Source organism: Enterococcus sp. DIV0755b (assembly GCF_051713765.1).
GTDB lineage: Bacteria > Bacillota > Bacilli > Lactobacillales > Enterococcaceae > Enterococcus_C > Enterococcus_C canintestini.
The window spans coordinates 910,172-1,025,514 of sequence record NZ_JBIOQN010000001.1 but is presented as its reverse complement, the minus strand read 5'-3'; the positions used below and the strand labels follow the sequence as shown (position 1 = coordinate 1,025,514).

Sequence of the window (115,343 nt, the reverse complement as noted above, 5' to 3'; positions counted from 1 at the left end):
AAAAGAACCGTGACCAAAATGACCACGGTTCTTTTTTATTCATCTTCTGTTTCTTCATGATAGTATTGGGAAACGTCTTTATACCATTCAAAAAGATGCGTAATAAGGACTTTTGCCGCTGCATAGACAGGGATTCCTAAAATGACCCCGACCACACCAAATAACTTACCAGAAGTCAATAATACTAATAAAATAGTCACCGGATGAACAGAAAGTTCATTACCTAAAACTAATGGTGAAATTAAACGACCTTCAATAGTTTGTTCAATCGCAAATACTACTAGTACTTTCACTAACATTACTGGCCCCGCAACAATTCCCAAAAAGATAGCAGGAACCATGGCTAGAAATGACCCTAAATAAGGAATCAAATTCAAAAAGCCTGCTGCGACACCTAATGTCACAGAATAATCCAACCCGATAATCGAAAAGCCGATAATAAACATGATGGCTACAGCAAAAGCAACTGTCAACTGCCCTCTAATATAAGAGGAAACTTGCTCGTTCATTTCTTTTAAAACTTTTAATGTTGGTTTACGCATTTTATTGGGTAAAAATTTAACAAAATATGGAGCTAAATTGCGGCCATCCTTTAAAAGATAAAATAAAATGAATGGCATTGTAAAGATAGCCACTAAAGTAGAGGCAACCGCCCCGACAATTTTTCCTAAACTAGAGATAGTGGAGCTGGAAATATTACGAATAAAGTCGGTCAGCCAAGTAGTAATCTTATCGCCATAACTATCAAATTGATCTTTAAATGTACCAAAAATCGGATCATTTAAAATTTCATTGGCTTTTTGGTCAATAACATCTAAATAATTGGGAAAATTATCGATAAAACTTGCGGTTTGTTCCCGAATTTTCGGGACAATAACCACTACGCCCCAAGTAATTAAACCAATTACGAGTAAAAACAATAAGAAAATGCTGTAAATTCGTTTTAAGCCTTTTTTCTCCAAATAATCAACAGCCGGATTCATTAGATAATAAAAAACGCCTGCTAAAACAATCGGTAAGCCGACGACACCAACAAACTGTGCGATAGGCTCAAATAGATATGAAACTTTAGTAAAGGCATTTAAAATCAATAAAATCAATAAAATAATCAATAAGGCGGTCACAAACTGATTATTTAAAAACCATTTCCAAAACCAAGATAACCTTTTTTTATCTTTCTCCATTTTAAAACCTCCGTTTGGCACTTTAGGCCTTTAGAAATATAAAATAAGTTCAACTGCGCTTTTATGGATACGTAATCGTCATGCCTACTTCTAATTGTGGCACTTCAAAAGGTGTAAGATAGACGCCATTGACAATACTGTCAGTTACGGGCACCTCATCAAATATAAAAGAAGCATGTTGAATTTCATGAAGCCCTTTTAATGCGGTATTGCCAACATGAGTCACCGTATATTTAGCTTCACCAAAACGAATTTCGTCTCCTTTATTTAAAGTGATCGCATCAGCTTTTGGTACATCTTGAATAATTGCGTAAGGCTTTAAACCTTTTGTGGCACTGTTATCAAAGAAAATTAATAATTTTTCGTCGGCATCAATTGCCTCTTTCCCAATTGCTGTAATTTTTCCTGTTATCATTTAATCGTTACCTCCTATATGTTTATAACATTTCGTTTGAAATTCATTTTAAAATATCGTGATTGGTCCATAAATCCAACTCACACAAAAAAGACTGTTTTGAATTTTTTTATCAAAAGAGACTTTTTTACCTTTATACTCATTTTTTTGTTGTAGTTTTAACAGTTTTTATTATAACATACCTGATCTTTTCTCTAACTTCTAAAGCGGATTCTTTGTGGTAGAATAGAAAAGAGAGTGAAGTATTTAAAGCAAAAATTTTTCTTAAGAAAAATTTGGCAATAATTGGTAGGAGGATGACTTATGTTACATCACTTATTATTAGGAACTTATACAAGACGTGAAAGCGAAGGAATTTACCGTATTACCCTCGATACAGAAAAAGAACAATTGCTAGATTTAAGTTTGGCAACTAAAGAAAACAGTCCAACTTATTTAGCAAAAAGTAACGCTAAAAATCTTTATACTGTGACAGCTGTTGACGGCAATGGTGGTTGTGGTGCTTATGATAAAGACTTTAAATTTTTAAATGCCGTAACAAAAGAAGGAGCTCCACTGTGCTACGTGGCAGTTGATGAAGAGCGCCAATTAGTTTATGGCGCTAACTATCATTTAGGTGAAATTAGTGTCTACGGTTTAAAATCAGATGGTAGTCTTAAACCTGGTGTGGTAATTAAGCATGATGAACCTACCGGCAGTAATGAAAATCAAGATAAACCCCATGTTCACTACACCGATTTAACTCCTGATAAACGCCTTGTCGTTTGCGATTTAGGAACTGACCGAGTGTATACTTATAACGTTAGTGAAACAGGAGAGTTAGACGAAGTCGCCATTTATCAAACCGAAGATGGTGCTGGTCCCCGTCATTTAGTTTTTCATCCTACGAAAAATATTGCCTACTTATTAGGTGAATTAAATAGTACGCTGACTGTTTTAAGTTACAATCCTGAAGATGGTAGCTTTACTGAAATCATGCAAGATTCCTTGTTACCAAAAGATTTTACTGGAGCAAATGGTGGCGCAGCAGTGCGCATTAGTCCAGATGGGCGCTTTATTTATGCATCTAATCGCGGACATAACTCAATTGTTGTTTTTGCCCTTTCAACAGATGGGTTGACGATTGAAAAAGTCCAAACAATCAGCACTGAAGGTGATTTCCCACGGGATTTTGCCCTTGACCCAAGTGGCAAATATGTCGTTTGTGCTAATCAAAACAGCGATAATTTAACTCTTTATACCCGTAACCAAACTGACGGTACCCTAACCACTGTCCAAAAAGATGTATATGCGCCAGAATGTGTCTGCGTCTTATTTGAAGACTAAAGAAAAGAATTGGAGGAGCCCCATGTTTACCAAAACACCGATTGAATTGTTACTAAAAGATTTTTCAAACTTATTAAATAAATGCCAGTCCGTTTGTGATTTAGTGAGTACGCGCCGCTATAACGAAAACTTAGCAATTTTAACTACCTCAGAAGGTTACGCAATTGCCGAAAAAGCTTATATTCGCTGCGATCAAAATACGGAGTTACAAACCAAAGAAGTTGAAGCATTCGTGAATGCTTTTGATGATTTTTATTTTGAACTTAAACAAGTTTTATTTCATGACGATGACGACATTGCCAGTTTAAAAGAGCGACTTAGTACCATGCAAAGTCAATACGAAGCGTTAACGCAGTCGTTTAATCTGTTATAGGAGAAGATATTATGAATCAACAAGAAGCATTGGACCGTTTAAAAGAAGAATTAAGACTGCCTTATTTCAATGGGAAAATTGAAGAAAAGGAATATAGCGAAGAAGAATATCAAAAAATGAAACGTGATTTAATTAAATATTTTGATGACTACGTTCGCAACGTAGAAAATTAAAATATTAGAGGTTGTGACAAGACTTTTGTCACAACCTCTTTTTTAACATATAAACGATGCTAGAAAAGTAACTGCTACTTAAGTAAGAAGAAATTTCGCAAAAAACTTGAACAGTAATTTTCTTAAAAATATTTCTTATTTCATAAAGTTCATCACTTCTATTACGACCTCACCTTTTATTTTCTAATCACGATTCGCCTATTTTTTTAAGTTCTAAAAATTTGGTAGCGACATTTTTCAAAAAAGTTTCATCATGCTCCACAATTAACATTGTTGGTTGTACAGACTGAATGACTTCTTCTAATTGCTCCTGGTTAAAGACATCCAAATAGTTTAACGGCTCATCCCAAATAAATAATTCCGCAGGTGTTGCAAGTGACTTGGCAAGTTCAACGCGTTTTCTTTGTCCCATGCTCATATCTTCAATTTTATTAAAAAAGACTTCTCGCTCAACACCTAATTTGCGTAAATTATTTAACAAGTCTTCATAATTCAAATGGTGACTTTCTGCAAATTCCACTAAACTTCCTCGATTATCCTCATAATTTTGGCGCACATAACTAATTGTAAGTCTTTGAGGACGATTGACTTTTCCTTTGACGCTTCCTTCAAAGGTATTTTGTAAATAATGAATTAAAGAAGATTTACCTGCACCATTTGCTCCCATAATTGCTAAACGGTCTCCTTGATGCAATTCAAATGTGATTGGTTTGAATAATGCAGAACTATCAGGATATTGTAATGTTAAGTCTTCTACTTGAAGTAACAATTTGTGGTGGCTTGGCGCAAAATTTAATTTCAAAGTATTAACCGTTTCAATATCTTTTAACAATTCTGCCTTTTGGGACATTTGCTCTTCTAAGCGATTTACAATCGCTTTTGCCCGTTTCATCGTTCGCGCAGCATCTGCTCCTACTGCTCCTTTATTTACCCGTCGTGACTCGGTATCGATGAAACCTTTTGACTTTTTAGTTTTATCACCTTCTCGAGAAAGAGCCCACTCAGCTTTTTCTGCGGCAGTTTGTTGTAAGCGGCCAATTTCTTTTTTTATTTTCGTATTTTGCTCTAATTCATATTGATCGCGTAATTGTTTTTGTTCTTCGTAAATAGAAAAATTACCTTGGTACAACACTAACTGACTTTTTTCAAGAGACAAAATGTGATCGACCACTTCATCAATAAAATGACGGTCATGACTGACCACAATAAAACCTTGCTTTTTCTTTTTCAAATATTGCGCCACTTGCTTTCGGCCTAAGACATCTAAATGATTAGTCGGTTCATCAATTAAAGGAAAATTCGCTTCATCGACAAATAGCAAAGCCAATAAGACTTTGGTCTGCTCTCCACCTGAAAGGCTAGCAAATGGTCGCCACAAAACAAGTGTATCCACCCCTAGTAAATTTAATTCTCGTTCTAATTGCCATTGTTCAAAAGTGGCTACTTCATTTAATGCATAAAATGTGATTTGATTTTTATCGACTAATTTTTGCGGAAAGTACGTAAAAGTCATTTGATGCGTAATCTGTCCTTCATAAGAAAATTTATTTTGCAATAAATTCAATAAAGTTGTTTTTCCTCGCCCGTTACGGCCAATTAAGCCTAATTTCCAACTGGTATCAATTACTAAATTACTATGGTCAAACAGTAATGTCCCTTGATTATCAAAACCAAAAGTTAAATCATGTATTTTTATCACTGGCATATTCTCACCTCATAAAAGGGCGTAAAACTGATTTTTGCTTAAAAATTCTGCTGGCGCGATTAATTTTAATTACGCACTAGCTTATTTTTAGCCTAAATCTACTTATAGCCCAAAAAGAACCCTTCCTATTTTCAGGAAGGGTTCTCTACCAGAGATATGACAATAAATAAGGTAAACAAAAAGACCTCACACAGTCATTTAACCAATCCTGAAAATCTGCACACGAATCCCTTGGTCGTTCCAAGTTTTTCGTCTGAATGCAGCTTCAACAAATTGGTTAAAATTTCAATGCAAGATCCCTCATTTCGTTTTTAATAAGAAAAGAATAGCATGGTTTTAAAAATTTAACAATCTATTTAGATACAGCAAAAGTAAGAAAGTATCATAAAAAAGCATCTGGATCCAAATAAAAAAACAAATAATTTATTTTTGATTAATATTTTGATTATTCATTTCTTCTTTTTGTTTTTATTACGAAAAAAAATTTCCTAACAGTTTGTCCAAAAATACAAATCGACAGCTATCTTTTTTTATTTTATGCGCACAAAAAAACCATTGGGTTGGTTAGGCCCAATGGAAAAAGGAGTAATTACTCTCAAATGGAGTAAAATGAAAAATAAAAAGGTTGTTGTTGGTTATGTATTTAATATAAACGACAACTTCTTTTTTGTCATAAAAATAACGTTATAGTTAAATTAGATAACTCTCGTTTTGCTAATTTCACTGTCACTACCTCGATTACGTCTTCCAAGTAGTTTTATAAAATTGATTATTTCTAAAGAAAAGATAAAAAATTCACTTTTAAATGATTATTTCTTTAGTCAAACCAACAAAAAAAGAGGTTGCAACAGAAGCGACCAGCTTCTATTGCACCGTTTATTCGAAAATAGAAGGTGTGACAAAAGTCTTGTCACACCTTCTTTAAACACTTTTATCTTTCAAATTTACTTCTTACCAAGTAATAAATTGGTCATCCGTTGAATTGAAAATGAAATTTCATCTGTTGCTTCATCTTGTTTTGTTTCAGAAGCATCAAAGGCTTTCGTATCAATTCCATGTTCTGTTTGTAGACTAGCAATCATCTCATCGCAACCAGCGACGTATTTTTCATAAGAACGTTGAAATTTTTTATGAATTCCCATTACTTTAGCAGGAGGACGTAATTTTTCAATTTGCGCTAACATCGCTTTGTATTTTTTAGTACCGGCAGTAAAGACATCGACTACTTCAGCAATTTTTTCAGGTGTTAATTCTGCTAATTTGTCTTCATCAATTGTCTTCCGAATAATTTCATAATGAGGATTCATCTCTTCCCCAATTTTTTCAGTATCTTGTACGATATCATTAATATTTTGGACATAATAACCAAGATTTGGTCTCACAGTTATTCCTACTTTCTTTTTTGTGATACTTTCATTTTAGCGGTTTTTCGACTAATTAGAAAGTATTCTCGAAAAAAAGGGTTATTTTTTGCAATTTTTTTAAGAGTCTTGGAAAATATAGGCAAAGGTGGTGATGTGAGATGACACAAACAAACACGCTGCAAGAATACGCTAAATTAAGCAGTGAAGATAGTCTCGCAAAGATAAATAGTTCAAAAAATGGGCTTACCGATCAAGAAGTCCAAAAAAGATTGGAAAAATACGGTAAAAATGTAATCGCAACTACCCAAAAGCAGTCTATGCTTAAAACATTTTTAACCAACTTCACCAGTATGATGGCTATTTTACTATGGATTGCCGGCTTTATTGCCCTTTTAACTGGTACACCAGAATTAGGAATTGCAATTTGGCTCGTAAATGTTATTAATGGTATTTTTAGTTTCTGGCAACAATATCGCGCCCAACAAGCTACAAGCGCACTACAAAAAATGCTACCTAGTTACGTGAAAGTCATCCGCAACGGGCAAGCAAATAAAATTTTAGCGGCTGATTTAGTTCCTGGCGATATTGTCACTTTAAATAGTGGTGATAACATCCCCGCTGACGGTCGCCTGTTAACTGCTGACAGTTTAGAAGTTAATCAATCGTCTTTAACAGGTGAATCCACTACCGTCAATAAAGAAATCGAGATTCAAACAGAGGAAGCATTAAAAAGTGCTGGTAAATATGCCGAAGCCAATTTAGTTTACGAAGGAACTTCTGTAGTCAACGGCAGTGGGGTCTTTGTCGTTTTAGCGACTGGGATGGACACAGAATTTGGACAAATCGCTTCATTGACGACTTCTGTAACCGACGTGAAAAGTCCCTTACAAAAAGAATTAGATATTTTAACTCGTCAGCTTTCCATCATAGCCATTGGAATTGGTATTTTATTTTTTATCGCTGCGGTCTTTTTTGTCGGTTATCCTTGGCCGAAAGCATTCATTTTTGCCCTTGGCATGGTGGTAGCTTTTATTCCAGAAGGTTTACTGCCGACAGTTACACTCTCTTTGGCGATGGCAGTTCAAAAAATGGCAAAAAAGAATGCGTTAGTTAAACATTTGAACAGTGTAGAAACACTAGGTGAAACAACAGTAATTTGTTCAGATAAGACGGGTACTTTAACCAAAAATGAAATGACAATTGAAAAAGTATGGCTACCAGAGTCAAGCTACACCGTTTCTGGGACAGGTTATGAACCAAATGGTATCGTTAAAAAAGGCGATAAACGAATTGATCTATCCCAAGAAAAAGATTTACTACAACTATTGCGCATCGGCAGTTTATGTAATGATTCTGCCATTGAAGAAAAAAACGATCACTATCAACTCGTTGGTAGCCCTGATGAAGGTAGTATTTTAATTTTAGCTAGTAAAGCCGATTATGATTTAAGCGATGAACAAAAAAATTATCCTCGAAAAAGCGAACTTCCTTTTGACTCAAAACGCAAACGCATGTCCACTATTCATACCCATAATAATCAGCAATACGTTTTTACCAAAGGGGGCATTACCGAAGTTTTAAGCAGTTGTCAGAGTTATTTAAAAAATGGCCAAGTCGCGCCTTTAGACGACACTCTCAAAAATCAAATTTTAACTCAAAACGATCACTTCGCAAAAGAAGGGCTCCGCACGTTAGCTTTTGCCTATCGTCCACTAAAGCCCAATGAAGAATTAACAATTGAGAACTGCGAACAAAATTTGATTTTTGTCGGCATTACCGCCAGCCAAGATCCACCACGGGAAAATGTGATCGAGGCAATTCAAAAATGTCACGATGCGTCAATCCGTATTATTATGGTCACTGGCGATTACGGTCTAACTGCTGAAAGTATTGCTCGCAAAATCGGTATTGTCAAAAGTGATGATGTGCGGGTTATTACCGGGGATGATTTAGCTGCTATGAGTGAAGCAACCTTAAAAGAAAATTTACGTCATGAAGTTATTTTTGCCCGTGTGGCGCCAGAGCAAAAATATCGTGTCGTTTCCACCTTGCAAAGTTTAGGCGAAGTAGTTGCCTCCACTGGTGACGGTGTGAATGATGCACCTGCTTTAAAAAAAGCGGATATTGGCGTTGCGATGGGTATTACAGGCACTGATGTTGCAAAAGAAGCGGCAGATATGATTTTAACTGACGATAATTTCACCTCAATTGTCAATGCGATTGAAGAAGGAAGGACTGTTTACAATAATATTCGTAAATTCTTACTTTATATTTTAAATAGTAATATGCCTGAAGCAATTCCATCACTACTATTTTTACTATCAAAAGGTACTATTCCTTTACCTTTAACTGTTATGCAAATTTTGACCATTGATCTTGGTACTGACATGCTTCCTGCCTTAGGACTAGCCACTGAACAAACGGAAGCTGGCACTATGAAAAAGCCGCCTCGCAAACAATCTGAACATTTGTTAACCAAACAGATTATCATCAAAGCTTTTGGTTTTTATGGCCTAATGGCTTCATTTATTTCCATTGGCGCTTACTTTTTTGTCAATCACCTAAACGGTTGGCCAGCTGTCGCATTGGCAGCAAACGGGAAAGTTTATCTCATGGCTACCACTATGACATTAGCGGCAATTGTTTTCTGTCAAATCGGTGCTGTTTTTAACTGTCGAACTGAAAAGCAATCCTTATTTGAAATTGGCTTATTTTCAAATAAACGCATTTTAGGAGGAATCATTTTTGAAATTATCTTAATCACATGTTTGATGTATCTTCCCTTCTTACAAAAATTATTTGGCACGACTGGCATTCAACTTAAAGACTGGTTATTTCTAATTTGTATTCCATTGCCACTTATCTTGATTGAAGAAATTCGCAAAAAAATTATACGCAGTCATTAAATTTAAGAGTCAAAAATGTCTGTGACAGAAGGAACCTACTTCAAAAACTAAGAAGGAATTTCAAAAAAATGGCTTTTCAAATTTTTGCGAAATTTCAGCTTATTAAATAAGAAGCTGCTTCTGTCATACCATTTATTTTCAAAAAAAGTTGTGACAAGAGTCTTGTCACAACTTTTCTTTATCTTTATTAACTTACCGGATGCGCTGCCTGTGTGTGTCGTTGATTCAAAATAAATCCGACCACAATTGTAATTATAGGTGCTAATAACGGGAAAAAGGAAAACGGTACATATGCTAGTGCACTTACTTTCAAAGTTCCTGCAATAAAGGTACCACTAACGCCCCAAGGAATTAAGGCATTAACGCTCGCTCCGGCATCCGCTAGCGTTCTAGTTAAATAGCGATTGTCTAACTTCGCGGTTTCAAAAGATTTTTTAAAGGTTTCCCCGGGTAAAATCACCGATAAATATTGTTCGCCCACGATAATATTTACGCCGATACTGCTTAGTGCAGTCAGACCAATTAAACGAGAAGGACGATCCATCTTATTTTTTAGTGCTTCCACAATATTTTCCACAATCTTATATTTTAACAACAAACCACCTAAAGCTAACGCTAAAATAATCAAGCTCGCCGAACCGAGCATACTCATGATACCGCCCCGAGATAAAAGCGTATTTAACTTTTCACTGTCGGTTTCCGCTTTAAATCCATTCATTAAAATATCAGCTACTTTTTGAACTGTTAAACTTTGATCGTGAATAAAACTAATAACCACTGCTACTGTTGCACCAGTTAAAAGGGTCGCAATTGCGGGGATTTTTTTTATTGCCATCACAAATAGCACCACCAACGGAATTAAAGTCCACGGTGAAATCCAGAAATTATTTTGCATACTCGTAATCATCTCATTGACACTGGTTAAATTTGCGGTTTTATTCGTGTGACCTAAGAAAATATAAAGTAAAAAACTAATTGCAAAGGCGGGTAAATCCGTAAAACGCATATTGGCGATATGTTGAAACAAATCAATTCCCCCAATACCAGCAGCTAAATTCGTCGTATCTGATAAAGGCGAAATATTATTGCCCAAAAATGCCCCTGAAACAACTGCGCCAGCTGTGTAAGCATCGTGAAATCCTAAAATATGACCAATTCCTAAAAAAGCAATCCCAATCGTTGAAATAGTGGTAAATGAGCTACCAACTGTTAAACCTACAATCGAACAAACAACAAATACTGTCGGTAAGAAAAAGCGAACCGAAATAATTTTAAAGCCATAGACCATGATAGTGGGAATCGTTCCGGCTAAAATCCAAGAAGCGACCAATACCCCAATGAGTAAAAAGATAATAATAGGAATAATTCCAGGTGTTATCCCATTAATAATGCCTCCATGAATATCATCCCACGAAAATTTCCTCACACGTCCATATAAAAGTAACAACATAAAAACAAATAAAATAGGAATATGCGGACTTAATTGAAAGCCAATAATTAAGATACCTAAAATAGCTAACATAGCCGCTAAAATCGCAGCACTTTCTTTAGTAGAAATTTTTTTCACAACAATACCTTCTTTACACTTTATCTTTAAAAATAAGATAAAATTTTTTTCATAGTAAAAACGCCCTGCCGCAAGGTCTTACGACAGGACGCTTAAAAAGTTGTTAATGACTATGATGCAAGTGGTCTGCAGAATTGTCACTAACAGCAACTTTCCAGTCATTTTTCTTAAAGTGATTAATGACTAAAGGAATAACAAACATCACAATTGCAATTGCCGCAACAAGCAATGCGTTTGCTAAAGTTGAAGTTCTTAATGTCGCATACGTAACCACTACAATTGAAAATAGCAACATCAAACTAACAACCCATACAAAGGCGTTACCTTTTTTACCAATCCGGTATGGACGTGCCATTTCAGGACGGTGTTTGCGCAATTCTAAAACCGAAATCGCAATTAAGACATAAACGATACAATAAACAATTGTTGTCGCATTTGTTAAAGTTAAGAAAACTGCGCTAACGTCATCCATTACCCCATATAATAAGGCAAACAATGAAATAACAATAGATTGGGTTAAGACAACATTTTTAGAGACACCGTATTTATTTTCTTTTTGGAAACCAAATTTTGGTGGTAAGAAACCTTCTCTGGCAACTTGAATAATTGTTTTTGAAGGGCCTGTTACCCAAGCTGAAAGTTGTAATAATACCCCAATAAAGACCATGAAACTGAAAATATTCCCAATAATTTTTGGTAAACCTAAAATTTCACAGTAAATAATGATTGGTTGCGTAATGTTGGCTAATTCCATTTTGCCAGCAGGAACTACATTTGCAACTAACATCGCATTAATCACATTTAATAAAACCAACCCAATTAAAGCAATGAAAACACCTTTTGTATAGTTCTTAGTTGAATCTTTTAATCGTGGCATATAAACAGAACTCATTTCAATCCCAACGAAAATAAAGCTAATCCCTGCTAAATATTTTAACGTTTCAATGTGTTGTAAATCTGGTAACATTTTAGACCAAGAAAAAGCCCCCAAATAGCCGTTTGAAACTAAACCGACTTTGAAAAATGCAAAAAGACCTAAAACAAACATGACCACAACTGGAATATAAACCCCTAGCCAAACACCGATGTTCCCACCAACTTTGGCCATATCAAATTTTAAATTCAAAACGGTAATAATCCAATAAATAATTAAAATACAAGCTAAAACAAACCAGTGATTATTGCCTAACGCCACATTACCAAATGTATTACCTAAAAGAGGTCCTAATGTCGAAGCAACCATTACCATTCCTGGGAACATTTGCACCCACAATAGCCAAGCGACAACAAATCCCCATTTACTACCTAAAGCAGTTTTTACCCATAATTGGGGACCGCCTTCTTCAGGTAACATGGTAGAAAGTTCACCGGAAATCATTGAAATTGGGCCGGCAAAAAAGACAACCGCAAAAATGGAATAGAAAATTAACGTCCATCCAACTGCTGCTAAAGTTGGGATACTACGAACTGTGGCACACAATGCCATTGTCAGTCCGATAAAAGTACCCAAGCTAATTTTATTAATATCTGACTTACTCACTTTTGACACGCTCCTTAAAATTGGACCGCAGTCGATCAGTTGCCAGACGGCAACTGATCCTGCCGTCTACTAACTGATTAGTGTGCTGAATGTACTAATTTTTCTGCATAGATTTTTTCCAATTTTTCTTGAAGCGCAACTTTAATTTTTTCAGCATATTCTTCAAAGTTTTCTGCTTTGTTCATGTATGGTGTCATAACGCTAGCACGTAAAACGGTAACTTTTTCAACCCGACGCCATTCTGCATCTGAAAAACCAAGTTGGTTCACAAATTGTAATGGGCTATCACCATAATCTGGGATTGCAAAGTCAGTATGAGAAGTTAAGAATTCATTGCCGTAAATGCTACCTTTGACATATGAAGAATAGTCGTAAACATCATGGTTTAATTTGTTCATCGCTTCTAAGTCATCGTTGCCTTTTTCTTTAAAGACATAATCCACCATGTTGAAATCTGGATAAGTTAGTGGATGTACTTCAATTTCTTTGTCACCAACTTTAAAGGATAAGTTGTTTAAGAAATTAAAGAACCGATGTGAGCCTTCAATTGAGGCACCCATTAATTTACCGTAACCAGCAACGTTTAATGGCAAGACATGGTGTGCAGCCCAAACACTAGCAGCTGTGGCACCAGCTTTAGAACCTTCTAAAATATAAGCCCCAAGTAGCGCTGGAATATCCGCACCTTTTTCAAATACATAAGTTGCAAAGTATGAGATAACGTCACGCATGCGAATATCTTGAATAACAATCCCACCAGCTGAATAAGGAACATAGCCCATTTTATGTGGGTCGATTGTAACAGATTCAGCTTCTTCAATCGCACGATAAGCGTTGTAAACTTCTTCTAAAATATAATTTTTATTTTCAGTGAAAACACCTTTTTCAAAATGAACATCTTTTAAGTTTTCAAATGGAATGAAGTCATTGTTTTCATCTAAGAAAATGGCACGACCGTAACCACCATAAGCAGCATCAACGTGTAAATAGAAGTAAATGCCGTCTTTTGCTAAAACGTCACGTAAAGCAGCCATTTTATCAATTGGGTCGATGGCACCTTCTTCAGTTGAACCAACGACACCAACGACACCTAAAATTGGTGTTTGTTCTGCAGCTAATTGACGCACGATTTTTTCTAATTCGTTTACGTCTAAACGATAGTTGTGATCTACAGGTACAGGAATAACTTGATCTAAACCAATCCCGATAATATCTGCAGCTTTTAACCATGAATAGTGTTTTGTTTGTGGCACTAACCATTTACCTAATTTAGCTAAGTTTTTACCGCTACGAGCAGAAGCAGCTTTAATATCGTCAATTTTATCAGGTACACTTTCCAATAAGTCCATAATTTCTTTTGTAGACATATTTAAAAGTTCCCATTCAGACTTACCGCTCACTAATTCTGGTGTTACTTCTTTCATAGCAAGTGGTAATGATTTGATATTACGGGCATACCATAAACCTTCTAAGTTTGCTAGTGAACCGTCAGCCACGATATGTCCCCAACCATTTTTGTAGCTCATTAAGTGGGCAAATTCATGTCCTACTTCTTCTTCCATTTGGCTTGTTGCTGGTGATGATTCATAAGCGACGTTATTCCCATTCCAAAGCATAGCAAAATTGTAAGCTAGTAAAGAAGGCATTAATGTTTCTGAGTTCATATGACCCCAGTAACGTCCTGCTGTATGCCATGGTACAGAATGACTGCGCATGCGAGAAGAAATTTCTGATAAAACATCTTCCATTTTGTTGACAGTGTTTTTAAAACTTTCACTGCTTTTTTCTTCTGGCGTAATAATTGGCATGTCTTGTGGCATGTAATTTTGACGCCAGCCTAAATGCTCGTCTACTAATTCGTTTAACAAAGCTTTATAAATTTGGCCATTTTCAGCTTTGTCCCCAATAAATAGGGCATTTAGATTCAAATCGTTTCCTTGTTCACTCATGATGAACTCCTCCTAAAAAAGTATTGATAAAAATTTTGTCGTTTGTAGGTTACACCTGTTTTTTTTAAAAGTAAAATCGTAAAATCAAAACTTGTTCCTTTTTTAATCATTTTCTTATTTATTAAATTGTTTTAAAGTTATAGTCAATTGTGAAAATTTAATAAAAGAAAAAGCAACTTGTTTTTTATCTGAAAATTCAAAACAAGTTGATAACCACCGTTATTTATTTGTTTAAAATCAACTATTTTTTTCTCTTTCGTGAATTAATTTAAATTAAGCCTCATTGTTATGGTAAATAACTTTGTGAAGTAATTTTATTTTAACTACGATAAAAAAAAGCACGACCTGTAAAGACAGATCGCGCTCTCTTGTAACGTATTAACAGTGATTTTTACTTTTTTAAGACCAGTTCATCATTTGAATAAGAAAATGAAAATCATTGTTTTTCAAGGTAAAAAATTATCAAATTCTAATTTAATACTTTGGCCAAAAAGTATTTTTTCTTACCTTTTCTTATCACAACGAATTTTCCTTCGAAATGATCAGATGGTGTTACGACAAAATTTAAATCAGTGATACGATCACCGTTAATACTTATAGCTCCGTTTGAAACATCTTCTCGTGCTTGACGTTTTGATGGTTCAATTTTTGTTGCTACCAATAATTCCACGATATTTTCTGGATCGCTGGAAATTTCAACCGTTGGCATTTTGCTAAAGCCTTGTTCGATTTCAGTAGCATTTAAATCTTTGATATTACCGGAAAATAGCGCTTCGGTAATTTTTTGTGCTTCTTTTAAGTCTTCTTCGCTGTGAACAAAGCGAGTAACTTCTTCAGCTAAGCGGCGTTGCGCTTCGCGTTTTTCTGGTTCAGTGGCAACTTTTTGTGCCAAAGCATCAATTTCTTCTTTATCTAAGAAAGTAAAGAATTTCAAGTATTTAATAACATCACGATCATCTTGATTTAACCAGAACTGGTAGAATTCAAATGGTGAAGTTTTCTTAGGATCTAACCAAACAGCACCGCCGGCAGTTTTACCGAATTTAGTACCATCGGCTTTTAACATTAATGGAATAGTTAAACCAAAGGCTTCAGCTTCAGGACCTTCTAATTTACGAATCAAATCAAGTCCCGCTGTAATATTCCCCCATTGATCGGCGCCACCGATTTGTAATTGTACACCGTATGTTTTAAATAGATGTAAAAAGTCGATGGATTGTAAAATTTGGTAAGTGAACTCTGTAAAGGAAATTCCCACTTCTAAACGACTTGAAACGATATCTTTGGCTAGCATTGTGTTAATGTTGAAGTTTTTACCGTAGTCACGTAAAAATTCCAACAATGAAATTTTAGATAACCAGTCAAAGTTATTTACAAAACTGATATTGGCGTCTTTGCCAAATAATTTACGCATTTGGTTGGATAACGCGTCGACATTGTGCTGAACGGTTTCCATTGTTTGTAACGTTCTTTCTGTTGTACGGCCACTAGGATCACCGATTGTACCAGTACCACCACCAATTAAAATATATGGACGGTGGCCCGCCAATTGAAATCTTTTCATCATCATGAAAGGAATTAAATGTCCAATGTGCATGGAATCGCCGGTTGGGTCGACACCACAATAAAGCGCAATGCTCTTTTCATCTACGAGTTTACGTAGACCTTCTTCATTGGTTTGTTGGTTGATGGCATCCCGCCACGTTAATTCATCAATAATATTCATCTTATTGACCTCCGTCTATATTTATGAAAGCAGTAAACTGCTGGCATAGCAAAATTAATGGGTGTTATTAAAAAAAATTTTAAAGCGTTTTATGAATGGGTTTAAAATTTGAGCAGCTAAAAAACAAAGTAACAAAAAAGTCCCTTGGCAAAATTGCCAAGGGACGAAAATTCGCGGTACCACCCAAATTATATACTTTTAAAAAAAATATATCACTCAAACATTTAACGCTGTCGCGTGGCTTTACGCCAAGACTCCGGAAGTGTAATTCGCACAATAGCGTGTACTGGTTTGCAGCTCCACCAGCTCTCTTAAACAGCGGCTATTATCCTACTGTGTTTCCATCACAGTCATCATTTATTAATGTGACTACATCATAAGACTGTGGCAGCGGTTTGTCAACCACAAAGGCGTTATTTTTTTCAGAATAACACTTTACAAAAAAGAATGGCAGAGTATTATTTCCGTTTAAAAACAAATTGTCATAGCATAATTATTCAGAGGTCAAAAGTTGGGAAACATCACTTTGTCCTCTTTTTATTCCAGATAAAAATATAGTGCTGTCACTATCAAAAAAAACTTTATAAAATAACACAATAAAAATGAAACGATCTCGTTTACACGCAAGCGATAAGATAAAATTTCTTTAAAAAAATTGCTAATGAAATGTCGTTTATAAAAAAAGAGGTTACGATTGAAGTGACTAACTTCAAGAAATAAGACGGCATTGCTGAAAATTGTTTTTCAAATTTTTGGGAATTCTATCTTATTTCAAAAGAAGCTACTTGTCACACCGTTTATTCGAAAAAAAAAAGCTGTGACAATTTTTTGTCACAGCTTTTTTGTATTCTATTCTTTTCCTAGTGCTCGTTGAACGGCTTTAACAATTTCCACTACTGGAATAATTGCAAAAGAAGAACCAACGACAATTCCCCATTGATATAAATCAAGGTGGGCAACACGGAAAACATCATTTAGACCAGGAACAACAATAATAACCATCATTAAGAAAAATGACAGTAAAATCGCCCAGTTAAATGATTTGTTGCGGAATGGTCCCACTTTAAATAAGGATTGGTGAACAGATTTCACATTAAACGCATGGAACAATTGCATCAACCCTAATGTTGCAAAGGCCATTGTTAACGCATCGCTGTGAATCGCTTCATACGTTGCGTGAACAGGCCATTGGATAGCAGACCAATAAACAAACAAGACAGTCGCTGCTTCTAAAATCCCTTGATAGATGATACTTGAGAAAACACCACCAGAGAACAAGTTGGAATTACGACCTCTTGGCTTGTGGCTCATTAAATCTTTTTCAGCTGGTTCCATCCCCAACGCAATCGCAGGGAATGTATCTGTTACTAAGTTAATCCATAATAGATGAATTGGTAATAATGTATCCCAGTTTAGCATTGTAGCAATAAAGAGTGTTAAAACTTCCCCTAAGTTAGCAGCTAATAAATACTGTACGGCTTTTTGAATATTAGAGAAAACTTTACGTCCTTCTTCAACAGCCACCACAATTGTCGCAAAGTTGTCATCTGCTAAGACCATATCAGAAGCACCTTTTGAAACTTCAGTACCAGTAATCCCCATACCAACCCCAATATCGGCTTGTTTTAAGGCAGGAGCATCGTTGACACCGTCACCAGTCATCGCCACAACTTTACCTTCTTTTTGCCAAGCTTTTACAATTCGTACTTTATGTTCAGGTGATACCCGCGCATAGACGGAATAATTTGCCACTTTTTGAGCAAATTCTTCATCTGACATTTGGTTTAATTCAGCACCAGTTAAAACAGCCGCATCATTGCCAGCTTTAATAATTCCCAGACGAGCCGCAATAGCTTCTGCGGTATCTTTGTGGTCGCCGGTAATCATAATTGGACGAATACCTGCTTCTTTGGCAACTTTAACCGCATCGGCAGCTTCAGCGCGTTCAGGGTCGATCATGCCGACTAAACCGGCAAAAATTAAATCATTTTCAACGACTGCAGAATCCAATTCAGTTGGAATTGAATCAACATATTTATAAGCCATCCCTAACACACGTAGCGCTTGTTTGGCCATATCTTTATTGTTGTCTAAAATGGTTTGCTCTTCTGCTTTATTCATCGGTTTTACGTCATCAAATACTTGATATTGTGTGCAACGACCTAATAACACATCTGGTGCCCCTTTAACAGCCACCAAGTAGCGACCGTCTGCTTGTTGGTGAATTGTAGACATCAATTTTCTTTCTGAGTCAAAAGGTAGTTCCGCAACACGAGGTTCTTGGGCTACTTTTTCAGTCACGTTAAAACCTTGATCCTGACCAAATTTCACAAGGGCTGTTTCAGTTGGATCACCAATTAATTCCCCTTCTTGACTGAATTTTGTGTCGTTGGCGTAGTTCATCACTTTAAGAGCCATATTATCGGCAGGAATTTGTTCACTGGCAGGATATTGTTGCCCGTTGGTATAAAGTTTTTCAACTGTCATTTGATTTAATGTCAACGTACCAGTTTTATCAGACGCGATAATATCGGTTGAACCTAGTGTTTCTACCGCTGGTAATTTCCGAATAATGGAATTACGTTTGGCTAAAACTTGCGTTCCTAACGCTAGAATAATCGTTACAATTGCCGGTAATCCTTCTGGAATAGCTGCAACAGCTAAAGATACAGACGTTAATAACATATCCATCCACGGTGTACCGTTAACTAATGTACCAAATAAGAACATAATGACAGCAATTACTAAAATTGCAGCCGTTAAGAATTTACCTAAGTGATTCAAGTTGTTTTTTAGCGGTGTTTCCGTTTCGTCAGCTGCAGCTAACATCCCTGCAATTTTACCAACTTCGGTATTCATCCCAGTGTTTACAACAACACCTTTTCCGCGACCATAAGTGACGTTACTATTAGAATAAGCCATGTTAATGCGATCGCCGATTCCGATTTCATCGCCTTCTAAAACAACGAGTTCTTTTTCAACTGGGACTGATTCCCCTGTTAAAGCAGCTTCTTCAATTTTTAATGAGCTGGCTTCAATTAAACGCATATCAGCAGGAACAACATCGCCGGCTTCTAATAAGACAATGTCCCCTGGTACAAGTTCTGTACTTTTAATTGATAAGGCATGACCGTCTCGCATAACATTAGCATTTGGGGTGGACATATCCCGTAATGCTTCAATTGCAGCTTCTGCTTTTGATTCTTGGACAACACCCATCACAGCGTTAATAATTACAACAAGCAAAATAATGATGGAGTCAACAGGTTCGTGGGGAGCCGAAATAATCGCGGCAACTAGTAAAACCAAAATCATCAAGTCTTTGAACTGTTCAAAGAACTTTTGAACCATTGATTTTTTCTTACCTTCTTCAAGCTCGTTTTCACCATATTCGCTTAAGCGTTTTTTGGCTTCTGTGGCACTAAGGCCTTCAGCAGTTGCATCTAACTCTTTTAGAACCTCTTCTGGCGTTTGGGAATAAAACGCTTGGCTCAACTGCTGCTTTTTGTTTTCTTCTGACAATTTTGTTCCTCCTTTGAAATTTTCCTCCACAAGTCAGCTAAAAAAAATAGACTTGTGTATGTGCATAACATACATAAGTCTCACTAATTAAGGCAACACCAGAAAATAAATTTCGGTTGGTGATGTTGCCACAGCTTATGCTGCTAGTTACTCCCTCATGAAAACATATAAATACAAAGAACATTATATAGTAGATTGCAGTTGCGAGCAAATACTTTTCATAAAAGACAACTAGGAAAAAGAAAGAAAAAAACTGAAGGTACTTCTTTGGCACTTGCGTAATAAAGGTAGAATAAAAAAATGCGCTGCAAATTTCTTGAAATTTCAGCTTATCATCTAGAAATAGTAATTTAGAAAAAAAATTCACTAGAATAAAAGTAATAAAAAAATCGTGTTGTCAGCATCTTTTAGTTACTGACAACACGGTTAAATTAGGCAATTACTGATCCATTTGGCATTTGTTTGGGAGCTTCAACAATAGCTAAGTTGCCATTTTCATCTTCGGCAGATAAAATCATCCCTTGGCTAATTTGACCACGCATTTTTCGCGGTTTTAAGTTAGCTACGATAACAACTTTTTTACCAATCAACGCTTTTGGATCTGGATAAAATTCAGCGATTCCTGACAAGATTTGACGATCTTGCGAATCTCCGGCAGCTAAGCGAAATTGTAAGAGTTTGTCTGCTCCTTTGACTTTTTGACAGTCGATAACTTCGGCTACTTTTAATTCTACTTTATCAAAATCATCATATTTGATTTGTTTTTCTTTAACTGAAACCAATTCTGTTTCTTCTGGGTCCCACTTCACTGTTTCTTCTGGAGTAACAACACCTTCTGTCATTTTCTTTTGAATGTATGCTACTTCTACTTCTTGATCTAAACGTGGGAAAATTGGTTTTCCTTTAGCAACGACTTTTGTATTCCGTGGAAATTCTCCAAAGCGCAAATCTTTTAAGTCCATCGTTTCCGCATCTAAACCTAGTTGTTGGAAAATTTTCTTTGGTGTTTCCGTCATAATTGGTTGTAATAAAATCGCAACAATACGCAAACTTTCAGCTAAATGCACCATGACACTATCTAATTCGGCCTTGTGCTCTTCATCTTTTGCTAATACCCAAGGTTCAGTTTCATCGATATATTTGTTTGCCCGAGAGACCAAAGTCCAAACTTCCGCTAAAGCAACACTAAATTCCATTTTATCCATTGCTTGGTGGTAACGGCCCACCACATTTGCAGCCGTTGTGGATAATTCACTATCAAAAGCAGTCACTTTAGAAGCATAAGCCGGTACATTGCCATCACAATATTTATTAATCATCGCAATCGTACGGTTTAATAAGTTACCTAGATCATTAGCCAAATCATAGTTCACTCGAGCCACAAAATCTTCTGGCGTAAAGACGCCGTCTGAACCAAAAGGCATTGCCCGTAATAAGTAATAACGTAATGCATCTAAGCCGTAACGTTCAACTAACATTTCCGGATAAACCACATTTCCTTTTGATTTACTCATTTTGCCGTCTTTCATTAACAACCAGCCGTGACCAAAGATTTTTTTAGGTAATGGTAAATCTAGCGCCATCAGCATAATTGGCCAATAAATCGTGTGGAAACGGACAATTTCTTTACCTACCATATGCACATCAGCAGGCCAATATTTATCAAATAAAGTAGTATCATCTGAACCGTAACCTAAAGCAGTAATATAGTTAGATAAGGCATCAATCCAAACATATACAACGTGTTTTGGATCTGATTTAACAGGGATGCCCCATTTAAAAGTAGTCCGTGATACTGCTAAATCCTCTAAACCAGGTTTAATAAAGTTGTTAATCATTTCATTTTTACGAGATTCCGGTTGAATAAATTCTGGGTGTTCATTGTAATATTCCAATAAACGATCAGCATATTTACTCATGCGGAAAAAGTAAGATTCTTCTTTTACCAATTCGACTTCATGCCCACTTGGTGCTTTACCGCCGATCACTTTACCATCTTCATCACGATAAACTTCTGCTAATTGCGTTTCAGTAAAGTACTCTTCATCAGAAACAGAATACCAACCTTCGTACTCACCTAAATAGATATCCCCTTGGGTTAAAAGACGATCAAAGATTTTTTGGACTGCTGCTTTATGATAATCGTCCGTTGTCCGAATAAATTTATCGTAACTAATATCTAATGTTTTCCACAACTTTTGAATATCAGCTGCCATTTTATCTACATAAGTTTGGGGTTCAACACCTAATTCCAATGCCTTTTTCTCGATTTTTTGACCGTGTTCATCAACACCAGTCAAATAAAAAACATCAAAGCCCATTAAACGTTTGTAACGTGCAACCGCATCACAGGCAATTGTAGTGTATGAGTTACCAATATGCAGTTTGCCGCTGGGATAATAAATCGGTGTTGTAATATAAAAAGTTTCTTTTCCAGCCATGGATTTTCCTCCTAGTAATAAAAAAGTGAAGATGACTCTTTGGGACCAGTCGCTTTAAAAAGCTACTAAAATACCACAAATGGCTATTCGTCGCATTTCAACCAAGGTCGTCACCTAAATTTTTAAGTACACATCACGTAAATGATTCTTAGCTAGTATACCACAATTCTAACTTTCTTTAAGTGCTTTTCCTTGTAAAAAACAAAGGCAAATTCATTTTCACTGGATTTGCCCGCCTTAAAGAAATTTTTTTTGGTATAATGAAAGAGATTAACGAAATTGAGGGACACAATATGACAAAAAAACATCGGCTTTTAATCGCGGCCATTGCCGTTTTAACACTTTTCCACATGATATTTTGCGCTTTTTACGGCCGCTTATATGGCTATTTTAATTTAGAGGGACAATTACAATCTTTTTTGACCACAACTGCAATTATTCGTGGCCTTCTATTGATTGGAATCGCTATTTCAGGCTTAATTAGCTTAAAAGATAAAGCGAGCAAAACAACTCCTTTTTACCTGATTTTCTTTTTATTCAATTTGATTATTCCATTTATTTTTAAATAAAGTAGAGGTGAGCAGTTTTATGCCAGAGTTTGCATCAAAAGCTGAAGAAAAACATTACTATGAACAAGTTGCCACCGAAGAAGACTTTCTGCAGTGGTATAAAAAGCAAGATCACCCAGAATATGAGAAACCTTCTTTAACTGTTGATATGGTTTTAATGTGTTACAACAAAGAAGAAGACCAGTTAAAAATGCTTTTAATTAAGCGTAAAAGCCATCCTTATCGTAATTCTTGGGCATTGCCTGGCGGATTTGTAATGCCAAATGAATCAACTGATGACTCGGTATTACGAGAAACATTGGAAGAAACGGGAGTAGAAATTTCTAAATCCAATATTGAACAACTCCATACTTTCAGCACGCCTAATCGCGATCCCAGAGGTTGGGTAGTCACCGTTAGTTATTTAACTTTTATTGGAGAAGAACCATTAAGTGCCGGGGATGATGCGGATGAAGTTCGGTGGTTTACCATGGAACGAAAAGGAAGCCAGCTGTATTTAACCAGCGGTCAAGACGTTGAGATTATTTTGAACTTAAAAACTGGCCTTTCATCCGGTAGCGATTCTCTAGCTTTTGACCACAGTCAAATTGTCTTAAAAGCTTTTAAACGCGTCGCAGAAAAAATGGAACATGAACCTAGAGTTTTACAAGTTTTAGGGCCTACTTTTACGATCACTGAAGCCCGCAAAGTTTTTGCAAAATTTTGGGGCATGGATTTTAAAAGTATCGATCATTCCAACTTTAAAAAAGCGATGTTGCAATATTTTGATGAAATTGGTGAAAAACCCCTTGGTATTGGCCGGCCTTCTAAAATTTATCAACTAAAAAAAGAAGTTCTCGCAGCTAAATTCTAAATTTTTGCGCCATGTCAGCTTATTTAAACCACAGTTACTTTTCTAAAACCGTTTATTTACAAAACAAGGTTGTGATAGAAGCTGCTTCTGTCAATCTTTATTCGAAAACAGGAAGTGCGACAAGTCTTTTGTCACACCTCCTGTTTTTCCTTTATTCTAAAGTAGATTTTCGACAAAAACACCTTACCTCACAGTGAGAAAGCCACTAATTCTCTGTTACTTCTTCAAAATCACCAATCCGTTTAGCCATAATAATATCTGGTTTAAACCAACCGCTTGCGTCAGGAATTACACCAGTAATTTGATACCCCATTTTTTCATAAAAACCATATGGATGATTTTTCAAATTTTTAATTTGCGCAATTGCTGCTAAAGGTTCTTGATAGAGGTCCATTTGACTTAAAGTTGTTTCATTGTTTTCATCGTCAGCACCTAAATAAATGGTAATCCCTCCTCTAGAAGCAATTTCCGATTCTAAAAAAGAAACCAAGCGAGCACCAATATTTTGTCGCCTAAAATCTGGCACTACTACTAAAGGATGCAATTCCCAACCCGTTTGACCATATTGTGGAATCGCCCCAATAAAGCCCACCAGTTCCTCTTTTACTAAAGCCGCAACCGCAATGCGTTCTGGCGCTAACAATTTTTCAACTTCTGTTTTAGCTGATTGACCATATTCTTTAGGCCATGTTTTGGCTAAAAGATCTGCCAATTGATCTTTTAAAATTGGATTATCCCGTTCAAATTCTGTAATTAACATTGGCACACGCCTCCTGTAGTATTAAAGGTAGTTTACCAATAATTCAAAAATGCAGGAAATAATATGACTTTTTCTTAAATCAGAATATAAATGAAAAAAAGTGGCATCAGCCACTTTTTTAATCACAACGATTAAGTAATTTTACGCGTGTTGTTTTTGCTTTTTTTGTTCTTGCATTTTTTTACTCCGCAATTGTCCACAAGCCGCATCAATATCTGTGCCGTGTTCTTTACGAATTACACAATTGATTCCATTACGTTTTAAAATATCATAAAAGCGTAAAACATCCGCTTTTTCACTACGAGAATATTGATCGTGTTCACTGACTGGATTGTAAGGAATTAAGTTGACGTAAGCTAATTTTTTCTTATCTTTTAATAACTCAGCAAGTTCTTTGGCATGCTGGGGGCGATCATTGACATTATTTAACATAATGTATTCAAAGGTAACCCGTCGATTCGTTTTTTCAATATATTCATCAATTGCTTCCATTAAGACTTCAATTGGATAGCTTTTATTAATACGCATCATGGAACTTCTGACTTCATTATTAGGGGCATGTAATGAAATCGCTAAATTAACTTGCAAGCCGTTATTCGCGAATTCTTTAATCTTACGGGCCAAACCACTTGTAGAAACCGTAATGTGGCGGGCACCGATGGCTAAACCTTTAGGATCATTAATCACTTGAATAAAATTCATGACATTATCGTAATTATCAAATGGTTCGCCTATTCCCATCACGACGACATGGGAAACACGATCTCCATCGTTCAGCTGATCAAAATAGTGTTGCACTAACATAATTTGGGCGACAATTTCACCCGTTGTTAAATCCCGTTGCTTTCGCAATAGGCCACTTGCACAAAAAGTACAACCAATATTACAGCCAACTTGGGTAGTGACACACACTGACATGCCGTAGTCTTGCCGCATTAGGACTGTTTCAATCATCAGCTTATCCGGCAACTCAAATAAATATTTAACCGTACCATCACTTGCCTCTTGGACTACTAATTGCTTTAAAGGATTTACAACAAAGTGTTCTTCTAGTTTTGCGATTAAAGCTTTCGACAAATTCGTCATTTGTGCAAATTCTGACACACGCTTTTCATAAAGCCATTCCCAAACTTGATTGCCCCGAAACTTCTTTTCGCCATTTTCAATCAACCAGTTCATTAGCTCTTCTTTATTTAAACCATAAATAGATGGTTTCATTGTTGGTTTTTTCACAATTTTTCCCCTTTTTGACAGATTCGCTCCATACTATAACAGATTTATTGTCTATCTTTCAACCTGGCTTAGTCTTTTTTAAAGAAATAAACAAAGTGAAAAGACTCGTTTTGTCTAAAAAGAAAAAATATGTTTGAACGAAACCTTAATAGTTGTCTAATTTCTAAGATCTTTATATGTACTAAAGAAAAAAGTTTTCTAAACTGCTTAGCTAAGCTAAGCACGTCTAGAAAACAAATTAATCAGCTAAAATATAGCTTTCTTTTATTACAATTTACTTTTGAGGTGGTGTCTGTTCTTTTTTTGATGCATTTAATTTTTGTTCTTGTTTTTCCAACTCACCATAGGCATTGCGGCTGAGTGTATTACCGTTTGCTGCTCCGCCGTTACGCGTGAGGGTAGTAATTTTTCGTAACATTTTAAGCAAAAGTTCTTGCATCCTTATCTCCTTTTGTTCCATTAAAAAATTAGTTTGCTACTCTAAATCTTGCGGAACTTCTTCTGTTGGGACTGGTTCAATTAAAACTTTACGCGGTTTACTTCCTTCAGAAGGGCCTACCACACCGTGCATTTCCAGTTCATCAACTAGACGCGCTGCCCGATTATAACCAATCCGAAAACGGCGCTGCAATAACGAAACGCTAGCAGTCTGCATATCAACAACCAAATCTTTGGCTTGTTCGTATAACTCATCTTCTGGTTGAGCATTAGCACCATTTGCAGTCTCGTCTTCTTCTGTGACCATCATTTTTTCTTCATATTCTGCCCCTTGTTGTTCAGTGATAAAGGCTACCACTCGCTCTACTTCATGATCGGAAATAAAGGCACCTTGCACGCGAATTGGTTTATTTTCACCCATTGGTAAAAAGAGCATATCCCCGCGTCCTAGTAATTTTTCGGCGCCATTACTATCTAAAATTGTACGGGAATCTGTCCCACTCGAAACAGCAAAAGCCATGCGGGAAGGAACGTTAGCTTTAATAATCCCGGTAATAACATCCACACTCGGCCGCTGTGTCGCTAAAATCATGTGAATTCCAGCTGCCCGTGCCATTTGAGCCAAACGAATAATCGCATCTTCCACTTCATTGGAAGCCACCATCATTAAGTCCGCCAGTTCATCAACAATAACTACGATAAAAGGTAAAATCGGATTATTTTCACCATGACTACTATTTCGCTCTGAAATCATTTCATTATAGCCGGTGATATTACGGACGCCGGCCGCGGCAAATTTCTCGTAACGCTCTTCCATTTCCTTGACAACTTTTTGCAATGCTTGGGCAGCTTTACGCGGATTTGTCACAACCGGTGTTAACAGATGCGGAATCCCATTGTAAACATTTAATTCCACCATTTTGGGATCAATCATCATTAATTTGACTTCATGGGGCTTAGCCCGCATTAAAATACTTGTGATAATGCCATTAATGGCAACGGATTTCCCGCTACCCGTTGATCCAGCAATAAGTAAATGGGGCATCTTCGTTAAGTCGGCCGTTTGAACCCGACCGGAAATATCTCGCCCCAATGGTACTTCTAATAATTTATCCGGATGATCTGGTTGGGCTTCAATCACTTCTCGGAAGGAAACCATACTAATGCTACTATTTGGTACTTCAATACCAATTAGAGATTTTCCGGGAATCGGCGCTTCCATCCGCACATCTTTAGCAGCTAATGCTAAGGCTATGTCATCTGTTAAGCTGACAATTTTACTAACCTTCACCCCAACTGCCGGCTGGACTTCAAATTTGGTTACAGCAGGTCCTAAGCTAGCTTTGACAACTTTTGCTTCGACGCCAAAACTTTGGAAGGTTTGTTCTAATACACCAATATTGTGTTCAATTTTTTGATATTCATCACTTTGGTCAGTAGGTGGAAGTGAGTCTAATAACGTCACATTGGGTAGTTGATAATCGCGATCTTCTGCTTCGGCTGGAATTTCAAAATCTAAATCTTCACCGTCGTCTGGTATCTCAGCCTCTGTTGTCTGGTTTAAATTATTCGTTTCCGTTACAGGCTCAGTAGCAACTTTTTCTTGAAAATGATCAATTGGCACAAAACTCAATTGCTCTGGTTCAACTTCAACGGTACTTTTTGCTGTTTCCGCTAGTTTTTCACCTTCTGTTTGTGGCCGAACTTGATTTTTCGCATTTTTTTCTAATTCCCGTTTTGCAGCGGCTTTTTCAGCAGCAATTTTTTCTGCTTTTGCAGCAGCCTTTTCTGCTTGTCGTGCTTTTTTTAACGCCTGTTTTGCTTCTTTTTTTTCAGGGTCACCGGCTAAAAGTTCTTGTAAGGTTTCACCGGCAGCTTGCAAATGTTCTAAAAGCTCGCCACCACTCATCATACTGACTAAAAATAAACCTACACTTGCCAATAAAAAGGCAAAGAAATAACTTCCAATTTGAGCTACTAGAAAATAACTACATTGATACAAAATAGCCCCTAACATACCACCACCGACATTTTGACTGACTTGGTTCGTGCGAATGTCCCCTAATAAAGCACCCCAGGTTGTATTAATAATATTGGGGTCACCACTAATTACATTGCGAAATAATAACGCGTGTAAAAACATTAAGACGCCCGCATAAATAAGTAGTCCCCCTAAAAAGCGACGAAAACTTTCCAATTTTGCCGCTGTCGTTTTGACCATTAACCATAATCCATATAAAGCTAGCGCAATGGCCAATACAGGATAAGTATTCCCACCAATAATTCTAAGACAATTAGCAATTAAAGTTCCCAAAAAGCCCAACTTAAATAAACCAAGTAGCGCAAATATTATAAAAGCGGCGCCAATTACCGCCAACATCATTTTTTCTTGTTGTTGCTGTTGTTTTTTTGTTACTCGTTTCTTTTTCTTCTGGCTTTTTCGTTGTGCCATTTTTATAATCCCTCATTTCATCTTCCTTATTATACAAAAAAAAACAGGCGAACAAAAGTTTTGTTCTACCTGTTAAAAGTTTTAACCACTTTATTTGGGTGAGACATCTTCACCAAACCATTTTTCAGAGATTTTTTTAAATTCGCCATTTTCTTTGATAGCGTTAAAACCTTCATTAATTTTTTTAGCTAAGGCTTCATTGTTTTTTCGTACCCCGACCGCATAATCTTCATTTTCAAACGGTCCTTTAATAATGTTGTAATCCTCTAGTTGATCTTTTTGCGTTAAATAATAATCAGCGTAGACTTTATCAATTAGTAAACCATCAATGCGACCATTTTCTAAATCAATAAAAGCTTCATTAAAGCTGGCGTATAAAACTGCGTCGTTATCTGCGACAATATCTTTTAACACTTCTGGCTGTTTGGTAAACAAGTCATAACCAGAAGAACCTTCTTGAGCGCCTAAAATTTTACCTTTCATCTCTTTAAACGTAGTGATGTTGCTCTTTTTCGGTGTAACTAGCACTTGATCGTTCTCCATATACGTATCGGAGAAAAGGACTTTTTGCTCTCGTTCTGCCGTTTTGGAGTAGCCATTCCAAATGGCATCAATTGTTCCATTATCAAGTTCTGTTTCTTTCATTGACCAGTCAATCGATTGAAATTTGACTTTTTGTCCGGTTTCTTTAAAAACCGCTTTGGCCAAATCAATGTCAAAACCAACTAAATTCCCATCTTTGTCTTTAAAACCCATTGGTACAAAGGTATCGTCTAGCCCTACGACCACTTCTTTTGGAATTTCATTTGCTTTTGTTTTGGGATTTTCTTCCTTACTCCCACAAGCTACCAACAAACCAAGACTTGCCACTACAGTTAATAATGTACTCCATTTTTTCAATTTCATTTTTACACCCTCCTTATTTTTTACAACACTTCCAATTTATTTTGGTGTTACTTTTAGTGTTTGATCGGCAATGTGTTCTGCAAATGTCCAATCGTGGGTAACTACGATTTGGGTGACGCCTTCTTTTTTTAAAGATAAAATCAATTTTTCAACCTGCTCTCTTAGAGCCGGATCAAGGGCACTGGTTGGCTCATCATAAGCCAAAACTTGCGGATCCATCGCCATAGCACGAGCAATTGCGACCCGTTGTTTTTGTCCACCTGATAATTGATAAGGATAACTTTGTAATAAATCTTCTAATCCTAGTTGTGCAGCTAACTTTTCAGCTTTTTTGGTAAATGTCTCAGTGTTTTCCTTCAACACTAGTTTTGGTGCTAACGTAATATTTTCAAAAACATTCAAATGAGGGAAAAGTTGAAAATCTTGAAAAACAACCCCGACAACTTGTTCTTGTTCATTTAATGCAATCGGATTAAATGCTTGCCCATCTAATAAAAAAGTACCACTATCCGCTTTTTCTAATCCAGCTAACATACGTAGTAAAGTGGTTTTCCCGCCCCCAGAAGGACCCACAATTGCCAAAATCTCCCCATCGGGAATATTTAAGTCTAAGTTTTCAAAAATAGTTTTTTTACCAAATGCTTTATTGATATTCTTTAATTCCAACATTATTTTCACCCACCTAACGATAATAGTTTAATTTGTTTTCTAAAGCTTTCATAATCAATGTGAAAGCACCCGTCATCACCAAATAGATTAAACCAACTCCGACTAACGGTAGCAAAGTGGTATCCCGTTCCATTGCAATTTTACCAATTCGCATCATATCTGAAAGTCCTAAAATATAAACTAAAGACGTATCTTTTACTAAATTGACTACTTCATTTCCTACTGAAGGAAGCGTGATTTTTACGACCTGTGGGATAATAATTTTCGTGATTGTTTGCATTTTACTCAAACGTAAAACTTGCGCTGCTTCGTATTGCCCTTCTGGAATAGATTGAATACCACCTCTGAAAATTTCAGCAAAATAAGCAGCATAGTTAATAATAAAAGCTAGTAGTGCAGCATCAAAGCGCTCCAAGACCAGTGCTGGCATTAAAAGTGGCAACCCATAAAAGATAAAAATTAATTGCAATAACAATGGCGTACCCCGCATAATCCAAACATACACCTGCACAATTAACTTAAAAGGTTGCAAGTGACTTGCTAATACAAAGGCTAAAATAATCCCTAATGGAATTGATCCTAGTAAAGTTAAACCAAATAATTTTAAAGTGATGCCTGCTCCAGACAATAATTGTGGTAAAACAGATAATAAATAATTCATCTCGTCAGCTCCTTATTTTGTAAACAAAAAAGCCCTCTGACATAAAAGTCAGAGGGCGTAATTCCGCGGTTCCACCTCTTTTTATTACTTTTTCACAAAAGTAATCTCCATCAGTCACCATAGATAAAAGTAATCCCAAAATAAAAAAGTCCCTTAGCGCAAGCGCTAAAGGACGTAAATTACGTGGTTCCACCTTTTTTCACTCCTGCTTTGCAGCTAAGAGTCTCTATAAGTCATCTATCAATGACTGTTGCTGTAACGGGCATACCCGGATTTTCTTACTAGTATTTCAGAAAAACAACTCCAAGATGTGGTTCACAAATTGTCATCGCCTCTTTTCACCTGCCAGAGACTCTCTTTAGATGGACATACTTGCTACTCTTCTTATCGATGTCGTATTATTAGGTTGTCTTTAACTTTAAAAGGTGAAATGAAATTTGTCAACTATTTTTTTTAAGGAGGTCTTTTTTTCATGTTTGCTACTGCCCAAGCTGCCTATCAACTATTAGAAGAATTAAACATTTCCTACCAACGTGTAGACCACCAACCGATTACATCTGTTAAGAATGTACCTTTTACTTTACCCGGACCACAAGTAAAAAATTTAGTTTTAAAACCGCGCAAAGGCGAACATCGTTTTTTGGTCATTTTACCAGATGAAAAACAAGCAGATTTGACATCTTTAGCGAAAACCTTAAATGAAAAGCGTCTATCTTTTGTTTCGGAAAAAAATTTGGTAGAATTACTAAATGTGCCCGCAGGTTCGGTCACACCTTTGGCTTTGCCTAATGATTATGATCACAAAATCACTGTCGTCATTGATAAAGATATCGACCAACAAGATACGGTCGGATTTCACCCCAACATTAATTCGACGACACTGATTATGCAATTTCGTGATTTTGAAAAGATTTTAAATCATTTAGGATACAAACCACTTTATGTAGCGATTTAAAATAGAAATTACGAGGTGTAGTTACGCTTATGTTGGTCTTATTGATTTTCACATTGATTGCCGGTGGCGCCGGCTATTTATTCTATTTATTAACTAAAGATACTATTCGCGAAGTTTACGAACAATTGGATGATAAAAATGAAAAAATTCGCAAAATTAAAGCCGTTTGTTTAGGTGTTTTCCACCTGATAGCTTTTTAAATCCAGCTTTAGTGGCTACTTTTATCTTAACGTATAAATAAAAGCGTTCTCCAGATGAGAGCGCTTTTTTATGTATTAAAAAAATATGTACTATACCAATAAATCCAATCCCAAATATTTCAAAACACCTAACAACACGCCGACTAATATAATAACAGAAATTAACATAAACAATATCAACCCTACCATAAACTTCCTTCGACTACGCATTCCTATTCCTCCCTTGCGGTAAATAATTAGCCTATTGCATAATTATGCTACCACTTATTTGCTGTAACATTAGCAAAATGTGAGAGGTTTTATGATTTTAACCTGCTTTTTTTATAACTTGCCACCGAAAAAGAAATTCATTAAAAAAACATCTAGCAAAACTTATAAATAACGATATTTTTTTAAATTTAGCTTTTTTTCACTTCAATAAAAATAACCTGATATAAACTAAAATACAACAAAAAGTCGTTTTTTTATGAGAAATTTTATTTGTAAATTAAAAAGTGGTTTCTCATAAAATAGAAACCACTTTTTAAGAAATGTAGCTTTGTCTTTTGTTTAGCTTTAGTTTCTTCCTATTCTTAATTCTCATAAGCGGTTAAAATGACATTTCCGTTTAAATATTCTCCTAAATAAATCTCACTAATTTTATCGTGCCCTTGGGCTTTTACTTCTGCTTCTAGCCAGTCGACATCTTTTTCAATTATTTCTAATAAATCAAAATTTGCTTGTCCATCAACAATAATCGGGTAACGAATCATTTCGGCGCCATATTCGATGACGTTTAATTGCCCATTTTGTTCCATGACCGCAAGTTTTACTTTTTCCACTTCAAAAATGCCATTAGAACGCAATTTAAACATTAAGTCATTGGCTGAAATACCAATCCGCAGACAATCTTGCACATTTACCGCCCCATTACGAATTAAAGTGACCGGAGCTCCGTCAATCACACGTTTTATCCAGCGATTGTGTTCTTTGGCAAATTTTAAAACTAAAACGAGTAATGTCCAAATAATTAAGACTAAAACAAATTGTAAAACAGTAATGGCTTCGTTATAAATAACCCCGCCAATAATCCCCCCTAAGACAAAGTTTTGGACTTGATCCATTGGAGAGGTTGGTGCTAAATTGCCTTTTCCCATAATTGTAATTTGTAAAATTAAACAAATTAGCCCCAAAGCAAACTTGGCTAAAATTGGTAAGTAATAACTCATCTTTATTCCCCCTACTTTTGTTTCACAATCTGGTCTTTTGCCGTCAATAGTGCCACGGCGTCCATTTTAAAGTTCGTCCCATCTTGACTAAGTGTAACCCGATAACAATCATCCCCAATTAAAACTAACATTTGATCCGTTAAGGTCGTGCTGTTAACATATACCTCTTCTGGTGTAACTACTTCATCTTGGGCGACTCTTTTAACAAAATGGACCATCTGGGAAGACTGCGAATGATTGCTCTGATCTTGTTTGTAATCAGAATATTGTACTCCAAGTAAAAAAAGTAGCAATAATAAAAAGATAATAGTCAAATCTCGGTATTTTGTATCTAGGCGATGACGCAAATATGTACTAAACACAAAAATTAAAAAAATCAAAGCGGCAAAAATCAATCCATATTTAATATAATCGTTTACTCCTGCATTATTTTGTAAATAGTCAATGCCATAAAAAGTCATTTTCACTCCCCATTTCTCTGTTTACTTCTCCTTATTTTAGCATGTAGACAAATTATTTTTAATATATTTGATTTTTACTGCAATTAATATTTGACATTGTCTTATAAAATCTCGATAATGTAGCTTAATTAGGGGAGTAGCACATAGATAGACTATGGTTTTAGATCAACATCTCGCGTAAATCGCTGGTCTAAAACATCATTGCCAGACCTAAGTTCCAACTGAGAAAGTTTTCATTTTTGAAACTTATTCAGTTAATTTTAGCAAAACTTAGGAGGAAAAAATGAGTCAACAGAAAATGTCAAAAGTAACAGCAGCGGGCTTGCTGGTTGCGATGGGGGTTGTCTACGGTGATATTGGGACAAGTCCTCTTTACGTTATGAAGGCAATTGTCGAAGAAAACGGTGGCTTAAAAAGTCTCAATCCAGATTTTATCTTAGGTGCTGTGTCGCTGATTTTTTGGACACTAACGTTTTTAACCACAATTAAATACGTTGTAATTGCCTTAAATGCCGATAACCACGGTGAAGGCGGAATTTTTTCGCTGTATACATTGGTGCGAAAAAAAAGCAAATTCCTAATTATCCCAGCTATGATTGGTGGAGCAGCGCTACTAGCTGATGGTGTGTTAACGCCTGCGGTTACAGTAACAACTGCTATTGAAGGCTTACGGGGCATCCCAGCCTTTTACGATCGTTTTGGGATGAACCAAAATGTGATTGTAATTATTACATTAATTATTTTACTAATTTTATTTACAGTCCAGCGTTTTGGTACCGATATGGTAGGGAAAGCTTTTGGCCCGGCGATGTTTTTATGGTTTACCTTTTTAGGTGGTATGGGGCTTTTTCACTTTGCGCAAGATTTATCTGTTATCCGCGCTTTAAATCCGATGTATGCCATCAAACTTTTATTTAGTCCTGATAACAAATTGGGCATTTTAATTTTAGGCAATATCTTTTTAGCAACTACTGGGGCGGAAGCTTTGTATTCTGACATGGGGCACGTCGGTAAGAAAAATATTCGTGTCAGCTGGCCTTATGTCAAAGTTTGCCTTTTATTAAATTATTTAGGTCAAGCTGCTTGGTTATTAAGTGTTTATCAAGACCCTAAAATCCAGGCGATTGAACAATTAAATCCATTTTTCCGTATTTTACCAGCTAGTTGGATGGTTTTCGGGGTTATATTTGCTACCATTGCAGCTGTAATTGCTTCACAAGCGCTATTGTCCGGTTCTTTTACCTTAGTCTCTGAAGCCATTAAGTTGCGCTTATTGCCACGAATGAAAATCATGTATCCCGGATCTTCAATTGGGCAAATGTATATCCCAGCGGTGAACTTTATTTTGTGGTTGGCTTGTTCTTTAATCGTGCTTACTTTCCGTACCTCTTCTCATATGGAAGCAGCTTACGGATTATCCATTACGGTAACGATGCTTATGACAACTCTTTTACTTTACTTTTATTTATCAGAAAAACGGCACAATAAATTGCTAGCAGCTTGTGTTAGTCTTTTCTTTGCAGCTATTGAAACGATCTTTTTCATTTCCAGTGCCGCGAAATTTTTACACGGTGGCTTTGTCGCTGTGATTATTGCTTTACTTATCTTAGCTGTCATGATTATTTGGGAATGGGGCAATATTATTCAAGAAGAAGCAGCGGATACCGTGCATCTAAAAGAATATATCCCCCAATTAGCTGCTTTACGTCAAGATGAAAGTATTCCAATGTATCAAACAAACGTGGTTTTTCTAGTACCTCATATTAATGATGATGAAATTGGAAAACAATTCGTTTACTCTATTTTAGACAAACGACCAAAACGGGCCCAAACATATTGGTTTGTAAATGTTGTCGTAACAGATGAACCTTACACTAAAGAATTTTCTGTTGATACCTTAGAAACTGATTTTATTGTCGTTGTCCGTTTGTATTTAGGTTTTCGCGTCAATCAGGAAGTAAATGTTTACGTCCGGCAAATTATTCATGACTTAATGAAAGATGGTCGGCTACCAAAACAACCCCAACGATATTCCTTAACACCGGGACGAAATGTCGGTGATTTCCAATTTGTCTTAATCGAAGAAGAGCTTTCTAACAATACGGAACTAGATAAATGGGAACGTCAGATCATGCAGGCAAAACTCTTTATTAAACGACATACTATGTCCCCAGAAAACTGGTTTGGTTTAGAATATAGTGACGTCTTATATGAAACTGTACCTCTTATAATTGGTCGCACCAAGAAAACCCGACTCGTGGAACGTAAAAATTAAAGAAACAGTCGCTAATTGTAGTGCTCTGAGAAGTTAGATTTTTTATCTAACTTTTCGGAGCACTTTTATTTTTAATCGCAACTGTTTTTTAATGCCGATAAAATTCCTTACCTGCCCGGTAGTCAGATGGACTCATCCCCACTTCTTTGCGAAACACTTTACTAAAATAATTGGCATTCGAAAAGCCAGTAGCTTCTGCGACAAACTGCACTTCTTTACCTAGCCACAAGAGCTCTTGCGCATGATTAATGCGAATTTTTTGTAGATAATGCATAGGGGGTATTTGATAAACCGAGTTAAACTCACGTATTAAGCGAAATTTGGACATGCCAAATTCTTGTGCCAAATCATCGAGAGAAAAATCATTTGAATAATTTTTATTCAAATAATCTTTTACTTTTAACATTTTAGGTGACTGATCAAGGTTTTGGTTTTTAATCGACGCTTTCAAGGTAAGTACTAGTTGAAAAGTCAGCTTGGCGTTTAAATAAATATCGACTTCTGATTCAATTAATTTTGATACCAAATTCTTTATTTCAAGCTGATGCTTTTTTTCTAAGGTTAGCACCTGGATAGACTGCGGAAACCATTGGCGAACATTAGGAGAAAATTCTAAATATAAAAAATGCCATTTATCACCAAAGTACTGATAATTACCGGGAATTTCACCTAAAAAGGCTTTCCCCGAGGTTAAGGCAAACATTGCCCCGGGTGTTTTTAATTGGCCACTTCCTGTTAACGTCATTTGCAATACGAGCATATTTTCCTTGCGCTGACGCGCATCCCAAAAATAGTCTTGCCCGCCAAAACCAATTCCCACCCCATAAATTAAAGGCAATCCTTCATCTGAAATATAATGAAAACGTTGATTTATCTCTTGCAATTTTTTACCCTTCCCAAAATTATTTTTTCTTGTTTAGCGCTATCTTTCTATTATATCTTATTATTATTAAAAGAGAATAGAGGCGATTAGAATGGAAATTATTTACCAAGAAAAGAAAAAGCGTTTTCACTTGCGCAACGATTCCATTAGTTATATTTTCCAAGTAGAAAAAGATAAGTATTTACAACATTGCTACTTTGGCCCCGCTTTAACAAGTTATCATCAAAGTAATCCACCCCAATTTATCGATCGCGGTTTTAATACTAATCCTATCAGTAGCGAGCGAACTTTTTCGCTTAACACATTACCATTAGAAACAAGCACTCAAGGAAGCCTCGATTATCGGATTGCAAATTATCAGTTTCTTAATCAAGCCGGCAATAATGTGACCGCCTTTGAATATGAAAGCTATCGCATCTATGACGGAAAACCTAAACTTTCAGAATTACCTACTCTTCGTGGTTCAAAAGCTAAGACATTGGAAATTGTATTAATTGATTCAATTCAGCAACTAAAAATGATCTTACACTACAGTATTTTTACCGATTCATCTGCTATTACCCGCAGTGTAACTTTTGAAAACTTAAGTAATACGGCTATCTATTTAGAAAATGCTGGTTCTCTAATGTTAGATTTGCCTCGTTGTGATTATGATTTAGTCACCCTTAATGGTGCCCATACTAATGAAGCCAATATTACCCGACAAAAATTGCACCCTGGTATTCAAAGAATTGATTCTAATCGGGGAACTAGCAGTCCACAGCACCAGCCGTTTTTGGCACTGGCAAACTGGAACACAACCGAAAATAGCGGTGAAGTAATGGCATTTCACCTTATCTATAGCGGAAATTTTATCGCTCAAGTTGAAGTAGAACAATATGGTACATCCCGAGTTCAAATGGGCATTAATCCGGACACTTTTTCCTGGAAATTAGATTCAAAAGCTATTTTTGAAACTCCAGAAGCAGTTATGGTCTACAGTACCACTGGCTTTAACGGCATGTCTCAAACATTTCATCATCTTTACCAAGAGCACTTGGTTCCTAAAACCTGGCAAAAAAAAGAGCGGCCAATTTTATTAAATACATGGGAAGGAAATTATTTTGATTTTACCGAAACAGATTTATTAAACCAAGCCGATAAAGCCAAAGAATTAGGTATTGAGTTATTCGTTTTAGATGATGGCTGGTTTGGTCAGCGAAATGATGATACAAAAGCATTGGGAGACTGGTTTGAAAATACAACTAAAATTCCGAGTAAAATTACCGGCTTAGCTGAAAAAATTCACGAAAAAGGCTTACAATTTGGTTTATGGTTTGAACCAGAAATGATTTCAAAAGAGAGCTTACTTTTTAATAAACATCCCGAATGGGCATTGCAAGTTCCAAATTATCCCTTAACCCAAGGACGACAACAACTGGTATTGGATTTTAGTAAAGAAGCTGTCCAAGATTTTATTATTGACATGCTGACTGGCTATTTGCAAACTGGAAAAATTGATTATATTAAATGGGATATGAATCGCCATTTAACCGAAGTGGGCAACCTTACTTTACCGCAGGATCAGCAACAAGAAATTGCCCACCGCTATGTTTTAGGCTTATATCGGATTTTACAAACTTTAACGACAAAGTTTCCTGAAGTTCTATTTGAAAATTGCTCCAGTGGCGGTGGACGTTTTGATCCTGGCATGATGGCGTATATGCCTCAAACGTGGACGAGTGACAATTCTGATGCTCTATGCCGAACAAGGATTCAAAGTGGCTACAGCTATCTTTATCCACCTATTATGATGGGAGCCCATGTTTCTGATGTCCCGAATCATCAAGTTGGCCGAATTACACCGCTGAAAACACGTGGTTTAATTGCGATGAGTGGTAATTTCGGCTATGAACTCGCAATAAATCAACAATCTGAAACTACGCTTACAGAAATAAAAAAACAAATTAATTTTTATAAAAAGCATCGCCAGTTATTACAATTCGGAGACTTTTATCGTCTACTTTTACCTACTGAAACTGCAGCTTGTGCTTGGCTATTTAAAAATAAAGACGAAGCACTAGTCGTTTATTTTCACGGTTTAGCTCAACCTGCACAAAAAGCAAACTATTTGAAAACTTACTATCTAGACCACGACGCACTTTATCAAGAAGTAAATAGCCAAGCCATTTTTAGCGGAGCTGAGTTAAATCATGCTGGCTTATTAATTCCTCGTATAAAAGGTGATTTTGAAACATGCTACTTCCATTTCAAAAAAATTACCTCTACTAAAACTGTTTAAAATATCAAATAATTACGAGATGTGACAAATGTCTTGTTACATCTCCTTTTTCCAAATAAACGTTATGACAGAAGTAGCTTCTGTCATAACCTCGTTTGTATATTTTGCTTAATAAGTTAATCCCCCAGTTCTCAAGCAATAAGCTGAAATTTTCAACTCTCTTCAAAATTCAGCTTATTGCCATAGAAATCCCGTCTACAAAGCTGGATTAAAGTAACACCTTATAGACTTACTTATAAAAACGCTATAATCTCTTGATCTATAAAAAACACCAAAGTTACGCGTATGTGATCCGACCTCCAAGAGTTAGATTTTGGTCTAACTTTTGGGGGTCACTTCAATGTTTTACGCTTTTACTTTGGTGTTTTTATAAGAAATAACTATAATTTATCTTTGAACTTCACTTACAACTAATAAATCTTCGCCGGCGACAACTTGCTTCTTATTTAAGACATCAACAGCAGCATAGGCTTGTGTATTGGTGACAATTTCCATGACTGTATCATCATAACCTGCTTCTTGTAATGCTTTTAAATCAAATGTTCCCAAAACATCCCCTTTTTTCACCAACTCACCGTACTTCCGTTGGGTTGTAAAACCCACTCCATTTAAATTCACGGTATCAATTCCAATATGAATTAAAACTTCTGCTCCTTGGGTCGTTTTTAAGCCATAAGCATGTCTTGCATCATAAACAACTGTTAATTCCCCATCAGCCGGTGCGTAAATAATCCCTTCTTTTGGTTTAATCGCAATTCCTTTACCCATCATTTCTGTTGAAAAAACTGGGTCATCTACATTTTCAAGAGCAATCGCAGTGCCTGTCACCGCTGAAGCCAACACTTCATCTTTAGGTGTTTTCATTGGTGCAGGATCTTCATTAATCGCCACAGCAACATCTGCTTTTGTTGTTGTTTCATCTGCTAATAAAGCCATGTTTTTCTTACCGTAAAGATAAGTTGTCGTAAAGCCAACTACAATACTAACTAAAATTCCCAACATAAAAAATGGAATTGATTTAGGTGCAATGGAGATAAAACCAATCACACTAGCAGGTCCCATTGCCACTGATAAAACATGGAACAAACCAATGACTACACAGGCAATACCAGAGGCAATCATCCCACAGATAAAAGGAAACTTCAATTTAAGGTTTACCCCAAAAATCGCGGGTTCTGTAATACCTAACATAGCGGAAATACTTGCAGAAGTTGCTAAACTTTTTTGCTTTTCGTTTTTCGTTAGTAACATAATCGCTAATGTTGCCGCCCCTTGTGCTACATTTGCCATTGAAGCAACTGGAAAAATAAAAGATCCGCCTGTTTTTGCAACATCTGCTAATAATGTTGTTTCAATAGCAGGAAAACTTTGGTGTAGCCCCGTAATGACAATTGGTGAATAAAATAGACCAAAAATCCCAAGCCCAATAGCTCCTGTTGTATCGTATAACCACGTTAAGCCGTATGTTAAGCCATCCCCAACGCCCCGCATAATCGGGCCTACTACTGTAAAAGTTAAAAAACCCGTAATAATAATAGCTAGCATAGGTGTAAACGTAAAATCAAAAGCATTAGCCAAACGTTTATGAAAGAATTTTTCTAAGTTAGCCAAAATAAATGATACTGCTAAAACCGGCAGCACAGAACCTTGGTAACCAGCTTGTGCCACTTGCAAACCAAAAATGTTCCAATATGGCATTGAACCATCTGCAATAGCATTGGCTACGCCATAACCATTGACTAAGTCCGGCATTACCATAACCATCCCCATCGCTGCTCCCAGATAAGGATTGCCACCAAAACGGCGTGTCGCTGAAAATCCAACTAAAATTGGTAAAAAGGCAAATGGTGCTGAAGCTAATAAGTTAATAATACTCGCAAAATCTTGGACTCCTGGAAACATTTCAACTACAGATTGCGGCCCAAAAAGATGTTGTGCTGTTAACACATTGTTAATAGCCATCAGTAAACCACCAGCAACTAAGGCCGGCACAATTGGCACAAAAATATCAGATAACACTTTAATAAATGCCATCGCAGGATTGTTTTTCTTGCCACTAGAAGCAATCGCTTTCATATCAGCGGTAGAAGCTTCTTTGGTGCCGGTCAATTTAACAAATTCCTCATAGACATAATTGACATCCCCTGCACCAATGATAATTTGAAACTGATCGTTTGCCTCAAAAGTACCTTTGACCGCGTCGTTATTATCTAACGCGTTTTGATCAACTTTACTACTGTCTTTTAAAACTAAACGTAACCGAGTTGCACAATGAGCAGCCGCTAGAACATTATCTTTTCCCAAAGCCTGTGTAATCTCTTCAGCAACTTTTTTGTAATCCATCTTTTTTCCTCCTAAGTTCATTGTGTTTTTATCCTTTTGTAAATAAGTGCAAAATACAAAATTAAATTAAGGATAAATAGAAAATGTAATCGCTTTTTCTGGCTTTAGTATGACATGCTAAAGTAAAATTGTCAAACGTTTATCAAAAATATTTTTCATTTTCCTTCAAACAAACTAGAATCAAACAAAAAATCTAGTATGACGTCAAAATAAAATTGTTATACGTTTGACAAACAAACCACAATATTCTACTATAAGCTTAGAAATCGTTTACTTAAGACAGGAGCATAATTTATGAAATCGATTAATTGGAATACCCAAAAACGATATCGACCATACGAACAATGGTCAACTGAATACAAAAAAGAACTTCTCCATTCTGTCGCCCAATCACAATGGCGTCTTAATTACCATATTCAACCTGTTACAGGACTTTTAAATGATCCAAATGGTTTTTCTTATTTTAATAATCAATGGCACCTATTCTATCAAGCTTACCCTTTTGGTGCAGTTCATGGGGTAAAATCTTGGTATCACCTTGTTTCAGATAACTTAATCGACTGGCAGGAATTAGGGTTAGCGCTTCAACCTGACAGTAAATACGACAGTCACGGTGTCTATTCTGGATCAGCGTTTCCGTTTGGTGATCAATTATTGCTGACTTATACCGGCAACGTGCGTGATCAAGATTGGGAGCGTCATTCTTATCAATTGGGGGCGCTGATGGATACAAATAATGAAATTACAAAAATTTCTACTCCGTTCATCCCTAGTCCACCTGCTGGTTATACGCAGGAATTTCGTGATCCTCAAATTTTTAAATATGAAGAAAAATATGTCATGTTGATTGGGGCTCAAAATACCAAACAAGAAGGTCAAATATTAACGTATATTAGTGATGATTTAAAAGAATGGCAATTTATCGGGCCGTTATCTTTCACCGATAAAAAAATGGGATTTATGATTGAATGCCCCAATTTAGTTTTTTATAAAGGACGGCCGATTTTACTTTTTTGTCCTCAAGGCTTAGATAAAAACATTTGCCACTATGACAATATCTATCCCAATATGTATGTGGTAGCGGAAAAATTTGATTTAGCTACGAATACTTTAATCGGAGCTAGTTCTTTAAAAAATTTAGATGAAGGCTTTGACGTTTACGCCACCCAAGCTTTTAATGCTCCGGATGGACGTGTTTTAGCAATTAGTTGGATCGGCTTACCCGAAATTGAATACCCCACCGATCAAGAAGGTTGGGCGCATTGTTTAAGCTTAGTTAAAGAGTTGCATTTAATAGGAGATGTGCTTTTCCAACAACCGATCCAAGAAAGTAAAAAATTACAAACAACACCTATGCAAAAACTAAAGGGCACTTCTTCTACTGAAAGTTTTGACCTGCATACAAACAGTTATGAAGCAAAATTGACTTTTACAAAAGACGCTAAAGGTACAATCACTTTATTCCATGACCCCATCAAAAATAATGGCTTAACCATTTCATTTGATTCAAAGCATGGTAAAATGAAAGTTGACCGTAACCACAGCGAACACCCTTTTGCCACTGCCTTTGGTTCACAAAGAGAATTTGAAATTACAAAACAACCACTTAATTTACAAATTTTTGTAGATTCTTCTGTGGTAGAAATCTTTATAAATCAAGGGGAACAAACTTTAACCGCTCGCTATTTCCCAGAAAAGTCGGCAACAGCTCTGACGGTTATGACAGATAAAAACTGGCAGGGTACACTTTTTCCTTTACGGTCCATGAAAAAATAAGGACTGAAATAGATGACAATAAAATTAACCGACGTCGCAAAAAAAGCCGGTGTTTCGCCGACAACTGTTTCTCGCGTTATTAATAACTATGGTTCTTTAAGTCAAAAGACAATTGATAAAGTCCATGCAGCAATGAAAGAATTAAATTATCAGCCAAACTCATTGGCTCGTTCATTACAAGGAAAAAACACCCAATTAATCGGTTTAATTTTTCCTACCGTTGCTCATCCATTTTATGGGGAGCTGGTGGAACTTTTGGAAAGCAAATTGTTTGAATTAGGCTATCGTTCTATTTTATGTGATAGTGCCAACAACAAAGAAAAAGAACGTAATTACTTAAATATGTTAGCCGCCAATAAAGTCGACGGTATTATCGCCGGCGCCCATAACTTAGGGATTAATGAATATGAAAAATTACAGATGCCGATTGTTTCATTTGATCGTTATCTGGCAGATGACATCCCCATTGTTGGGAGTGATAACTTTCAAGGAGGATACTTAGCGACTGAAAACCTCTATTTGAAAGGAGCTCGTAAAATTGCTATTTTAACTGGCTCCCAAGAATCAGCCTCACCAACTAACGATCGCTTAGCCGGCTACTTACAATTTTTAAAGGAACACAATTTAAGTCCTATCGTTCACCAAATTCGTAGTATGGCGCGTTCAACGGCGATGAAAAATCTCGATATTAAACGGATTTTGACTAGTGAAGAAACTGACGGGTTATTTTGTACTGACGATTTAACCGCCATCCTAGTAATAAATCAAGCCCACGCTTTAGGAATAAACATCCCTGATGATTTAAAAATTATCGGTTATGATGGGACCAAATTTATCCAAAATTATTTCCCTCAATTATCTACCATCGCCCAACCGATGTCAGACTTCGCCGATGTTTTAGTGGACTTATTGCTCCAACGAATTAAAGATGCCGACAAAAAACTTGAAACAAATTATCTTTTACCGGTTAAATTAATCCAAGGACAAACTACTTAAAAAGCCACGAAATGTTTCTTTTAGCGGAAACATTTCGTGACTTTTTTAAATTGCTTGCAATAAATCATATTGGGATTGATACAAATGATAATACAGTCCCCGTTCTTTCATTAACTCTTCATGATTGCCGCTTTCTGCAATTTTACCTTCTGCGATATAAAAGATGCGGTCGGCATTTTTTATCGTAGACAGCCGATGGGCGATAATGAAAGATGTTCTACCTTTTAGGAGTTGCTGCAATCCTTCTTGGAGCAGCTCCTCTGTCTTAGTATCAATGCTAGATGTCGCTTCATCTAAAATTAAGATTTTAGGATCTGCTAAAAGAGCGCGCGCAAATGAAATCAATTGACGCTGTCCAGCTGAAAGCGTGCTCCCTCTTTCTTCGACGACAGTTTCATAGCCATCTTTTAAATCTTTAATAAAATCATGAGCCCGAACAACCTTGGCTGCAGCAATCACTTCTTCTTTTGTCGCTGCTAAATTACCATAACGAATATTTTCAATAATCGTTCCGGAAAAAATAAATGTATCTTGCAACATAACTCCCATTTGACTACGTAAAGACTGTAATGTTACCTCCCGAACATCTCTACCATCAACTTTGACACTACCTTCATTGACATCATAAAAACGACTTAATAAATTAATAACCGTTGTTTTACCTGCGCCAGTAGGACCAACAAGTGCAATACTTTGTCCAGGATTCACATGGAAGGTGATATCATTTAAAATGTTTTTACCTGCTTCATAACGAAACGCTACATGTTCAAAATCTACCTCACCTTTAATTGGTGGTAAAATTTGAGCATCTTTTGCATCTTGAATATCGGGAATTTCATCTAGTGTTTCAAAAATCCGTTCCAAGTATGCGCTCGCTGTTATCAGTGAATTATAAAAATTTCCAATATTAATCACCGGATTCCAAAAGTTATTAATGTAGCTAATAAAGGCAATTAATGTTCCAGTAGTCACATTAACTCCCAGAGATGAAATCCCGACATAATAAATAATACAGGTCGTTAAGACGGCTATGTTTTGCACACCCGGCCATAAAAGAAATTGAATTTTCACCGCATGCATCCAAGATGTGCGGTATTCTTCACTTACCTCATCAAAAATCCGCGCATTTTCTTTTTCCCTAGCAAACGACTGGGTGATACGGATACCGGCAATACTTTCGTGAATATAAGCATTTAAATTGGATTGTTTATTACTTAATGCCTGATACGCTTTACGTTGTTTGTTTTGAATCACAAGCACCATCACAAATAAAACTGGCAATAAAATTAAGCTATAAAAAGTTAGGCGTACATCGATAAAGAACATAAAAATAAGAGTAATCACGACACTAAAAATATCTGAGATCAAATTTATTAAGCCATTACTTAATAAATCACTTAACGTATTGATGTAATTGACAACCCGAATTAAAATTTTGCCATGAGGACGATTGTCAAAATATGAAAAAGGCAAGCGTTGCAAATGTTCAAAAATATCAAAACGCATATCTTTTAACATATCTTGTCCAATTGTCGTAATTTGGATAATACGATAACGCATGCACAGCCCGATAATAATTAATGAACCTAAGAAAATACCACCTAGCAGCAATAACCGATTACTATCTTGTTGCGGAATAACCGTATCAATGGCGATTTTGGTTAAATAAGGGCCTAACATCCCTAAACCATTGGCTAAAATAATCGTAGCGAGTACGATAATAATTGCTTTTTTATAAGGGGTGACGTAGCTTAAAAGCCGTTTTAAATCGCCCCAGCGAAATTCTTGTGCTAATTCTTCGTCTTCATCAAAACGATTACGCGCCATCTTCTGTCCCCCCTGTCAATCCCAATTGCTTACGGTATACTTCGTAATATTTTCCTTTTTTAGTCACCAACTCTTCATGGGTTCCTTGTTCTACTACCCGGCCTTTTTCCATTAACAAAATGAGATCGGCATCTTTAACAGAAGAAATACGGTGGGCGATGATAAAGGTCGTTTTTTTGGTTGTTAATTTAGCCAATTCCTGCTGAATTTTCGACTCCGTTTCCATATCCACAGCAGAAGTTGTATCATCTAAAATTAAAATAGCGGGATTTTTAGCTAAGGCGCGCGCTAAAGAAATCCGTTGTTTTTGACCTCCAGATAGCCCTACTCCCCGTTCACCGACAACCGTTTCATACCCCTGAGGCATTCGCGTAATAAAGGAATCAGCATCTGCCACTGTCGCCATTTGCCGAATAAAGTTTTCATCTGCATAAGGATTACCAAAAGCAATATTATCAGCAATTGTATTGGAGAATAGGAAAACATCTTGCATAGCCATCGAAATACTTTCACGCAATTGACGTACTGGATATTCCCGCGCATCTTTGCCGTCAATTAAAACACGGCCTTGAGTAGGATCATAAAAACGCCCCACCAAATTTACTAAGGTGGTTTTCCCAGAGCCAGTTTCTCCTAAAATGCCTACTGTTTTACCTGGTCCAGTTTTAAAATTAATTTGGGATAAGACATTGTGATTTGGATCATCTGAAAAATGAAAACTAACATTTTCAAAGACTACTTCTCCTTTAATTGGTGTCAATAAGTTTTCATCTTCAACAGGAATACTTGATTTTTGGCCCAATAATTGGCGGATTTTAATACAAGCCGCATTAAAACGCTGCACGTCGTTAATCAGCCAGCCGCTCATTCGTAAAGGATTATTTAACATCCATAAATAACCATTAAAAGCTACCAATTGTCCTAACGTCAGATTACCGCGGATAACTAAAATTCCGCCAAAAACTAACGTAATAACAGCTAATGTACCAGCAAACCCATCCAGCCACGGTAAAAATTTAGCGGAAACTTCAGCAGAATCCAAGTTTCGTTGTTTAAAATCTTCATTGTATTGTTTGAACTTATCTAATTCAAAATCTTCTCTTGCAAAAGCTTTTACCACGCGATTACCGCCGATATTTTCTTCTACCATCGAGTTCAGGCGTGCAAAACTTTCCCGAATTTCAAAAAACTTGGGATGCGCTTCTTTAGCCATTTTATTGGTTAAAATAAAAATAATCGGTGTGACTACTAATAAAGACAATGTAAGTTGCCAACTAATAAACGCCATCACAATCACAGCAGCTAAAAACCACAATACACATTCCACAATATTGTAAGTGACCCAGGCAACAAAATGACGGATTGCATCCACATCGCCAGTCATTCGTGCCATAATATCACCTACACGCGTATGATTAAAAAAATCAAAATCTAGTGTCTGTAATTTAGAATACATATCCTCGCGTAATTGATAAATCGCATTTTGACTCATTTTTTCACACAAAATTTGATACAAATAGCGTACAATCGTCCGTAAAACCGTGGTACCAATCATTAAAGCGATTAAAGGTAACAACCACGCTTTTTTCCCCTGATTAATGACGTCATCTACAATTAACCCGCCCACGTACGGATTAACCACAATCAAACTTGCATTCAATAAAATAAATAAACAAATAAGACCAAAATGATTGCGTGATTTTTTGATATAACGCCAGATCCATTGCATATTCGACATAAATTCACCTCCAACTTTTATCTATAAATATCTTAGTAGATTGAATTAGAAAAGAAATGGGATATCTTCTTTAAAATGATGTAAAATATTAACAAAGATAGCTTTTGCCTTTATTGGCCTCTTTTTTTTTAAAACAAAATTAAAGCGATTTCATAATTCGTTAAAATATAGGAGTTTATTATGCATTTAATCAATCCGCAAACCTTTAATCCTGAAATTTTATATCTTTTTGATGCTTGTTGCGATGAAGATTCAGTTGGAAATTATCACGCCCATGATTTTTTAGAAATTTCACTAGTATTAGAAGGAGAATCAGAGTATTTTTTTGAAGATTTACCCAAAACTACTATTCGAGCTGGGCAAGTTCTACTCTTTAACCCGGGCTATCATCATATGGAGCGCCATATTAAACAAACTTCTCATCAACTGCATATCGGGATTAAAAATTTTACGTTACAAGGTTTGCCTCGGGATACTTTTCCCCATAAAAGTCCCATTTTAAACTTGGGTCGTCACCAGCAAAATGTCTTACAAATCGCGTGGCGTCTATTAGAGGAATTGTATCAAGATGCTCCAGAAACGCAGGTATTACGCAAAATTCTCATCAGTGAAATGTTGGTGCATATTTTACGCGGTCTTGATGATACAAACGAACGCCAACCTACTTCTTTAACCAGCCGTCAACAGCGCCAGCAAAAAATTGTTGATGAGACAATCTATTTTTTGGAAAATCATTTTACAGAAGAAATCAGTTTAGAGCAACTTGCCCAAGCACAATTTGTAAGCCCTGCCTACTTATCCCGTTTATTTAAAGATATTGTCGGGGAAAGTCCGATTAATTATCTCATTAAATTACGATTAAGTGAGGCCGAACATTTAATAAAAACAACAACACTGTCCATCAAACAGATTGCGCAAGCTACAGGCTACCAAGATGCTTATCATTTTAGTAAATCTTTTAAAAAACAATTTGGAATCGCACCTTCTAGCTTAAGTGAAAAAAAGACCTCTTAATTAAAAGCGCTTTTAAAAAAATTAGAGTAAAGAATATTAGATTTTACTAGGGGTGACAAAGAAAGTAAATCTCCTTGCTATCTGTCTTTTTGTAGTGTATATTTTTAACAGCAAAAAAATTCACCATTGAAAAAATTCGCATCATTGCGTGTCCATTTTTTCAAACCACCTTTAACATAGTCCAGAGAGGCTAAGAAGGGTCCGTCACAAGCTAATGGGTCTTACTACCCATATTGTCGCCATTGACGATCCTCCTGCCTAAAAGGGTAGGATTTTTTTGTACCAAAAATTATGAGGAGGATTTTTTATGGCAGAAAAAAATGATATTCACTTTCACAATGATGATGTCGTCTTAGACATCCACGATCGCCCCACACCATTTCATTGGTTTGGGTTAAGTTTACAGCATTTATTTACTATGTTTGGTGCCACCGTCTTAGTTCCCATTTTAGTTGGTATTAACCCAAGTATCGCTTTAGTTAGTTCTGGCCTTGGGACACTGGTTTATTTAACCGTCACAAAAGGTAAAATACCCGCTTATCTTGGTAGCAGTTTTGCTTTTATTGCCGCCATGCAATTATTGATGAAAACAGACGGTTATCCGGCTATTGCCCAAGGTGCTTTAACAACCGGTGCGGTTTACTTAATCGTTTCTTTTCTAATCAAAAAAATTGGAACTGCTTGGTTAGATAAAGTCTTACCTCCTATTGTAGTAGGACCAGTCATTATGGTAATTGGTCTAGGTCTAGCAAGTAATGCCGCTAACAACGCCATGTATAATGCCAGTGGTAATTATGATTTTAAATACGTTGCTGTAGCCTTATTGACTTTAGCTGTGACAATTATTTTCAACATGTTTTTAACTGGTTTTTTAGGACTAATTCCCATTTTACTCGGAATTATTTCTGGTTATCTCATCGCCTTAGCCTTTGGCATTGTCGACTTTCAACCAGTTCTTGATGCGCCGTGGTTACAGTTACCGGCATTTGAAGTTATGTTTGTCCAATATCAGCCAAAACTTTACTTCAATGCAATTACCACTATGGCACCAATTGCCTTTGTAACCATGACAGAGCATATCGGCCATTTAATGGTGTTAAATAAATTGACCAAACGCAATTTCTTTTCTGATCCTGGCATGGATCGAACATTAATGGGGGATGGCTTAGCACAAATTGTGGCAGGCTTTGTCGGTGGCCCACCCGTTACTAGTTACGGTGAAAATATTGGGGTATTAGCAATCACACGTGTGCATAGCGTATTTGTTATCGGTGGTGCTGCTGTTTTAGCTATCGTTTTAGGCTTTGTCGGAAAATTAAGTGCTTTAATTTTAAGTATTCCAGGACCAGTAATCTCTGGTATTAGCTTTGTTTTATTCGGGGTAATTGCCGCAAGTGGATTGAAAATTTTAGTTGAAAATAATACCAACTTTGATAAAAAGAAAAACTTATTGATTACTTCAAGTATTTTGGTAATCGGTATTGGCGGTTTGGTTTTTGAAGCTGGAACATTCACCTTATCAGCCATGGCATTGTCCACTTTAATTGGCATCTTTTTAAATTTAGTTTTACCAGATCGTTAGTAAAAAAATGAGGACGTACTTAACGTCGCCAAGAGTTCATTTGTGAAGCTAGACATATAAAAAAACAAAATGAACTCCCATAGCTTGCAAGCGATAAGCCAAAATCTTGCCCAATTGTTCCCCAAATTTCTCAAGATTTTGGCTTATTGTCGTAGAGAGTTAGTTCATTTTGCTAGATTAAAGAAAAGCAAAACGAAAGTGTCCAGCTCGCAAGTAAGAAGATGGCATTTTGAAAATTGCATTTCACATTCACCGTATCTTCTCACCGATTAAAAAGGCGCGACCACTTTAAAATGGCCACGCCTTTTTTTAATCCTCTTGTTGCATCGCAGCTTTTAATGCTAACGCCAAAGGACTTTCTGTTTCTTCTTGCTTACTGTATTTCTTAACTAATTTTCTTTCTTCTTGTTTTGTCATTTTTTATTACGGGCTTTTTTATCTGGTATTTTTTCAGTGATACCACAATATTTACATTTAAAGAAGGCACCATTTTTACCATCTAAAATTTCCATTTTTTTATGACACTGAGGACAACGATGATTCGAAACTTTCGGTTCTTTTCTGCGACGGTAACTACATTCAGTATTGGAACAAATATAGATTTTACCATCTTTTGTGTTGCGTTCTTTTAGCTGTGCGCCACATTCAGGACAAAGTTTAGTCGTAAGCGTGTAATCTTTATACGTTTCTTTGGATTCTTTAATTTCACTTACTAATCGTGCAGTGTCTTTTTCAATTCCTTTTAAAAAGCTAGCAGCAGATTCTTTTCCCTGCGCAATATTTTCTAAACTTCTTTCCCATTTTGCAGTTAAATCAGGACTGACAAGAGAGGCATTGACTAAATTTAACAGTTGTTTACCTTTAGGTGTTACGGCTAAAACATTGCCTCTACGTTCCATTAATTCTGATTTTAATAGTTTTTCAATAATTTCTGCACGCGTGGCGGGGGTTCCTAAGGCATACTTTTCCATCTGGGCTAACAAACTACCTTCTGTTGCCAACTTAGGTGGGGTGGTCAATTCTTTATTAATCGCAAATTGACCCTTAACGCTTTTGACATTTTCCCAATCTGTTAATTTCTCATTCGGTTTTTCAGTCGGTTTTTCACTCACTTTTTGCCAACCATTTTGCAATACTTTTTCTTGACGAAAAATAAATTCACCAGCAGGAAATTCAACTATTGCCTTCACATTTGCCGTTATATATTGGTCGGCAAATAACCCTAGAAAACGTTCTACAATCAAATGATAAATGCGGCTTTCATCCGTTGACATCTTTTCAAAACGGGGACGTTCTTCTGTTGGGATTAGCGCATAGTGATCGGTTACTTTACTATCATTGAAAACTGCAGTTTGTTTGACTTTGGCCCCTTCTTTTAAATACGTTTTGGCCCGATTATCCACTGTCGCCAGCGCTTGTAATCGTTCTTTTAACGTGCCAGCCACATCTTTTGGTAAATATTTTGAATCTGTCCGCGGATAGCTGACCACTTTATGGGTTTCATATAAACTTTGCACTAACGACAATGTTTTTTTAGCGGAGTATTGATACTTACTATTGGCTACTCGTTGTAATTCTGTTAAATCATAAGGTAAAGGCGCCGACTGACGCTTTTCTTTTACTGTAACGTCTTTTACTTTGCCAATTTGATTTTGCCATTTTGCAACGAGCGCTTCTGCTTGGTTACGTTCGTGTAATTGTTGCGGATTTTTTAGCTGTAGACGCCCTTTTTCATTGTCATATAACAAATCAATGGTGTAATAAGTTTCAGGAATAAATTTTTCTGATTTTTCCTGGGCTTTTGCCACTAATGCCAAAGTGGGTGTCTGAACTCGACCAGCACTTAGACTATCTTGGTATTTTACCGTTAAAGCGCGGGTTACATTTAACCCCACCAGCCAATCGGCTTTTCCTCGTGCCACAGCTGATTGATACAAATTATCGTATTGTTTTGCTGGTTTTAATTGCCGGAAACCTTCTTTTACTGCTTTTGTTGTTTGTGAAGATATCCAAAGCCGCTCTAATGGTTTATTAAATCGAATCCATTCAAAAATATAGCGACCAACAGCTTCTCCTTCACGACCACCATCTGTCGCAATAATGCCACCGGTAATATCTTGCCGTTTAGCTAAGTTTCCAATTAATTTTAATTGTCGATTAGTTTTTGGTAACGGCTTAATTCCGATGTGTTTTGGAATCATGGGTAATGTTTCCATCTTCCATGTTTTCCACTCTTGTTTAATATCTTCAGGTAATTTTAAAGTTAATAAATGGCCATATGCCCAAGTAATAACATATTGGTCATTTTCAAAATAATCTTTTCCTTTTGGTTTTGCCCCTAAGACTTTAGCAAAATCTTTGGCTACACTTGGTTTTTCGGTTAACACTAATTTTTTTCCCATATCTGCTCCTTTAAAACAGGACTTTGTTAAAATTTATAGTTCTATGAAATAATTCAGGTTTTAGCGACATCACTTTGTCCATTTCCTGTCCTTCATTATAACAGCTCCCTTTTGAAAGCTAAACTGCTATTAAATAATCTTACAAACTCTAATAAGAGGAAATAACAAATTTTAACTGTCATTTATCTACTAAACTAAAAAAGCTTAAACTAACTACCACAGCCAGTTTAAGCTTATACTTAATGATTAATTTGCTACCTTACGTCTACATACACGTAGTCTTGCTTCACCATTTATGGTTTGACAAAGGTTTGACGCACTTTCTTTTGTAACCGCAGCATAATCTTTTAATAAAACCAGTCCCGTGTATTGTTGCAAATAGTCATCACACTCTTCACACCAACGCTCGTCCCTTTCGTTCCAAAATGCTGCTTGATAATTGGGATGAGATTTCAGATGTGTAAAATTCGGACTTAATTCTAGCCACTTGGTTTCATAAAATTGTTCTGCCGCATTTAAATCAGTAAAAGTATATTCTTCTTTAATATCATTTTGCCAATCTTCAAAGAACCACCACGGCTCGTTGTCCCCATACATAATAACAACCTGATACATGCTTATTGCTCCTTTTATTCCCCATTTGCATTAATCATACTCATGAATCCTTACGCTGACAAGAAATTCGCACTAAATTTAAATAACTATTATTATTTTTATTTAATTTGAACATATTATTCGTTTTAAATAATTTTTCTTTTGAAAAAAGATAAATATTATTAAAACTTCTTTTTTCCCTTATAAAAAAGTTAAACACTTTTTAACGGGCGACAGAATCGAATTAATTAAGAGGGACTGTTATTTTTATTAGATCAAATTGCGCGAATAAATTGAAAGATAAACGCTTTTTTTTCGCAACAAAAAGCTAATTTTAGTATCTTTTGTTTGAAGTGATACCTCCTTTTAACAAAATAAAAAAACAAGAATAAAATAGATTATTTTGTCCAACTGATAAAACGAGAAAAACCCAAATGGAATTATGACTATTTTTTGAGTTTTCATCATCTCAATAAAATAGTTATCCATTCAGGTCAATTTTTTATCTATTAATAGTGATCGTGTAAATATTGTAAAACAGAAGGGGCTAATTGCGTAGCTGATTCATTTTCTTGACGGTCTTCTAACATACTAATAAAGAGATAGCTACTACCTTCTCCTTCATAGGCTAGTAAGAAGCTATTTTCTTGCCCTTTTTCATCTTGTTTTTCTTTGATTTCAGCTGTACCTGTTTTTGCAGCTAATGAAAAGCCTAAACTACTCAAACTGTGAGCTGTACCGTTTGGATCTGTTACAACAGCCTGTAAATCTTCATTTATTTGTGCGACACTGGCAGCTTTTACGACTGCCTCTTTTTCTTTTGTCTTAGCGTCTTTTATAAGTTTTGGATAGACAAGTGTCCCTTGGTTGGCAAAAACAGAATACATCGTTGCTTGTTGAATAGGATTAATTAATAGTTGTCCTTGGCCATAGCCAGTATCAGCGAGTAAAATCTTAGAATCAAAACTTTTTTCATTGCTGATTTGTGCAGGATTCATAGCAAGCGGTAAATCTAGTTCTTCCCCAAAGATAAATTGATCTAAGCCAGCTCGAAAAGCTTTTTCTCCCATCTTCAACGTTGCTTGCGCCATGTAAATATTATCTGAATAAACCAATGCATCTTTTAAATTCACTGAAGGAACATCTGAAACGCGGGTGACATAATAGTCTCCCCAAGAGCTATCTTGCTGCCATTTTAATCCGTTAATTGCAACTTTTTGATTAGGATCTAAACTGCCATTATCAAGCCCAATAGCAGCAGTGATCGTTTTAAAGGTAGATCCTGGCGCGTAGCCGGTCACCAAACGATTTAAAAATGGCTTTTTGCTGTCTTTTTCATAAGCATCATACTCTTTTTGAGAAATCCCATTGGTCATTTTATTAGGATCATAGCTGGGACTGCTGACTAAAGCTAAAAGATCCCCTGTTTTAGGTGCACTTACTACTGTTGCACCCGCTTGATTCGCTAAAGCATTATAGGCTAACTCTTGTAAACTACTATCAATGGTTAAGTGAATTGATTCGCCATCTTTTTTCTTCGTTTCTAATAAAACCGATTTTTCGTTACCCGCTTCATCTGTAATCGCTAATTTCCCACCGGCTGTTCCCCGTAATTTTTCATCATAAGTTGCTTCTAGTCCCGCACGCCCAATTTCACCATCACTGGTCAACTCAGGATGTTTTTCTAAATCTTCAGCGGTAATTTTACCTAAATAGCCAACTAATTGTGCAGCGGCTGCCCCTAACGGATATTTACGGCCTGTAATTTCTTGAATACTAGCACCAGTAGGTAAACTTTTGGCTTCATCGACGATTTTTAAAGGTACAAAATAATCAGGTTTAACCCAACTTTGAGCTAAAGCTTGTGTAATTTGTTTTTCAGTTAAGTCATAAATTTGAGCAATGGCTACAATATTTTTTTCCTTCTCAGAACCTTCGCCTAATTTTTGTGGTACAACACCTAGTTGCTTTAATGTTCCATTTTCTGCTAAAGGTTGATTATTACGGTCCAAAATTTGACCACGGACTGGCGCATCGACAGTTAAACTAACTTTATCTTTACCGCTCATTTGAGGAAAAATTAGATTGGGTCCCCACTCTAATTTCGGCTCATTATTTTCATAAGCAAGGTAAGTTTGATATTTCAAATTTTTCAACTGACCCATTGCCGTCGATAAGGATAACTCATAAGTCACTTGATATTGATCATTTTTTCCGGCAGTTATTTTTAAATCGGATAATTTGATATTTTTTGCTTCAATGGCTGTGAAAATAGTTTGATACTTTTCGCTGATTTCTTTCTTACTATAACCGTTACGTTGGGCTGTATCAGTTAAAAGTGTACTCGGAATTTTATCATATTTCCCCTCAGCTAAATAAGTGGTGAAATCTTTGACCACTTGTTCTCTTGCGGCTTGTTTCTTTTCACTTTGTAAATGATACGCAAAAAAAGCGCCCCCAGCTATAAGTAAAATAAGCAGTGGAATAACAATAAAAAATGGATTAAATTTCTTTTTTTGTTTAGTATTACGTCGTGATTGTTCCGTCATCTTTTTTCTCCTAATAAAATAGTACTCATATTTTACACCATGATGTCTTCCCGCTTTTTCTAATTCCATATTTTTTAGCAAAAGTTAATTCTTTTAACAAGAAAAGCTAAAGGCAGCGGTTAGCTTTTTGGAAAAATCTCAGAAATTCGTCTTCTGGTGCTTTTTACCAGAAACTAATTTTTGAATTTTTCCCGAAAAGCTGCTGCCTGTGCTGGATCAAGAAAAGCTAAATGAACTCGTTTAGCTCTCAAGCAATAAGATGAAATTTTAGCTTATTGCCGTAGAGAGTTAGTTCATTAAGCTAGATCACAGAAAAGCTAAAGGCAGCGGTCAGCTTTTTGGAAAAATCTCAGAAATTCGTCTTCTGGTGCTTCTTACCAGAAACTAATTTTTGAATTTTTCCCGAAGAGCTGTTGCCTGTGCTGGATCAAAAGAAATGTTAACAGCAGCGGTCAGCTCTCAATTAATAGGCTAGTTCATAAAGTTAAATTTCAATAATTTTACGCTTTCCTTCATACTCTGTGTAAAATCATCATCCTTTTACCTAAAAAAAGATGCGCCCATTTGGACACATCTTAAAATTTAAACATATTGTAAAACTTCAGCTGCTTTATAGGCGTGGTCGATTAGACCTCCACCTAAACATTCGTCACCATCATAAAAGACAACTGCTTGCCCTGGTGTAATTGCCCGCACTGGTTCATCAAAAATAACTTCCGCGCGATCATCAGCTAATAAGCGTACTGTTACCGGAACATCTGCTTGACGGTAACGGAATTTAGCTGTGCATTTGAATTCCTGTGGCATTGGTTCATTGGTTGTAAAATGAATTGTACTAGCATCTAAACGATCAGCGTAAAGCGCTGGATGATGGAATCCTTGGCCGACATAAAGCGTATTAGTGGCTAAGTCTTTCCCTACTACAAACCAAGGGTCATTTGAAGCACCGCCACCACCGATACCTAAGCCTTGGCGTTGACCGATGGTATAATACATTAAACCATCGTGTTCACCTTTAACTTCACCATCAAGTGTAACCATCTTCCCTTTTTTAGCAGGGAGGTAATTACTTAGAAATTGTTTGAAATTCTTTTCCCCAATAAAACAAACGCCAGTAGAATCCTTTTTCTTAGCAGTAGCTAGCCCAGCACGTTCTGCAATAGCCCGTACTTCAGGTTTTTGCATACCACCTAAAGGAAACATTGTTTTGGCAAGTTGTTCTTGTGATAATTGGCTTAAGAAATACGTTTGATCTTTATTATTATCCACACCCCGGAGCATGTGAACAACACCATTTTCATCTTTTGAAACACGCGCATAGTGACCTGTAGCCACGTAATCTGCACCTAATTCCATCGCGTAATCTAAGAAAGCTTTAAATTTAATTTCTTTATTACACATCACATCAGGATTTGGCGTGCGACCGGCGCGATATTCCGCTAAGAAATATTCAAACACGCGATCCCAGTATTCTTTTTCGAAATTGACCGAATAATACGGAATTCCAATTTGTGCTGCCACTTGGGCAACATCTTTATAGTCTTCTGTTGCGGTACAGACACCGTTCTCATCAGTATCATCCCAATTTTTCATGAAGATACCTACGACATCGTAGCCTTGTTCTTTTAGCAAAAGTGCGGTTACAGAAGAATCCACCCCGCCACTCATGCCCACGACAACGCGAATTTTGCTGTTGTCTGTCATGTAATCACCATCATTTCATTGTTAATTCCGAAAATTTAACGATTTGAAGGTCGCAACTTTTCAGTATTTGTCATTATACAACAGAAGTCTAATAATTTCATGTACTTGTTTTTAAATTAGCATTTTCTTTAAATGCTAATTTAAACCGTTGGTAAACTAAGGCAGCTATCTACTTATTTTTTTGCTTAAAATTACGCCAGCTATAATAGCCACCAAGCAAAATGCTACCAAAACTTAAACTTAAAGCGAATATCATAAAGTTATGCGTTCCTTTTCCGCCAGTCGCAGGCATAAAACCTTTTTCAAAAGTATTTGTCACCCGAAACTGTAGTGTTTGCGCCTTATCTTCTACTGTAAACGTGTTGGTATGTTTTTTTGTTTCTTCAAGATAGTAACTCACAGTGACATTTTCAGGTAGGTTTACTTCTTCTAAAGTATATGTTTTACCTATTGTTAAATGCTTGCGCCAATCTTTAATTGGTACATCTTTTTTATTAGAAGTGTAAAAATCAATCTCACTTGTTGTTTGATCTGCTTTAATAACCGCTTCACCATAAGCTACAATCTGGTTTGTCGCTGTATCTTTTAAGACAAAGTCAAAAGTTGCTGCACCTTTCATCCCTTTTAAAACTTTATACGCACGAAATGATAACGGCGGTAGCTTTTTATTTGCTACGTTTAATGTGAGATTCAGCTGATTGTCAGATTCTGTAAAAACATATAACTGTTGCAATAACTCATTTATCCTTTCATTTTCATCTGTTACTTCTGGTTTTTTATCATCGAGCTTAAAATAGGCGTATTCTGAAAACAATTCATAACCTAAAGGAGCAGTAACTTCTTTTATTCGATAATTACCAGATTTTAAACCAGTAAAAGTCAGCAAGCCACTAGCAGACGTTGTAGCTTCAGCTTGTTTTTCATTCACAGCTTGCCAAGAACCGTTAATTTGTTTTTCTAAAACAAATTTCGCCCCAGCTAACACTTCTTCTTTATCTAATTGGTTATGTTTTTTTACAGTCAACATCCGCGACTCACCGCTGATTGTGCCAGAAGCGTTAATATTCCGTAACTCCACTTTTTCTGTATGTTTTTTTGATTCTTTTTCTCCCCAACGTATTTCAATATTATTTTCAATATAATTCTGATCGGCACTTTTTGGTTTGGCGCTATATTCAATTATTAGTGGCGATGTAACTACAAAATCTTTGTTAAATTCAATCTTGAAGCTACTCTGGCTATACACCAATTGATATGCTTCAGCTTCGACTTCATTTTTTTGCTCAATTTTTGCTTCCCAAACCTTATCACTCGTTTGAATATACTCTAAATCCGCATAATACAGCTTGATATTTCCTGGAATAATATCTTGATCTGTTGAGTTATCTTCAATCACTAAATTATAAAGGTGTGCGCCTTCTGGATTAACGACTGCTCTCCAAGGTAATTCTGTTGACTCAGTGTCAAATTCACCCGCATTTTTATAAACGCCATTCCTGATTTTTTTATAAGTAACTGTATTAGCCGTTGTTTCTGTTCCTGCTTGTGTGATTAACGCAGCGGTATTCAATATTTGATTACTATCACCACTTTCTTTAATCATTAGCTCTTTATTCAAACGGGTAGAAAAACTTACCTTAAAAGCAGAATAGTCCATATCCTTTTTAAATCGTAAAGTAAAACCACGGATAATAATCTCTGGTGTTTGCTGTTCTTTTGGCACCTCAATCCATTTCCCGTTATTATTTTGTAAAGGTATAATCTCGTAATCCTCATCTTCTACTAATAACGATTCTTTATAGTCATGAAACCAATCGGTGGTGGAATTTTTTTGACCGTCGTCTTCTGTTTTTAACTGGTGCACAACCAACTTACTTAAATCTGCCATTGTCATTGTTTGGATTAGACTGTTTGAATTATCGCCAAATTTCCAGACGTTCAAATGATCACTTATTTCATCACCAGCCTTTATTTCATAACCACGGGTGTTGGCTAAAATCTCCCAGTCTACCTTAGCATTTTCCATATCCAAATTTCCTCTTTTACGGATAGCTGCACTAATTTGGGCATCATTTGTCCAACTGGTATTCGCGCTAGCGCTTCCTTCAAAGTTACCCTGAATAGCTTCTATTGTATTGTAAAAATAATTGGAAATTGGTTGTTGCGGAACAATTCCTGCTTCTTCACCATATTTTGTAGCTACTGCTAACCATAATTTTTTACCGGCATATTTCTCATCAACTTTCAAGCTAAAACCGGCGCTTTTCTCAGACCAATTCACGTCTTTTGAAACTAACTCAATTCCAGATTGAGGGTCATAAACTTTTTTACCGTCTACTTCAATGATTTTGCCATTATCAATGGTAATTTCTTCAAGGGGAATTTCCACAAATTCACCTTTTTCTTCATAAGCAACAATAATTCCTTTTTCTTTCAAGTAAGCTTGATTAATTCCTTCATTAAATTTTTTACCAGTGACCAATACTTCGCCTGCTTTTAAAACAGCCTCTTTGTTCCAATAATAAAAGAGACCATTTTTATAAAATGTCGCATCTTTTTTGCGAATAGCTGCATCATTGATTAAAATCTCACCTGCATCAGGAACCGTTGTAATAGAAGCTGACCACAAAATTGTTTTATCATCATAATTAATCTCAACTTGTTCTTGAAATAGATTTTGTCGTATTACCTTTTTTTCAACTGCTAATGAGGTGACGCCTTCAGCAATGGCTTGCAGATTTTCTCCTTTTATTTGGTTGGTAACTAATTTTTGACCTGTGGCATCATCATGTTTGGATTGATAAGTAATCATATAGCGCCCTTTAGGTAAAGTCTCACCAATTGTTAGCATAAATTCTTTGTCATTCTTTTCATTTAAAGTAATAGTATTTCGATACTGATTTGGTGTTGACGTTAATTCAGGGAAAACTTGCTGACCTTTATTCAGTTCAGCTAAAACTTTTAATGATTGAAAGTCGATTATCCCTTCACTTATCACATCACTAAAATCGATTTTTTCTTCTTTTTTACGATGATAAACGATGGTCCACTCAATGATTCCGTTGCCTTTTCCTACTGATGTTTTCTTTAAGTCATCATGATAATATTCTGTTTTAGCAATTGCTTCTAATTTCTCACTACCAGCAATATTACTTTGAACTTGGTTAGTCACTTCGCTAGGATGATTATCTTTTAAAACTGTTGTATATTGAATTTTTAAAGGTCCCGTTATCTTTGTATCTATCCCTGCTGCCCAATTATAAAAAGTAATGGAAAATTTTGAATCATTACTTTTATCATAAGAAAGCTTGTAATCTTTTCCTTCCACTAACTCTAACTCTTGTCCATCTTGTTGTAGAAGCACTTTAAATAATTGATAATCTGACTGATCGGCAATTTTTTTAGCCAAATCACCTTGTGGTAGATAAAACCCAGCTGCTTTATCTGTACTAGCAGGATAAAGAGCCGTTAAATCTTCATCAGTGATACGTAAATCTTTAATTGGTACATATTGTGTGGGATCATTTTTGTCGCGTCCAGGAGTAACCATAATTTCCCACTCTACTAAGTGATAATTTTCATTGGCAATAGAAACTTTATTTGGCTCTTTTATCACACCTTTTTGTAAACTGTACTCATCTTTTACAGGTTTAATCTGAATGGTTTCATTGATATTTGCATCTTTTGCGACCATTACTTCCACAGTTTCTGTTAATTCTTCCACTGTGATAGCAGAAGTTAAGCTCATTTTCCCTTTGACATTTTCTTTATCCCAGTTTTCATTATTTAAAGTAACAATCCATAAATGATTTTTACCTTCTGCCCCCCCATTTTTTACAATGGTAAACTCGCCTCTTTTTTCATCAGCAATCACCAAATCTTCACTAATATTTTTTTCTAAATAAATATCACCGGAAATCTCAAAGCTAAAAACAAAATTACGTTGACGCTCTGCATTGGCTTCAATTTCAGCTTGAACTTTTTGACCGGCCGGAGTTTTAAAAAATAAATCTAAATCATACGTATATTCCAATTGAATCGATGTATCGGGAAAAATATAGGGTGGGTCATTGGGATCATGACTTTGCCATGCTTCATTACCTTGTTTAGTTTTTACAATAACCTGATTTATTGGCCAACCTGTCGAATTTGTGGGTATAGTAATCGTCATTGGTTCGCTTTTAGTAGTTTTTATATTTTTATCTTGAGTTTCAGATAGGGGAATTACTTGTTTTTTTACATGGGGATTATCGAGTGTGTGCATTTTTTCAGCGTCAGATAATTTGTATTCTACGCCTTGTGACTCTTGTGGAATTAAATCAAATTGAAACTTAGGAAGGCTATTTTTGTCTGTAACAACACTAAAAGTACCATTACTTTTATAAGGATTAAAATTTTTACTTGATTCTTTTTCTTGTAACCAGTCATCTTTTACTTCAAAGTTTTCACCTTTTAATTTCTTGATACCATTTTGATCCCAAAACTGCGCTTGTAACTTAGTTGGCATTTCTGGTGTATTTTTTTCATAAGAAAAATGCCACAACAGTGAATCGTTTTCATGCTCCGCGACAGTGTAGTCAATGGTTAAAAAATCTTTTTTTATTAAATTATTTTTTTCAGTCGTTGCTTTGGGACGCCACGTAAATGAACTACCCAACATGGCTTCCACAAAAGGAAAAAGAATACTGAAACATAAAACTAAGAGAATTTTTTTATTTTTTGTTTTCATTTTCATCACTCACTTTAACATTATTATCTAATCTTTTTTTAATTATATAACAATAAAGTCAATATGCGCAAACTTAATATTCAAAAAAATAAGATAGAAATTTCTTTTATTTAGCAAAATGACAAAAATTTAAAATAATTTAGTGATTATTTTAAATAAAAAAATAGAAGGTAAGCATTTTATCTACTTACCTTCTTTTGAATCGACCGCAAAAGATTGAATTGTAAATTTCGTTATTTTATTGACTCATATTTGCCAATACCATCCCTTTTTTTGCCGCAATAAGATCAATTTGATTTTCTGAAATTGGTCTGCCAAAAGGTTGTTTATCCGGCAGAAAATCTAACTCCGGTGCATCTACCCCAACGTTAATATTTTCTTTAATCGGTACGCTGTAATGATGAACGTGTCCGTGAAGATTACGGATATTTTTGGTAACACCCAAAAGTAGCGGGTAATGGGTTAAATAGTACTGATGATGATTGAACTTTATAATAATACCGACATCTGCAAAAGCAAATTTATTTTGCCCATTGGCCAGAACACAATTATTTTGGGCTAAAAATTTGAATAATGTCCGATGATCATGGTTCCCTTTAATAAAGATAATTTGACCATTTAACCGCATCAGTAAGTCTAAAATTTCTGGATAACCGGCTTCATAGTCTTTATGCATGGCGATATCGCCTAAGTGATAAACTGTATCTGTTTCTTTTACAACGGCATTCCAATTTTTGATCATAATTTCATGCATCGTAGCTAAATCTTTAAAAGGTCGGGGTGCAAAATCGTTGTCTCCTAATAAATCTTGATGAAAGTAGTGGGTATCAGAGGTAAAAAATTTCATTTTCTTCACCTACAATACTGCCAAAGGCTGTTTTTTAGTGGGAGCAGGATAATGCGTTGCTATCAGTTCCCATTCAACTTCGGTTAATGAAATCTTAGCAGCGGCAAAATTTGCCAGCACATGTTGTTGGTTACTTGATTGGGGAATTGCTAGTGTATTGTCATGACGAATTGCCCAAGCAAGTAATAATTGAAATATAGTACACTGATGTTTTTGGGCTAGTGATTGTAAAACTTCATCTGCTAAAAACTGATTTCCCAGACTATCCCCTTGAGCCACTGGCGAATAGGCAATTAAAGGCAGCTTGTTTTCTTTCATGTAAGGTAATAAATCAAACTCAATCCCGCGACTGCCTAAGTTATACAATACTTCATTTGCCACGCAATTTTTGCCAGCAGGAATTTTTGCTAACGCCTTAAGCTCTGTAACATCAAAATTTGAGACTCCCCAATTTCGAATTTTTCCTGCTTGTTTAGCTGATTCCATCGCTACTACTGTTTCTTCTAACGGAGTATCACCAGGCCAGTGGAGTAAATATAAATCTAAATAGTCGGTATTAAGACGTTTTAAACTGGCATCTAAGCTTTGTGGTAATTGTTTTTTGGAAGCATGCCAAGGATAAACTTTTGATATCAAATAGATACTATCACGCTTGATTGTTCTTAAAGCCGCTCCGACTAATTTTTCAGCGTTCCCTTCGCCATACATTTCTGCTGTATCCACCGCTACTTTAGCATCTGGCGTTGTTTGGGCTAAACCAGCTGTTAAAGCTTTTAACTCGGCTGTCTTTTTGGCTGGATCATCTCCCATGTGCCATGTTCCCAATCCAATGGGATAGATTTTTTCACCTGCAATTTCCATCAATTTCTCCTCCTCGGCTTTTGTTACTTTCAGTATAAACCAGCAAACAAATAGGGTAAAAAAATACCTCTTTTTACACCAGAAAAATAAAGTAAAAAATGACCGCAACTAAAAAATTAGGACAAAAAAACCGTCAGCCCAAGCTAACGGTTTTACTGATTGTTTATTTTTCTACTTTTTCAAATAAGCCACGACTAATAAAGCCATCCATTAAAAAGTAAAATTTGTCTTGCAACATTTTGTGTTGTGAATCTTTAAAAATATTAACAGCTTTTAAGCCATTGGCAGTGGTAACGGACATTTTTAGTGTTTTAATTTCACTGTCGACTGTAATTTTTAGCTTAAAGCCTTCTTTACTTTGAGGGGTTGCCTCTAAAGGTTGAATCAATTGAAAATTACCGCCATTAGTTTCTTTAAAGCCGTTATCTCGTAATGTATATTTCTTTGCTTCAGGATTTAATTGGTAGGTTACTGCTGCTCCTAAAACAGTTGCTGTTTTTTGAAATGCCATCTGCTCACCTCTATTTTATTATTACTTTAATTATAAAAGTTTTTTTAAGGTTTGACTATACTGAACCTATTATTTTTGGCAGGCGGCAATAAGTTGATCGGCAAAATAAGCCACATCTTCTAAAGTATTTCCATAACCAAAGCTGACACGAATTGATTCATGAATGGCATCACTATCTTTACCATACATCGCCGTTAAAACATGGGAAGGTTCAATATTACCTGCTGTACAAGCAGAACCAGTTGAAATTGCTTGCCCTTTTAAATCTAATTTCATTAATAATAAATTATTATCGACATCCAGCAGTTGTAAATTTAAAACATGAGGCAACTTATGCTGTAAATCACCATTAATGCGATAAGAAATGTTAGCTTCAGTCAATTTTTTTAACAACAAGTCGGCTAATTTGGCATAATGCGCAGCATTTTCTGCTTGTTTTTCTGGCGTTAAAATGGCAACAGCTTGCGCCATGCCAATAATTCCCATCAAATTTTCAGTGCCAGCACGTCTTTTTTCTTCTTGTTCTCCGCCATGAAGATAACTTGGTAGGCTAACCCCGTCTTTTTTAAAAAGAAAGCCGACTCCTTTTGGCCCGTTAATTTTATGGGCTGAAATACTAAATAAATCAATCTGATTTTCGTAAGGATTTAAAGGGACTTTCCCAAAAGCTTGAACGGCATCCGTATGAAATAAAGCTGGATGATCTTTTAAAAGTTCACCAATTTCTTTAATCGGTAATAAATTTCCAGTTTCGTTATTAGCGGCCATAATTGAAACTAAAATTGTATCTGGCCGTAATGCATCTTTAACTGTTTCAACAGACAATTGACCTTTTTCATCCACCGGCAAATACGTCACATCAAATCCCAAAGATTCTAAATAATGCATCGATTCTAAAACAGCCGGATGTTCAATGGCGGTGGTAATTAAATGCCGGCCTTGTTGTTGCCGAGCTAGAGCAGTTCCGATAATAGCGGTATTATCGCCTTCTGTTCCGCCGCTATTAAAAATGATTTCATGCGCTTTAACCCCTAAACTTTTGGCAATTAATAAGCGACTTGCTTCTAATTTTTCATGGGCTTTGCGACCAAAACCGTGGACGCTAGAAGGATTACCAAAAATCGGCATTGCTTCAGTCATTGCGTTTATAACCGTCGGATGTAGCGGCGTTGTTGCAGCATGGTCCAAATAAATTTCTTTCACTGTCTTCACCTTTTCTTGTCTATACTAGGGTCATTCTAGCATAAAAGTTACGTTTTATTAATTGATTACTATTTTAGCCAAAATAAAAAGAGACAGTGACCATGAAGTATCGTTAAAATTAAACTTTGAGTTAACTTTAACGATACTACACAAATGGCATGTCACTGCCTCATTTAAAGATAAACAACATTTTTTTAGTCATTTATGTTTAATTTGCCGTACATTTGTTACGTTCTTTTTGACTTTAGACTAATCAAAATCTTTTTCTTCTAAGCGAAATAATGGACTCATTGGTGTATTTTCATGGATACGTTTAACGGCTTCCCCCATTAGTTCACCACAAGTAATATAAGTTAAATTATTAGGATGACGACTCGGATCGGTTAAACAAGAATCCGTCACACAAATATTGGTAATCCCCGCACTTTCCAAATTTTCCTTAGCAGGTGGGGATAATAACGCATGAGATGCACAAGCATAAACTTCTTTTGCGCCAGCTTCTTTTAACAATTTTGCCGCTACTTTAAAAGTATTGCCGGTATTTAAAATATCATCTACCATGATACACGTCTTACCCGTGACATCGCCAATGACATAACCGCCATTTTCATCGCTTTCTTCTTGGTCTACAATCGCCAGTGTCGTATTCAAGTATTCCGCTAAACTTCGGGTTCTGTTAACACCTGAATTTTTTGGTGAAACCACCACAAAATCATCACCATACATTTTCTTTTCGCGATAGTATTTGGCAAAAAGTGGCATCGTAAACAAATTATCAACTGGAATATCAAAGAATCCTTGTACTTGGACGGTATGTAAATCCAAAGTTAAAATTCGTGTTGCACCTGCTTCTTGTAACATATTAGCTACAAGTTTGGCAGTAATTGGTTCATGAGGTCGTGCAGTCCGATCTTGACGAGCATAGCCGTAGTATGGCAAGACGACGTTAATAGTTTTGGCACTTGCACGTTTCATTGCATCAATCATAATCAACAATTCCATATAGTAATCATTAACAGGTTGATTGGTGGCTTGAATTAAGTAGACGTGAGCACCCCGCACACTTTCTTCAATACTAATTGAAATTTCACCATCACTAAATTGTTTAATGGCACATTGTCCTAATTTTGTTCCAAAAACAGCAGCGATTTTTTCTGCTAATGGTTCATTTCCATTCAAGCTAAAAATTTTCAACGATTGATCCTGGTATTGTTCCCCCATGATAGCCTCCTTAGTTATTGGCAGTTCTTTAACAAACGTCATTTTTTATGACAAATTCTTTTTTATTCTAACATCTTTTGCGGCATTTTTGAACCGTAAGCGCAAGTTCACTTTCCTCTCACTTTACGCCAAAGAAATGGTGCCATTAATCCAACTAGCGGGAACTATTTTTTGATAGTCTCCCCAGTTATCGTGAATTTTGAGCCAATAATTGCCAACAGCATCTTTTTTATAAGCATAAGCTACCACCCAGTGATTGCCATACGTGCTGCCTTTTAGTTTCATTAATCCCACAATGACTGGTTTTCCTTGGTCGATACGTTTTATTACACGGGTCAGACCTCCTAGGGGTGTTTGTCGCGCCCGTAAAGGTAAATGAAATAGACTAAAGTAGCGAGACATACCATGGGCCACTTGAAAAGAAAGCGTTGGAAAATCAAAAGGTTGAATAATTACACGCAATAAATCTTGTAAAGCAGCCGTATTTTCACTACCTTTTGCTCGAATATGCGCTGGTATAATAGTCGGCATTAGGTGATCTTGGTAATAGCATAAAAAAGTAGTCGCAGCACTTGTTCCACACAAATACCCAGATTTGGTTATAATCTTGCGATAAGGATAAAAAAGCTCAGCGTCAATTCCAATCCATTCATTTACAGTCATGATCTTCACCTCGCCCACAGTATAGCATAAGTGAACATTTTAATTCATTTTCGCTGGACTTATAAAAAAATTGAACGTTTTCTTTGTGAAAAAGCTTTCTATATACGATAATAGACATAAAATAAAAAGAACTACGATTTTTTATTGCTTTTCAACACTTTTCCGATAAGAACAACGTACCTAAACTACTTACTTATCCATGACAGTCGTTGTAATAGCAAAACAAGGAGGATATCATCTGATGAGTAACTTACTAAAAAATGATTTTTATGAATTTGTCAATGGCGACTGGATGAAAACAGCCGTTATCCCTGAAGACAAACCTGCTACCGGTGGCTTTCAAGATCTAGTCGATGGAATCGATAAATTATTAATGACAGAATTTGATGACATGCTAGCTAAAAAAAACAACATCCCGCAAGGAAAAATGAAAGATGCAATCGCCTATTACGAACTAGCTAACGATTATGCCATGCGGGATAAATTAGGGGCAGAGCCGATTCAAGAATTTTTGGCTAAGATTGCCGCTTTAAAAGGCTACGATGATCTAAATAAACAACTAACTGACTGGGTGTTAGATGGTTTTGCGTTACCCTTTGCCTTAGATGTAGACCAAGACATGAAAAATACTCAGCAAAATGTCTTATTTGCTTATCCTGCCGATACTATTTTGCCGGATAAAACCTATTATGAAAAAGACCATCCGCAAGGGGAAGCCTTACTAAAAGTTTTTGCTGACATGACGATTCGTGTTCTTGAAAAAATGGGACATTCCACTACGGAAGCTAAAAAAATTACACAAGATGCTTTAGCTTTTGACCGCTTAATCGTTCCTAATGTTAGAAGTTCTGAGGAGAACGCTGACTATAGTAAAAATTATAATCCCCGGAGTTTTACGGAATTTTGTGCCTATGCCCCTGTTTTGGATTTAAAAGATTTAGTGGAAACACTGGTAAACGCAACTCCTGAAACCATTATTGTAACAGAACCTGATTACTTTGATGCGTTGAATGAACTTTTAACAGAAGAAAATTTCCCATTGCTTAAAAACTGGCTTTACATTCAAACCGCTTTAAGTTACACCAACTTATTAAGTGAAGATTTACGTCAATTAGGGGGAACTTATGCCCGACAATTATCTGGCGCACCTAGCGCTATGCCACAAAAAAAAGCAGCATTTTATTTGGCAAACGGTCGTTTTAGTCAAGTAGTTGGACAATTTTATGGAACAAAATATTTTGGTGAAAAAGCCAAAGAAGATGTCAAACATATGGTCCAAACTATGATTGGGATTTATCAAGACCGCTTAGAAAAAAATGACTGGTTATCAAAAGAAACCCGTACAAAAGCGATTACGAAATTGAATAAATTAGGCGTACAAGTAGGCTATCCTGACAAAATCCCTGCTTTTTATGAAAAATTCACCACTACCAGTAAAGCAGAAGGTGGGACCTTAGTCGCAAATAGTCGCAAGTTTAGCCGGATTGTTAGAGAAGACAATTTCAGCCGTTACGGTAAAACAGCTGATCGCAATGAATGGGAGATGAGTGCCGCTACGGTCAATGCTTATTACCATCCATTTAAAAATATCATTGTTTTTCCAGCTGCTATTTTACAAGCTCCTTTTTACAGCTTAGAACAGTCTACTAGCGCCAATTATGGCGGGATTGGTGCCGTAATCGCTCATGAAATCTCTCATGCATTTGATAATAATGGTGCAAAATTTGATGAATATGGCAATATGAACAACTGGTGGACGGAAGCTGATTTAGCGCATTTTGAAAAATTAGCGGCAAAAATGATTGCTGAATTTGATGGGATTAAATTCGCCGGAGGTAAAGTAAACGGCACTCTGACCGTTTCAGAAAATATCGCCGATGCAGGTGGCGTTAGTTGCGCGCTAGCTGCGGCTAAAAAAGAAGCCGATGTCTCATTAGATGACTTCTTCACCAACTGGGCCAAAATTTGGCGTACAAAAGCACGGGAACAATATCAACAATTATTATTGGCCGTTGATGTCCATGCGCCAGCCAAACTACGCGCCAATATTCAACTGCAAAATGTACCTGAGTTCTTTGAAACTTATGCTATTACGAAAGGTGATGGCATGTATAAAGCGCCAGAAGAACGTGTGCATATTTGGTAAGAAGTTGTAAGTAGTAAAAAGCATTAAGCTATTCGTATTTTCATGCGTCTAACTTAGTGCTTTTTTAATAAAAAAGAGGTGTTTCAATTGAAACTTTATGAAAAAGATAGTTATCTCACGACCTTAAAAACCACGATTACCCAACAAGGAACAGACGAATACGGTAATTTTGTCTCTTTAAAAGACAGTATTATTTATCCAGGTGGTGGTGGCCAACCGGCAGATAGGGCTTGGATACAAGCTATCCCTGTGACAAAAATACAAAAAAATGAAAATGATGTTCGTTATTATCTAAAAGAAGCACCAAATAATCTCCCACAACAAGTGAATATCCAAATTGATTGGGCACAACGTTTTGACCTTATGCAACAACATACCGGCCAACACATCTTAGCGCGAGTCTGCGAAGATTTATTTCAAGTTCGCATTTCAAAAGAACAAATTACACTAACAGATTCTTTTTTTGAGATTGATACAAAATTGAGTCCCACTCAATTACAAACAGCCCTTGCCCGTAGTAACGAAATTATTCGCGCTCATAAAAGTGTCTTTATTCTTTTTCCGACTGAAGAACAGCTGAAAAAAGAAACCCTTTTTACGACTCCACCAAAATATTTTGCTGGCTTACGTTTAATTAAAATTGCTGATTTTGACCTCATTGGCTGTGGTGGTACTCACGTTCAAAATACCGCCGAAGTGCAAGGAATTGCTTTTACCCAAATAAAAGAACATAAAAAAGGAATGACATTGCACTTTACTTGTGGCAATCATTTATTCCAACAATTTGAATGCAATCAAAAACAATTAGCAACTTTAACGAAAGCCACCCAAGTACCTATTACTGATTTAACAGCTTTCTTTAAAGAGCAACAAGAAAAAATCGACACTTACCAACAACGTCTTGCCACTTATCAAGTTCAAACGTTAATCACAACTGCCAAAGAAATTGCACCAAACTTTGTTTATAGTGAAGCGACTACAGCAAATGTAAAAGAATTACAACAAGCCGCTTGTAAACTAGCTGAAATTTATCCGTTAGCGTTGATTTGTACCGCTACAAAAAGCGATGACACTTTGCGCTATCACCTGACTTGTCTAAAAGAAAATAGCAAACTTCCCATCGGACAACTGATTAAATTGAGCAATCAAAAATTTGGTGGCCGTGGTGGCGGTTCTGCTTTAAAAGGTGACGGCACCTTACCTTACAGCCAAAAAGAAGCTTGGTTACACTTTTTACAAGACTAGCTAAATAAACAAATGCACTCAAAAAAACAGCGATGAAATCTGTGGTTAAGAAAACTAACCATGGAATCATCCCTGTTTTTTTGTTTGAAATATCTATTTATAGCACTAGCATAAACCCAAAATTTAAATGACTAAATTAGCACACCTACTTTTTTACTTTTTATCTTATAAAATTTCAGCACCTAATGTGTTTTTAAAGTGTGATAAGGCCCAGTTGTGTCCAATTTCATCAAAACTTGCGACAGCATCTTTTATAATATGCAATTTATATCCTAGATTATAAGCATCAACTGCGGTATGCAGCACACAAATATCCGTACAAACACCTGTCAAATATAAATCGGTTATCCCTCTTTCCCGCAAGCGAATATCTAAATCCGTGCCACTAAAAGCAGAATAATGGCGTTTATCAATCCAATAGACGGTGGCATCTTCTTTGTGTTTATCATATAAAGACGCCAGACTACCGTAAAGATTACGGCCACCAGTTCCAATAACATTATGTGGAGGAAACAGTCCATTTTCAGGATGATATTGATCATTTGGATCATGGGCATCAATGGCAAATACAGTGTAATCGCCTGCTTCAATAAAATCTTTTGTAACTGCCACGAGCTTTTCTTCAATCGCTTGACCAGCTTTTCCAGTCGTTAACTTCCCATCTGTTGCTACAAAGTCGTTGGTATAATCAATCGAAATAAGTGCTTTTTTCATTTTGGGCCTCCTTTTTTATAGAAAATCTATTTTAAAATCCGAATAAATTCTAAAACTAATTCAGCCGAACGTTTGCCAGCTTCTTCAATAAACTCATCAAAACTAACCGTCGCGCTATGATCGGCAGTATCACTCATCGCCCGCACAACTAAAAACGGAATAGAGAACTGACTCGCTGTTTGCGCAATAGCCGCCCCTTCCATTTCACAAGCCAATGCATCAGGAAAATCTTTTAAGATTGCGGCTACTTTTTCTGGGCTATCGATGAAGCTATCTCCGGTAACAATTAGACCGCGTTTTACTTCATGATCCGTTTTTGCTGCCGCTTGAGCCATTACTTGTTGCAAATAAGTACTCGTCTCATAATAAAGCGGAAATCCACCTGGCAACTGTCCTTTTTTATAGCCAAATCCGGTGACGTCAACATCAAAATAAGCTAATTTTTCAGCAATAACTAAATCACCTACGCTTAAGCCAGCACCAATCCCGCCTGCAGAACCAGTATTAATTACCATATTTACGCCATATTGTTGAATTAATAAGCTGGTGGTTAAAGAGGCTGCTACTTTTCCAATCCCAGAACGAACTACAATCACTTCATGATTACCAATTCGACCAGAAATAAACAAAGCATCCGCCCGTTCCCAAGATAGCGGACTATCTATTGCACTTCTTAAAATTTTAATTTCTTCTTCCATTGCGCCAATAATTCCAATTTTCACATTAATTCCCCCAGCATTATCTGTTATTTAACCTAATAGTAGCAGTTTCTTTAAAAAATTTCACTCGATAAGAAAATACAAAAAAGCTAGACTTAAGTTTACGCATAACTTACACGATAACTTAACTCCAACTCATTTTGCTTTATTTATAAAAAGAATGTTGCCAATAAGACGACCCCAATTAAAAGCGCAACGACAATAATTGCGCCGACTAAAAAACTATTCAATTCACGGGATTTACGAGATTCACCGCTTCTGGTTTTAGTTAGTTCTTTTTGCTTTTTAGCTTCTTTACGATAAAAATTTTTAATTTTTTCATCTTTTCGGTCGTATTCTTTTTGTAACTTCATCGTTTCTTTTTCCCGCACAGGAACATCAAATTCATTTCTTATTCCTGTTTTTTCTTTTTGCCGACGTAACTCACTGCGGGTAATTAGTGGTCCTTTACTCACTTACGCCCCTCATTTCTGTAATAATTCCCAATAAGCAATTGCATACATAGTTTTCGCATCACAAATTATTCCGTCTTTGACCGCTTTTTGGGCTTCTGCAAGTGTTAATGCATATAATTCCAGTACTTCATCTTCATCTTGCGCCCGAGGGTTTTCGACCTTAGTTAATCCTATCGCCTGATAAAGATGTAACATTTCGTTTGAAAAACCGGGTGATAAATACATTAAACCCACATGTTTCATTTCTTTAGCGACAAAACCAGTTTCTTCTTCTAATTCTCTAGCACCTGTCACAGCAGGATGACTTCCTTCACCTGGATCAATTTTACCAGCAGGAATTTCTAAAATAACTTTTTCTAAAGGCTTTCTGAACTGTTTAACAAAAAGCATTTTATTTTCAGCCGTAATGGCAATAATGCCTACACCACCAGGATGAAAGACCAATTCTCGTTTAGCCGTACCGCCACTAGGCAATCTAACATCATCCAAAAAGACATCGATAATTTTACCGTGAAAAAGTTCAGTTCGTTTAATTGTTTTTTCTTCAAAATCTGAAAAGGAAAGCATTGGAACGCCTACTTTCTATTTTTATCTCCACTTACCTGTTTTTACAAATAAACTGTGGGTAATCATAAAAGGAAATTGGACCCTTTTGATTGAAACTAAGTACTATTATACACAATTTCACGAATGGGAAACTTAAGAATGCGATAATAAATCTTATGAATTTTCTAAATCGCAAAAATCCACCCTTGGTCTGATTTTTTTCCACCTCCCCCCGTGGTAAAATAAACTCGTGAAGTTAAGGGAAGACCTTTAAATGATAAATCACCCAATTTTAGGAGGGTAAAAAATGAAGAAAAAAACCACTGTACTCATGTTAGCAGGAATTCTTTTTTTACTGCTTTATTTTGGCTATGAAACAGGAACTGATTTGATTCCACTCATTTTAGTAGTTGGCGGCATTTGCCTAATTATTTATGGCGTTTCAAATCGGCGCAACAATAGCCAAGTAAGTGTGTTACCTGTCATGACCAAAGAAAAAGAAGCTCACTATATAGAAAGTGGCATGACGGAAAAAGAGATTGAATTTTTCCGCGAAACGATGAATCAAACGAAAAAGCAAATTTTAAAATTGCAAGAAAACATTAACCAAAATGCCAAGTTAAAAGCAATTGATTTACGCCATGATACATTGCGTGCCTCAAAAGCTATGTTCAAGGAATTGGTAAAAGATCCCCAAAAATTACATTTTGCCAATCATTTCTTATACACTCACCTACCTAACATGGTAGATTTAACCGACAAATTTATTGAAATTAACGGGCATGAAATCAAAACCAAAGAAACGTATGAAAAAATCGAAGAAAGCTCTCAAATTATTGATCAAATGGCCGCTTTAATCGCTAAAGATTATCAACAGTTTGTCGCTGATGATTTGGAAGATTTGGATATTGAGCTTTCCATTGCCAAACAAAGCTTAAAAAGAGATAATAGTTTGTAAGCAGGCGCTTACAAGAAAAATCTAGCGCAAGCTAGATTTTTTATTAAACTTTTAATTATGAAAACCAAGTAAAACTGGAGGAATGAAGATGACCGATACACCTGAAACACAACAAAACGTCGATCAAACATTAGACGATTTATTAAACAATCCATTTACTACCCCGGTAGGTTCTTTAACCCAAACACAACAAAATGAAATTAATGTTTTAAAAGATCAACAAAAAGCTGAGCGCTTAGTTGACAAATTACCTGATGAGCGCAAAGTACAAGCCCAAGAATTAGCGGCAAAAATTGATGTGACAGATCAACAAGGGGTGATTACCTATGGTGCTGTCGCGCAACAAAAATTAAGCGAGTTTTCTCAATCCATGTTAAATCATGTCCAAGCTGCCGATATCGGTCCTGTGGGTGATTCTTTAACTGATTTAATGTATCGTTTAAACGAAGCCAATCCAGATGATTTAAGAGCCGGTGAAGGCAACGTCTTTAAACGGATGTTTGGTAAAGTTAAACAATCCATTTATGAAATTACCGCCAAATATCAAAAAATCGGTGCTCAAATTGATAAGATCGCCGTTAAACTGGATAAAGAAAAAGATGGCTTATTAAAAGATAACTTGATGTTAGAACAACTCTATCATAAAAATAAAGATTATTTTGATGCTTTAAATCTTTACATTGCCGCAGGCGAATTGAAGATGGAAGAATTGCAAACAAAAATTATTCCAGAAGCTGTTGAAAAAGCCCAAGCTACTGGTGATCAAATGGACGTGCAAATTGTCAATGACTACAATCAATTTTTAGACCGTTTAGACAAACGAACTCATGATTTGCGTTTAGCACGACAAATTACGATTCAACAAGCCCCTCAGATTCGCTTAATTCAAAATACGAACCAAGCGTTAGCTGAGAAAATTCAAGCATCTGTCAATACCGCTATTCCATTATGGAAAAATCAGGTAGTGATTGCATTAACCTTATTACGTCAAAAAGATGCTGTAATGGCACAACGTCAAGTTTCTGAAACAACCAATGAATTATTGAAGAAAAACTCTGAAATGTTGAAAGTTTCCGCAATTGAAACCGCCAAAGAAAACGAACGCGGTATCGTTGACATTGAAACCTTGCAAAAGACTCAAAACGACTTAGTTGAAACAATTCAACAAACGTTACAAATTCAACGGGAAGGAAAAGAAAAACGACGAGCAGCCGAAGTAGAACTTGGCCACATGGAGGCTGATTTGAAACAACGTCTACTAGAACTAACCCAAAGCGAAAAATAAAACTACTTTAACATTGAAGTAATCGGACTAAAAATGATGCGCTTCAAGAAATTTCAACTGATTTAAGAAGTTGTTTCTTTAATAGCGTTTATTCGACAAAATAAGGTGTGACAAGAATCTTGTCACACCTTATTTTGTCTTCCTTAATTAAACTTACTTGTTCGATGGCAAAAGTAAGTTTCGTTTGTTATGATGAAATTGTAAAAAATTCTGTCAATTAAGGAGAAAAACGATGGCTATTATAGATTTTGAAGCAGTTCATTTAATCCGCAACCAAAAATTTTTACTTAAAAATATTAACTGGCAAATTAGACATGGTGAAGATTGGGCTATTCTTGGCTTAAACGGGGCGGGAAAAACATTACTGCTACAATTAATTGCCGGAAACTTGTGGCCATCAAGTGGTAAATTGACAGTCTTAGGAGCTGAATTCGGTAAGGCAAATATCCCAGACTTAGCAAAACGTATTGGTTGGGTCAGTAATGTCGTTCAAGCCAAACTTTACCAAAGTGACACAGCTCTTGAAATTGTAATCTCCGGCAAATTTTCAAGCATTGGTTTGTGGCAAGATCACAGTACTGCCGATGAAAAAAAAGCGGCTGAATTACTCGCTATGTTAGGTGGAGATAATCTTCACCATAAATCTTATCAAATTCTATCTCAAGGAGAAAAACAAGTTGTTCTGATTGCTCGTGCCCTTATGGCAGATCCCGAGCTTTTAATTTTAGATGAACCCTGTAATGGATTAGACTTATTTGCCCGAGAAGATTTATTAGTAAGAATTGCACAATTAAAATGCCAAAAGGATGCACCTACTATTTTATTTGTTACTCATCATATAGAAGAAATTCTTCCTTTTATTTCCCATGTACTCATGATTTCAAATGGTAAAATTTTTGCCAAAGGAACACCACAAAAATTACTTACTCCTGCCATTTTAAATAATTTTTATCAACGCAAAATACAAATTATGCCCTTTATGAAAGAGCGGATACTCGTTTATCCACAATGATAAAAAAATGTCATAGAAGTTCTCACCCAGATGAACTCCTATGACATTTTTATTATTTATTCATTGCACTATTGCGGTAACCATAGAAAAAGTAAATCGCTAATCCTAAAATCAACGTGATCGCAAACACAATATAAGTTGTGATACTAAATTGCACAATTAAAAAGACACATGCTAAAACAGATACAATCGGTAAAACTGGTACCCATGGCACTGCGAATTGACCTTTTTCTGGTTTACCAAATTCTTTGCGTAATTTCAAAATCCCACCAGAGACCATCATCAAGTAAACCAAAGCAGCAATGTTGGTTAATTCCGCTAAAATTTGCAAAGGAAAAGCAGCGGCAAAGAATAAAGCAAAAGCACCCGCCACAAACGTTGCATTTTTTGGTGTACGCGTCTTTTTATCAATTTTTTGCATTTGTTTTGGTAACAAACCATCTTTACTAATTGCATATAATAGCCGAGCCAATGAATACATCATAGAAATTGTCACTGTCAATAACGTCAAAATTGCCCCAACAGAGATAATAGAGCCAATTAAACCATGACCAGCGTAACGCATGACAAAAGCCATGGGATCAGATACTTGTAATTTAGCAAAAGGTACTGCTCCAGTTGAAATTAAAGTGACAATAATATATAAAACTGTTGCTATCCCAATTGAGCCAATAATGCCTTTGGGAACATCTTTTTGCGGATTTTTCACTTCTTCAGCCGCCATAGCAACAGAATCAAAACCTAAAAAGGCAAAGAAAACTAGCGATGATCCTTTAAAGACGCTACCAATTCCATTAGGCATAAATGGCGTCCAATTATTAGGTTTAATATAAAAAATACCGACAGCAATAAATAAAATAATAATGAAAAATTTCACCCATACCATCGCATTATTTAAACGAAGTGCTTTTTTAGCTTCTTGGCTAACCCAAAAAGTAATAAAGACAATAACTAAAGCCGCAATTAAATCAATATACGTGCCATTAGCAGCATTATAGCCTGCCGTTAATGCCTTTGGTAAATGAATTCCCCAACTGCCCAAAAAACCTTGCATATACCCTGACCAACCTGAAGCGACGGAACAAACAGCTAATAAAAACTCACAAATCAAAAACCAGCCCGTAAACCAAGCCGCAAATTCGCCAAAAACAACATACATGTAGGCATAAGGACCACCAATAACGGGGATTCGCGCTGAAAATTCAGCGAAACAAAGTCCAGATAGACCAACAACAACAGCTGCTAATACAAAAGATAAGGTTAATGCTGGACCGGCCTGATTAGCGTCTGGTACGCCAGTTATAACAAAAATACCAGTACCAATAATGGCCCCAATTCCCAACATAATCAAATCTTTTAACTGTAAATTGCGCTTTAAGTCTGTTGCATGACTTGTTTTAATCTCTTTTTTACGAAAATCCATTGCGCTCCCCCTCATAATCTAACTAGAATTCTTTTTTGGCTTCTAAGCTAAAGCCTTCATATATCCTAAAAGAATACCACCAAAAATAACAAGAAGGCAACCGATAATGACATAAAACATTTCTTTTTTGGTCTTGTGTTCTCCCAATAAGAAAATACCACCTAAAGTTGAAATGATGATGCCCATTTGGGATAGAGAAAAACCAACTGCTAAGCCAACTGTTTGGATGGATAATAACATACAAATGTTCCCAATTCCCCACAAAAGACCAGAGGTAATATTCCGCCAAACATATTTGTCAAAAGCAACTTTTTTCGCTGAAAAACATAACGCTCCAGTTAGCATCCCAACACTTTGCGGCAAAATAATCGCCAACGGATCAAGTCCTGCCCATGTGATAATAATAGTGTAAAGACCATACCCGATTGTTGAAACAAACAAGAAACGAAAACCTTTACCAAAATCATACATTTTTCTTCCTGCTTCTGGTTCACTCTTGCCATCTGGATCTTTGCGGGAAGTTAAATAAGCACCAGCAACGAGTAGCGCTAAGGCTAAAAAGCCTAAAACAAAGTCACGACCATGTTGCCATTCATGGAAAAAGATTGCCCCTGCGATCGTATTTAACATCAACTGCATGCCAGTTGAAAGGGGTAATCCCACCGAAACACCCATTGCTTTCATGGCGTGAAATTGTCCATTTTGGCCGACAAACCAAAATAATCCAGAAATAAAGCCGACAATAATTGTCATCATATCAATTGTTGGGCGCATCACAAAGAAGATTCCTAATGAAAAAATAAATGCTCCCATCGTCATTCCAAGTGTTTGTTGGTTGGCGTCACCACCTAATTTTCCGCTTACCAAGCCAATGCTGCCCCAGGCAAACATCGGTATTAATGCTACTAATATAGCCATTTCCATTCTCCTTTTCTCTAATTCTAAAAAGACACCCAAACAGTGTAGCAGTGAAAACGTTTTGCAGACAAGAAAAAACTCGCAGTTTTCTGCGAGTTTAGCGTTGTTCTTGATAATAAGACACATAAGGAAAGAAAAGTGTCATGGTCGTTCCTACCCCAACGGTTGATTCAGCGGTTAACGTCACCCCTAATTGTTGGGCTAAATTTTGCGCTAAATACAGGCCTAAACCGGTGGCGTGCATTTCTGAAAAGCGGCCGTTTTGTCCTGTAAACCCCTTATCAAAAATCCGACGTAAATCTTCTTTTGGAATTCCAATTCCATTGTCTTTTACCGCTAAAGTGACGCCTTTAGCAGATTGATCGAGTAAAATAAGGATTTCGCCGTTTTCTGGTGTATATTTAATGGCATTACTTAATAATTGCTGAAAAATAAAGCCAATCCATTTTCCATCAGTTAACACCCGCTGATCCTCTCCCACTACTTGGTAACGCAATTTTTTTTGGATAAAATAATTGGCGTTACTACGCATAATAGGTTGAATAACTTTTTTTAATTGGGTTTCTTCAATCAAATAATCTTTTGAAAAATTATCCAAACGGGCTACGTATAAAACTTGCTCGACATAGCCGTCAATTTTGCCTAATTCATTTTCCAACTGCATATATTTTTCATCTGGAATATCAAACTCCACTGCATGCAGTAACAGCTGACTGGCGGCAAGAGGCACCTTAATTTCATGAACCCAAGAGTCGATATAGTCTTTTTGATCTTCTTGTGCGGCTACAATTTTTTGCATATGGACTTGATGCTCACGAATAATTTGATTAATAAAATCTTGTTGCAGTTGTTCTTCATGGGTTCTCGCTCCGGTTAAATAATTTTGAATAGAGCTTTCTTCTTCACCCACTTGCAACTTTTGCCACCAGCGTCGCTTATAATAATAATGGTAAACCAAAAATAAGCTAAAAAAGACGCCTTCAATCAAAGCCAAATAGCCAATGTTACGCCAATTCATTTGAAATCCTGGTGTTAGCCACATTATAAAAGCGGTCAGAAATACAAAGCCTACCCAAGCAAAAATCAATAGCCATTGATCTTTTAAATATTTAAAAAAGTTCATTGCAGCTCCTATCAACTAAAATTTTTATCCTTTTTTTGTAAAGCGGGCTTTTCTTACTTACAAGTCATAGTTTACTAAGGAACAAGGTATCCTTGACCGACTTTGGTCTCAATATAATCTTTTACACCGGCCTGTTCAATTTTACGGCGCAAACGATTAATATTTACCGTCAACGTATTATCATCCACATAGCGTTCATCATCCCATAATGCGCGCAATAATTTTTCCCGTGACAAAATCTTGCCGTTATTTTTCATTAAAATATACAGCAAACGATATTCATTTTTACTTAAATCAATAACTTCATCTTGGATGACCATCGTACTATTATCCACATTTAGTGTTAGACCATTATGAACGAGAGTTTCGCTACTGGCTTCAGAATAATTATAAGAACGGCGCAGTAATGCATTGATTTTAGCAACTAAAACATCTAATTCAAAAGGCTTTGTGACAAAATCATCTGCCCCCATATTCATCGCCATAATCATGTCCATGTTAGTATTGCGACTGGAAATAAAGATAATTGGAACTTTTGAGACCTCCCGAATTTTTTGACACCAATAGTAGCCGTCAAAAACCGGTAAGTTAATATCCAATAAAACTAATTGGGGTTCTTGCGCTAAAAAATCATCAAAAACATTTTCAAAATCAGTAGTCCCAAAAACCTCAAATTGCCATTTTTTCAATTCTTCCATAATTAGTTGACGAATTACACCTTCGTCTTCCACTACCATAATTTTTGCCATGATATCCTCCTATCAGACACATTTAGTGAAGCTTATAATATCAAGTTAGCGCATTTTGTTTTTTGTCGCAAGTTCTGACACCAGATTTAAAAATAACTTAGCGAATAAAAAATACTTCCCATAAAAGTTATGAGAAGTATCTTTACTTTATTCAATTATTAAAATACCTTCTTCGACTAATTTGGCACAAAATAAAAATAGACCATCAGCAAATAAAACACTCATATTCACGCCAAAGTATAAAGCAATCTTTTCAAACCAATCACTCCGTCGTCTTTTCAGATAGCAGTACGCTAAAAAATTACTGCCATAAGTGATGACAGTGGCACCAATTAAAACCCAACCGATCATTTTCAATCCCCTTTTACTAAAACCTTTTCAGCTTTATTTTTACGCAAAATTTGCTTATTTGCAAGCGGTATCTTGACAAATCTTATTTTTTGTCTAAAGATGTCAGGTCTAAGCTAGTAAAAGTAGCGAAAAACTTACGTAAAATAGGCAGGACTTTTTGAATCATATCATTTTCATCATTTTCTATTTGCAAAACAAGTAGCGGCTCATGTAAACTTAAGCGCAATAAAAACCAGCCTGTGCCATAAGGTTCACTTAAAATCATTCGCACGCCTTCTTCATTTTCTATATCTTCTTTAAAACCGATAAAGTCCGCTTTTCTTAAGGCATCAATTACGTTTTGTCCATAGTCTTTAAAATTGGTTTCATCAATTTTCAGGCGTATTTCCATTGTTTGAGCAGGTTGTTTTAATTGGGCAATGAGGTCATTAATCGTTTGGCCTTTGGCTTTTAATTGTGGTAAAACCATTAAAATTTTGGCTACCACATAGGCGCCATCATCGAGGTTATAATTTTCCTTAAAAGCCGCATGACCACTTGTTTCAATGGCAAGTTGGGTGTCAATCCCTTCATTATTTAACGCTATCATTTTATTGATCACATTCCGATAGCCCGAAATATAACGGACTTGTTTGCCCCCTAGCGCTTCAATAAACGTTTTTAAATGATCACTTGTCGGCGAATTGGTTACAATTACAGCACCTTTGTGTTGGGTTAAAACAATATTACTTAACACGGCAATTAAATTATTGCGGTTCAAAACGGCGCCATCAGGTCCCACTAAAGCTGCACGATCAACGTCGGTATCAAAAATAACTCCGAGATCGGACTTTTCTCGCAACACTGCTGCTTTAATACTTGCCATCGCTTCTTTATTATCGGGGTTAGGAATATGATTGGGAAAATGACCATCTGGGTTTAAAAATTGCGAACCGGTAGTATCTGCTCCTAATACTTGCAAGACTTTTTCAACAAAAAAACCACCTGCCCCATTGCCAGCATCAACGATAATATGCCAACCTTCCAGCGGTTTTTCTCCAAATTCTTTCGTTGCTAAACTTATCTTTTCAACTAAATCAGCACTATAAAGAGAAATAAGGTCCGCAGTTTGACTTGTTCCCTTTAAACCATTTTTGTGTTGGTTTGAATGAGCCATGATATATGCCACATCTTCTGCTTCTACGCCCCCTGTTTTGGTAAAAATTTTTACCCCATTGTAATAATAAGGCAGGTGACTTGCCGTTAGCATAATGCCCGCATCACAAGAAAATTGTGGAAATTGCGTACTCATAAACATCGCTGGCGTAGTAGCTAAACCAAAGTCAATTACCTGTACACCTTGCGCGTTAAACGAAGCCACCATTGCTTCTTTTAGTGCCCAACCACTAATACGACTATCTTGGCCAATTCCGATAATTAATTTACCTTGATTGTATTTTTCTTCTAATCCTTTTTTGATTAAAAAAGAAATGATGCCACCTGCAATTTTTTCTATTTCATAGGGAGTTAAATTTTCTTTATAATCTGTTGTCGCTACTGCAATACCACGAATATCTGAACTTAATGCCAATGGTAATTTCTTTGCCAAAATAAGCACCCTTTCTGAAAACGCTTTTCTTCAGTATAACAGATTCTTTTTTTAGAAGCATTACTTTTTTGGTAAAAAATACTTTTATCTACCACGGAAATATTTGAACTTTGTAAAGTTAGTGAGTAAAGCCATAATTTTTTCGTTCTTTTTTTTCGTGAAAAACTAAATGGCTCTGCTCTAATTCTTTAATTGCCACTTTTAAATCTTCGATAAAGTCATGGGCCATATTCATTCCAAAATCACTCCGGACGACAATGCGCTGAATGATCTCTTCGTCTAAATTCTTCGGTAAAGGATACGTTGGAACTTGCCATCCTTTCATTAAGAGGCGATCAGAAAGATCATAGAGCGTCCATTTCCTAGTTTTATCCGCGACCAATTTATAACAGAGTAGAGGAAGTTGGTCTCCGGTATTAATTAGTTCAAATTGTTTTGCTTCTTTTAATTTCTCTCCTAAATAAAGGGCGACATCATGAGTCCGTTTATGAATACTTTGATACCCTTTATAGCCAAAACGAACAAAATTATAATATTGCCCAATCAATTGCGCACCACTATGCGAGAAATTAATCGCCATTGTTGGTAATTCTCCCCCTAAGTAACTCACTTTAAAAACTAGTTCTTCTGGTAAAAAAGTTTTGTCTTTCCACAATACCCAACCAATTCCTGGATACACCAACCCATATTTATGACCTGAAGCATTAATGGAAATAACATTATCTAGTTGAAAATCCCATTTTAATTCCGGTTCAACAAAAGGTGCATATAATCCGCCAGAAGCTGCGTCAACATGAATAAAAACTTTTTGCTCTGTTTGTTCGTTGTAAGTTGTCAACAACTCATCCAATTTTTTGATATTGTCGTATTGTCCGGTATAGGTGATACCCAAAATCCCTACGATACCAATTGTATATTCGTCAATTGCTGCCACTGCCTTTTCTACATCTAAAGAAAGACAGTCTGTCGTCAATGGAATTTCCCGTAATTCAATATCCCAATAAACACAAAACTTTTCCCAGCAAACTTGGTAGCCCGAAGAAATAATTAAATTGGGCTTTTTTTCTTTTAGTGCTATTCCAGCTTTTTCGGCCCGCTTACGCCAAGCAAATTTCATAGCCATGCCCGCTAACATACACGCCTCTGAAGAACCAATCGTCGAAGTTCCAATAAAATTTTCTGGAGCATGCCATAAATTTGCGATAATGTTGACACAGCGATTCTCAATTTCTGCTGTCCGGGGATATTCCGATTTATCAATCACGTTGCGATCTAATGTTTCGCTCATTAGTTTCACCGCTTCTGGTTCCATATAAGTTTGACAAAAAGTTGCTAGATTTAATCGTGCTTTGCCTTCATCTAACAGATCATCTTTAATCATTTGATACGCAACTCGCGGTTCCATTGATTCTTGAGCTAATTTGTAAGAAGGTAAGACTTCATCTTCGTTTTTGGTTCCAAATATGGGTTCTAAATATTCTGCTTCGCGGCGATCTTTTTTTTCATATAACATTTTTTTCACTCCCATTTTCATTGCTACTTTTATCTCATTGCTATTATGTCAATCAAAAGAAAACCCGCAAAAAAATTTTTTGCGGATTTTTTACTATTTAAGCTAATTCAGCCAGCAATTTTTCCATCGCTTGGGCGACTTCTGCTGGAAGAGCGTTGTATCCTTCATTTTCTGTTTTTTGCGCCAAAATGAAATCAAGACGCCCTTGCATTCGAATCCGCAACTGATCAATATAAGTTGGATCAGAAAAATCAACTTCAAAACCGTCAACTGGTAAATAACTCATATTACTCAACGGTCCAAAGGCACTAAATTCAGCGGTACCATCTACGATTTTTTCAATTGAGCCTAATGTATCTTTAGGCTTCACTTTCTTACCTTTGTAAAAACCGGTATTTAAGATATAACAAGCAGTCGCTGTCGTTTTACTAGCAAAAATATCACGAAAATCAGCATAATCTTGCCCCAATGGATAGCATCGGAAAGGATTTGCAAAGGGTTCAATTACCAGTTTATCCAAATCAACATTTCCAACTACATTTTCAGCAGTGGTTCGTTTGGTTGCAAGGGTTAAGCCAAAGACAGCTGCCAAGGTTGGATCTTCAATTTTTATAACTGGGGGTAAACTGTCATCTTTCATAATCCAAAAGATTGCATCAATCGCTTCATTTAAATGATCTACTCGATTTTTTGTTACGTAGCGGGATTTAACTGTGCGTCCGTTTCCATTGCGGATATCTTGGGTAACAATGACTTTTTTCTCTTCATTGTCTAAGGTGACACCGACATTTTGACAAGTCAGAAAATATTTTACAGCCTCATCATCTAAAGGATAATCTTGTGTTTTATCAAAATAAGCCGGTTCTAGGGCAGTCGTTGAGCCATGCTCTTTGTTGATAACAAAAGCATCGTCATGTAAAACATCTACTTGGTATTTATCCCCGTGTTTGGCTAATGTAATAGTAGATTTACCTGATCCAGAAAGACCAAAAGCTGCCATTGTAAACTTGCTATCTTTTTTGTGATATTGTTTCATGCCACCATGACAGGCAATAAAACCATTACGATGAGCTGTGGCCCAAGCTAGAGTTAAAGTGGCTTTTTTTAGTTCACCAAAATAATTTAGACCTAATACTGCTGCAACGTTATGTTCTGGATCAAATAATGCTAAGCCATGAGGAAAATCAGGATGTGACCAATTTGGATCAGCATATAAATAAATATCGTTTTCAGGATATGAAATAGAATTTCCGTATAACTTCTGAAACTCATTGGTTAAAATTTGGAAATTCAATAAATAAGAATAAAAATTGGTTTCATAACCCGTTGGCAATAATAAATGCCCTTTTACCATAAATTCTGAATCCAAGCCGACAACAACTTCACCACGATAAAACTTTTGCGTGCGTCCTGTATACAATGCCTGCCGTAATATTCCTTCAAAAAGTGTCCGGTCAATGCCTGGCTGTCCAATTACTCTGCGAGCTGCCGCTGTTCGGCCGGTGACTTTCCCGTCATTAAAAACAAGTACTTTAGCATCATCTGGTAAGCCTAGTTCTTTGGTGTGAATTACCGGCATATCGGTAATAACTGCCCCTGGTGCTTCTTTTGCTAAATTATAAGCGGTCGTTAAATCTAAAACCGGCGTGACATTATTACCGTAAAAAACCGATTCTACCATTGTTTTAAAACTAGAAAATAAAGAATTATCAGGTGAAATATCCTGATGCGAATAAGTGCCAATCGTTGCCATCTGTCGTCCTCCAATCAATTATATTAAAATTAAAGTGTTTACATGATAATAAATTAATTATAATACAACGATGGTTACTTGTCTTTTTATTTTCTTTAAAAAAAATTTAATATGCAAATTCAGATATTCCTTCTTTTTCCAGCAAAGCTACTTTCATTGGGATGCCACCACGATAACCTGTTAACCGACCATTTTTACCGATAATACGATGGCAGGCAACAACAATCATTAACGGGTTGCGTCCTACTGCATTCGCAACGGCTCGCACTCCTTTTTCATTATCAACTTGTTGGGCAATCTGACTGTATGAAGTCGTGGTACCATATGGAACTTCTTTTACTTTTTGCCATACTTTCTTTTGAAAATCTGTTCCAATTAGAGCAACAGGAAAATTAAATTTCTCTAATTTCCCATTAAAATAAGCCGTTAATTCTCTTTTGACATCCTCACTGCTCCCTTTTACTGCTTGTAATGGCCAGCCTTTAAAAAATTTAGCTAATTCAGCAGCTGCGACATCTTCTATGCCAATGTAACAAACGCCGCTTGCAATGCGCCCAACCACAAATTGATAAGAATCAATACTAAAACGATCAACAAAAATTGTTTCCATCTCTTTCACCTCGTTATTATTGTACCCTTAATTTTTGAGAATTACTTGGTTAAATGTATTTTGGCTAAATGAGCTTTTTACGTTATACTAAACCCACTAAAATGATAAAAAGAGACGAGAATATGACTTTACAAGATAAATTAAAAAAATTACCTACCACACCAGGAATTTATTTAATGAAAGATACTCACGGAGATGTGATCTACGTAGGGAAAGCAAAAAATTTAAAACAGCGCGTTCGTTCTTATTTTCAAAAAAACCAGCAACATTCTAAAAAAGTGCAGCGGATGATCTTTAATATTGCCGATTTGGAAGTTCGATTAGTGGAAACCGAACTAGACGCGTTATTATTGGAATGCCGATTAATCCAAGAAATTCATCCGCATTACAATCGCATCATGAACTATTATCAAAATTACTGTTATGTCGACTTTAGCGCAGCAAAAATGCAACTAACACCAACGCCTACAAACACGAGCTTGGGGCCATTTCGTCAATATAAAAAATTACCTCAGATTTTATCCATCTTAGCTGAGACCTATCTATTGCCTAGTACCAATCGGGTAACGCAACAAATGATTCGCCAACAACTACCGGAAGTAGAAACAATACCATTAGCGACCCGTTTTTCAAATTGCCAGTCCTTTTTTGCTGGTAAAGAAACTACTTTTTTTACTTTATTAAACCAACGTATCGCCTATAGCGCCAACCAGCAAAACTTTGAACATGCTCAATTACTAAAAGAACAATTAGAGCTGTGCCAACACTTCTATCATTATATAAAACAGCGCACAGACTTCTGCCAACAACAACAATTGCTTTTAAAAATCCCCTTAACAGAAGAAAAACAAAAAATTTATTTTATCGCTTATGGCCAGATCGTTAAAACTGAAATTTTAAAAAATGAGCAACCAGTAGTATTTCCACAAGGAGACTTTTCATCAAAGCCTTTAGAAAAAGCAGACGTTGATCCTTTAGATATTTTACGAAGTTACTACACCCAGCATCACTAAATGGCTATTTCAACAAATTTCGACGTATAGGGGCAATCTTCCAATCAGAAAAGCTGAGAAATTTAAAAAGTTAGTCACTAACAACTGAGCAATTTAACTTTAGCTTTTTTATCTTTATAAAAGATAGGCACCCTTTATTAAAAAAGACCTGAAGAAAAACACGTTAACAGTATTTTCCTTCAGGTCATATTTTATTTATCTCGTGTATCAATAATAATTGTTACCGGTCCGTCATTTACTAGTGCTACTTGCATATCGGCCCCAAATTTTCCAGTCTCTACTTGTAAGCCACTTTGTCGTAAGCCTTCATTAAACGCTTCGTAAAGCGGAATCGCTTGGTCTGGTCGCGCAGCTTTGACAAAACTAGGACGATTACCCTTTTTAGTATCTGCATAGAGTGTGAATTGCGAAACACTTAAAATACTTCCGGCAACTGCATCAATACTCAAATTCATTTTACCAGCTTCATCTTCAAAAATGCGCATCATGGTAATCTTACGGATTAAATAATCCACATCTTCTTTAGTATCTTCTTCATGGATTCCCAATAAAATCATAAATCCTTGCTGAATGCTGCCGACAATTTGATCATCAATCGTTACACTGGCAGATTTGACACGCTGAATAACTGCTTTCATCTTTTACCCCTTTGTCCGTCTGACACTATAAACTTCAGGTATTTGTTTAATTTTATCCACAATTTGTTTTAAATGGGTTAAGTTTTGAATGCCAACTGTAATACGAATCGTTGCCATTTTATCTTTATTCGATTTTGCTTCCACGCTTTGTAAACGCTTGGTCATAGCGTTAACTGTTTGTAAAACATCATTTAATAAACCAGAACGATCATAGCCATAAATTTCTAAATCAGCGTCATATTCTTTTGAATTATTAGAAGTATCTTCCCATTCTACTTCAATAAGACGCTTTTGAGCGTTTTCTGTCTGAACATTTGGGCAATCACGGCGATGAATGGAGATACCACGACCTTTGGTGATATAACCGACAATGTCATCTCCTGGCACAGGATTACAACAACGACTAATACGAATTAATAAGTTGTCTGCCCCTTCAATAACGATACCACCATCATGACGAACTTTCATCCGTTCTTCTTTTTTAGTAGGTGGCTGATTCATTAAATCTTGTACTTTTTGTTTTTCTTTTTCTTCTTTTTGTAGGCGACGTTCTTCTTCTGTGAGACGATTAGCTACAGTGGTAGGACTCACTTCGCCATAACCAACAGCGGCATATAAATCATCTTCTGATTGATAATTAAAGCGTTCTAAAAGTTCTGCCATTTTATTTTTGTTCATGTAATCTTTTGGTAAGAATTCCATTTCTTGCAACGTTTTATAAACGGCATCGTGACCCTTTTGAACATTTTCTTCGCGATCTTGTGCTTTGAAGAAGCGTTTGATTTTATTTTTAGCTTTACTCGTTGCCACCAACTTCGCCCAGTCGCGACTAGGACCAAAAGAATTTGGTGAGGTTAAAATTTCAACAATATCCCCATTTTTTAATTTATAATCCAACTGTACCATTTTGCCGTTAACCTTGGCACCAGTGGTTTTATTGCCCACATCAGTATGAATACTATACGCAAAGTCAAGTGGTCCAGATCCTTGAGGTAACTCGGTGACATCGCCTTTTGGTGTGAAAACATACACTTTATCGCTAAAAATATCGCCTTTAACACCTTCCATAAATTCAGAAGCATCGTAACTTTCATCTTGAAGTTCCAAAATTTCACGGAACCAACTGATTTGATTGGTCATTTTATCCGGCTTCACTTTATCGGTTTTGCCTTCTTTGTAAGCCCAATGTGCAGCTACCCCGAATTCTGCTATTTCGTGCATTTCATGGGTTCTGATTTGGATTTCCACTGGATTGCCTTTAGGTCCAATTACTGTCGTGTGTAAAGACTGATACATATTGGCTTTTGGCATTGCAATATAATCTTTAAAACGGCCTGGCATTGGTTTCCATTTTGTATGAATGGTACCTAAGACGGCATAGCAATCTTTAATAGTATCTACAATAACTCGAATGGCTAACAGGTCATAAATCTCTTCAAACTTTTTCTTTTGGTCGACCATTTTGCGATAGATTGAATAAATATGTTTAGGACGACCATAAATTTCGGCGTAAATATCCAATTCCTCGGTGGCTACGCGAATTTCTTCAACTGTTTCTGCCACATAAGCTTCTCGCTCATCTCGTTTTGTCTGCATAAGATGCACAATGCGGTAGTATTGTTGTGGATTTAAATAACGAAGTGCCGTATCTTCTAATTCCCACTTAATCCGACTAATCCCCAAACGATGGGCTAATGGCGCATAAATTTCCAGTGTTTCTTTGGCAATTCGGCGTTGTTTATCTTCTCTTAGATGTTTTAACGTGCGCATATTATGCAAACGATCGGCTAATTTCACCATGATTACCCGTAAATCTTGTGCCATGGCAATTAACATTTTACGGTGATTTTCCGCTAACTGTTCTTCGTGAGATTTGTATTTAATTTTCCCAAGTTTTGTAACCCCGTCCACTAACATAGCCACATCACTGCCGAAATCTCGGGTTAAATCCGCTAAAGTAATCGGTGTGTCTTCTACTACATCGTGTAAAAAGCCCGTAGCAACAGTGTGTGGATCCATATGCAGTTCAGCTAAAATACCAGCAACTTGAATCGGATGAATAATGTAAGGTTCCCCAGATTTGCGAAATTGTTCTTTGTGGGCCTCAGTGGCATAATCTAAAGCTTTTTGTACAAAAGCCACATGTTCGGCACTCATATATTGACTAACTAAACGAATCACGCCAGGACCTGTTAGTATTTCATCTTTTGCCACAAGCATACCTCTTTTCTTTTTCACAACTGATAAGAAAAACTTTACAAAGGACTTTTCACGAAGTACTAAGGCGGAATCTTGATCATTCAGCTTGTACTGATTCAAAATTTCGACTTAATAGTCCCAAAAGTTCCTCTCTAAAGTTAAACATCGTTACGCTTTAATTCTAAACGCTACTAGTGCGATTAGTAAGAAAAGTACCGACTTTAAAGCGGTACTTTTCCATAATTAGGCTTATTATACACTAGATGTAAATGTGATTTCAATTACTGCAACCTTATTTAAACTACCCTTAATTTTGCCGTTAAATCTAAATTCTCTAACGTAAAAACGCCAAAGCAGTCTGCCCCACTTAAAAGTAATTCTTGTAGTTGTTTTGTATCGGGTTTAATCAGATTAATTTGTAACTCCACAGCCTTACCTGCGTCATAGGCAAAAATGGTAGCATCATGCTTGGCATTTTCAAAAGAATCGCCTTCTCCTAGTACAAGATGATTCCAACCTAATTTTTTGATAGTTTCTGCAATTTCAATTTTTTGGAGCTCTTTTAAATGACGACTATCCACCCGAATTCTAATTTCACCCCAAGCCATTGCCAATGAATGTAATGTCTGTTGTAAAACTTGTGCTTGCTCACATTGCTGAATTAGCATAGTTGGTGAAACCGTAATTTCTAAAAAGTCAGCTCCACTTTGAAAAGCTTTCCCCACTTCAAAAGCTTTTTTAGCGATCGTACCATTTCCTAAAGGATAGTCAATCACTGTGCCAATTTTTATAGTTGTTCGCGCCAAAAGTTGTTTTGCACGTTCTAGGTGATTTGGCAACACAACGATTTCTTTTACCGGTTGGGTTTGTAATGCTAAAAGTTGATCTTTAAAATCCCAATCTGTCATAGCTGGGTTAACTAAGCGTAAGCTGACAACCTCACTAACGTCCATACTTTCACCTCTTTATAGTAATTCCCATTGATAGCTAATTGCACTTAACAAATACAAAGGGGCAGTTTCAGTTCGCAAAATTCGCGGTCCTAAACCACATAATTTACCGCCAGCTGCGGTCATTTTTTTAATTTCAGCAGGTGTGATACCACCTTCTGGTCCAAAGATAGCCAACAACCGACTGCCAGCAGGCAAACTTTGCAAAACTTCTACTAATTGTGCCTTTTCCCCTTGTTTAGCTGATTCTTCATAAGCTACCACAATTGCATCATAGTCGGTTAATTTATCCCACAACTGTCCCTCATTTGCCAAAAGAGTTATATTTGGTGTTAATTGTCGTTGGGATTGTTCAGCTGCCTCTTGGGCAATTTTAGCTAAACGTTGTTGTTTTTTAGCTAATTTTTTTTCATCCCATTTCACGACTGAACTTTGTGCTGGAAAACCAATAAATTCATAAGCACCAAGCTCGGTCCCTTTTTGAACAATCCATTCCAACTTATCACCTTTTGGATAGCCGCTGGCAATCGTAACTAGAAGTGGTAATTCTTTGTTTTGCAACTCTTTTGCCACTTCTGTTAAAATAACCGCATTTTCTTCAATTGCGACAATTTTTGCAACAATCGCAATTTGATCTGCGTAAACGAGATAAACTTCATCATCTGGTTTCATACGCATTACCCGAATCATATGGTGGAAAGCTTCGCCGGTTAAGCGAATTTTCTCTCTTTGGTAAGGCGTTGAAATAAAATAACGTTGCATATTAAACTTCCTCTTTTTTCAGAATAATCGCAAACCAATCTTTTTGCTGCAAGACTTGCGCCACGTAAAATCCGTTTGCCTCCAGCACTTCTAGTACTTCCGCTTTTTTATCTTCAATAATCCCTGAAACAATCAGCGTTCCAGTATCCTTTAATAAACGATAAGCATCGGGAACCATTTTGATGATAATGTCAGCTAAAATATTGGCAACAATCACGTCAGCTTCAATTGTAACGCCGTTTAATAAATCATTAGCGCTCACGTGAACGTCTTTTGCGACAGGATTCAAATCCATATTTTCTTGAGCAGAGCGCACCGCTACCTCGTCTAAATCAAAAGCATAAACATCTTTTGCACCTAAAAATTTACTGGCAATACTTAATACTCCTGAACCAGTGCCGACATCTAGTAACGTTTCGCCACCACGCAAAGTCATCTCTAATGCTTGTAATGTTAAATTTGTTGTCGGGTGGGTTCCTGTCCCAAAAGCCATGCCGGGATCTAACGTAATAATTTTTTCTTCTGGCATTGTCGCTTGGTAACTTTCCCATTGCGGTACAATCGTTAAATAGCGCGTGACACGGACTGGATGATAATATTTTTTCCAAGCTGTCGCCCAATCTTGTTCAGAAACTTCACTTGTGGTCACATTATTTTTTCCCACCGCTAAACCAAATTCAGGTAGTTTATTAATCCGATCTTTAATAAAAGGCAAGATTTCTGGTAAAAAGGTTGTTTCTGGGAAGTAAGCTTGTACTGTTGCGGCCCCTTTTTCTAAGTTAATAAAATCTGTCTTATCTAAAATCTCACCAAAAGCGTCCGATTGAAAATACTCTGCATCTAGACTATCTTCAATGGCCACCCCGCTAGCACCAGCTTCCATTAAAATATTGGCTACAGCTTCAACTGCTTCACTGGCGGTTTCTACTTTAATTTCATTCCATTTCATTGTTGTACACCTCAATTAAGATTTTCAGCAGTTTAAAGCGCTAAACGCTATTTTACTTGCTTTACACTACTTTATACATTTTAGTAAGCAGGATAAGGAATATAACTATCCCCATCTTTTGCTTTATAACTATTCATTAAAGCAAACAAAACATCGTGGTCAAACGTCAGCTCAAAAACAGCCGCTGATTCATCTGTTAAAAAGTCTAACAAGTCACTTTGACCTTTATCTAAGACATCTTTTAAGTAGTCTACTAAACCGTCTAGCATCGCTTTTGCCATGCCTTTTTTACCTTCATAAGGTAAAACGGCTAAATAATCAGCTTCATTAAATTTTGATTTTGCCGGATTAAATAATAAAATACCATCTTCAAATTCAATAATTTCTTCTTCTGACTCCACCCCTGTGGCATCGTCAATGGTCAGTTTTTCTTTGTTTTCTGCAAAAAAACGTAAGACGATTTCAATCGTATGATTTTTTTTATCCCAATCAAGGGCGACATCATAATCAGATACCTTTTTAGTTAACGCTTCATCTAAATAAGTTAAAATATTCGTTTTCATTTTTATTTCCAGCCCCAATCTTCTCTAATTTGATTTTTCTTTTGTTGTGAAATATAGGGATTTCCAGCTACCGCATACCGCAACGGCATTTGTGTCCACTGGCCTTTATTAGGAATTCCAATTCGTGGTAGTCGTAAAATTTCTTTAGCAGTGCGCTTTTTTTCTGGCACCAATCGTAAGGAACTAGAAAAGATAGACTGTCCATACAAATCTTTGGTGACCCCTAAAGCTGCCACTAACTTACCTGGACCGTTACTAAGTTGCGGTCCATTTTTTCCACCCCGATTTTCCTTCATTAATTCTATTCCTTCTGCTGGCTCAAGTGCGCGAATCATCACACCTTGCGGCAAACCACTTTTCTGCGTAATAATATTTAAAATCAAATGCGTATGCATCGTATAAAGATAAATCGTTCCCGCTTTTTCATACATCGCTCGTACACGGGGCGTTTTTCTCATACCATAGCTGTGTGCAGCCTCATCTTCTGGTCCTAAATACGCCTCGCAATCGACAATATACCCGGCTGTAATGCCCTTTGGTGTTTTATTTTCGATATACATGCCAATTAAGTATTCCGCAATTTCCGGTGTTGTTTTTGTATTCAAAATTTCTTTTACTTCTTTTAATGTTTGCATGACATTCACCTTTTCTCATTGTACACAAAAGACGTCCTTCTGACCACGAAATCAGTTGATTTTTAAGGATTTACCACAATTATAAAAAAAGTGGAACAAACGTGGCTAGCGCTTTAGCATTAAGACGGAATTGTATGAAACTGTTCTGCAATTTGCTTCTAAAAATCCCCCAATCTCATCTATTCAGCGCTAAAATTTCATTTCAAAAAAGCTATGTTATACTTTAATCAGCTTATCGGGTTAACTATCCGTAGCTAAAAAGAGCAAAATTTTATAATCTGTCCTTGTAACCAAAATGCACGTTTAGTAATTACAATTCAAAATTTTTCAATTAATTTATCAACTAAAAAAGGAGGCTTTCTTCCTATGCAAAAGCCACTTGCTTATCGTATGCGCCCTCGTAATTTAGATGAGGTCGTCGGCCAGCAACAGCTAGTTGGGCCAGGTAAAATTATTCGTCGGATGGTGGAGGCCAAGATGTTGTCTTCGATGATTTTATATGGACCACCTGGTACTGGCAAAACGAGTATTGCCTCAGCTATTGCAGGCTCAACTAAATATGCTTTTCGCATGTTAAATGCTGCTACTGATACTAAAAAAGATCTACAAGTCGTAGCTGAAGAAGCTAAAATGAGCGGAACCGTAATTTTATTACTAGACGAAGTTCATCGCTTAGATAAAACGAAACAAGATTTTCTTTTGCCTCACTTAGAAAGTGGGCGCATTATCATGATTGGAGCTACAACCGAGAACCCTTATATTACCATCAATCCGGCGATTCGTAGTCGCTGTCAAATTTTTGAAGTCAAGCCACTTTCAGAAGAAGATATTTTACAAGCGGTCGATTTGGCTTTAGCAGATAAAGAGCGCGGTCTGGGAAATTATCCAGTCAAAATTGATGAAAACGCCCGCCTTCATCTTTCACGGGCTACTAATGGTGATTTACGTAGCGCTTTAAATGGCTTAGAGTTAGCCGTACGCTCAACTCCCGAACAAGATGGCATTATCCACTTAACACTTAGCATTATTGAAGAATGTATCCAAAGAAAAGCTCTTACCCATGATAAAAATGGTGATGCCCATTACGATGTGATTTCTGCTTTTCAAAAATCCATTCGAGGCAGTGATGTCGATGCTGCACTTCATTACTTAGGACGTTTAGTTGAAGCGGGGGATTTAGCCATTATTTGCCGTCGTCTAATGGTTATCGGCTATGAAGATATTGGTTTGGCCAACCCAGCCGCAGCCGCGCGCACAGTTAATGCCGTTTTAGCTGCTGAACGCTTAGGACTTCCAGAAGCTCGCATTCCTTTAGCAGATTGTGTAGTAGACTTATGTCTTTCACCTAAATCAAATTCTGCCTATGCAGCACTAGATGCAGCTATTCAAGACATCCGCACTGGCGCTACAGGTGATGTCCCTGACCACTTAAAAGATAGTCACTACCAAGGGGCAAAAGATTTAGCTCGTGGTATCGGGTATCAGTATCCTCATAATTTTGAAGACGCTTGGGTAAACCAACAATATTTACCAGATAAAATTAAAGATGCTCACTATTATCAACCAAAAGCATCCGGTAAATATGAACAAGCTTTAGGTCAACAGTATTACCGTATCAAAGAGTGGCAGCAACAAAAGCGGAAAACAAAAAAACTATCAGACTAAACTACTTCGTTTAAATAGCTTAAAAATATGAACACTTTTTTCAAAAATTGTTTACGTTAGCTGCTTTACATGACACTACAGTAGTCTTAATAAGATAAGTTGCCATAGATAGCGTTTACAAAAACTAAAGCAATCTGGTTGCTACTTTTGTCCCCCTATGCTACTATGTAAGTGGGAATTCTGTGATGTACGAGTTATCCTTTTTGTGTGTTGACCGAACATTTTTATTGATATATTGGGATCCGTCCTGTGTGAGAGTTGGTAACATGCCTTTTCCTTTGGTAGTTCGATACTCTAACCGTGGAACCCACCTGCTAGAAATTGCGGGATCAATACTATGGGACGAATAACGGCATCGACGGATATTACCCATTCTTTATGAATGTAGCCGCCTGTCTTTTGACAGACGGCTTTTATTTTTAACTTAGAGGAGTTTTATTTTATGATTCGGATCTTAGTCATTTTATTTGCTTTAGTTTTATTGTTTTTAAGCTATATTTTATTAAAAAAGCCTCACTTACTAACACCTTTGTTAGCTTCAAATAAAGAAGATTTAAGTTTTTTAAATACTTATGGTCAACTATACTTTGTTTTTGCAATTTTAGGCTTTATCACAGCAGTCGTAAATTTAAAAACTATCATTTTGCTCTACATCTTTCTAGCACTCATTCTTGCAGCTCTTTTTAGTCTGAAATTAGCCAAATCACTTAATAAATAATCTTTTTGCAATAGCTTCCTTTTTGCAATTCTCTTAAAGTAGTTTACAATAAAACTGTAGATAACAAGATGCTTTATGAGGCGTTGTCAAAGTAAAGGAGTGAGAAAAATGTTACAACAATATAAAACAATTATGGTGGCTGTCGATGGTTCCAGTGAAGCAGAATTAGCTTTTAAAAAAGCGGTGAATGTTGCGCAGCGAAATGAAGCAAAACTACTCATTGCTCATGTTATTGATACACGAGCTTTTCAAACTGTATCTTCTTTTGATGGCATGTTAGCAGAACAAGCGACAGAAATGGCCAAACAAACTCTCGATGATTATGCCACTTACGCCAAAGAACAAGAATGTCACAACATTAAAACTGTGATTGAATACGGCGCACCAAAACCAATTATCGCCAAACAACTACCGCAAGAACACGAGGTAGACTTGATTATGTTAGGTGCAACAGGATTAAATGCAGTGGAACGTCTGTTCATCGGTTCTGTTTCAGAATATGTTATTCGTAACGCTCCTTGTGATGTGTTGGTGGTTCGAACTGATTTAGATAATAAAGTAGTAGAACCAGAAAATGAAAAAGATTAAATGCTAACGATAATAAAAAAACTGAAACGAGTGGTTGACTTTTCAATCACTTGTTTCAGTTTTTTATTAACGAGCCAATACACAACGATTAATCTGTTCGTCGATACACGTCTGTAAGCTAATGCGTTCTCCTTTTTCATCCAATAGTCGTGGCAACACGTCATCTTTTAAATCATTTGCATTATATCCTTCATCTGTAACGTCTATCACTTCATAAACATGGTAAGTCTTTTTGTCACCGTAATCATCATAAACTGTAATCGGTGCACCAACGTACAGTTCCATCACGCTATGAAAATCACCTGGATTGTGACCAATAAAATGCGTTGGTTCCCCATCTTTAACCAAGCCAGTCCCCTTCCAAGTTGCCGCCCCTGTTTCAGGAGCCGCACTAGCGCCTGGCATGTGTCTAAAAGGAATGGTTTGACCATTAAATTGTAAGACGTTTTTTAATTTACTTGAATTAGCACTTTCTTCATTAGAAGTAGGAGACATTTCTTTTTGTATTTGACCTTGTGATTGCGCCTTAATTGTTTTAGGTGCAAGGGCGCGGTTGGTACTGTCATATTCTGTATTTTTTGCGCTGGTAGTCACATTATGTTGTATTTTTGGGAATATTTCTACTTCTAGCTCTTTCTTTGCTATATTATTACCCCTATCTTTGACTTGTACTGTCACTTTTTGTTTCCCGACTTTTTTAGTGTCTACCTTGTCGATTTGGCTTTCAGCTAAGGAGATTGTACCATCCACATCATCTTTGATATCTAGGTAATCTTCCCACTTAAATTTTGCACCATAAGAAAATTGTAATGGTTTTACTTGATGAATAACTGGCGCCGTTTGATCAACTAAATTCACTGTTACGGTACGAGTTAATACTTTATTAAAACGGACATAAACCTTTAAAGGAATTTGATACTGGCCAATTTTAGCTTCTTGCATAGAAACTAATTGCGGAATTTCTACTTTTGTAACTTGCGGCATCTCATTTAAGTGGGCAGCTTCTAATAATGCTTCTTTCATTACATGCTTTTTTGTGGCAGCGGGCAATGTAATCTTATCGACTAGCACTTGATCCATCCGTCGTTCAGCACTGGCGTAGACTTTAAAAAAGCTAATTCCAGCAGATAAAAGACAAACTAACATAATGATCGCAAATAGCAATTCTCTTTTTTTCATAGCCCTCTCCTCTATTTTTTTCTTTATTTTTTAAATAAGAAAAATAACTTTTTCTACATTTCAAATTCAATAGTTTAAATTCTTAAATACGCCTTTATTATATAATTTTATCTTTAAATAAAATATCGTATTTCAACTCATTTTTCCGTTAAATAACCTTCATTTTTTGAACATTTTTCTGTAATTTTTAAAGCAAACTATCTTTAGACAAAACAGTATTGCTGTCTTTACACGTCCACCCTAATATATAATTAGATTTTATTTACAAGTTTCATTTATAAAAGAGGCTCATTATCCTTCGCACAATTTTAATCATTATGTTAAACTCAATATATATGATTACATATTCATGCGTTTTATGTACATATCCGAATCATTATAAATTTATCACATTAGGCTTGGAGGAAATCACATGCATGAACACCATTCTGTCCCCGCCAATATCAATCATGCCTTCAAATTGGGGATTTTAATTAATCTAATTTTTGTTTTTATCGAAACAATTTTTGGCTTTTCAGCTAATGCGCTATCTTTAATAGCTGATGCTGGTCACAATCTAAGTGATGTTTTAGGACTAGTTGTTTCATGGGTAGCAGTTTTATTAAGCAGTCGACCGCGCACGTCTAATCGGACGTATGGTTATAAGCGCAGCTCGATTTTAGCTGCTTTATTTAACGCAATTTTCTTATTAGTAGCCATCGGTGGTATTTTAGTAGAAGCACTACAACGACTACAAAATCCGCAGCCAGTAGCCGAAAATAAGGTCATCGTGGTAGCTTTAATCGGTATTTTAATTAACGGTTTTACCGCCTATCTTTTTATGAAAGATCAACACCACGATTTAAATGTTAAAGGTGCGTTTTTGCATATGGCTGCTGATACGCTGGTGTCTGTTGGGGTGGTAGTTGCTGCAGTTATTGTGAAATTCACCAACTGGTTCTGGTTAGATCCTGTTATCAGCTTAGTGATTGCTGTCATCATTTTTATTGGCACATGGGGACTATTACGCGATGCCGTCAATTTATCCCTTGATGCTGTTCCAAAAGCTGTCGATTACGATGAAGTAAAGAAATTCATTGAAGCTACTCCTGGTGTTTTAGCCATCCACGATCTGCATATTTGGGGGATAAGCACAACTGAAAATGCACTGACTGTTCACATTTGCCGGCAAACACTGGCAGATAACAATCAATTTTTAGAAAAGTTAGATCATGAATTAACGAAAAATTTTGCCCTTTCTCATATCACCATTCAAGTAGAACTCGGGGAAATTGAAAATGAATCTGTAAAACACAGCATTTAAAATATGAGAAGTAAAAAAGGTAAATCACTCGCAAGTAATAAGCAGGAATTTTAATCAATTATTTTTTCAAATTTCTTTAAATTTCAGCTTATTGTCGTAGCGAGTACGTTCATTTTGCTAGCAATGACGCCGGTAGATAAAACTTATTTCTAAAAAATATAAAAGCTCTTTACCTAAAAAAACTGCCTGCTCTCAAATTATTGAGAACAGGCAGTTTCTTTAATTTTCTTTTGGAACTGGTTGTAACACACCATCTGTCATTTTCAACACCCGATCACTCCATTGTGTCATGCGGGGATCATGGGTCACCATGATAGTGGCTTTTTTATTTTGATGCGCTTCATGGGCTAAAAGTTTAACGACTTCAAAAGCATGATCCGTATCTAATGAAGCAGTGGGCTCATCTGCTAAAATAACACTCGGATCATTGTATAAAGCTCGTCCAATAGCTACTCGTTGTCGTTCACCACCGGATAAATCACGGGGATATTTATCTTTTAAGTTTAAAATATCTAAAGAACGTAAAATGGTTTCCACACGTTCTTTATCTAAATTGGCTTTTTTCACTTTATCCACTAAGAAAAATTGTTCCTCAATTTTTAGAAAAGGAATTAAATTTGAAGCTTGTAAAATAAAGCCGATTTCTTTAAAGCGTAGTTGGCTCCGTTTTTTTTCATTTAAATTAGTAAAGTCATTGCCATTAATTAAAATACTACCACTAGAAGGCGTCTGTAACCCACCAGCAATTGTCAAAAAAGTACTTTTCCCAGAACCAGAAGGACCAATAATCGAGACGAATTCTCCCGGTTTAACTGCAAAATCAATACCTTTTAAAGCGGTAATTTGCGTATGACCACTACCAAAAACTTTTTTTACATTATTCATTTCTAAAGCATTTTCCATTTTTTTAACCTCCAATTGCTGTAATTGGATCTACTTTGGTTACTGTTCGAATTGAAAACAGCCCGCCAATAACAGCTACGACTATTAAGACAACACCATATAAGAGCCAGTCATTTGTCACAATTTGAAATGGCATGGCACTCGGTAATATCAGACTAGTTAAAAAGGCCAATACAGCAGCGCCAATCACGCCCATTACCCCGACCATGAAAGATTGTGCAATAATTGATTTGGCAATAAAACCAGTTGAGATACCTTCTGCTTTCATAATGCCAAAAGTCGCTGTCTTTTGTAATGTCATCACGTACATAAAAATCCCAATAACTGCTGTTACTACGATAAATAAGAAGTAGATCATGCCATTTAACGTCAAGTTTTGAGCTGAGTAACCTGGAATAGCTTCAATAAAATCAGTTAATGATAAAGCATCCAAATCTTCTTTTTGATCACTTGTTAAATCCGGACTACCTTTTTTGACTAAAATACCATTGATTGGCATTTGAGTGTTATCTTGCGGTAATTGCCCGTTATATTTCACATTCACAAATGTTTCTGTGTCCGCATATATAACTGGTGTAACCGTGTAATACGTAGCTTTAAAGATACCAACGACTGTTAATTTTTCTTCGTATTTCCCAATCGTAATTTTATCTCCTATTTGATAACCTTCATCTGCTAAATTTTGTGAAATAATGATATCATTTTTCTTTAAATCATTACTGCCTTTGGTAACTTTTGGCAACATGAACGCATCTGAACTTGTACCAAATAATGTAATATCTGTTGTCTTCTTATCTAATTTAGCAGCACCGTTGTAAATACTAATTGGCGTCTTTTTACTTGTTGTCTTTACATCATTAAAATCTTGCAGCGTTAACTGTGAAGCATTTAATGACTTATTGGCGTCTTTGGCCAAAACCACCGTATCTGCTTGCCAATCATCTGCCGCTTGCATAAATTCTTGCGCTAGTCCTGAAGCTAGTCCTGATAGCAAGAAGACTACATAAGAAACCAACAGCATAATGCCAATGATTAGACCATAACGTAGTTTTGCATAGCGCATTTCTTTAAGTGCTAAAAACATATTCATCATCCTTACCTATTTACAATTTTCTTGCTTGAGTACGTTGTTCACTTTAATCTTACAGTGACATTTTGTCACTATTTTTGCTTATAAGTACCAATCCACTTAATTTTTTCTTAATGTTTTGCCATCAAGCTCTTTATTGACTGCTAAAGTTGTCAACAAATCTCGAATTTTCCCCTCACTAAATAGAATAATCTTTTTGACAATATCATAATCGATGAATTTCCTTCACTTTATCTAAGATAGGAAGTTTACAAAATAAAAACAAACATTCAGCTTAAGCGAACATCCAATAGTTCTACTTAAGCTAAATGTTTTAACGAATGTTTCCAATTTATTACTTTTGAATACCATTTTTTAACCATTTAATCCGCATCCGATAAACTTTTAATAACTGCTTTTCATCCCAATCATTAACGATAAAAGCCGTTAAAATCTCCATGACAAAATCCATAATTAAAAATAATAGTTCTTGTGTTTCTTCTAGCGTATCCAACTCAATATCGTTTTTCAACAGCAGCTCCTGCCATTGCAATACCATCGCATTTTGCCCGTTGTTACTATGATTACGCTTGGCAAAAACTGCCGGATTTGCTGTCAGTAACTGAATTTGTTGCCATTCTGTGGCCGTTTTACTAATTACCGCGATTTTTTCTAAATAGTTCGCAATTCCTTCAAATAAATCCTCCGACGTGGTATAAACTGAAGTTAAAATATCGCGATGGACCGCAATTGAAGCCTTTTGAACGATGTAGTTGTGTGCATCAGCTAAATCGATAAAATATTTGTAAAAAGTCCCCCGTGACATGCCCATTTTTTCCACAATCTCAGATACTTTGATTTGTGAAATATGCCGATTATAAAAAGTTGCCAATAAAATTGTTTCAACTTTTTCTTGTTTGTCGGCGGTTAGATTTAAAAAAGTTGATTTCGGCATTTTAAGACCTCCACTAATTTCCCAGCTGTCGACTTTTTTTGGTAGCCGCACTGACTGCTGCCATTGTAGCTGCTCGTAAGCCTTCTGTCTCCAAAGTTTTTACGCCTGTGATAGTCGTACCACCAGGTGAAGTTACCTGATCTTTTAAAACGCCCGGATGTTCTTTTGTCTCAATCACCATTTTAGCCGCACCTAAGACTGTTTGTGCTGCAAATTCATAAGCCATCTCTCGTGACATGCCTTCAAAAACAGCGCCATCGGCTAATGCTTCAATAAACAAATAAACAAATGCAGGACCTGAACCACTTAATCCTGTGACACAATCCATCATCTTTTCAGGAACAACTTCGGCTTTACCAAAACTACGGAAAATAGCTAAAACCTGCGCAATTTCTTCTGAAGTAACAACTGTATTAGCCGCGACTGCTGACATTGCTTCTCCCACTAATGCCGGAGTATTAGGCATAACACGCAAAATTTTCTGAGTTTCTCCAAGACAATCCACTAGCGTATCAATGGTAATTCCAGCAGCTATAGAAACTACAAGTTGTTCATTTTTTATAACTTTTGCGACTTGCGGTAATACTTCAAGTAAAATATTCGGCTTAACTGCAAAAATGATAATATCACTTTTTTGAATGAGTTCATCACTATCTGTCAGTGTTTTAACACCAAAATTTTCCTTGATTTTTTCCAAAGATGGTTTATAAGCATCATAAACAAATATCGCATCTTGTGCGTAAAGTTTTGCTTCTAACAAACCAGCAAGCATTGCCTGTCCCATATTTCCCGCACCATAAAATCCTATCGTTGCCATTTCCTTCATCCTCTCTTTGTTTTAAGTTTGCTATATTTTCTCTAAAAAAGCTACTATCAGCTAAAATTCTACGCAAACAACATAAAGCTAAACAAAAAGACATCTGAATATGAACTAACGACTACCTCAAAAATTTATATCTAATTTTGAGCCCGTACAGTTCAAAAGATGTCTTTTCAACTTATTATTTTTTTGTAATACTAGGTTTTTTACCAGCTTTAATTTCAATATAATACGTGGCATCATGAAAGTTAATATTAAAAGCTAATCTTCGCCAATTTTTTGGTAGTCTAGGATTAGTTACCAACTGCCCGTTTTTAACGGATAAGCCACCAAACCCTTGTACAGCTGACATCCACGCACCCCCATTAGCAGCAGGATGAGTACCACCAATATAAATAGTTCCTGCATATTGTTTTGTATTTTCCGTTAAATCAACAGTTGCTGTTTTCATAAAATAAGGATATGCCCAATCTTGATTATCAAACTGACAAGCTACTAAAGCATAAATACAAGCACTCAATGATGAACCATGTTCAGTTCTTGGTTCATAATACTGCCAATTTTTTTGAATTTCACTTTTAGTGTATTCTTCCCCAAATAAATGTAGCATAAAGATAACGTCAGCTTGCTTAATAACCTGTGTGTCTGCAGCAACACCGTACGCACCACCCCAATACTCTTTATCATTTAATAAACGATTTTTCACAGTCGATACAGATACATCTTCTAAAGAAAAATAGCCATCAAATTGCTCAATTATACCGTCCTCATTTGGACTTGGCATATATAGTTCATCATAAAACTGTTGAAATTGCTCTTTTTCTGTCATTGTTAATTTTGATTCAGTCAAAATTTCTTTCAATTGATCTGGCGCCTTTTGTGCTAAAATCTCCCACAGATCAAGGGCATTTTTTATTGTTTTAAGAGCAATTTTATTAGTATAAGCATTGTTATAAACCCGTTCGTGATACTCATCTGGTCCAATTACATCAATCAATTCAAAGCGATTTTTTTCTACTTTGTAGTATGCATAAGAATAATAAAATTTAGCACATTCAAAAATAACTCGCGCTCCCCCAGCTAAAAGTAAATTTAAATCTTCTGTATATTCATAGTATTGCCAAAAAGCATAAGCAATATCGCCAGAAATATGAATTTGTTTGTCACGAAAATAAGTCCGCATAGGGCGCTTGGTGAAAACATCAGTCACGTTATAATCTGATGTAGCATCTTGCCCCGACTCTTGACTCTCCCAAGCATAAAAAGCCCCATTAAAACCATATTCTTTGGCTTTTGCTATTGCTCCAGGAAGTGTATGAATCCGATAAGACAAAATATTTTTGGCAACTTCAGGTAAGACATGCATGAAAAAGGGTAGCATAAACATTTCTGTGTCCCAAAAAATTGCACCTTTATAAGTTTGTCCAGACAATCCTCGAGCTGGTATAGAGACCTTATCAGAGTGTCTGGGTGCAATAGACAACAACTGATACAAACTATATCGAATTGCTTCTTGTGCCGGATTATCGCCATCAATTTCTACATCTGCTTTTTCCCATAATGCTTGCCAAACTTGAATGTGCTCTTCTTTTAAGCTCGCAAAGTCCATTGCCATAATCGTATCCAATTCTTTTTTTGCAGCATTTTTTGGATTAAGACAATCATTATCATTAAAAGTTGTAGCAAAAATATGAAAGATGGTCGGCGTGGGTGTGATATCAATTTCATAGTAGTTAAATTGTCCTTCACTTTTAAGAAATTTTAATTGTGAACCACACACTGCTTGCGCTGTAGTAATTTTTTTGCGCATTTCCTGAGTTTGGGCAGAGACAATAATCTGACTAGTTAAACGTTCCGTTTCAAAGTTTATTAAGTGAGGACCGTTAATATCCCAAACAGCTGTATCAATACCAATTTTAACTTGTAAGGTGATTGGTTTTTCAGCAGATAACTGTATTTCATCAGCCATCAAATGAAAACGTTCCATATGCAAAAAACGCTCTGTATGAAGAGTAATAATATTTTCTTGATAGGAAAATGAAGTTTTTCTGATATGGGTTCCCTCTTTATAATTTAGCATTTGTTGATGATATGAAGGTTTTTGAGTTAACAAACTGATTTCATTTTCTTGATCAAAAATTTTAAAAAACAAACCATTTGGTGCATTAACGGGCTCACGCCATTTATCTTCTGCTTGGTCATATAGACCTAAAATAGTATTTGCTGTTAGTTGTGGTGCGCCATACTCTTCCATTGTACCGCGATAACCCATGTAACCGTTAGCTAAGAGAAACTTATTGCCATTTGCAACAATTTGGTTGGGATCATAATCTGCACTAATTTTCCAAGACATTCATGTCCCTCCTAACTTACTCTTTCAACTTCGTACACTTTATCATCTAATGTAACTGTATTATCATATAACTTTATCTTAACGTCAGGACCTGTAACTTTGGTTAATGAAACTTTCTCTTGGGTCACTTTTACGGCAATCAACGCATTTTTATAAGTAATTTTAAATTCGTAATCTTGCCAGACAGCAGGGATAGTCGGATTTAATAAAAGTATTGGTCCGTCAGTTCTAACACCGCCAAAACCATAAACAATATTCATCCAAGCAGCTGCGATAGAAGTCGTATGCAAGCCTTCTCTTGTATTACGATTGTAATTATCCAAATCCATTCGTGTTGCAAACCCAAAAAAGTCATACGCATCATTATTCTTTCCTAATTCAGCAGCTAAGATAGAATGAATTGAAGGCGACAAAGAAGATTCATGAATTGTTTTAGGTTCATAAAATTCATAATTGACTTTTTTTGACTCAAAAGAGAAATCTTGATTATATAAAAATTGAAACATCAAAACATCGGGTTGTTTAATCATATCATTTCGATAAATACGATCGTAAGACCAGTGATGATATAATGGAAAATCAGTAATCGGAATTTTTTGAATATCAAGATGCGGCAATTTAAAGAAACCATCATGTTGTTCGATTACACCATCTTCTCGTACTAACATCAATGTTTTGTCCGCACATTTTTTCCACAGTATTTGTTCTTCTTGTGTCAAGAGTAACTCACTGGTTAATTCTCCTATTCTTGCAGGATTAGTCCGAATAATTTCTTTTAAAGTTTGTAATGTATATTCAAAAGTTTTTTTAGCCATATAATTAGTATACCCATTATGGTTCACCATCATTTGAAATTCATCGGGACCCATTACACCAAAAAAGCCAAATTCTCCGGTAGGACTAAAATCACCGCGACTAGCTAAAAAGCGACAAATTTCAATTAACATCTCTATGCCATGACCATACAAAAATTCAATATCTTGTGACAAATTCATATAATGAAAAATGCCATAAGCAACGCCCGTACTTGGCTGAAACTGTAGACTGGCATGTTGCCATAAATCACTTGCCTCGTGACCATTTAATGTTGCAATTGGGTAACATGCACCTTCACAATCTAGCTCACGTGCCCGTAGTCGTGCTTCAGATAATGTTTCGTAGCGAAATTCTAATAAATTCTTTGCAGCAGCTAAATTATTCAATAAATAAAATGGTAAACAACATGTTTCTGTATCCCAAAATGCTAAGCCACCATATGATTCCCCGGTCAATCCTTTTGCGCCAATATTATTTGTTGGATTTTGTCCATGATATGTTTGTTGTAATTGGAAAATACAAAATCGGATTCCTTGTTGATTTAATTCATCCCCGTTAATTGTAATGTCATATTTTTCCCAAATTTTTTCCCAGTAAATTTTTTGATTAGATTTAATTTGCTCATAGCTAAATTGTTGCTGTATTTGACTATCATGAATACCTTCTTGCCATAATTTTTCCGTTGCAACTGGTGTTTTACTAACGATATTGGTAACATACTTTTCTACTTCAAAATAATTATCAGAGTCAAGTTTAACGTTAAACTTACGGCCGATAAATTTATCCCTTGTCACTACTTCACTGGACAGGGATTGATTATTCTTTAGACAAAACCCGCTAAAGATTTTTTGTTTTGTTGTTAGTGTTTCCCCTATAATTCCGGTCGTTTCTCCAACTGTGTCTTTTTTAACCTCCTGCCAAAAATTTTGGCCTTGAGAAACGTGTTCACTATTGAAATCGGCTCCTAATATAAGTTCTAGGTCTACTGTGCCGGATTTAGTATACGCAGAAATTTTTTGATAACCCCACTGCGCTTGTTCCATATCTAAAAATCGTTCAAATTTGAAAAATACTTCTTTATTTGTTTTTGTGTTAATTTGAAAACTCCGTGTTAAAAGACCACTACGTAAATCTAGCTCTCGATAGTACTCACTAATATTATCGTGATTTAAATCCAAGCGCTGACCATCAATAATAATTTCAGTTTTTAACCAGTCAACTGCATTCACCATGAAATGGCTACGTTTAACGATACCTTTATATTGCACGCGATTTTCTTCGGGACTATTTTCATAAATACCATTAAAATAGCTACCTAGTAGACTGTTGCCGGAAAAACCTTCCTCAAAGTAACCCCTAATACCCATATATTCATTACCTAGAGCAAATATTGCCTCCGAAACTTCATTACGACTTTTATCAAAACCTTTTTCGACAATTTTCCATGGATCTAATTGGTAATAAAGATCTGCTACTTTTGCCATATTTCCACGTCCTATTTCTTATTTTTATATTGATGCACCGTTTGTCGAATGATTAACTCACTATCTAAATTAAAGACTTCCGATTCTTTTTTCGTTCCACCAATAACAGAAACCAAAATTTCCATTGCTTTTTGCCCCTTAGCTAGTTGATCCAATCTAACCGTGGTTAATGGTGGATCATTTAATGCCGCGTATTTTATATCATCAAAACCAATAACAGAAATTTGTCGTTCATAAAAAACATGTTTGCTTTTTAGAAAATGAATCAACTGCATTGCTAAATAATCGGCTGTAACTAAAATTGCTGTGAAAGAATCTATAGCCGACAATAACGTTTCAAAGTCTTCCTCTGTAAAAATCAAATTTTCTTCTACATCAATGTCATGTGCGTTTAATGCTGACATGTACCCAATATAGCGTTGTTGTACTACCCCAGATTGTGTCAGGTCAAAATCGTAAGATAAGAATGCAATTTTTTTATGTCCTTTTTCAACCAAATATTCTGTTGGCTTAAAAGCTGCGTGAAAATCGTCGGTATTTAAAAAGTAACGATTAGGATAATCATGTAAATTATTGTAGACGCGCTCATCAAGATGCGTGTCAATAAATACAATCGGTACACTGATACTCTCGTTGATTAATTCAAAAAATGCTTGATTAAACCCAACCGCGATTAAACCATCGAATTTCCAGTTTTTTTGAATATCTTCAATATCTTGTTGCGAGGTGATGTTGTGAATCAAAGTAAAAAAACCTTTTTCTTTTGCAACACGCTCGATACCCTCTAACACTTCAGCAACAAAAGGATCAGTAAAATCTAAACGAGGACGTTCAGAAAAATACAGCAAACCAATTAAATGCGAAGATGACTGTACTAAAGCACGCGCATTCATATTTGGCGAATAATCATATTTTTTAATAATCTGATTAATTAGCTCCTTTTTTTCGTCTGAAACACGATTAGCCTTATTATTGATTACATTTGAAACAGTTGTAACACTGACTCCTGCTTCTGCTGCAATTTTTTTTATGGTGATTTTCATGTTTCTTCGCCCTTTCTTACTATCTCTTTTGTTTATAAATCTTTATTTAATAGCACCACTAGAAACGCCAGCGATAAATCGTTTTTGAAAAGCAATATAAATTACTACTACTGGAATGATTGAAATTGCAGTTGCGGCAAAAAGACCGCCATAATCTGTTCCATATTGTCCATTAAACAAACGTAATCCTACTGATAAAAGTTGTTTTGATTCATCATTAATCATCAAATACGGCCACAAAAAGTCTTCCCAGCTCCACAAAAATTGGAAAATTGCTAAACTAGCAATAGCATTTTGCGACATTGGCAAAATTATTCGGTGGAAAATATAAAAGTCACTGGCACCATCTACCCTTGCCGCTTCAATCAACTCATCTGGTATTTGCGAAATTGCTTGACGAAACATAAAAATACCAAATCCAGAGACCATAGAAGGAATGATTAATGCCTTATACGTATTTAACCAGCCGAAATCTACCATCATTTCATATTTAGGAATAATTGTAACTGCCCATGGTAACATCATCGTACTCAAAACTACACCAAACAGCAAATTCTTCCCCTTAAAACGAAATTTAGCAAAAACAAATCCCATCAATGAACTAGTATAAATGATAATAACAGTTGTTAATACTGCTATGAATAAACTGTTAGCAAACATACGCATAAAATTAAATTTTTCTTGCACATCAATATAATTTTGAAAAGTTGACGGGGTTGGGAAAAGAGACCCAGTAATTTTAACAATTTCACTGTTTGGTGCAAAAGAAGAAATCAACATCCAGATAAAAGGAATAATTGTTACCAAAGCTAATACCAATAAAACGACGTTTAAAAGAATTGAGCGGATATTTTTCATTGATTTCCCTTCCCTTCACCTGTAACTTTAAACATTATAATCGTTAAAATTCCAATAATTACAAACAAGATAATTGCCATTGCAGAAGCAGAACCAAAATTATACTTTACAAAAGCTTCATCGTAAATTAAATATGAAATGACATATGTTGAAGTACCCGGGCCCCCATCTGTCATAATTAATATTTGAATGTATGCTTGTAAATACGTAATTAAAGAGGTAATTACAACAAACAAAGTCGTTGGTTTTAACAATGGAACTGTGATGCGCCAAAACGTTTGCCAAGAACTCGCACCATCAATTTCTGCTGCTTCAAAAACGTCTTCTGGTAATCCCATCAAACCACCTAAAAAAAGAACAGTCGCATAACCAAAATCTTTCCAAATGGTCATAATGATGATGGCCGGTAATGCCCAGTGTGTATCTTTCAACCAATTAATATCAAGATGAAAAACTTTATTAATTAAGCCAAATTGTGGATCAAACATCCACATCCAAACAAAGGAAACAGCTACCAGCGGTGTAATGGTTGGCATATAAAAAAGACCTTGAAATAATGTTTTAGCTTTTGTTAATTTTGAAGAAATTAACAACGCCAGTCCTAATCCCAATACTACTCGAAACAACACAGAAAAAAATGTAAAAACAAATGTATTGGACATTGATTTCCAAAATAGATCACTAGTTAAAACATCTTTAAAATTATCCAAACCAACAAAATCGTATTTATCAATCATTGGATTCCAATCATGTAAGCTTCCCGCAAAAGCTTTATAAATTGGATAAACCAAAAAAATAGCAAAATAGATAATCAACAAAACCACTGCTATATTTTTTAAATTAAAAAAATTTCTTTTTTTATTAACAGCTTGCATTTACTTCACCCCTTTGGTGCGACTCCAGTTAGCAGATAGTGTCAAAGATGTACTTTCTACTAACTTTTTTGAAAAAGGGTGTGTCAAAATTTTGACACACCCTACCTGACAACTTATTTTGCTTCGTCAATATGTGCGTAACTATCTTCTAAAGATGTGAAATCAGCATCTTTCATATCTTTTTCCATTTTTTCTTGTCCTGCTTTTACAGCAGCATTTAAATCTTTCCCATTAAATAAAACATCTTCCATTGTTTGCGTACCCGTGCTTTCTACTGTAGCAGGGAATGGACCAGGCCAAATTAGACGTTCAACTCGTGGAGCAATAGCTTCTAAAACTGGATTCGCCATAATGTCTTTGTCATTTGCTAATGATTTTTTTGTAGGAAACGATGCCAATGCTAGCGCACCTGTTTTTGAATATTCGTCATTTGCTAAACAATATTTTAAGAAATCTTGGGCAATAGCTTGTTGTTCTTTTGATTGATTCTTATTGATTCCAGGTGTACTTTCTCCATTAAATCGATCATAAGCAAAAGGAGTATCTTCTGATGGTGTCGGTGTTGCAAAAACTCCAAAATCAATATCTGGATAGTTCGTCTTCAACTCATTTAGGTACCAACCCCATTTATAAACCATAGCAGATTGACCATTTCCAAAGCTTTGTGAAGACTCAGCCCCAAAATCTTTTGAGCCAACACCATCTTTTTCATAAAGATCAATTAAAAATTGTAAATTTTCTTTCGTTACTTCATTATCATAATTAACTTTTTTACCATTATCTTTAAAAAGTAGTTCCCCTTTTTGATAATTTAACCCTTCATAGATTGCACTATAAGTTTCACCATTCCAGTTAAAACCAGCTTGAGTAATTTTGTTGCCGTCTTTTTTCGTTAATTTTTTCGCTACTTCACGAAATTGTTCCCAAGTTTTAGGAATATCATTGTCTGTTAAACCAGCTTCTTGCCATAACTTTTTATTATAATAGATATTTCCAGTATTAATCATGCTATCAGTATAATAGACCTTACCATCAATAATATGGGGATCAACAGAAGTAAAATCTGCTTGTAAATCTTCTGTTTTAATATCGTATGGTGCTAAATAAGGAAATAGCAAGTCATGTTGAGAATTATGGATATTAAAAATTGCAGGTCCATTATCACCCTTTAAGGCTAATGGTAATTTTGTCCAGTAATCATCCCAGGGATGATTGACAACCTTAATTGTCACATTTGGATAAATTTTTTCGTAATCTTTTGCCATTGTAATAGCAGGGTCGCCTTCATTCCAAGTCCAATATTCAATTTCAATTGGCTTACCATCATTGACGAGTTTATTCGGATCAAATTTCACGTGATCTCCCAAAACTTCCATTCCTTTATCTTCTTTAGTATCACTGGTACCTTTTGCACTATCTTTGCTTGATGAACCACAGGCTGCCAAAGTACCTACCATCAAAACAGTAGCTAGTGCTGTCAAAACTTTACTCATTTTCATGAAGTTCTCCTCCTTGTTAAGTTTAACGTTCAACTTCTCTTGTAGTTTAACGTTAAACTTATACTTTGTCAACGCTTACATTACTTTTTTTTAAATATATCATGATGAAAAACAGAGAGTATTTTTATCATGTGCTAAGTCCCATCATCTTAAAAATAGAAATATGGTTTAAACGAGCAAAAAAGCTGAACGGACTCAGTCAGCTCTTAAGCAACAAGACGAGATATTGATAAATTAATTTTTTTCAAATTTCACTTTATTACCGCAGAGATTGAGTTCATGAAGCTAACTCCAAACAACCTTGTGATATTGTCTTCACGCTTTGTGAATCTCATATAGTCTAATCTCTTTACCTATAAAAAAAGAGATACTTCTAAAAGTATCTCTCAATAACAAGGATTCAAAAATGAACTAAAAGAACTTGAAAGCGTTACTTGGAACAAACGCAAACTTTCATTCCACTACTTGCTCTGAAACATATTTAGCATATAATGGGTGTGTCGCGATTAATTCACGGTGCGTACCACTGCCGGTAACTTCTCCATGTTCGATGAAGTAAATTTTATCAGCATCAACAATGGTTGAAAGTCGGTGCGCAATCACTAATGTCGTCCGTCCTGCCATTAATTGATCTAATGCCCGTTGCACTTTTTCTTCTGATTGCGAATCTAGGCTAGCTGTAGCTTCATCTAACATCAAGATATTCGGATTGCGTAAAAAGGCACGAGCAATTGCAATCCGTTGTTTTTGGCCACCAGATAATTTAACTCCTCGTTCACCAATTTCAGTATCTAATTGATCAGGAAATTCTCTTACAAACTGGTCTGCAAAAGCCAATGATAATCCTTGCCACATTTCTTCATCTGTTAGTAAATGATCTAATCCGTACTGTAAATTATCTCGGATACTGCCAGCAAAAACAGCACTATCTTGTGAAACATAACCAATTTGTGAACGCCAATCTTTCAAAGATAAGTCATTGATATTTTGTCCACCAATGGTAATCGTGCCAGACTTTGGTTCATAAAAACGTTCCAACAATCCAAAAATAGTTGATTTCCCACCACCACTCGGTCCGGCAAAAGCGACCACCGTATTAGGTTTTGCGGTAAAAGAAACGTCTTGTAAAATCACTTTTGATTCATCGTAGCTAAAAGATAAGTGACTCGCTTCAATCGTTTTCCCGGTGACAGTAATATTTGTATCAACAGTAATTGTTTCTGTTGGTGTGTCTAGGATTGCTTGAATCCGTTCTGTTGCTCCCATCGCTTTTTGAACTTGAGAAAAGAAGGTCGCAAAACTAGCAGCTGGTGTAATGATATTAAAAAGATACAATAAAAAAGCAACCAGTTCACCGCTGGTTAGCGTCCCAGCTTGTACGCGCACTGCGCCATAACCTAAAATACCAACAAACAATCCCAACATCGTCGTCATCATAACTGGCTGTAAGATTGCTTCAACCTTGGCATCTTTTAATCCTAATTTAAAGATTTTATCAATATAACGACCACCATGTTTCATTTCATAATTTTCACCGTTACTGGATTTAATTAAACGAATTTCAGAAATCTTTTCGGTCGTATCCGCATTAAAATCTGCCAATGCACTTTGCATCTGTCTCCCAATTTTCATCATAATTTTGCCAATTGGTAGCATGACTATCATCACAATTGGCACTGAAATAAACATTAAGGCTGCCATTTTCCAGTCCATGATAAATAAGATAATCACAGATCCGACTAATTGAATAGCACCGGTAATAAAATTAGGGAATTGGGTTGTAACCAAGTCTTTAATGACACTTGTATCATTTACCAGTCGAGAACTACTTTCACCTGATTTATGATTATCGTAATAACCTACTGGCAGATGCAAAAGATGATGCCATAATTTCTCCCGTAATGTCTTTACCGAGCTTTCACCTACATAACGCAAAAAGTAACCGCCAATTGCACCAAAGCCCAAATAAACGATAAAAGCTATGCCTAAGACCGCCACCATTTTACCATCAATTTTTGCTAATTCACTGGTATCAACTAATCCTTTGGTTAATTGCGGCACGATTAAACTAGCACCGCTGGTAATTAAACTTAATAATAGACCAAAAGCAAAGAGCCCTTTTTTGGGGCTAACACTATTAATCAGTTTCAAAAAATCTTTAAATTTAAATGTTCCTTTTGGTTTTGGTAGTTCATCATCAAATATTGCAGCTTCACGGCCGCCTCCACCTTGTGGCATTGTAAATTCCTCTTTTCAAAATTAAATGTTTAGATAAAACTCAATTCCAACGAAAGTTTGCAGTCTCGATAGTTTCTCTGAAATTTCAAACTTTTGGACAAGATAATTTTATTAATATACCTATAGCACGAGGTTGTGATAAAGGCTACTTCTGTCACAACGTTTATTCGGAAATAGGAGGTGTGACAAGACTTTTGTCACACTCTCATTCCTGTTACTTTTTTAGAAATCTTGCCAATCATCATCTTGGTTAGAATCATCATGATTTTCTTGTTTAGGTTTCATACCACCAAATTTATTTTGCCAAAAATCAAACCAAGCTTCTTGTTGTTCGCTAGTTTTATGTTGATGATTTTCGTGAAAATTACGACCACCGCGATGCATGCCACGTCCACCTCTTGGTCCGCCACCTAAGCCAAAACCGCCAAAGTCACCACGAAAATTACGCATTTGTTCAAAATCTTCAAATGACATTTCCCGCATTTTTTTCTTCATTTGGCGCCGAAATTTATTCATTTCAGCCGCATCCATTTCTGACCATTCTTGGCCAAAACGCTCTTTAAAAGCGGCTTTCATATTTTGAACAGCTGCAAGACGATCAAATG

At 36.1% G+C, this 115,343-nt stretch carries 90 protein-coding genes, 1 other RNA gene, 1 pseudogene and 2 other annotated features (1 of these 94 cut by a window edge); of the genes and pseudogenes, 25 read left to right on the top strand and 67 right to left on the bottom strand.

Annotated elements, in window-relative coordinates:
* Positions 1 to 35 precede the first annotated feature (35 nt).
* Together IGI65_RS04860 and IGI65_RS04855 are read right to left on the bottom strand one after the other, a co-directional pair.
* A complete protein-coding gene (locus IGI65_RS04860) occupies positions 36 to 1,184 on the bottom strand; it encodes an AI-2E family transporter (protein ID WP_438773410.1) in 1,149 nt (382 codons plus the stop codon).
* Positions 1,185 to 1,245: 61 nt separating this feature from the next.
* Positions 1,246 to 1,599: a PTS glucitol/sorbitol transporter subunit IIA gene (locus IGI65_RS04855; protein ID WP_438773409.1), complete on the bottom strand. Its 354-nt coding sequence runs from the start codon at positions 1,597 to 1,599 to the stop codon at positions 1,246 to 1,248.
* A 303-nt stretch (positions 1,600 to 1,902) separates the two neighbouring features.
* On the opposite strand from IGI65_RS04855, the gene IGI65_RS04850 reads away from it, so the two are divergent.
* Genes IGI65_RS04850 through IGI65_RS04840 form a run of 3 tightly spaced genes read left to right on the top strand, consistent with a single transcriptional unit; the run spans position 1,903 to position 3,471 of the window.
* Positions 1,903 to 2,925 (top strand): lactonase family protein, encoded by a 1,023-nt coding sequence (locus IGI65_RS04850; protein ID WP_438773408.1) that lies wholly within the window; start codon positions 1,903 to 1,905, stop codon positions 2,923 to 2,925.
* A gap of 22 nt (positions 2,926 to 2,947) precedes the next feature.
* Positions 2,948 to 3,298 (top strand): hypothetical protein, encoded by a 351-nt coding sequence (locus IGI65_RS04845; RefSeq protein WP_412256196.1) that lies wholly within the window; start codon positions 2,948 to 2,950, stop codon positions 3,296 to 3,298.
* An 11-nt stretch (positions 3,299 to 3,309) separates the two neighbouring features.
* Complete coding sequence (locus IGI65_RS04840; protein WP_438773407.1) at positions 3,310 to 3,471, top strand: hypothetical protein; 162 nt, start codon at positions 3,310 to 3,312, stop codon at positions 3,469 to 3,471.
* Between the two features lie 187 nt (positions 3,472 to 3,658).
* On the opposite strand, the gene abc-f is transcribed toward IGI65_RS04840, so the two are convergent.
* Together abc-f and IGI65_RS04830 are read right to left on the bottom strand one after the other, a co-directional pair.
* Positions 3,659 to 5,176 carry a ribosomal protection-like ABC-F family protein gene (gene abc-f, locus IGI65_RS04835; RefSeq protein ID WP_438773406.1) on the bottom strand — a complete coding sequence of 506 codons (1,518 nt, stop codon included), beginning with the start codon at positions 5,174 to 5,176 and terminating at the stop codon, positions 3,659 to 3,661.
* A gap of 944 nt (positions 5,177 to 6,120) precedes the next feature.
* Positions 6,121 to 6,558: a hypothetical protein gene (locus IGI65_RS04830; RefSeq protein WP_438773405.1), complete on the bottom strand. Its 438-nt coding sequence runs from the start codon at positions 6,556 to 6,558 to the stop codon at positions 6,121 to 6,123.
* Between the two features lie 140 nt (positions 6,559 to 6,698).
* On the opposite strand from IGI65_RS04830, the gene IGI65_RS04825 reads away from it, so the two are divergent.
* A complete protein-coding gene (locus IGI65_RS04825) occupies positions 6,699 to 9,446 on the top strand; it encodes a cation-translocating P-type ATPase (protein ID WP_438773404.1) in 2,748 nt (915 codons plus the stop codon).
* Between the two features lie 187 nt (positions 9,447 to 9,633).
* On the opposite strand, the gene nhaC is transcribed toward IGI65_RS04825, so the two are convergent.
* From nhaC to metG, 6 genes are all read right to left on the bottom strand, one after another.
* Positions 9,634 to 11,013: a Na+/H+ antiporter NhaC gene (gene nhaC, locus IGI65_RS04820; RefSeq protein WP_438773403.1), complete on the bottom strand. Its 1,380-nt coding sequence runs from the start codon at positions 11,011 to 11,013 to the stop codon at positions 9,634 to 9,636.
* Positions 11,014 to 11,116: 103 nt separating this feature from the next.
* On the bottom strand, positions 11,117 to 12,553 hold the full coding sequence (tyrP, locus tag IGI65_RS04815) for a tyrosine-tyramine antiporter (protein ID WP_438773401.1): 1,437 nt from the start codon (positions 12,551 to 12,553) through the stop codon (positions 11,117 to 11,119).
* Positions 12,554 to 12,630: 77 nt separating this feature from the next.
* Positions 12,631 to 14,502: a tyrosine decarboxylase gene (gene tdc / locus IGI65_RS04810; protein ID WP_438773400.1), complete on the bottom strand. Its 1,872-nt coding sequence runs from the start codon at positions 14,500 to 14,502 to the stop codon at positions 12,631 to 12,633.
* 469 nt (positions 14,503 to 14,971) lie between these two features.
* Complete coding sequence (tyrS, locus tag IGI65_RS04805; protein ID WP_071864668.1) at positions 14,972 to 16,228, bottom strand: tyrosine--tRNA ligase; 1,257 nt, start codon at positions 16,226 to 16,228, stop codon at positions 14,972 to 14,974.
* A gap of 156 nt (positions 16,229 to 16,384) precedes the next feature.
* Positions 16,385 to 16,585: a binding site (T-box leader), on the bottom strand.
* Between the two features lie 492 nt (positions 16,586 to 17,077).
* Positions 17,078 to 19,750 carry a cation-translocating P-type ATPase gene (locus IGI65_RS04800; protein ID WP_438773399.1) on the bottom strand — a complete coding sequence of 891 codons (2,673 nt, stop codon included), beginning with the start codon at positions 19,748 to 19,750 and terminating at the stop codon, positions 17,078 to 17,080.
* A gap of 431 nt (positions 19,751 to 20,181) precedes the next feature.
* Positions 20,182 to 22,191 carry a methionine--tRNA ligase gene (metG, locus tag IGI65_RS04795; RefSeq protein WP_071864666.1) on the bottom strand — a complete coding sequence of 670 codons (2,010 nt, stop codon included), beginning with the start codon at positions 22,189 to 22,191 and terminating at the stop codon, positions 20,182 to 20,184.
* A 293-nt stretch (positions 22,192 to 22,484) separates the two neighbouring features.
* Between metG and IGI65_RS04790 the strand changes: the two genes are divergently transcribed.
* Together IGI65_RS04790 and IGI65_RS04785 are read left to right on the top strand one after the other, a co-directional pair.
* Positions 22,485 to 22,760 (top strand): hypothetical protein, encoded by a 276-nt coding sequence (locus IGI65_RS04790; RefSeq protein ID WP_071864665.1) that lies wholly within the window; start codon positions 22,485 to 22,487, stop codon positions 22,758 to 22,760.
* Positions 22,761 to 22,779: 19 nt separating this feature from the next.
* Positions 22,780 to 23,613, top strand: coding sequence for an NUDIX domain-containing protein (locus tag IGI65_RS04785; RefSeq protein WP_071864664.1), 834 nt, complete (start codon positions 22,780 to 22,782; stop codon positions 23,611 to 23,613).
* A 205-nt stretch (positions 23,614 to 23,818) separates the two neighbouring features.
* Here the strand turns inward: IGI65_RS04785 and aac(6') are convergent, their stop codons facing one another.
* The 7 genes from aac(6') to IGI65_RS04750 form a co-directional block, all read right to left on the bottom strand.
* On the bottom strand, positions 23,819 to 24,373 hold the full coding sequence (aac(6'), locus tag IGI65_RS04780) for an aminoglycoside N-acetyltransferase AAC(6')-Ii (RefSeq protein ID WP_438773398.1): 555 nt from the start codon (positions 24,371 to 24,373) through the stop codon (positions 23,819 to 23,821).
* Between the two features lie 141 nt (positions 24,374 to 24,514).
* Positions 24,515 to 25,591, bottom strand: coding sequence for a 23S rRNA (adenine(2503)-C(2))-methyltransferase RlmN (rlmN, locus tag IGI65_RS04775; protein WP_438774410.1), 1,077 nt, complete (start codon positions 25,589 to 25,591; stop codon positions 24,515 to 24,517).
* 289 nt (positions 25,592 to 25,880) lie between these two features.
* Entirely contained in the window at positions 25,881 to 26,045 is a 165-nt protein-coding gene (locus IGI65_RS04770; protein ID WP_438773397.1) for a hypothetical protein, read from the bottom strand.
* A gap of 36 nt (positions 26,046 to 26,081) precedes the next feature.
* Complete coding sequence (locus IGI65_RS04765; RefSeq protein WP_438773396.1) at positions 26,082 to 28,496, bottom strand: DNA translocase FtsK; 2,415 nt, start codon at positions 28,494 to 28,496, stop codon at positions 26,082 to 26,084.
* Between the two features lie 90 nt (positions 28,497 to 28,586).
* On the bottom strand, positions 28,587 to 29,396 hold the full coding sequence (locus IGI65_RS04760; RefSeq protein ID WP_071864669.1) for an amino acid ABC transporter substrate-binding protein: 810 nt from the start codon (positions 29,394 to 29,396) through the stop codon (positions 28,587 to 28,589).
* Positions 29,397 to 29,438: 42 nt separating this feature from the next.
* The gene (locus IGI65_RS04755) at positions 29,439 to 30,071 is read right to left on the bottom strand and encodes an amino acid ABC transporter ATP-binding protein (RefSeq protein ID WP_412256181.1); all 633 of its coding nucleotides are present in this window, start codon (positions 30,069 to 30,071) and stop codon (positions 29,439 to 29,441) included.
* 13 nt (positions 30,072 to 30,084) lie between these two features.
* Positions 30,085 to 30,732: an amino acid ABC transporter permease gene (locus tag IGI65_RS04750; RefSeq protein WP_071864660.1), complete on the bottom strand. Its 648-nt coding sequence runs from the start codon at positions 30,730 to 30,732 to the stop codon at positions 30,085 to 30,087.
* A gap of 165 nt (positions 30,733 to 30,897) precedes the next feature.
* Positions 30,898 to 31,132, bottom strand: a binding site (T-box leader).
* A gap of 72 nt (positions 31,133 to 31,204) precedes the next feature.
* Between IGI65_RS04750 and IGI65_RS04745 the strand changes: the two genes are divergently transcribed.
* Both IGI65_RS04745 and IGI65_RS04740 read left to right on the top strand, forming a co-directional pair.
* On the top strand, positions 31,205 to 31,687 hold the full coding sequence (locus IGI65_RS04745; protein WP_438773394.1) for a YbaK/EbsC family protein: 483 nt from the start codon (positions 31,205 to 31,207) through the stop codon (positions 31,685 to 31,687).
* Between the two features lie 29 nt (positions 31,688 to 31,716).
* Positions 31,717 to 31,887, top strand: coding sequence for a hypothetical protein (locus tag IGI65_RS04740; protein WP_412256178.1), 171 nt, complete (start codon positions 31,717 to 31,719; stop codon positions 31,885 to 31,887).
* Positions 31,888 to 32,459: 572 nt separating this feature from the next.
* Here the strand turns inward: IGI65_RS04740 and IGI65_RS04735 are convergent.
* Both IGI65_RS04735 and IGI65_RS04730 read right to left on the bottom strand, forming a co-directional pair.
* Entirely contained in the window at positions 32,460 to 33,095 is a 636-nt protein-coding gene (locus IGI65_RS04735) for a DUF421 domain-containing protein (RefSeq protein WP_412256177.1), read from the bottom strand.
* 11 nt (positions 33,096 to 33,106) lie between these two features.
* Positions 33,107 to 33,556 carry a DUF3290 domain-containing protein gene (locus IGI65_RS04730; RefSeq protein ID WP_438773393.1) on the bottom strand — a complete coding sequence of 150 codons (450 nt, stop codon included), beginning with the start codon at positions 33,554 to 33,556 and terminating at the stop codon, positions 33,107 to 33,109.
* A gap of 283 nt (positions 33,557 to 33,839) precedes the next feature.
* On the opposite strand from IGI65_RS04730, the gene IGI65_RS04725 reads away from it, so the two are divergent.
* Positions 33,840 to 35,831 (top strand): KUP/HAK/KT family potassium transporter, encoded by a 1,992-nt coding sequence (locus IGI65_RS04725; RefSeq protein WP_438773392.1) that lies wholly within the window; start codon positions 33,840 to 33,842, stop codon positions 35,829 to 35,831.
* A gap of 88 nt (positions 35,832 to 35,919) precedes the next feature.
* Here the strand turns inward: IGI65_RS04725 and IGI65_RS04720 are convergent, their stop codons facing one another.
* Positions 35,920 to 36,714, bottom strand: a complete 795-nt coding sequence (locus IGI65_RS04720; RefSeq protein ID WP_438773391.1) for a helix-turn-helix domain-containing protein — start codon at positions 36,712 to 36,714, stop codon at positions 35,920 to 35,922.
* A gap of 91 nt (positions 36,715 to 36,805) precedes the next feature.
* Here IGI65_RS04720 and IGI65_RS04715 point away from each other — a divergent pair, with 91 nt between their 5' ends.
* Positions 36,806 to 38,995, top strand: a complete 2,190-nt coding sequence (locus tag IGI65_RS04715) for an alpha-galactosidase (RefSeq protein WP_438773390.1) — start codon at positions 36,806 to 36,808, stop codon at positions 38,993 to 38,995.
* 387 nt (positions 38,996 to 39,382) lie between these two features.
* Here IGI65_RS04715 and IGI65_RS04710 read toward each other — a convergent pair whose 3' ends face one another.
* The gene (locus IGI65_RS04710; protein ID WP_438773389.1) at positions 39,383 to 41,338 is read right to left on the bottom strand and encodes a sucrose-specific PTS transporter subunit IIBC; all 1,956 of its coding nucleotides are present in this window, start codon (positions 41,336 to 41,338) and stop codon (positions 39,383 to 39,385) included.
* A gap of 294 nt (positions 41,339 to 41,632) precedes the next feature.
* On the opposite strand from IGI65_RS04710, the gene IGI65_RS04705 reads away from it, so the two are divergent.
* Complete coding sequence (locus tag IGI65_RS04705) at positions 41,633 to 43,114, top strand: sucrose-6-phosphate hydrolase (RefSeq protein WP_438773388.1); 1,482 nt, start codon at positions 41,633 to 41,635, stop codon at positions 43,112 to 43,114.
* A 12-nt stretch (positions 43,115 to 43,126) separates the two neighbouring features.
* Positions 43,127 to 44,110, top strand: coding sequence for a LacI family DNA-binding transcriptional regulator (locus tag IGI65_RS04700; protein WP_438773387.1), 984 nt, complete (start codon positions 43,127 to 43,129; stop codon positions 44,108 to 44,110).
* Positions 44,111 to 44,155: 45 nt separating this feature from the next.
* Here the strand turns inward: IGI65_RS04700 and IGI65_RS04695 are convergent, their stop codons facing one another.
* Together IGI65_RS04695 and IGI65_RS04690 are read right to left on the bottom strand one after the other, a co-directional pair.
* Positions 44,156 to 45,937, bottom strand: coding sequence for an ABC transporter ATP-binding protein (locus IGI65_RS04695; RefSeq protein WP_438773386.1), 1,782 nt, complete (start codon positions 45,935 to 45,937; stop codon positions 44,156 to 44,158).
* Positions 45,927 to 47,675, bottom strand: coding sequence for an ABC transporter ATP-binding protein (locus tag IGI65_RS04690; protein WP_438773385.1), 1,749 nt, complete (start codon positions 47,673 to 47,675; stop codon positions 45,927 to 45,929). Before IGI65_RS04690 ends, IGI65_RS04695 begins: the two co-directional genes overlap by 11 nt.
* Positions 47,676 to 47,855: 180 nt before the next feature.
* Between IGI65_RS04690 and IGI65_RS04685 the strand changes: the two genes are divergently transcribed.
* Both IGI65_RS04685 and IGI65_RS04680 read left to right on the top strand, forming a co-directional pair.
* Positions 47,856 to 48,689, top strand: coding sequence for an AraC family transcriptional regulator (locus IGI65_RS04685; RefSeq protein ID WP_071864647.1), 834 nt, complete (start codon positions 47,856 to 47,858; stop codon positions 48,687 to 48,689).
* A 307-nt stretch (positions 48,690 to 48,996) separates the two neighbouring features.
* Positions 48,997 to 50,271: a solute carrier family 23 protein gene (locus tag IGI65_RS04680; RefSeq protein ID WP_438773384.1), complete on the top strand. Its 1,275-nt coding sequence runs from the start codon at positions 48,997 to 48,999 to the stop codon at positions 50,269 to 50,271.
* A gap of 309 nt (positions 50,272 to 50,580) precedes the next feature.
* Here the strand turns inward: IGI65_RS04680 and IGI65_RS04675 are convergent.
* From IGI65_RS04675 to IGI65_RS04625, 11 genes and pseudogenes are all read right to left on the bottom strand, one after another.
* Positions 50,581 to 52,673, bottom strand: a pseudogene (locus IGI65_RS04675) (DNA topoisomerase 3).
* A 246-nt stretch (positions 52,674 to 52,919) separates the two neighbouring features.
* Complete coding sequence (locus IGI65_RS04670; protein WP_438773383.1) at positions 52,920 to 53,288, bottom strand: DUF1033 family protein; 369 nt, start codon at positions 53,286 to 53,288, stop codon at positions 52,920 to 52,922.
* 488 nt (positions 53,289 to 53,776) lie between these two features.
* Entirely contained in the window at positions 53,777 to 55,816 is a 2,040-nt protein-coding gene (gene pbp4, locus IGI65_RS04665) for a penicillin-binding protein PBP4(5) (RefSeq protein WP_438773382.1), read from the bottom strand.
* A 582-nt stretch (positions 55,817 to 56,398) separates the two neighbouring features.
* Positions 56,399 to 57,520, bottom strand: coding sequence for a tRNA 2-thiouridine(34) synthase MnmA (mnmA, locus tag IGI65_RS04660; RefSeq protein ID WP_095005894.1), 1,122 nt, complete (start codon positions 57,518 to 57,520; stop codon positions 56,399 to 56,401).
* A gap of 169 nt (positions 57,521 to 57,689) precedes the next feature.
* Positions 57,690 to 62,249, bottom strand: a complete 4,560-nt coding sequence (locus tag IGI65_RS04655; RefSeq protein ID WP_438773381.1) for a prealbumin-like fold domain-containing protein — start codon at positions 62,247 to 62,249, stop codon at positions 57,690 to 57,692.
* A 238-nt stretch (positions 62,250 to 62,487) separates the two neighbouring features.
* Positions 62,488 to 63,096: a metallophosphoesterase gene (locus IGI65_RS04650; protein WP_438773380.1), complete on the bottom strand. Its 609-nt coding sequence runs from the start codon at positions 63,094 to 63,096 to the stop codon at positions 62,488 to 62,490.
* A gap of 9 nt (positions 63,097 to 63,105) precedes the next feature.
* Positions 63,106 to 63,957, bottom strand: coding sequence for an aldo/keto reductase (locus IGI65_RS04645; RefSeq protein ID WP_438773379.1), 852 nt, complete (start codon positions 63,955 to 63,957; stop codon positions 63,106 to 63,108).
* Positions 63,958 to 64,120: 163 nt separating this feature from the next.
* A complete protein-coding gene (locus IGI65_RS04640; protein ID WP_071864639.1) occupies positions 64,121 to 64,468 on the bottom strand; it encodes a DUF1831 domain-containing protein in 348 nt (115 codons plus the stop codon).
* Between the two features lie 69 nt (positions 64,469 to 64,537).
* Positions 64,538 to 65,671 carry a cysteine desulfurase family protein gene (locus IGI65_RS04635; RefSeq protein WP_095005891.1) on the bottom strand — a complete coding sequence of 378 codons (1,134 nt, stop codon included), beginning with the start codon at positions 65,669 to 65,671 and terminating at the stop codon, positions 64,538 to 64,540.
* A gap of 249 nt (positions 65,672 to 65,920) precedes the next feature.
* The gene (locus tag IGI65_RS04630) at positions 65,921 to 66,892 is read right to left on the bottom strand and encodes a ribose-phosphate diphosphokinase (RefSeq protein WP_071864637.1); all 972 of its coding nucleotides are present in this window, start codon (positions 66,890 to 66,892) and stop codon (positions 65,921 to 65,923) included.
* A 123-nt stretch (positions 66,893 to 67,015) separates the two neighbouring features.
* Positions 67,016 to 67,555 (bottom strand): hypothetical protein, encoded by a 540-nt coding sequence (locus IGI65_RS04625; RefSeq protein WP_438773378.1) that lies wholly within the window; start codon positions 67,553 to 67,555, stop codon positions 67,016 to 67,018.
* 241 nt (positions 67,556 to 67,796) lie between these two features.
* Between IGI65_RS04625 and IGI65_RS04620 the strand changes: the two genes are divergently transcribed.
* Entirely contained in the window at positions 67,797 to 69,701 is a 1,905-nt protein-coding gene (locus IGI65_RS04620) for a M13 family metallopeptidase (RefSeq protein WP_438773377.1), read from the top strand.
* Positions 69,702 to 69,788: 87 nt separating this feature from the next.
* Positions 69,789 to 70,946: an alanyl-tRNA editing protein gene (locus IGI65_RS04615; protein WP_438773376.1), complete on the top strand. Its 1,158-nt coding sequence runs from the start codon at positions 69,789 to 69,791 to the stop codon at positions 70,944 to 70,946.
* Positions 70,947 to 71,111: 165 nt separating this feature from the next.
* Here IGI65_RS04615 and IGI65_RS04610 read toward each other — a convergent pair whose 3' ends face one another.
* The 4 genes from IGI65_RS04610 to IGI65_RS04595 all read right to left on the bottom strand — a co-directional run bounded on the left by IGI65_RS04610 (position 71,112) and on the right by IGI65_RS04595 (position 73,401).
* Positions 71,112 to 71,660 carry a cysteine hydrolase family protein gene (locus IGI65_RS04610; RefSeq protein ID WP_438773375.1) on the bottom strand — a complete coding sequence of 183 codons (549 nt, stop codon included), beginning with the start codon at positions 71,658 to 71,660 and terminating at the stop codon, positions 71,112 to 71,114.
* Positions 71,661 to 71,686: 26 nt separating this feature from the next.
* Positions 71,687 to 72,382 (bottom strand): 5'-methylthioadenosine/adenosylhomocysteine nucleosidase, encoded by a 696-nt coding sequence (locus IGI65_RS04605; RefSeq protein ID WP_438773374.1) that lies wholly within the window; start codon positions 72,380 to 72,382, stop codon positions 71,687 to 71,689.
* A 146-nt stretch (positions 72,383 to 72,528) separates the two neighbouring features.
* Positions 72,529 to 72,834, bottom strand: coding sequence for a cell wall synthase accessory phosphoprotein MacP (gene macP / locus IGI65_RS04600; RefSeq protein ID WP_438773373.1), 306 nt, complete (start codon positions 72,832 to 72,834; stop codon positions 72,529 to 72,531).
* Between the two features lie 9 nt (positions 72,835 to 72,843).
* Positions 72,844 to 73,401: an NUDIX hydrolase gene (locus IGI65_RS04595; RefSeq protein WP_438773372.1), complete on the bottom strand. Its 558-nt coding sequence runs from the start codon at positions 73,399 to 73,401 to the stop codon at positions 72,844 to 72,846.
* Positions 73,402 to 73,687: 286 nt separating this feature from the next.
* Between IGI65_RS04595 and IGI65_RS04590 the strand changes: the two genes are divergently transcribed.
* From IGI65_RS04590 to IGI65_RS04580, 3 genes are all read left to right on the top strand, one after another.
* Positions 73,688 to 74,338: a 5-bromo-4-chloroindolyl phosphate hydrolysis family protein gene (locus tag IGI65_RS04590; protein WP_071864629.1), complete on the top strand. Its 651-nt coding sequence runs from the start codon at positions 73,688 to 73,690 to the stop codon at positions 74,336 to 74,338.
* A gap of 88 nt (positions 74,339 to 74,426) precedes the next feature.
* Entirely contained in the window at positions 74,427 to 75,623 is a 1,197-nt protein-coding gene (locus tag IGI65_RS04585) for a toxic anion resistance protein (RefSeq protein WP_438773371.1), read from the top strand.
* Between the two features lie 232 nt (positions 75,624 to 75,855).
* Complete coding sequence (locus tag IGI65_RS04580; protein WP_438773370.1) at positions 75,856 to 76,635, top strand: ABC transporter ATP-binding protein; 780 nt, start codon at positions 75,856 to 75,858, stop codon at positions 76,633 to 76,635.
* Between the two features lie 52 nt (positions 76,636 to 76,687).
* Here the strand turns inward: IGI65_RS04580 and IGI65_RS04575 are convergent, their stop codons facing one another.
* From IGI65_RS04575 to IGI65_RS04535, 9 genes are all read right to left on the bottom strand, one after another.
* A complete protein-coding gene (locus tag IGI65_RS04575) occupies positions 76,688 to 78,058 on the bottom strand; it encodes an amino acid permease (RefSeq protein ID WP_071864626.1) in 1,371 nt (456 codons plus the stop codon).
* 42 nt (positions 78,059 to 78,100) lie between these two features.
* A complete protein-coding gene (locus IGI65_RS04570) occupies positions 78,101 to 78,976 on the bottom strand; it encodes a GRP family sugar transporter (RefSeq protein WP_071864625.1) in 876 nt (291 codons plus the stop codon).
* A 97-nt stretch (positions 78,977 to 79,073) separates the two neighbouring features.
* Positions 79,074 to 80,099, bottom strand: coding sequence for a two-component system sensor histidine kinase SapS (sapS, locus tag IGI65_RS04565; protein ID WP_438773369.1), 1,026 nt, complete (start codon positions 80,097 to 80,099; stop codon positions 79,074 to 79,076).
* Between the two features lie 74 nt (positions 80,100 to 80,173).
* Positions 80,174 to 80,848, bottom strand: coding sequence for a two-component system response regulator SapR (gene sapR / locus IGI65_RS04560; RefSeq protein WP_071864623.1), 675 nt, complete (start codon positions 80,846 to 80,848; stop codon positions 80,174 to 80,176).
* A 147-nt stretch (positions 80,849 to 80,995) separates the two neighbouring features.
* On the bottom strand, positions 80,996 to 81,199 hold the full coding sequence (locus IGI65_RS04555; RefSeq protein ID WP_438773368.1) for a hypothetical protein: 204 nt from the start codon (positions 81,197 to 81,199) through the stop codon (positions 80,996 to 80,998).
* An 82-nt stretch (positions 81,200 to 81,281) separates the two neighbouring features.
* Positions 81,282 to 82,787, bottom strand: a complete 1,506-nt coding sequence (locus IGI65_RS04550) for a phosphomannomutase/phosphoglucomutase (RefSeq protein WP_438773367.1) — start codon at positions 82,785 to 82,787, stop codon at positions 81,282 to 81,284.
* 118 nt (positions 82,788 to 82,905) lie between these two features.
* Positions 82,906 to 84,300: a glutamate decarboxylase gene (locus IGI65_RS04545; RefSeq protein WP_438773366.1), complete on the bottom strand. Its 1,395-nt coding sequence runs from the start codon at positions 84,298 to 84,300 to the stop codon at positions 82,906 to 82,908.
* A 97-nt stretch (positions 84,301 to 84,397) separates the two neighbouring features.
* Positions 84,398 to 86,053, bottom strand: coding sequence for a phosphoenolpyruvate carboxykinase (ATP) (locus tag IGI65_RS04540; RefSeq protein ID WP_438773365.1), 1,656 nt, complete (start codon positions 86,051 to 86,053; stop codon positions 84,398 to 84,400).
* A 106-nt stretch (positions 86,054 to 86,159) separates the two neighbouring features.
* Entirely contained in the window at positions 86,160 to 86,663 is a 504-nt protein-coding gene (locus IGI65_RS04535) for a methylated-DNA--[protein]-cysteine S-methyltransferase (RefSeq protein ID WP_438773364.1), read from the bottom strand.
* A 122-nt stretch (positions 86,664 to 86,785) separates the two neighbouring features.
* On the opposite strand from IGI65_RS04535, the gene IGI65_RS04530 reads away from it, so the two are divergent.
* Entirely contained in the window at positions 86,786 to 87,676 is an 891-nt protein-coding gene (locus IGI65_RS04530; RefSeq protein WP_438773363.1) for a GIY-YIG nuclease family protein, read from the top strand.
* Between the two features lie 191 nt (positions 87,677 to 87,867).
* Here the strand turns inward: IGI65_RS04530 and dtd are convergent, their stop codons facing one another.
* The 7 genes from dtd to IGI65_RS04495 form a co-directional block, all read right to left on the bottom strand.
* Positions 87,868 to 88,314 carry a D-aminoacyl-tRNA deacylase gene (gene dtd / locus IGI65_RS04525; RefSeq protein ID WP_412256134.1) on the bottom strand — a complete coding sequence of 149 codons (447 nt, stop codon included), beginning with the start codon at positions 88,312 to 88,314 and terminating at the stop codon, positions 87,868 to 87,870.
* A gap of 3 nt (positions 88,315 to 88,317) precedes the next feature.
* Complete coding sequence (locus IGI65_RS04520; protein ID WP_412256132.1) at positions 88,318 to 90,528, bottom strand: RelA/SpoT family protein; 2,211 nt, start codon at positions 90,526 to 90,528, stop codon at positions 88,318 to 88,320.
* A gap of 281 nt (positions 90,529 to 90,809) precedes the next feature.
* Positions 90,810 to 91,466, bottom strand: coding sequence for a deoxyribose-phosphate aldolase (locus IGI65_RS04515; protein WP_438773362.1), 657 nt, complete (start codon positions 91,464 to 91,466; stop codon positions 90,810 to 90,812).
* Positions 91,467 to 91,478: 12 nt separating this feature from the next.
* Positions 91,479 to 92,225: a 16S rRNA (uracil(1498)-N(3))-methyltransferase gene (locus tag IGI65_RS04510; RefSeq protein WP_438773361.1), complete on the bottom strand. Its 747-nt coding sequence runs from the start codon at positions 92,223 to 92,225 to the stop codon at positions 91,479 to 91,481.
* Between the two features lies 1 nt (position 92,226).
* On the bottom strand, positions 92,227 to 93,174 hold the full coding sequence (prmA, locus tag IGI65_RS04505) for a 50S ribosomal protein L11 methyltransferase (protein WP_095005872.1): 948 nt from the start codon (positions 93,172 to 93,174) through the stop codon (positions 92,227 to 92,229).
* Between the two features lie 80 nt (positions 93,175 to 93,254).
* Entirely contained in the window at positions 93,255 to 93,737 is a 483-nt protein-coding gene (locus IGI65_RS04500) for a DUF3013 family protein (RefSeq protein WP_438773360.1), read from the bottom strand.
* 2 nt (positions 93,738 to 93,739) lie between these two features.
* A complete protein-coding gene (locus tag IGI65_RS04495) occupies positions 93,740 to 94,372 on the bottom strand; it encodes a DNA-3-methyladenine glycosylase (RefSeq protein WP_412256123.1) in 633 nt (210 codons plus the stop codon).
* A 366-nt stretch (positions 94,373 to 94,738) separates the two neighbouring features.
* Here IGI65_RS04495 and IGI65_RS04490 point away from each other — a divergent pair, with 366 nt between their 5' ends.
* From IGI65_RS04490 to IGI65_RS04475, 4 genes are all read left to right on the top strand, one after another.
* Positions 94,739 to 96,037: a replication-associated recombination protein A gene (locus tag IGI65_RS04490; protein WP_412256122.1), complete on the top strand. Its 1,299-nt coding sequence runs from the start codon at positions 94,739 to 94,741 to the stop codon at positions 96,035 to 96,037.
* A gap of 174 nt (positions 96,038 to 96,211) precedes the next feature.
* Positions 96,212 to 96,406, top strand: a non-coding RNA gene (gene ssrS, locus IGI65_RS04485) — 6S RNA.
* Positions 96,407 to 96,479: 73 nt separating this feature from the next.
* Entirely contained in the window at positions 96,480 to 96,755 is a 276-nt protein-coding gene (locus tag IGI65_RS04480; protein WP_071864608.1) for a hypothetical protein, read from the top strand.
* A 108-nt stretch (positions 96,756 to 96,863) separates the two neighbouring features.
* Entirely contained in the window at positions 96,864 to 97,343 is a 480-nt protein-coding gene (locus IGI65_RS04475) for a universal stress protein (RefSeq protein ID WP_071864607.1), read from the top strand.
* A gap of 66 nt (positions 97,344 to 97,409) precedes the next feature.
* On the opposite strand, the gene IGI65_RS04470 is transcribed toward IGI65_RS04475, so the two are convergent.
* Complete coding sequence (locus tag IGI65_RS04470) at positions 97,410 to 98,522, bottom strand: sortase domain-containing protein (protein ID WP_438773359.1); 1,113 nt, start codon at positions 98,520 to 98,522, stop codon at positions 97,410 to 97,412.
* 412 nt (positions 98,523 to 98,934) lie between these two features.
* Between IGI65_RS04470 and IGI65_RS04465 the strand changes: the two genes are divergently transcribed.
* A complete protein-coding gene (locus IGI65_RS04465; RefSeq protein ID WP_438773358.1) occupies positions 98,935 to 99,825 on the top strand; it encodes a cation diffusion facilitator family transporter in 891 nt (296 codons plus the stop codon).
* Positions 99,826 to 100,044: 219 nt separating this feature from the next.
* Here the strand turns inward: IGI65_RS04465 and IGI65_RS04460 are convergent, their stop codons facing one another.
* The 12 genes from IGI65_RS04460 to IGI65_RS04405 all read right to left on the bottom strand — a co-directional run.
* Positions 100,045 to 100,728, bottom strand: coding sequence for an ABC transporter ATP-binding protein (locus IGI65_RS04460; RefSeq protein WP_071864604.1), 684 nt, complete (start codon positions 100,726 to 100,728; stop codon positions 100,045 to 100,047).
* Positions 100,729 to 100,732: 4 nt separating this feature from the next.
* A complete protein-coding gene (locus IGI65_RS04455; RefSeq protein WP_438773357.1) occupies positions 100,733 to 101,812 on the bottom strand; it encodes an ABC transporter permease in 1,080 nt (359 codons plus the stop codon).
* A gap of 340 nt (positions 101,813 to 102,152) precedes the next feature.
* Positions 102,153 to 102,752, bottom strand: a complete 600-nt coding sequence (locus IGI65_RS04450) for a TetR/AcrR family transcriptional regulator (RefSeq protein ID WP_438773356.1) — start codon at positions 102,750 to 102,752, stop codon at positions 102,153 to 102,155.
* 13 nt (positions 102,753 to 102,765) lie between these two features.
* Positions 102,766 to 103,569: a pyrroline-5-carboxylate reductase gene (gene proC / locus IGI65_RS04445; RefSeq protein ID WP_438773355.1), complete on the bottom strand. Its 804-nt coding sequence runs from the start codon at positions 103,567 to 103,569 to the stop codon at positions 102,766 to 102,768.
* Between the two features lie 184 nt (positions 103,570 to 103,753).
* Positions 103,754 to 105,925: a glycosyl hydrolase family 65 protein gene (locus IGI65_RS04440; RefSeq protein WP_438773354.1), complete on the bottom strand. Its 2,172-nt coding sequence runs from the start codon at positions 105,923 to 105,925 to the stop codon at positions 103,754 to 103,756.
* Positions 105,926 to 105,936: 11 nt separating this feature from the next.
* Positions 105,937 to 108,225, bottom strand: a complete 2,289-nt coding sequence (locus IGI65_RS04435; protein ID WP_438773353.1) for a glycoside hydrolase family 65 protein — start codon at positions 108,223 to 108,225, stop codon at positions 105,937 to 105,939.
* An 11-nt stretch (positions 108,226 to 108,236) separates the two neighbouring features.
* Positions 108,237 to 109,268: a LacI family DNA-binding transcriptional regulator gene (locus tag IGI65_RS04430; RefSeq protein ID WP_438773352.1), complete on the bottom strand. Its 1,032-nt coding sequence runs from the start codon at positions 109,266 to 109,268 to the stop codon at positions 108,237 to 108,239.
* A 42-nt stretch (positions 109,269 to 109,310) separates the two neighbouring features.
* Positions 109,311 to 110,126: a carbohydrate ABC transporter permease gene (locus IGI65_RS04425; RefSeq protein WP_438773351.1), complete on the bottom strand. Its 816-nt coding sequence runs from the start codon at positions 110,124 to 110,126 to the stop codon at positions 109,311 to 109,313.
* Positions 110,123 to 111,001, bottom strand: coding sequence for a carbohydrate ABC transporter permease (locus tag IGI65_RS04420; protein ID WP_271858515.1), 879 nt, complete (start codon positions 110,999 to 111,001; stop codon positions 110,123 to 110,125). The genes IGI65_RS04425 and IGI65_RS04420 overlap by 4 nt, the downstream gene beginning before the upstream one ends.
* A gap of 113 nt (positions 111,002 to 111,114) precedes the next feature.
* A complete protein-coding gene (locus tag IGI65_RS04415; protein ID WP_438773350.1) occupies positions 111,115 to 112,500 on the bottom strand; it encodes an extracellular solute-binding protein in 1,386 nt (461 codons plus the stop codon).
* A 453-nt stretch (positions 112,501 to 112,953) separates the two neighbouring features.
* Positions 112,954 to 114,738, bottom strand: coding sequence for an ABC transporter ATP-binding protein (locus tag IGI65_RS04410; RefSeq protein ID WP_438773349.1), 1,785 nt, complete (start codon positions 114,736 to 114,738; stop codon positions 112,954 to 112,956).
* Positions 114,739 to 114,960: 222 nt separating this feature from the next.
* Positions 114,961 to 115,343, bottom strand: the end of a protein-coding gene (locus tag IGI65_RS04405; RefSeq protein ID WP_438773348.1) for a MarR family winged helix-turn-helix transcriptional regulator. The gene runs 448 nt beyond the window's last position; 383 of the gene's 831 nt are visible here — the last part of the coding sequence; the start codon falls outside the window, past its right edge; it ends in the stop codon at positions 114,961 to 114,963.

Excerpts from the sequence above, each read along its gene's own strand:
- IGI65_RS04860 (WP_438773410.1), bottom strand. The coding sequence starts at position 1,184 with ATGGAGAAAGATAAAAAAAGGTTATCTTGGTTTTGGAAATGGTTTTTA.
- IGI65_RS04855 (WP_438773409.1), bottom strand. The coding sequence starts at position 1,599 with ATGATAACAGGAAAAATTACAGCAATTGGGAAAGAGGCAATTGATGCC.
- IGI65_RS04850 (WP_438773408.1), top strand. The coding sequence starts at position 1,903 with ATGTTACATCACTTATTATTAGGAACTTATACAAGACGTGAAAGCGAA.
- IGI65_RS04845 (WP_412256196.1), top strand. The coding sequence starts at position 2,948 with ATGTTTACCAAAACACCGATTGAATTGTTACTAAAAGATTTTTCAAAC.
- IGI65_RS04840 (WP_438773407.1), top strand. The coding sequence starts at position 3,310 with ATGAATCAACAAGAAGCATTGGACCGTTTAAAAGAAGAATTAAGACTG.
- abc-f (WP_438773406.1), bottom strand. The coding sequence starts at position 5,176 with ATGCCAGTGATAAAAATACATGATTTAACTTTTGGTTTTGATAATCAA.
- IGI65_RS04825 (WP_438773404.1), top strand. The coding sequence starts at position 6,699 with ATGACACAAACAAACACGCTGCAAGAATACGCTAAATTAAGCAGTGAA.
- tdc (WP_438773400.1), bottom strand. The coding sequence starts at position 14,502 with ATGAGTGAACAAGGAAACGATTTGAATCTAAATGCCCTATTTATTGGG.
- tyrS (WP_071864668.1), bottom strand. The coding sequence starts at position 16,228 with ATGAATATTATTGATGAATTAACGTGGCGGGATGCCATCAACCAACAA.
- metG (WP_071864666.1), bottom strand. The coding sequence starts at position 22,191 with ATGGCTGGAAAAGAAACTTTTTATATTACAACACCGATTTATTATCCC.
- IGI65_RS04790 (WP_071864665.1), top strand. The coding sequence starts at position 22,485 with ATGACAAAAAAACATCGGCTTTTAATCGCGGCCATTGCCGTTTTAACA.
- IGI65_RS04785 (WP_071864664.1), top strand. The coding sequence starts at position 22,780 with ATGCCAGAGTTTGCATCAAAAGCTGAAGAAAAACATTACTATGAACAA.
- rlmN (WP_438774410.1), bottom strand. The coding sequence starts at position 25,591 with ATGAAACCATCTATTTATGGTTTAAATAAAGAAGAGCTAATGAACTGG.
- IGI65_RS04770 (WP_438773397.1), bottom strand. The coding sequence starts at position 26,045 with ATGCAAGAACTTTTGCTTAAAATGTTACGAAAAATTACTACCCTCACG.
- IGI65_RS04765 (WP_438773396.1), bottom strand. The coding sequence starts at position 28,496 with ATGGCACAACGAAAAAGCCAGAAGAAAAAGAAACGAGTAACAAAAAAA.
- IGI65_RS04755 (WP_412256181.1), bottom strand. The coding sequence starts at position 30,071 with ATGTTGGAATTAAAGAATATCAATAAAGCATTTGGTAAAAAAACTATT.
- IGI65_RS04750 (WP_071864660.1), bottom strand. The coding sequence starts at position 30,732 with ATGAATTATTTATTATCTGTTTTACCACAATTATTGTCTGGAGCAGGC.
- IGI65_RS04745 (WP_438773394.1), top strand. The coding sequence starts at position 31,205 with ATGTTTGCTACTGCCCAAGCTGCCTATCAACTATTAGAAGAATTAAAC.
- IGI65_RS04740 (WP_412256178.1), top strand. The coding sequence starts at position 31,717 with ATGTTGGTCTTATTGATTTTCACATTGATTGCCGGTGGCGCCGGCTAT.
- IGI65_RS04735 (WP_412256177.1), bottom strand. The coding sequence starts at position 33,095 with ATGAGTTATTACTTACCAATTTTAGCCAAGTTTGCTTTGGGGCTAATT.
- IGI65_RS04730 (WP_438773393.1), bottom strand. The coding sequence starts at position 33,556 with ATGACTTTTTATGGCATTGACTATTTACAAAATAATGCAGGAGTAAAC.
- IGI65_RS04725 (WP_438773392.1), top strand. The coding sequence starts at position 33,840 with ATGAGTCAACAGAAAATGTCAAAAGTAACAGCAGCGGGCTTGCTGGTT.
- IGI65_RS04715 (WP_438773390.1), top strand. The coding sequence starts at position 36,806 with ATGGAAATTATTTACCAAGAAAAGAAAAAGCGTTTTCACTTGCGCAAC.
- IGI65_RS04710 (WP_438773389.1), bottom strand. The coding sequence starts at position 41,338 with ATGGATTACAAAAAAGTTGCTGAAGAGATTACACAGGCTTTGGGAAAA.
- IGI65_RS04705 (WP_438773388.1), top strand. The coding sequence starts at position 41,633 with ATGAAATCGATTAATTGGAATACCCAAAAACGATATCGACCATACGAA.
- IGI65_RS04700 (WP_438773387.1), top strand. The coding sequence starts at position 43,127 with ATGACAATAAAATTAACCGACGTCGCAAAAAAAGCCGGTGTTTCGCCG.
- IGI65_RS04695 (WP_438773386.1), bottom strand. The coding sequence starts at position 45,937 with ATGGCGCGTAATCGTTTTGATGAAGACGAAGAATTAGCACAAGAATTT.
- IGI65_RS04690 (WP_438773385.1), bottom strand. The coding sequence starts at position 47,675 with ATGTCGAATATGCAATGGATCTGGCGTTATATCAAAAAATCACGCAAT.
- IGI65_RS04685 (WP_071864647.1), top strand. The coding sequence starts at position 47,856 with ATGCATTTAATCAATCCGCAAACCTTTAATCCTGAAATTTTATATCTT.
- IGI65_RS04680 (WP_438773384.1), top strand. The coding sequence starts at position 48,997 with ATGGCAGAAAAAAATGATATTCACTTTCACAATGATGATGTCGTCTTA.
- IGI65_RS04670 (WP_438773383.1), bottom strand. The coding sequence starts at position 53,288 with ATGTATCAGGTTGTTATTATGTATGGGGACAACGAGCCGTGGTGGTTC.
- pbp4 (WP_438773382.1), bottom strand. The coding sequence starts at position 55,816 with ATGACGGAACAATCACGACGTAATACTAAACAAAAAAAGAAATTTAAT.
- mnmA (WP_095005894.1), bottom strand. The coding sequence starts at position 57,520 with ATGACAGACAACAGCAAAATTCGCGTTGTCGTGGGCATGAGTGGCGGG.
- IGI65_RS04655 (WP_438773381.1), bottom strand. The coding sequence starts at position 62,249 with ATGAAAACAAAAAATAAAAAAATTCTCTTAGTTTTATGTTTCAGTATT.
- IGI65_RS04650 (WP_438773380.1), bottom strand. The coding sequence starts at position 63,096 with ATGAAATTTTTTACCTCTGATACCCACTACTTTCATCAAGATTTATTA.
- IGI65_RS04645 (WP_438773379.1), bottom strand. The coding sequence starts at position 63,957 with ATGGAAATTGCAGGTGAAAAAATCTATCCCATTGGATTGGGAACATGG.
- IGI65_RS04640 (WP_071864639.1), bottom strand. The coding sequence starts at position 64,468 with ATGGCATTTCAAAAAACAGCAACTGTTTTAGGAGCAGCAGTAACCTAC.
- IGI65_RS04630 (WP_071864637.1), bottom strand. The coding sequence starts at position 66,892 with ATGGGGGAACAATACCAGGATCAATCGTTGAAAATTTTTAGCTTGAAT.
- IGI65_RS04625 (WP_438773378.1), bottom strand. The coding sequence starts at position 67,555 with ATGACTGTAAATGAATGGATTGGAATTGACGCTGAGCTTTTTTATCCT.
- IGI65_RS04620 (WP_438773377.1), top strand. The coding sequence starts at position 67,797 with ATGAGTAACTTACTAAAAAATGATTTTTATGAATTTGTCAATGGCGAC.
- IGI65_RS04610 (WP_438773375.1), bottom strand. The coding sequence starts at position 71,660 with ATGAAAAAAGCACTTATTTCGATTGATTATACCAACGACTTTGTAGCA.
- IGI65_RS04595 (WP_438773372.1), bottom strand. The coding sequence starts at position 73,401 with ATGCTTTCCTTTTCAGATTTTGAAGAAAAAACAATTAAACGAACTGAA.
- IGI65_RS04590 (WP_071864629.1), top strand. The coding sequence starts at position 73,688 with ATGAAGAAAAAAACCACTGTACTCATGTTAGCAGGAATTCTTTTTTTA.
- IGI65_RS04585 (WP_438773371.1), top strand. The coding sequence starts at position 74,427 with ATGACCGATACACCTGAAACACAACAAAACGTCGATCAAACATTAGAC.
- IGI65_RS04580 (WP_438773370.1), top strand. The coding sequence starts at position 75,856 with ATGGCTATTATAGATTTTGAAGCAGTTCATTTAATCCGCAACCAAAAA.
- IGI65_RS04575 (WP_071864626.1), bottom strand. The coding sequence starts at position 78,058 with ATGGATTTTCGTAAAAAAGAGATTAAAACAAGTCATGCAACAGACTTA.
- IGI65_RS04570 (WP_071864625.1), bottom strand. The coding sequence starts at position 78,976 with ATGGCTATATTAGTAGCATTAATACCGATGTTTGCCTGGGGCAGCATT.
- sapS (WP_438773369.1), bottom strand. The coding sequence starts at position 80,099 with ATGAACTTTTTTAAATATTTAAAAGATCAATGGCTATTGATTTTTGCT.
- sapR (WP_071864623.1), bottom strand. The coding sequence starts at position 80,848 with ATGGCAAAAATTATGGTAGTGGAAGACGAAGGTGTAATTCGTCAACTA.
- IGI65_RS04555 (WP_438773368.1), bottom strand. The coding sequence starts at position 81,199 with ATGATCGGTTGGGTTTTAATTGGTGCCACTGTCATCACTTATGGCAGT.
- IGI65_RS04545 (WP_438773366.1), bottom strand. The coding sequence starts at position 84,300 with ATGTTATATGAAAAAAAAGATCGCCGCGAAGCAGAATATTTAGAACCC.
- IGI65_RS04540 (WP_438773365.1), bottom strand. The coding sequence starts at position 86,053 with ATGGCAACGATTGGCACTTATTCGCATCAGGATATTTCACCTGATAAT.
- IGI65_RS04535 (WP_438773364.1), bottom strand. The coding sequence starts at position 86,663 with ATGGAAACAATTTTTGTTGATCGTTTTAGTATTGATTCTTATCAATTT.
- IGI65_RS04530 (WP_438773363.1), top strand. The coding sequence starts at position 86,786 with ATGACTTTACAAGATAAATTAAAAAAATTACCTACCACACCAGGAATT.
- dtd (WP_412256134.1), bottom strand. The coding sequence starts at position 88,314 with ATGAAAGCAGTTATTCAGCGTGTCAAATCTGCCAGTGTAACGATTGAT.
- IGI65_RS04515 (WP_438773362.1), bottom strand. The coding sequence starts at position 91,466 with ATGGACGTTAGTGAGGTTGTCAGCTTACGCTTAGTTAACCCAGCTATG.
- IGI65_RS04510 (WP_438773361.1), bottom strand. The coding sequence starts at position 92,225 with ATGCAACGTTATTTTATTTCAACGCCTTACCAAAGAGAGAAAATTCGC.
- prmA (WP_095005872.1), bottom strand. The coding sequence starts at position 93,174 with ATGAAATGGAATGAAATTAAAGTAGAAACCGCCAGTGAAGCAGTTGAA.
- IGI65_RS04500 (WP_438773360.1), bottom strand. The coding sequence starts at position 93,737 with ATGAAAACGAATATTTTAACTTATTTAGATGAAGCGTTAACTAAAAAG.
- IGI65_RS04495 (WP_412256123.1), bottom strand. The coding sequence starts at position 94,372 with ATGCAAACATTAAAAGAAGTAAAAGAAATTTTGAATACAAAAACAACA.
- IGI65_RS04490 (WP_412256122.1), top strand. The coding sequence starts at position 94,739 with ATGCAAAAGCCACTTGCTTATCGTATGCGCCCTCGTAATTTAGATGAG.
- IGI65_RS04480 (WP_071864608.1), top strand. The coding sequence starts at position 96,480 with ATGATTCGGATCTTAGTCATTTTATTTGCTTTAGTTTTATTGTTTTTA.
- IGI65_RS04475 (WP_071864607.1), top strand. The coding sequence starts at position 96,864 with ATGTTACAACAATATAAAACAATTATGGTGGCTGTCGATGGTTCCAGT.
- IGI65_RS04470 (WP_438773359.1), bottom strand. The coding sequence starts at position 98,522 with ATGAAAAAAAGAGAATTGCTATTTGCGATCATTATGTTAGTTTGTCTT.
- IGI65_RS04465 (WP_438773358.1), top strand. The coding sequence starts at position 98,935 with ATGCATGAACACCATTCTGTCCCCGCCAATATCAATCATGCCTTCAAA.
- IGI65_RS04460 (WP_071864604.1), bottom strand. The coding sequence starts at position 100,728 with ATGGAAAATGCTTTAGAAATGAATAATGTAAAAAAAGTTTTTGGTAGT.
- IGI65_RS04455 (WP_438773357.1), bottom strand. The coding sequence starts at position 101,812 with ATGTTTTTAGCACTTAAAGAAATGCGCTATGCAAAACTACGTTATGGT.
- IGI65_RS04450 (WP_438773356.1), bottom strand. The coding sequence starts at position 102,752 with ATGCCGAAATCAACTTTTTTAAATCTAACCGCCGACAAACAAGAAAAA.
- proC (WP_438773355.1), bottom strand. The coding sequence starts at position 103,569 with ATGGCAACGATAGGATTTTATGGTGCGGGAAATATGGGACAGGCAATG.
- IGI65_RS04440 (WP_438773354.1), bottom strand. The coding sequence starts at position 105,925 with ATGTCTTGGAAAATTAGTGCAGATTATGATCCCAACCAAATTGTTGCA.
- IGI65_RS04435 (WP_438773353.1), bottom strand. The coding sequence starts at position 108,225 with ATGGCAAAAGTAGCAGATCTTTATTACCAATTAGATCCATGGAAAATT.
- IGI65_RS04430 (WP_438773352.1), bottom strand. The coding sequence starts at position 109,268 with ATGAAAATCACCATAAAAAAAATTGCAGCAGAAGCAGGAGTCAGTGTT.
- IGI65_RS04425 (WP_438773351.1), bottom strand. The coding sequence starts at position 110,126 with ATGAAAAATATCCGCTCAATTCTTTTAAACGTCGTTTTATTGGTATTA.
- IGI65_RS04420 (WP_271858515.1), bottom strand. The coding sequence starts at position 111,001 with ATGCAAGCTGTTAATAAAAAAAGAAATTTTTTTAATTTAAAAAATATA.
- IGI65_RS04415 (WP_438773350.1), bottom strand. The coding sequence starts at position 112,500 with ATGAAAATGAGTAAAGTTTTGACAGCACTAGCTACTGTTTTGATGGTA.
- IGI65_RS04410 (WP_438773349.1), bottom strand. The coding sequence starts at position 114,738 with ATGCCACAAGGTGGAGGCGGCCGTGAAGCTGCAATATTTGATGATGAA.